The 111296-nt window shown below is 67.4% G+C and carries 90 protein-coding genes and 1 tRNA gene; 59 read left to right on the forward strand and 32 right to left on the reverse strand.

The annotated features are described in order from the left end of the window. Positions 1 to 104: 104 nt before the first annotated feature. Entirely contained in the window at positions 105 to 815 is a 711-nt protein-coding gene (locus ACTJI4_RS03995) for a glutathione S-transferase (protein ID WP_440868575.1), read from the reverse strand. Positions 816 to 999: 184 nt separating this feature from the next. Between ACTJI4_RS03995 and clpB the strand changes: the two genes are divergently transcribed. Beyond that, complete coding sequence (gene clpB / locus ACTJI4_RS04000; protein ID WP_440868576.1) at positions 1000 to 3585, forward strand: ATP-dependent chaperone ClpB; 2586 nt, start codon at positions 1000 to 1002, stop codon at positions 3583 to 3585. 200 nt (positions 3586 to 3785) lie between these two features. Here clpB and ACTJI4_RS04005 read toward each other — a convergent pair whose 3' ends face one another. Further along, a complete protein-coding gene (locus ACTJI4_RS04005) occupies positions 3786 to 6137 on the reverse strand; it encodes a M13 family metallopeptidase (RefSeq protein ID WP_440868577.1) in 2352 nt (783 codons plus the stop codon). Between the two features lie 12 nt (positions 6138 to 6149). Between ACTJI4_RS04005 and ACTJI4_RS04010 the strand changes: the two genes are divergently transcribed. Together ACTJI4_RS04010 and ACTJI4_RS04015 are read left to right on the forward strand one after the other, a co-directional pair. Further along, the gene (locus ACTJI4_RS04010; RefSeq protein WP_440868578.1) at positions 6150 to 6374 is read left to right on the forward strand and encodes a hypothetical protein; all 225 of its coding nucleotides are present in this window, start codon (positions 6150 to 6152) and stop codon (positions 6372 to 6374) included. Between the two features lie 125 nt (positions 6375 to 6499). Then, positions 6500 to 7801 carry an O-acetylhomoserine aminocarboxypropyltransferase/cysteine synthase family protein gene (locus tag ACTJI4_RS04015; protein ID WP_440868579.1) on the forward strand — a complete coding sequence of 434 codons (1302 nt, stop codon included), beginning with the start codon at positions 6500 to 6502 and terminating at the stop codon, positions 7799 to 7801. 46 nt (positions 7802 to 7847) lie between these two features. Here the strand turns inward: ACTJI4_RS04015 and ACTJI4_RS04020 are convergent, their stop codons facing one another. Then, complete coding sequence (locus ACTJI4_RS04020) at positions 7848 to 9788, reverse strand: M28 family metallopeptidase (protein WP_440868580.1); 1941 nt, start codon at positions 9786 to 9788, stop codon at positions 7848 to 7850. 216 nt (positions 9789 to 10004) lie between these two features. Here ACTJI4_RS04020 and ACTJI4_RS04025 point away from each other — a divergent pair, with 216 nt between their 5' ends. Continuing rightward, positions 10005 to 10892 carry an AraC family transcriptional regulator gene (locus ACTJI4_RS04025; RefSeq protein ID WP_440868581.1) on the forward strand — a complete coding sequence of 296 codons (888 nt, stop codon included), beginning with the start codon at positions 10005 to 10007 and terminating at the stop codon, positions 10890 to 10892. Here the strand turns inward: ACTJI4_RS04025 and ybaL are convergent. Both ybaL and ACTJI4_RS04035 read right to left on the reverse strand, forming a co-directional pair. Continuing rightward, positions 10889 to 12589 carry a YbaL family putative K(+) efflux transporter gene (gene ybaL / locus ACTJI4_RS04030; RefSeq protein ID WP_392920887.1) on the reverse strand — a complete coding sequence of 567 codons (1701 nt, stop codon included), beginning with the start codon at positions 12587 to 12589 and terminating at the stop codon, positions 10889 to 10891. The two genes, ACTJI4_RS04025 and ybaL, sit on opposite strands and share 4 nt — an antisense overlap. Before the next feature lie 169 nt (positions 12590 to 12758). Continuing rightward, positions 12759 to 15152, reverse strand: a complete 2394-nt coding sequence (locus tag ACTJI4_RS04035; RefSeq protein WP_440868582.1) for a TonB-dependent receptor plug domain-containing protein — start codon at positions 15150 to 15152, stop codon at positions 12759 to 12761. Positions 15153 to 15486: 334 nt separating this feature from the next. Here ACTJI4_RS04035 and ACTJI4_RS04040 point away from each other — a divergent pair, with 334 nt between their 5' ends. Beyond that, on the forward strand, positions 15487 to 17340 hold the full coding sequence (locus ACTJI4_RS04040; RefSeq protein WP_440868583.1) for an ABC-F family ATP-binding cassette domain-containing protein: 1854 nt from the start codon (positions 15487 to 15489) through the stop codon (positions 17338 to 17340). 135 nt (positions 17341 to 17475) lie between these two features. Here the strand turns inward: ACTJI4_RS04040 and ACTJI4_RS04045 are convergent, their stop codons facing one another. Next, complete coding sequence (locus tag ACTJI4_RS04045; protein WP_440868584.1) at positions 17476 to 18345, reverse strand: LysR family transcriptional regulator; 870 nt, start codon at positions 18343 to 18345, stop codon at positions 17476 to 17478. A 198-nt stretch (positions 18346 to 18543) separates the two neighbouring features. On the opposite strand from ACTJI4_RS04045, the gene blaL2 reads away from it, so the two are divergent. Further along, positions 18544 to 19452 (forward strand): L2 family extended-spectrum class A beta-lactamase, encoded by a 909-nt coding sequence (gene blaL2 / locus ACTJI4_RS04050; RefSeq protein WP_440868585.1) that lies wholly within the window; start codon positions 18544 to 18546, stop codon positions 19450 to 19452. An 11-nt stretch (positions 19453 to 19463) separates the two neighbouring features. On the opposite strand, the gene ggpS is transcribed toward blaL2, so the two are convergent. Then, on the reverse strand, positions 19464 to 21707 hold the full coding sequence (gene ggpS / locus ACTJI4_RS04055) for a glucosylglycerol-phosphate synthase (protein WP_440868631.1): 2244 nt from the start codon (positions 21705 to 21707) through the stop codon (positions 19464 to 19466). Positions 21708 to 21769: 62 nt separating this feature from the next. Then, positions 21770 to 23092: an MFS transporter gene (locus ACTJI4_RS04060; protein ID WP_392920871.1), complete on the reverse strand. Its 1323-nt coding sequence runs from the start codon at positions 23090 to 23092 to the stop codon at positions 21770 to 21772. 123 nt (positions 23093 to 23215) lie between these two features. On the opposite strand from ACTJI4_RS04060, the gene ACTJI4_RS04065 reads away from it, so the two are divergent. Next, positions 23216 to 23848: a hypothetical protein gene (locus ACTJI4_RS04065; RefSeq protein ID WP_440868586.1), complete on the forward strand. Its 633-nt coding sequence runs from the start codon at positions 23216 to 23218 to the stop codon at positions 23846 to 23848. A gap of 30 nt (positions 23849 to 23878) precedes the next feature. On the opposite strand, the gene ACTJI4_RS04070 is transcribed toward ACTJI4_RS04065, so the two are convergent. Then, the gene (locus ACTJI4_RS04070) at positions 23879 to 24802 is read right to left on the reverse strand and encodes a DUF3011 domain-containing protein (RefSeq protein WP_440868587.1); all 924 of its coding nucleotides are present in this window, start codon (positions 24800 to 24802) and stop codon (positions 23879 to 23881) included. A gap of 159 nt (positions 24803 to 24961) precedes the next feature. On the opposite strand from ACTJI4_RS04070, the gene aspS reads away from it, so the two are divergent. From aspS to ACTJI4_RS04175, 21 genes are all read left to right on the forward strand, one after another. Then, a complete protein-coding gene (gene aspS, locus ACTJI4_RS04075; RefSeq protein ID WP_392920862.1) occupies positions 24962 to 26713 on the forward strand; it encodes an aspartate--tRNA ligase in 1752 nt (583 codons plus the stop codon). 60 nt (positions 26714 to 26773) lie between these two features. Continuing rightward, positions 26774 to 27106, forward strand: a complete 333-nt coding sequence (locus ACTJI4_RS04080) for a DNA primase (RefSeq protein WP_440868588.1) — start codon at positions 26774 to 26776, stop codon at positions 27104 to 27106. 20 nt (positions 27107 to 27126) lie between these two features. Then, positions 27127 to 27648 (forward strand): N-acetyltransferase family protein, encoded by a 522-nt coding sequence (locus ACTJI4_RS04085; protein ID WP_440868589.1) that lies wholly within the window; start codon positions 27127 to 27129, stop codon positions 27646 to 27648. Positions 27649 to 27767: 119 nt separating this feature from the next. Beyond that, complete coding sequence (locus ACTJI4_RS04090; RefSeq protein ID WP_392920853.1) at positions 27768 to 28400, forward strand: esterase/lipase family protein; 633 nt, start codon at positions 27768 to 27770, stop codon at positions 28398 to 28400. Positions 28401 to 28475: 75 nt separating this feature from the next. Continuing rightward, complete coding sequence (locus ACTJI4_RS04095; RefSeq protein WP_440868590.1) at positions 28476 to 29207, forward strand: YebC/PmpR family DNA-binding transcriptional regulator; 732 nt, start codon at positions 28476 to 28478, stop codon at positions 29205 to 29207. 77 nt (positions 29208 to 29284) lie between these two features. Further along, the gene (gene ruvC, locus ACTJI4_RS04100) at positions 29285 to 29806 is read left to right on the forward strand and encodes a crossover junction endodeoxyribonuclease RuvC (RefSeq protein WP_392920990.1); all 522 of its coding nucleotides are present in this window, start codon (positions 29285 to 29287) and stop codon (positions 29804 to 29806) included. 10 nt (positions 29807 to 29816) lie between these two features. Then, complete coding sequence (gene ruvA / locus ACTJI4_RS04105; protein ID WP_392920847.1) at positions 29817 to 30407, forward strand: Holliday junction branch migration protein RuvA; 591 nt, start codon at positions 29817 to 29819, stop codon at positions 30405 to 30407. 46 nt (positions 30408 to 30453) lie between these two features. Then, positions 30454 to 32373, forward strand: coding sequence for a potassium transporter Kup (locus tag ACTJI4_RS04110; RefSeq protein WP_392920844.1), 1920 nt, complete (start codon positions 30454 to 30456; stop codon positions 32371 to 32373). Positions 32374 to 32470: 97 nt separating this feature from the next. After that, entirely contained in the window at positions 32471 to 33511 is a 1041-nt protein-coding gene (gene ruvB / locus ACTJI4_RS04115) for a Holliday junction branch migration DNA helicase RuvB (protein ID WP_184126745.1), read from the forward strand. Further along, a complete protein-coding gene (gene ybgC / locus ACTJI4_RS04120; RefSeq protein WP_392920841.1) occupies positions 33501 to 33932 on the forward strand; it encodes a tol-pal system-associated acyl-CoA thioesterase in 432 nt (143 codons plus the stop codon). The genes ruvB and ybgC overlap by 11 nt, the downstream gene beginning before the upstream one ends. A gap of 10 nt (positions 33933 to 33942) precedes the next feature. Further along, entirely contained in the window at positions 33943 to 34722 is a 780-nt protein-coding gene (gene tolQ, locus ACTJI4_RS04125) for a protein TolQ (RefSeq protein WP_068853753.1), read from the forward strand. Between the two features lie 23 nt (positions 34723 to 34745). After that, positions 34746 to 35174: a protein TolR gene (gene tolR, locus ACTJI4_RS04130; protein ID WP_392920837.1), complete on the forward strand. Its 429-nt coding sequence runs from the start codon at positions 34746 to 34748 to the stop codon at positions 35172 to 35174. Next, a complete protein-coding gene (tolA, locus tag ACTJI4_RS04135; RefSeq protein ID WP_440868591.1) occupies positions 35164 to 36225 on the forward strand; it encodes a cell envelope integrity protein TolA in 1062 nt (353 codons plus the stop codon). The genes tolR and tolA overlap by 11 nt, the downstream gene beginning before the upstream one ends. Positions 36226 to 36376: 151 nt before the next feature. Further along, on the forward strand, positions 36377 to 37699 hold the full coding sequence (gene tolB / locus ACTJI4_RS04140; protein ID WP_392920831.1) for a Tol-Pal system beta propeller repeat protein TolB: 1323 nt from the start codon (positions 36377 to 36379) through the stop codon (positions 37697 to 37699). Between the two features lie 65 nt (positions 37700 to 37764). Continuing rightward, complete coding sequence (pal, locus tag ACTJI4_RS04145) at positions 37765 to 38280, forward strand: peptidoglycan-associated lipoprotein Pal (protein ID WP_392920828.1); 516 nt, start codon at positions 37765 to 37767, stop codon at positions 38278 to 38280. A 3-nt stretch (positions 38281 to 38283) separates the two neighbouring features. After that, a complete protein-coding gene (gene ybgF / locus ACTJI4_RS04150; protein WP_440868592.1) occupies positions 38284 to 39102 on the forward strand; it encodes a tol-pal system protein YbgF in 819 nt (272 codons plus the stop codon). A 149-nt stretch (positions 39103 to 39251) separates the two neighbouring features. Beyond that, entirely contained in the window at positions 39252 to 39947 is a 696-nt protein-coding gene (queE, locus tag ACTJI4_RS04155; protein ID WP_440868593.1) for a 7-carboxy-7-deazaguanine synthase QueE, read from the forward strand. 75 nt (positions 39948 to 40022) lie between these two features. Beyond that, positions 40023 to 40688: a 7-cyano-7-deazaguanine synthase QueC gene (queC, locus tag ACTJI4_RS04160; protein WP_307106504.1), complete on the forward strand. Its 666-nt coding sequence runs from the start codon at positions 40023 to 40025 to the stop codon at positions 40686 to 40688. Between the two features lie 71 nt (positions 40689 to 40759). Beyond that, a tRNA-Lys gene (locus ACTJI4_RS04165) sits at positions 40760 to 40835 on the forward strand. Between the two features lie 175 nt (positions 40836 to 41010). After that, on the forward strand, positions 41011 to 41901 hold the full coding sequence (locus ACTJI4_RS04170; protein ID WP_440868594.1) for an NAD-dependent epimerase/dehydratase family protein: 891 nt from the start codon (positions 41011 to 41013) through the stop codon (positions 41899 to 41901). A 72-nt stretch (positions 41902 to 41973) separates the two neighbouring features. Beyond that, positions 41974 to 42654 (forward strand): MliC family protein, encoded by a 681-nt coding sequence (locus tag ACTJI4_RS04175; RefSeq protein WP_440868595.1) that lies wholly within the window; start codon positions 41974 to 41976, stop codon positions 42652 to 42654. A 41-nt stretch (positions 42655 to 42695) separates the two neighbouring features. Here the strand turns inward: ACTJI4_RS04175 and ACTJI4_RS04180 are convergent, their stop codons facing one another. After that, on the reverse strand, positions 42696 to 43358 hold the full coding sequence (locus ACTJI4_RS04180) for a DUF3011 domain-containing protein (protein ID WP_440868596.1): 663 nt from the start codon (positions 43356 to 43358) through the stop codon (positions 42696 to 42698). A gap of 105 nt (positions 43359 to 43463) precedes the next feature. Next, positions 43464 to 43865, reverse strand: coding sequence for a response regulator (locus tag ACTJI4_RS04185; protein ID WP_392920807.1), 402 nt, complete (start codon positions 43863 to 43865; stop codon positions 43464 to 43466). A 162-nt stretch (positions 43866 to 44027) separates the two neighbouring features. On the opposite strand from ACTJI4_RS04185, the gene ACTJI4_RS04190 reads away from it, so the two are divergent. After that, positions 44028 to 44330, forward strand: coding sequence for a zf-TFIIB domain-containing protein (locus tag ACTJI4_RS04190; protein ID WP_440868597.1), 303 nt, complete (start codon positions 44028 to 44030; stop codon positions 44328 to 44330). 30 nt (positions 44331 to 44360) lie between these two features. Here the strand turns inward: ACTJI4_RS04190 and ACTJI4_RS04195 are convergent, their stop codons facing one another. The 6 genes from ACTJI4_RS04195 to ACTJI4_RS04220 all read right to left on the reverse strand — a co-directional run bounded on the left by ACTJI4_RS04195 (position 44361) and on the right by ACTJI4_RS04220 (position 50616). Next, a complete protein-coding gene (locus ACTJI4_RS04195; protein ID WP_440868598.1) occupies positions 44361 to 44873 on the reverse strand; it encodes an N-acetyltransferase family protein in 513 nt (170 codons plus the stop codon). Beyond that, complete coding sequence (locus ACTJI4_RS04200; RefSeq protein WP_440868599.1) at positions 44873 to 45835, reverse strand: copper resistance protein B; 963 nt, start codon at positions 45833 to 45835, stop codon at positions 44873 to 44875. The genes ACTJI4_RS04195 and ACTJI4_RS04200 overlap by 1 nt, the downstream gene beginning before the upstream one ends. Continuing rightward, a complete protein-coding gene (locus ACTJI4_RS04205; RefSeq protein ID WP_440868600.1) occupies positions 45832 to 47607 on the reverse strand; it encodes a copper resistance system multicopper oxidase in 1776 nt (591 codons plus the stop codon). Before ACTJI4_RS04205 ends, ACTJI4_RS04200 begins: the two co-directional genes overlap by 4 nt. 102 nt (positions 47608 to 47709) lie before the next feature. Next, positions 47710 to 48093: a CopL family metal-binding regulatory protein gene (locus ACTJI4_RS04210; RefSeq protein WP_392920792.1), complete on the reverse strand. Its 384-nt coding sequence runs from the start codon at positions 48091 to 48093 to the stop codon at positions 47710 to 47712. A 92-nt stretch (positions 48094 to 48185) separates the two neighbouring features. After that, the gene (gene recQ, locus ACTJI4_RS04215) at positions 48186 to 49988 is read right to left on the reverse strand and encodes a DNA helicase RecQ (RefSeq protein WP_392920789.1); all 1803 of its coding nucleotides are present in this window, start codon (positions 49986 to 49988) and stop codon (positions 48186 to 48188) included. Positions 49989 to 50067: 79 nt separating this feature from the next. Next, positions 50068 to 50616, reverse strand: coding sequence for a Dps family protein (locus tag ACTJI4_RS04220; protein WP_440868601.1), 549 nt, complete (start codon positions 50614 to 50616; stop codon positions 50068 to 50070). An 89-nt stretch (positions 50617 to 50705) separates the two neighbouring features. Between ACTJI4_RS04220 and hrpA the strand changes: the two genes are divergently transcribed. Then, positions 50706 to 54806 (forward strand): ATP-dependent RNA helicase HrpA, encoded by a 4101-nt coding sequence (gene hrpA, locus ACTJI4_RS04225; protein WP_440868602.1) that lies wholly within the window; start codon positions 50706 to 50708, stop codon positions 54804 to 54806. A gap of 42 nt (positions 54807 to 54848) precedes the next feature. On the opposite strand, the gene ACTJI4_RS04230 is transcribed toward hrpA, so the two are convergent. Then, positions 54849 to 55385 (reverse strand): hypothetical protein, encoded by a 537-nt coding sequence (locus ACTJI4_RS04230; protein ID WP_392920781.1) that lies wholly within the window; start codon positions 55383 to 55385, stop codon positions 54849 to 54851. Positions 55386 to 55481: 96 nt separating this feature from the next. On the opposite strand from ACTJI4_RS04230, the gene ACTJI4_RS04235 reads away from it, so the two are divergent. The 3 genes from ACTJI4_RS04235 (at position 55482) to ACTJI4_RS04245 (ending at position 60138) form a co-directional block, all read left to right on the forward strand. Beyond that, the gene (locus ACTJI4_RS04235) at positions 55482 to 57635 is read left to right on the forward strand and encodes a RelA/SpoT family protein (RefSeq protein ID WP_392920779.1); all 2154 of its coding nucleotides are present in this window, start codon (positions 55482 to 55484) and stop codon (positions 57633 to 57635) included. A gap of 29 nt (positions 57636 to 57664) precedes the next feature. Further along, positions 57665 to 59224, forward strand: coding sequence for a hypothetical protein (locus ACTJI4_RS04240; protein WP_440868603.1), 1560 nt, complete (start codon positions 57665 to 57667; stop codon positions 59222 to 59224). Between the two features lie 71 nt (positions 59225 to 59295). Next, a complete protein-coding gene (locus tag ACTJI4_RS04245; protein ID WP_440868604.1) occupies positions 59296 to 60138 on the forward strand; it encodes an NAD(P)H-binding protein in 843 nt (280 codons plus the stop codon). A 10-nt stretch (positions 60139 to 60148) separates the two neighbouring features. Here the strand turns inward: ACTJI4_RS04245 and ACTJI4_RS04250 are convergent, their stop codons facing one another. Continuing rightward, positions 60149 to 62248 carry a glycosyltransferase gene (locus tag ACTJI4_RS04250; RefSeq protein ID WP_392920771.1) on the reverse strand — a complete coding sequence of 700 codons (2100 nt, stop codon included), beginning with the start codon at positions 62246 to 62248 and terminating at the stop codon, positions 60149 to 60151. A 95-nt stretch (positions 62249 to 62343) separates the two neighbouring features. Here ACTJI4_RS04250 and mrcB point away from each other — a divergent pair, with 95 nt between their 5' ends. From mrcB to tsaB, 4 genes are read left to right on the forward strand one after another with little or no spacing between them, the layout of a single operon-like run. Then, positions 62344 to 64782, forward strand: coding sequence for a penicillin-binding protein 1B (gene mrcB / locus ACTJI4_RS04255; protein ID WP_392920987.1), 2439 nt, complete (start codon positions 62344 to 62346; stop codon positions 64780 to 64782). 23 nt (positions 64783 to 64805) lie between these two features. Next, positions 64806 to 65336, forward strand: coding sequence for a tetratricopeptide repeat protein (locus ACTJI4_RS04260; RefSeq protein ID WP_440868605.1), 531 nt, complete (start codon positions 64806 to 64808; stop codon positions 65334 to 65336). A gap of 37 nt (positions 65337 to 65373) precedes the next feature. Further along, entirely contained in the window at positions 65374 to 67410 is a 2037-nt protein-coding gene (locus ACTJI4_RS04265) for an ATP-dependent DNA helicase (RefSeq protein ID WP_440868606.1), read from the forward strand. Between the two features lie 5 nt (positions 67411 to 67415). Further along, positions 67416 to 68123: a tRNA (adenosine(37)-N6)-threonylcarbamoyltransferase complex dimerization subunit type 1 TsaB gene (gene tsaB, locus ACTJI4_RS04270; RefSeq protein WP_392920763.1), complete on the forward strand. Its 708-nt coding sequence runs from the start codon at positions 67416 to 67418 to the stop codon at positions 68121 to 68123. A gap of 39 nt (positions 68124 to 68162) precedes the next feature. On the opposite strand, the gene ACTJI4_RS04275 is transcribed toward tsaB, so the two are convergent. Together ACTJI4_RS04275 and gshB are read right to left on the reverse strand one after the other, a co-directional pair. Continuing rightward, positions 68163 to 69050, reverse strand: a complete 888-nt coding sequence (locus ACTJI4_RS04275; RefSeq protein ID WP_440868607.1) for an energy transducer TonB family protein — start codon at positions 69048 to 69050, stop codon at positions 68163 to 68165. Next, a complete protein-coding gene (gene gshB / locus ACTJI4_RS04280) occupies positions 69047 to 69997 on the reverse strand; it encodes a glutathione synthase (RefSeq protein WP_440868608.1) in 951 nt (316 codons plus the stop codon). Before gshB ends, ACTJI4_RS04275 begins: the two co-directional genes overlap by 4 nt. Before the next feature lie 248 nt (positions 69998 to 70245). On the opposite strand from gshB, the gene pilG reads away from it, so the two are divergent. From pilG to ACTJI4_RS04315, 7 genes are all read left to right on the forward strand, one after another. Continuing rightward, positions 70246 to 70647: a twitching motility response regulator PilG gene (gene pilG, locus ACTJI4_RS04285; protein WP_068853721.1), complete on the forward strand. Its 402-nt coding sequence runs from the start codon at positions 70246 to 70248 to the stop codon at positions 70645 to 70647. Positions 70648 to 70665: 18 nt separating this feature from the next. Then, positions 70666 to 71031: a response regulator gene (locus tag ACTJI4_RS04290; protein WP_392920755.1), complete on the forward strand. Its 366-nt coding sequence runs from the start codon at positions 70666 to 70668 to the stop codon at positions 71029 to 71031. After that, positions 71031 to 71561, forward strand: a complete 531-nt coding sequence (locus ACTJI4_RS04295; RefSeq protein ID WP_392920752.1) for a chemotaxis protein CheW — start codon at positions 71031 to 71033, stop codon at positions 71559 to 71561. Before ACTJI4_RS04290 ends, ACTJI4_RS04295 begins: the two co-directional genes overlap by 1 nt. Before the next feature lie 43 nt (positions 71562 to 71604). Beyond that, entirely contained in the window at positions 71605 to 73641 is a 2037-nt protein-coding gene (locus ACTJI4_RS04300) for a methyl-accepting chemotaxis protein (protein ID WP_440868609.1), read from the forward strand. A gap of 94 nt (positions 73642 to 73735) precedes the next feature. Further along, positions 73736 to 80170 (forward strand): hybrid sensor histidine kinase/response regulator, encoded by a 6435-nt coding sequence (locus ACTJI4_RS04305; protein WP_392920746.1) that lies wholly within the window; start codon positions 73736 to 73738, stop codon positions 80168 to 80170. Further along, entirely contained in the window at positions 80157 to 81479 is a 1323-nt protein-coding gene (locus ACTJI4_RS04310; RefSeq protein WP_392920744.1) for a chemotaxis protein CheB, read from the forward strand. The genes ACTJI4_RS04305 and ACTJI4_RS04310 overlap by 14 nt, the downstream gene beginning before the upstream one ends. 34 nt (positions 81480 to 81513) lie before the next feature. Then, positions 81514 to 81984, forward strand: a complete 471-nt coding sequence (locus tag ACTJI4_RS04315; protein ID WP_392920741.1) for a chemotaxis protein CheW — start codon at positions 81514 to 81516, stop codon at positions 81982 to 81984. Positions 81985 to 82126: 142 nt separating this feature from the next. Here ACTJI4_RS04315 and ACTJI4_RS04320 read toward each other — a convergent pair whose 3' ends face one another. Beyond that, positions 82127 to 82861, reverse strand: coding sequence for a 16S rRNA (uracil(1498)-N(3))-methyltransferase (locus tag ACTJI4_RS04320; RefSeq protein ID WP_392920738.1), 735 nt, complete (start codon positions 82859 to 82861; stop codon positions 82127 to 82129). Further along, on the reverse strand, positions 82852 to 84243 hold the full coding sequence (gene bioA, locus ACTJI4_RS04325; protein WP_440868610.1) for an adenosylmethionine--8-amino-7-oxononanoate transaminase: 1392 nt from the start codon (positions 84241 to 84243) through the stop codon (positions 82852 to 82854). The genes ACTJI4_RS04320 and bioA overlap by 10 nt, the downstream gene beginning before the upstream one ends. 62 nt (positions 84244 to 84305) lie before the next feature. On the opposite strand from bioA, the gene nudE reads away from it, so the two are divergent. The 9 genes from nudE (at position 84306) to ACTJI4_RS04370 (ending at position 91117) form a co-directional block, all read left to right on the forward strand. Beyond that, complete coding sequence (gene nudE, locus ACTJI4_RS04330) at positions 84306 to 84854, forward strand: ADP compounds hydrolase NudE (RefSeq protein WP_392920733.1); 549 nt, start codon at positions 84306 to 84308, stop codon at positions 84852 to 84854. Next, positions 84851 to 85654 carry a 3'(2'),5'-bisphosphate nucleotidase CysQ gene (gene cysQ / locus ACTJI4_RS04335; protein WP_392920730.1) on the forward strand — a complete coding sequence of 268 codons (804 nt, stop codon included), beginning with the start codon at positions 84851 to 84853 and terminating at the stop codon, positions 85652 to 85654. Before nudE ends, cysQ begins: the two co-directional genes overlap by 4 nt. An 11-nt stretch (positions 85655 to 85665) precedes the next feature. After that, on the forward strand, positions 85666 to 86478 hold the full coding sequence (mazG, locus tag ACTJI4_RS04340; protein ID WP_392920727.1) for a nucleoside triphosphate pyrophosphohydrolase: 813 nt from the start codon (positions 85666 to 85668) through the stop codon (positions 86476 to 86478). Positions 86479 to 86625: 147 nt separating this feature from the next. Continuing rightward, the gene (locus tag ACTJI4_RS04345) at positions 86626 to 87588 is read left to right on the forward strand and encodes an SPFH domain-containing protein (protein ID WP_392920724.1); all 963 of its coding nucleotides are present in this window, start codon (positions 86626 to 86628) and stop codon (positions 87586 to 87588) included. Between the two features lies 1 nt (position 87589). Continuing rightward, positions 87590 to 88021, forward strand: a complete 432-nt coding sequence (locus ACTJI4_RS04350; protein ID WP_392920722.1) for an NfeD family protein — start codon at positions 87590 to 87592, stop codon at positions 88019 to 88021. A gap of 116 nt (positions 88022 to 88137) precedes the next feature. Next, complete coding sequence (gene gcvT / locus ACTJI4_RS04355; RefSeq protein ID WP_392920720.1) at positions 88138 to 89250, forward strand: glycine cleavage system aminomethyltransferase GcvT; 1113 nt, start codon at positions 88138 to 88140, stop codon at positions 89248 to 89250. Between the two features lie 62 nt (positions 89251 to 89312). Beyond that, positions 89313 to 89708, forward strand: a complete 396-nt coding sequence (gene gcvH, locus ACTJI4_RS04360) for a glycine cleavage system protein GcvH (protein ID WP_392920717.1) — start codon at positions 89313 to 89315, stop codon at positions 89706 to 89708. A 115-nt stretch (positions 89709 to 89823) separates the two neighbouring features. Continuing rightward, positions 89824 to 90045, forward strand: coding sequence for a hypothetical protein (locus tag ACTJI4_RS04365; protein ID WP_392920714.1), 222 nt, complete (start codon positions 89824 to 89826; stop codon positions 90043 to 90045). Positions 90046 to 90628: 583 nt separating this feature from the next. Continuing rightward, positions 90629 to 91117 carry a hypothetical protein gene (locus ACTJI4_RS04370; RefSeq protein ID WP_440868611.1) on the forward strand — a complete coding sequence of 163 codons (489 nt, stop codon included), beginning with the start codon at positions 90629 to 90631 and terminating at the stop codon, positions 91115 to 91117. A 179-nt stretch (positions 91118 to 91296) separates the two neighbouring features. Here ACTJI4_RS04370 and ACTJI4_RS04375 read toward each other — a convergent pair whose 3' ends face one another. Both ACTJI4_RS04375 and ACTJI4_RS04380 read right to left on the reverse strand, forming a co-directional pair. After that, positions 91297 to 92694, reverse strand: coding sequence for a serine hydrolase domain-containing protein (locus ACTJI4_RS04375; protein WP_392920709.1), 1398 nt, complete (start codon positions 92692 to 92694; stop codon positions 91297 to 91299). 142 nt (positions 92695 to 92836) lie between these two features. Further along, the gene (locus ACTJI4_RS04380) at positions 92837 to 94429 is read right to left on the reverse strand and encodes a GMC family oxidoreductase (RefSeq protein WP_392920706.1); all 1593 of its coding nucleotides are present in this window, start codon (positions 94427 to 94429) and stop codon (positions 92837 to 92839) included. Between the two features lie 141 nt (positions 94430 to 94570). On the opposite strand from ACTJI4_RS04380, the gene ACTJI4_RS04385 reads away from it, so the two are divergent. Then, a complete protein-coding gene (locus ACTJI4_RS04385) occupies positions 94571 to 95908 on the forward strand; it encodes an NTP/NDP exchange transporter (protein ID WP_392920703.1) in 1338 nt (445 codons plus the stop codon). Positions 95909 to 95936: 28 nt separating this feature from the next. Beyond that, positions 95937 to 96293 (forward strand): DUF1304 domain-containing protein, encoded by a 357-nt coding sequence (locus ACTJI4_RS04390; RefSeq protein ID WP_392920700.1) that lies wholly within the window; start codon positions 95937 to 95939, stop codon positions 96291 to 96293. Positions 96294 to 96809: 516 nt separating this feature from the next. Here the strand turns inward: ACTJI4_RS04390 and ACTJI4_RS04395 are convergent. From ACTJI4_RS04395 to ACTJI4_RS04405, 3 genes are all read right to left on the reverse strand, one after another. Beyond that, on the reverse strand, positions 96810 to 97283 hold the full coding sequence (locus tag ACTJI4_RS04395; protein WP_392920697.1) for a hotdog fold domain-containing protein: 474 nt from the start codon (positions 97281 to 97283) through the stop codon (positions 96810 to 96812). Positions 97284 to 97347: 64 nt separating this feature from the next. Next, complete coding sequence (locus ACTJI4_RS04400) at positions 97348 to 99825, reverse strand: acyl-CoA dehydrogenase (protein ID WP_392920695.1); 2478 nt, start codon at positions 99823 to 99825, stop codon at positions 97348 to 97350. Then, positions 99822 to 100742: an alpha/beta fold hydrolase gene (locus tag ACTJI4_RS04405; protein ID WP_392920692.1), complete on the reverse strand. Its 921-nt coding sequence runs from the start codon at positions 100740 to 100742 to the stop codon at positions 99822 to 99824. The genes ACTJI4_RS04400 and ACTJI4_RS04405 overlap by 4 nt, the downstream gene beginning before the upstream one ends. Positions 100743 to 100918: 176 nt before the next feature. Here ACTJI4_RS04405 and ACTJI4_RS04410 point away from each other — a divergent pair, with 176 nt between their 5' ends. Beyond that, positions 100919 to 101521, forward strand: coding sequence for a TetR/AcrR family transcriptional regulator (locus tag ACTJI4_RS04410; protein WP_068853700.1), 603 nt, complete (start codon positions 100919 to 100921; stop codon positions 101519 to 101521). A gap of 141 nt (positions 101522 to 101662) precedes the next feature. Here the strand turns inward: ACTJI4_RS04410 and ACTJI4_RS04415 are convergent, their stop codons facing one another. The 3 genes from ACTJI4_RS04415 to hslO form a co-directional block, all read right to left on the reverse strand. After that, positions 101663 to 104428 (reverse strand): TonB-dependent receptor, encoded by a 2766-nt coding sequence (locus tag ACTJI4_RS04415; protein WP_392920688.1) that lies wholly within the window; start codon positions 104426 to 104428, stop codon positions 101663 to 101665. 368 nt (positions 104429 to 104796) lie between these two features. Beyond that, the gene (locus ACTJI4_RS04420; RefSeq protein WP_179197306.1) at positions 104797 to 105621 is read right to left on the reverse strand and encodes an XOO1806 family protein; all 825 of its coding nucleotides are present in this window, start codon (positions 105619 to 105621) and stop codon (positions 104797 to 104799) included. Between the two features lie 152 nt (positions 105622 to 105773). Next, positions 105774 to 106667 carry an Hsp33 family molecular chaperone HslO gene (gene hslO / locus ACTJI4_RS04425; protein WP_440868612.1) on the reverse strand — a complete coding sequence of 298 codons (894 nt, stop codon included), beginning with the start codon at positions 106665 to 106667 and terminating at the stop codon, positions 105774 to 105776. Positions 106668 to 106750: 83 nt separating this feature from the next. Between hslO and mtgA the strand changes: the two genes are divergently transcribed. The 3 genes from mtgA to ACTJI4_RS04440 are packed head-to-tail and all read left to right on the forward strand — an operon-like array spanning position 106751 to position 108950. Continuing rightward, complete coding sequence (mtgA, locus tag ACTJI4_RS04430) at positions 106751 to 107500, forward strand: monofunctional biosynthetic peptidoglycan transglycosylase (RefSeq protein ID WP_440868613.1); 750 nt, start codon at positions 106751 to 106753, stop codon at positions 107498 to 107500. Between the two features lie 39 nt (positions 107501 to 107539). Continuing rightward, complete coding sequence (locus ACTJI4_RS04435) at positions 107540 to 108559, forward strand: glycosyltransferase family 2 protein (protein ID WP_440868632.1); 1020 nt, start codon at positions 107540 to 107542, stop codon at positions 108557 to 108559. Further along, positions 108519 to 108950, forward strand: coding sequence for a CBS domain-containing protein (locus ACTJI4_RS04440; RefSeq protein WP_392920680.1), 432 nt, complete (start codon positions 108519 to 108521; stop codon positions 108948 to 108950). The genes ACTJI4_RS04435 and ACTJI4_RS04440 overlap by 41 nt, the downstream gene beginning before the upstream one ends. A 181-nt stretch (positions 108951 to 109131) precedes the next feature. Here ACTJI4_RS04440 and ACTJI4_RS04445 read toward each other — a convergent pair whose 3' ends face one another. Continuing rightward, positions 109132 to 111114 (reverse strand): AsmA family protein, encoded by a 1983-nt coding sequence (locus ACTJI4_RS04445; RefSeq protein ID WP_440868614.1) that lies wholly within the window; start codon positions 111112 to 111114, stop codon positions 109132 to 109134. Positions 111115 to 111296: the final 182 nt, after the last annotated feature.

Genomic DNA, 111296 nt, shown 5'->3' on the forward strand with positions numbered 1-111296 from the left:
CGGGCAATCGCACCATGGCCAACGGCCACGGGCAATCGCACCATGGCCAACGGCCGCGGGCAATGACACCCCGGTAGGTCACGACCGTTGGTCGTGACCAGGCGTCAATCGTCGCCGTCCAGCTCCGTGTAATGGCGGAAAATGCCGTTGGTGTTGAAGGCCAACCGGCGTTCGGAGGCCAGGTAGGCGGCGATGTGGGGTCGCCGCTCCACCCGATCCTTCAAGGCGTGCAGCAACGGCAATGAGGGCCGCAGCGCCTGCATGCGCCGCGGGAACATGTACTGCAGCCCGCTGACCAGCTGGAACAGTGACAGGTCCACATAGGAATGCTCGCGCAGCGGGTGCAGGCCGCCATTGGCCTGCAGCACGCTTTCAAACCAGCCGAGGAACTTCGGCAGCCGCTCGCTACGCATCGACGCTGCGCGCGCCTTCGCTTCCTTCTTCTGGTCCTCGTAATATTGCGAGGCTGCAATCGGGTGGTGGGTATCGTGGATCTCGGCCACCAGGTCGGCAATGGTCAACTGCAGCTGCAGCGCCTGCGCGCGCCGCGAGGCGGCGTCGGGCACCAGGCCCAGCTCGGGCCCCAGATGGTCCAGGATCGCGCCCACCTGCGCGATCACCTGCCGCCCACTGACCAGGAACGGCGGCGCGAATGGACGCAGCCCGTCGGCCTTACCGTCCAGGAATGGCTGCATTACCTCATCCCCGTGCACCCGGGTCATGTCCGTATAGGCCGCGCCGGCATCCTCCAGCGCCAGCCGGATGAACTCGCCCCGGCCCTGGATGCCGGTCCAGTAATACAGCTCGTAATGCATGCGCACGCTCCACGACAGGAGGCCCCAGCCTCCCGCCTGCGCTGCCAAGCAGGCGTGATGGCGGTGTGGGGGTGACGTCGTCCAAGGCCTGAATACGTTCTCATCGCCCCTTGAAACACGCCTGCGTAACCGCATCTGTCTGATAGTGCTGGCTCGGCCAGCGGCAGAATATCGAGGATTCCCCATGCGGATGGACAAGCTCACCTCGCGTTTCCAGCAGGCGCTGGCAGACGCACAGTCGCTGGCCGTGGGCCGCGACCACAACATCATCGAACCGGTGCACGTGCTCACCGCGTTGCTGGACCAGCAGGGCGGCAGCACGCGGCCGCTGCTGGCCCAGGCCGGGGTCAACGTGCCGGTGCTGCGCGAGCGGCTGACCGAGGCGCTGGATGCGCTGCCGAAAGTGTCCGGGCAGGCAGGCAGCCTGTCGATGGGCAATGACCTGAACCGGCTGCTCAACAGCACCGACAAGCTGGCCCAGCAGCATGGCGATGCGTTCATCGCCAGCGAGTGGTTCGTGCGCGCCGCGCTGGACGATGGCGGCACGCTCGGCATGGCGCTGCGCGCTGCCGGCGCGGACAAGACCAGGATCGATGCGGCCATCGAGAAGATCCGCGGTGGCGACAGCGTGCAGAGCGAGAACGCCGAAGAACAGCGGCAGGCGCTGGAGAAGTACACCATCGACCTGACCGCGCGCGCCGAGAGCGGCAAGCTGGACCCGGTGATCGGGCGCGACGAGGAAATCCGCCGCACCATCCAGGTTCTGCAGCGCCGCACCAAGAACAATCCGGTGCTGATCGGCGAACCCGGCGTGGGCAAGACCGCCATCGTGGAAGGGCTGGCCCAGCGCATCATCAACGACGAAGTGCCCGAGGGCCTGCGCGGCAAGCGCGTGTTGTCGCTGGACATGGGCGCGTTGATCGCCGGCGCCAAGTTCCGCGGTGAATTCGAAGAGCGCCTGAAGGGCGTGCTCAGCGACCTGGCCAAGAGCGAAGGGCAGATCATCCTGTTCATCGATGAGCTGCACACCATGGTGGGCGCGGGCAAGGCCGATGGCGCGATGGACGCGGGCAACATGCTCAAGCCGGCGCTGGCGCGCGGTGAGCTGCACTGCGTGGGTGCCACCACCCTGGACGAGTACCGCAAGTACATCGAGAAGGATGCCGCACTGGAACGCCGCTTCCAGAAGGTGTTCGTGGGCGAGCCCAGCGTGGAAGACACCATCGCCATCCTGCGCGGGTTGAAGGAAAAGTACGCGGTGCACCATGGGGTGGAGATCACCGATCCGGCGATCGTGGCGGCAGCCACGCTGTCGCACCGCTACATTGCCGACCGCCAGCTGCCGGACAAGGCCATCGACCTGATGGACGAGGCTGCCTCGCGCATCCGCATGGAGATCGACTCCAAGCCGGAAGAGCTGGACCGCCTGGAACGCCGCCTGATCCAGCTCAAGATCCAGCGCGAGATGCTGAAGAAGGAAAAGGACGATGCCTCGCGCCAGCGCCTGGCCGACCTGGAAACCGAGATCGATGCGCTGGAGCGCGAGTTCTCCGACCTGGACGAGATCTGGAAGTCGGAGAAGGCCGCGCTGCAGGGCACTACCAAGATCAAGGAGCAGATCGAGCAGGTCAAGCTCGAACTGGAAGCGGCACAGCGGCGCCAGGATTTCGGCCGCATGAGCGAACTGCAGTATGGCCAGCTGCCGCAGCTGGAAAAGCAGCTGCATGTGGCGCAGGAAGCGGAGAACACCGAGTTCAAGCTGGTCCAGGACCGGGTGACGGCCGAGGAGATTGCCGAGGTGGTCTCGCGCTGGACCGGCATTCCGGTCAACCGCATGCTGGAGGGCGAGCGCGACAAGCTGCTGCGCATGGAAGACGTGCTGCATGAGCGCGTGGTGGGCCAGGAAGAGGCGATCAAGGTGGTTTCCGATGCGGTGCGTCGTTCGCGTGCCGGCCTGTCCGACCCGAACCGGCCCAGTGGTTCGTTCCTGTTCCTGGGCCCGACCGGGGTGGGCAAGACCGAGCTGTGCAAGTCGCTGGCCGAATTCCTGTTTGACAGCAGTGACGCCATGATCCGCATCGACATGAGCGAGTTCATGGAAAAGCACAGCGTGGCGCGGCTGATTGGTGCGCCCCCGGGCTATGTGGGCTACGAAGAGGGCGGTTACCTCACCGAGGCCGTGCGCCGTCGCCCGTACTCGCTGATCCTGCTGGACGAAGTGGAGAAGGCGCACACCGATGTGTTCAACATCCTGCTGCAGGTGCTGGACGATGGCCGCCTCACCGATGGCCAGGGCCGCACCGTGGACTTCCGCAACACCGTCATCGTGATGACCTCCAACCTGGGCTCGCACCAGATCCAGGACATGTCCAGCGATGACAGCCCGGAGGCCTACACGCAGATGAAGGCGGCGGTGATGGGCGTGGTGCAGGCGCACTTCCGCCCGGAGTTCATCAATCGACTGGACGACATCGTGGTGTTCCACCCGCTGGACAAGGTACAGATCAAGCAGATCGCACGCATCCAGATGCAGGGCCTGGAAAAGCGCCTGGCCGAACGTGGCCTGCGCATCGAGGTCAGCGACGCGGCGTTCGAGCTGCTGGGCAACGTGGGCTTCGATCCGATCTACGGTGCCCGGCCGCTCAAGCGCGCGATCCAGGCGCAGCTGGAAAACCCGCTGGCGCAGAAGATCCTGTCCGGCGACTTTGTTGGCGGCGATGTGATCCGGGTGGATGCGGCCGAAGGCCGCCTGGTTTTCGCCAAAGGCTGATCAACCTTGACCGATGGACGCAGAGCCCCGGATCAACCGGGGCTCTGTGCTTTCAGCGCGGTATGAATTTGATGGTGCTGCGGTAATCCGGCCAATGCGATCGAGTTGCCTTTGATGCCAGGCGCAGGGACCCCGCCCCTTCTGCGACGTCGCCGGAAGCTTCCCGGGCGACCGTCGCGGAGTATGCATGTTCAGTGGACCTAGAGGTAGACGACCCGTTCGGAGGCGTTGCGGGTCATAGGCGCTCCGGGCGGGCAGTGGAACGCTGCGGCATAGGCGGGCATGTTGGCCGGGCCGACATCTGCGCGTGGCGGCCCGAAGGCATGCACGTCGGTTTCCAGGTCGCGCTGCAGGCGTTCGCGGGTGCGCATGTCGCGGTACAGCATGCCCCAGCTGAGATAGAACAACTGCCTGCGGGTGAGCCCGTGCAGCATTGGATCGGTCTGGTTGCGGGTCGCGAATTCAAGCGCATCCAAGGCGATAGTCAGGCCGCTCAGGTCGGCCAGGTTCTCATTGGCGGTCAGCCGCCCATTGAGCGCAAGTCCGTCCACCTGCTGCTGGTCAAACTGTGCGGCAAGCCGCGCGGAAATCGCCGCGGCATTCTGCCGGTCGGCATCGCTCCACCAGCTCTGCAGGCTGCCATCGAGACCGAACTGACTGGATTCTGCCGAGAACGCGTGCGAAATCTCATGGCCGATGACCGCGCCTATCGCGCCGTAGTTGAGCGCATCGTCTGCCTCCATGTCGAAGAAGGGCGGCTGCAGCAGCGCCGCCGAGAAGGCGATGTCGTTGTTCATCACGTCGTGGTACGCGTCCACGGTCTGCGCGGTCATCCGCCAGAGTGCGGTGTCCACCGGCGCTCCCATCCGGGCCAGTTCGTTGCGCCGGGCGAACGCGGTGGCCGCGCGCAGGTTACGCAGGTAACCGCACGATTCGGTGTGCAGCCCGGACCAGTCCGGCCAGCGTTCGGGGTGGCCGATACGCGGTCGAAAGGCATCGGCCTTGCGCAGCGCGGTGGCGCGGGTTTCGGGATCCATCCACGGCACTACTGCCAGGCGTCGTTTCAGGGCCGCCATGACCTGCTCGATCAGCGCCACCACCCGTGCGCGGGCTTCCGGCGGGAGGGCGGCGGGAACGTAGAGTTCGCTGAGCGCTTCACCGGCCACGCGTTCGATGGCAGCCAGCACCTGCTTCCAGCGCGGCGGCATTGCTTCCTGGCCCTGCAGCGTCCTGCCGTGGAAGTCGTGATGGGCGCGGACGAAGTCATCGCCCAGGAACGGGCTGGCCGAGTCAAGCGTGTGGAAGCGCAGGTAGGCGCGCCAGGTGGCCGGTTCCTCGTTGGTCAACGCCCGACCCACCGCCTGGTGGAAGGCGGGCGTGGCCAGCGAAAAACGGTCCGGTGGGGCCACGCCCAACGCCTGGAACAACGCACTCCAGCGGAAGCCGGGGGTGAGCGCATCGGCCTCCGGCACCGTCAGCGGATGATAGAAGTTGGTGACGTTCTCGTTTAGCTCGTTCCACGGCGCCGACGCGTTGGCAAGGCGGCGTTCCAGCGAGAGGACCGCATCGGCCTGGCGCTCGGCATCGGCCGGCGCGTCGCCCGCCAGGCGCAGCACGTGCGCGACGTGCGCGCGGTAGGCCAGTGCGGCTTCGGCATGTTCCGGGTCCAGGTAGTAGCTGCGGTCCGGCAGCCCGAGGCCGCCCTGGAAGGCGTAGGCGATCTGGCTGTCGCGCGCGTCCATGTCCAGGTCGACGCCGAACCCGAACACCGGGTTGAGGCCGACCGCGGTGAGCGTGTGCAGGTGCGCCTCTACCGCTTCGGGTGTCCGCAGGGCGTCGATGGCGGCCAGCTCCGCGCGCAGCGGCGCGATGCCGTCCGCATTGATCTGGCGCTGGTTCATGCCGGTGCGCCACAGGTCGGCCACGATCTTCTCCACGTGGGTCGGCATGTCCAGGTTGGCGGCCTGTTCCACGACGCGGCGCTGCAATGCCAGCGAACGTTCCTGCAGCATCGTCGGCATGTTCCACAGCGGCTGGTCGGCGGGCCGCTGCTCGGTCGCATGCCATCGGCTATTGATGTGTGCGTACAGCGACTGACAGGGCGGGTGGTCCGGATCGATGTCGGCCGGGTTGAAGCGCAGCGGCGCTGGCAGACCATCGTCGCTCTCCGGGGTCTGGACCAGGGTGTCAGCAGCGGGGAGGCTCGTGGAGGCCCTGCCGCACGCGCCTTGCCCGGAGCGGTAGCCGAGCTCATAGCCAATCCAGGTGCCCGCGAACGCGCCCAGCGCAGTGACGGCGGCCCCTGCCAGTATCCGGGAGCACTCGCGTGGGCGAGCCAGGCAGCCTGCGGTGGCCGCGGTTCCAATCCGGTCCAGTGGTTCCTGGACCGGCACGGCCAGATACGCTTCACCCCGCGTCGCGGCCGCACCAGGCAGCAGAGCCGGCGGCGCCTGCGCTGGCGACTGCATCGTCGGCGGCCGGCCCGCGCGTGCTGCGCCAGCCGCGCCTTGCGGTATCAGCAGGTTGGCGGTGAGCGCTGCAAGCGTGAGCATGCCGGCTGCGTTGTGGACGCGCAAAAGCGGCGGACCCTCGGTGCCGAAGCGCTGGTGGCGGGCATGGTCTCGTGCGGGCTGTCGGCCGCACAGCTTGCGATTGAACTGGCCGACGCTGCGGCGGTGTTGTTGTACGGCATCGGCACGCATGGCGTGACCTCCACTATCAGTCGTGCGGGTGCCTGCCGGTTGCAGGCGGAGCGCGATCATGCCCACGGGCCCGCAGGACGCACATAGGATTGGTACGAAACGCACCACGCACATCACTGCAGTGACGGTACTCATGAGCAACCGGCATGACAGGGCGCGGCGGGGCTCGGCTATGGTGCGTTTTCGCACGTACCGTGCGCGGAGACCTTACGATGTCGGAACCGGACACCTCGCTGCCGCCGTGGAAAGCGGAAACCATCGCCGTGCATGGCGGCTACCGGCCGGACCCGACCACGCGTGCGGTGGCGGTGCCGATCTACCAGACGGTGGCCTACGCGTTCGACGATACCCAGCACGCGGCGGACCTGTTCGACCTGAAGGTGACGGGCAACATCTACACGCGCATCATGAATCCCACCACCGACGTGCTGGAGCAGCGCCTGGCCGCGCTGGAAGGTGGCATTGGCGCCTTGGCGCTGGCGTCGGGGCAGGCGGCCATCACCTACGCGATCCAGACCATCGCCGAGGCCGGTGACAACATCGTGGCCTCCAGCGCGTTGTACGGCGGTACCTACAACCTGTTCGCGCATACGTTGCCGCAGTTTGGCATCCAGACCCGGTTCGCCGATTACCGCGATCCGGATGCGTTCGCCGGGCTCATCGATGACCGCACCAAGGCGGTGTTCGTCGAGTCCATCGGCAACCCTCGCGGCAACATCACCGACATCCAGGCGGTGGCCGACATCGCACATGCGCATGGCGTGCCGCTGATCGTCGACAACACGGTGGCCACCCCGTACCTGCAGCGCTCGTTCGACTTCGGCGCCGACATCGTGGTGCATTCGCTGACCAAGTACCTGGGTGGGCACGGCACCAGCGTCGGCGGCGCGATCGTCGATTCCGGGCGCTTCCCCTGGGCTGAGCACAAGCAGCGCTTCCGCCGGCTCAACGAGCCAGACGTGAGCTATCACGGCGTTGTCTATACCGAGGCGCTGGGCGCGGCGGCCTACATCGGGCGCGCGCGGGTGGTGCCGCTGCGCAATACCGGCGCGGCGCTGTCGCCGTTCAATGCCTTCCTGATCCTGCAGGGCATCGAAACGTTGGCGCTGCGGCTGGACCGGATCAACGCGAATGCGCTGGCGATCGCCGGCTTCCTGCGCGACCACGCCAAGGTGGCGTGGGTGAACTACGCGGCGCTGCCCGACCACCCCGAGCACGCGCTGGTGCAGCGCTACCTGCGCGGGCACGGCTCGGGCGTGCTGACCTTCGGCTTGCCGGGCGGGCGCGCGGCGGGCGCGCGCTTCCTGGATGCCCTGCAGCTGTTTACCCGATTGGTGAACCTGGGTGATGCCAAGTCGCTGGCCACCCATCCGGCGTCGACCACGCACCGCCAGTTGGATGCGGCGGAACTGGAGCGGGCCGGGGTGAGCGAAGACACGGTGCGGCTGTCGATCGGCATCGAGCACGTCGACGACCTGCTGGCCGATCTGGAGCAGGCGCTGGCCAAGGCGTGAGGCGGGACCATCCCGGCCGGTGCGGGCCGGCCGGGGTGGGTTTTTATCAGGGCGCCGGTGCGTGCAGCCACGCGTCGATGGCCCCTTCCACCACCGCGAGCGCGGCCATCGCGCGGCGCGGGTCGACCTGGTCGAGCTGGTCCTGGCGGTTGTGGATGCGCGCCAACGCAGGTGACAGCGGCAACGCCTTGTAGGCGTTCATGGCGTGCTCCATGGCGTCCATCCGCGTTTCCATCGCCTGCGCCTCTTCCGGACCCAGCGTGCCATTGAGGTAGTGCTCGAACCGGCTCCAGTCCACGTCCGCATTGGCCACCCACAGCCGCGCCCGCGCCTGCTGCATGTCGCGTTCAAGCGGGATATCGGCCGCATCGGCCAGGTTCATCCCCAACGCCGGAATGCCTTCGCGCTGGAGGGCAATCTGATCCGACTGCATCACCCAGCCAGCGCTGTCATGCACGGTCAGCCCGACATCGGCGGCAGCGCTTTCGAGCAATCGACGCAACTGTGCTTCGTGGGCGGTCACCGGCGCGGGAGGCGGTTGCAGCGCGCGCGAATCGCCATCCATGTACAGGTGATGGCGGTCGGAGCCAGACAAGGTCATGCCATCGCCGCGCCCGGTCATGTCCAGGTTGAGCGCCTCGTCCGGACAGCTGGCCTGCGCCAGGCACTGCTCGGCGTAGGCCTTGGCGCCCAGCATGCCGTGCTCTTCCAGGTCGGTCACCATCAACTGCACGCGCATGCCGTCGGGAAGTTTTTCCGCGCTCAGTTTCCGGGCAAGCGCCAGCAGCGTGGCCAGCCCGGTGCCATTGTCACTGGCGCCGCTGGAGCCGTCGCGCGCGCCGGTCATGTCGCCATGGGCGAGCACCATCAACGTGCGTTGTGGGGTGCCGGCACCGGCAAACTCCAGCATCAGGTTGCAGCCGTTGTAAGTCTGGTCGAAGCCGAAGGAATCGCGGGTGCTGCCGGAGAACGGCAGCTGCTGCAGGGTGTGGCCGTCGCGCTTGAACAAGGCGCGGATCGTATCGAAGCGGGCGGCGTTGGCAGCCGACTCGCGCAGCGCGCCGGTCATGCCCGGCTGCTGCGCGCCGAGCGTGGCCTGCGCGATCTGTTCCAGGTCCAGCTCGAAGCGGGCCTGTGCCGGGCTCACCACGCTGCCCAGCAGTTCGGCCGCCCAATCCACCCACGACAGCATGGGCGCCAGCGCGGCGGCCTCAGCGCCGCTCGGCCAGCCGCCGTGCCCGTGCGTTTCCGCCTGGCGGGCAACGCCCAGCGTCACCATGATCTGGCGGCGCGTGGCCTCAGGCAGGTCCTGCAACAACGATCGGATCGCCGGGCCGGTGCAGGCCGCCGCATCGGTGCCGCAGTCGCGGACGATCTCCAGCAGGCGGTGGCGGTGTTCGTCGGGCAGCAGGTCGTACAGGGTCAACGGAAGCGAGGCCGGCGCGGGCGTGCGGTCGGCGTTGTTGGCGTCCAATGCGCTTTCGCGGCCAAGCACGAACCCCAGCACACCTCCAGCGGCCGCACTGGTAATCACCGTGGCAGCGGCGATCGTCGCTGCGGCGAGCGTGCGCGGACACTCACTCGGGCGCGCAACGCAGCTGAGCGTAGCGGTATTGGCGATGCGCCCCAGTGCGGCGGCAGGTGCGGTCGGTCCATTGGCCGCTACCGGCACCGCCTGGTAGCCGGCGCCGCCTTGGGCTTGTGCGCCGGGCAGGAGTGCGGGCGCCACGGTGCCCTGCCGGGCAACGCGGTCCGGCGCGGCAGGGCCAGGCGCCAGTGCGGGCCCGCGTTGCGGAACACGGGCCAGGGCCATCGCCGAGGACAACGCCAGCGCGCTGAGCACCCAGTCGCGGCCATTGCGCACGGTCAGTGGTGTGAACGCGTTCGGCAGCGGCTGCCGGGGCACGCCGCGCGAGCGCAGGTTGCGCGCGACGGTGTTGTCGAAGTGGCCCTGGACGTGGCGGGCGAACGGGATGTCGAGCGGCATGGCAATTTCTCCAATGGCGGGCGCAGGCCCACTGCACCGTGCCGCATTGCGGCGCCGCTGCCCATCGGAGCAGTTGCGGCTGGTACCTGGATGGGACCGCCGTCACACGCAGCAGTGGCAACCCGCTACGATCCCGGAGCCGCAACTGCGCAAGTTCGGGCACGCGCGGCGTAGGCGCGCGCTGCACGCTGGATGCACCCCCGGATGGAGCCCGACATGAACCGCCTTGCCCAGATCCGCCAGCGCCACGGTATCGACCGCGTCATCGCCCAGCTGCAACGCTGCCTGCGGGAGGGCGAGCCACTGCCCGACCTGGAGGCACTGGCCGCCACCGCGCATCAGTCGCCGTACCACTTCCACCGGCTGTACCGCGCGCTGACCGGCGAAACCCCCGGACGCACCGTGGCGCGGTTGCGGCTGGCGCAGGCGCTGCACCTGCTGGGAAAACCCGGCGCGCGGGTGACCGACGTAGCTCTGCAGGTGGGCTTTGAAAGCCCGCAGGCCCTGGCCCGCGCCTGCCGGCGGGAACTGGATGCCACCCCCGCATCGTTGCGCGACGACCCCACGCTGCGCGCGCGCTGGCAGCGGCATCTTGAAGTTCCCGCGGGCGACCAGGCCGAGCCGATCTCCGCGCTGCAGGTTCGGGTGGCCGAGCTGGAACCGTTCGAAGTGGTGGTGCTGCGCAAGCAGGGCGCATTCGACGAACTGGACCGTGCATTCGGCACGTTGTTCGCCTGGGCCGCAGGCGAGGGCTTGGCCGAACAGCTGCAGCACCTGGTGGGTATCGCACTCAACGACCATCGCGACGTCGCGCCCAGGGAGTGCCTGTTCGACTGCGGAATGGGGTTTGGCGACCTTGCGCAGCCAGTACCTCCACCGCTGCGCCGGTTGACCCTGGGCGGCGGCGACCACGCGGTGCTGCGCCACGTGGGCAGCTACGCCGGTCTTGAAGCCGCTACCGACGCGCTGCTGCGGCAGTGGCTGCCCGACAGCGGGCGCGTGCTGCGCGACGCGCCGTTGTACTACCACTATCTGGACGACCCCGAGGATGTTCCCGAGGCGATCCTGCGCGCCGATATCTGCGTGCCGCTGGCGGCCCGTTAAACCACTGGAATGGTGTGCTTGCCGATGTTGCGGTACGGCGGGGTGGCCATGACCATCTCGGCCAGCGAGTAGGCCAGCTCGCGTTCGGCCATCACCGTGCCGTCGGCACCGTGTTCGAGCAGGTGCTTCACTTCGGCGTCGCTGTGCGCGCGCGCCAGCAGGGTCAGCCCCGGGTTGAGCGCGCGCAGCTTGGCCAGGGTTTCGCCGGCTTCCAGCGGCTGCGGAATGGCCAGCACCGCGATCTTGGCGCGTTCGGGGTGGGCTTCGGCAAGCACGCGGTCGGAGGCGGCGCTGCCACGAATCGCCGGCAGGCCGGCGGCATGCGCTTCGGCCACGTGTTCCTTGTTGTCGTCGATCACCAGCACCGGCACGCCGCGATCGCGCAGCACCTGCGCCAGCGCGCTGCCAACCCGGCCGTAGCCGATCACGATGGCGTGGTCATGCAGGTCCAGCGACGGGCCGGGCGGCAATTCGGTTTCCACTGCAGCGGCGGGCGTTTCCTGGTTTTTGACCAGCCAGCGGTCAAGCAGGCCGAACACCAGCGGATTGAGCATGATCGAGATCAGCGCGCCGGCCAGCACCAGTGCCTGGCCGGTGGGCGGCAGGATCTTTAGGCTCACGCCGAGGCCGGCGATGATGAAAGCGAATTCGCCGATCTGCGCCAGGCTGGCCGAAATGGTCAGCGCGGTGCCGTTGGGGTGGCCGAAGGCGCGCACGATGAGGAACGCGGCGGCGGACTTGCCGAACATGATGATGGCGGCGGTGGCCAGCACCTGCCACGGGTGTTCGACCAGGATGGCCGGGTTGAACAGCATGCCCACCGAGACGAAGAACAGCACAGCGAACGCATCGCGCAGCGGCAGCGAATCGTTGGCGGCCTTGTGGCTGAGCTCGGATTCGTTGAGCAGCATGCCGGCGAAGAACGCGCCGAGTGCGAACGACACACCGAACAGCATGGCCGAGCCGAACGCCACGCCGAGCGCGATGGCCAGCACCGCCAGGGTGAACAGTTCGCGCGAGCCGGTACCGGCAATGCGCTCCAGGATCCACGGGATGACCCGGCGGCCCACCACCAGCATCACTGCCACGAACAGGCCCAGCTGCACGAAGGTCCAGCCGATGCTGGCCAGCACGCTGCCGATTGTGTGGGTTTCAGCAGCCGCGTCGGGGCCGAACACGCCGGCCAGCACCGGCATCATCACCAGCGCCAGCACGCAGGCCAGGTCTTCGACGATCAGCCAGCCCACTGCGATCTTGCCGCGCTGGGTTTCCAGCAGGCGGCGTTCTTCCATGGCCCGCAGCAGTACCACGGTACTGGCGGTGGCCAGCGCGAAGCCGAACACCACGCCATGGATCACCGGCCAGCCCATCAACCAGGCCAGGCCCCAGCCCAGCAGCGTGGCGACCAGGATCTGCCCGACCGCGCCGGGAATGGCGATCGCCTTGACCGCCATCAGGTCTTTCAACGAGAAGTGCAGGCCCACGCCGAACATCAGCAGCATCACGCCGATTTCGGCCAGCTGGTTGGCCAGCGCCTGGTCGGCCACGAAGCCGGGAGTGAAGGGTCCTACGCAGATGCCCGCAACCAGGTAACCAACCAGCGGAGACAAACGCAGCTTGTTGGCCAGCGCACCCAGGATGAAGGCGAGCCCAAGGCCAACGGCAACGATGTTGATCAGGTCGGTGTCATGGTGCATCGGGGCTCGCAACGTGGGGGATGCCCCGATTTTCACCGATGCGGCCAGTTCCGGCAAACCGTACTGTGGTAATCGACGCTGCAGCTGTCGGTAGCGCCGGCCGTTGGCCGGCCCTCATGAACGCCGGAACGTCCGCGAGGGCCGGCTGACAGCCGGCGCTACCGCGAACTCACCACTTGTACGTGACGCGGCCGTACACGTAGGCGCCGTTGAAGCCGTACGGCGAGTAGTTGCTGTACGGCAGCATGCCCCAGGTGGAGTTCTGCAGGTCCACGGTGCGGTCGGGGTATTCATCCAGCAGATTGTCCGCACCCAACGTCAGGGTCCAGTTCTCGCTCGGCTTGTAGGCCACCGAGGCATCGAGCACCCACGAGGCATCGTAGGTCTGGTCGCGGGTCGGGGTGGCCGAATTGCGCACGGTGAACGAGCCGTAGCGGGTGGCCGCCAGATTCAGGTCCCAGTGGTCCGACCGCCAGGTGCCGCTGAGAATGGTCTTGTCGCGTGGGTAGCTGTCTTCGATGCGGCCCACTTCATCGCGGCCGATCAGCGACTGGGTCAGGCCCAGAGAGCCGAACACGGCCGGCGATGCGATGAACTTCTTCACCTCGGTGTCGTTGTAGCTGTAGGCCGCGGTCAGTTCCAGCGAGCTGGCACTGAACGGGATGGTGTAGCTGGACACCGCGTCCACGCCTCGGGTGCGGGTATCCACGCCGTTGGTGAAGTAGGAGAACGCGGTGACCTGCGGCAGGCCCAGGTTGGCCAGCAGCGCATTGGTGGCCGCATTGGTGGTGATGTTGGTGGACAGGATGATGCGGTCGTCGATGTCGATCTGGTACGCATCCACGGTCAGGTAGAGGCGGTCGATCGGCTGCAGTACCAGGCCCACGCTGTAGGAGGTGGAGCTTTCAGCCTTCAGCGGGCTGGCGCCCAGTGCCTGCGCGGCGGTGCTGGTGGTGGGGAAGGTGCCGCGTTCGACGAACACGCCGTTGACGATGGTGCTGGTTACCGCCTGGTAGCTCTGCTGGGCCAGCGACGGGGCGCGGAAGCCGGACGAAGCGGTGGCACGCAGCGCAACCTTGTCGGTGAACGCGTAGCGGGCCGACAGCTTGCCGGAGAATTTGTCGCCGAAGTCCGAGTAATCCTCATAACGGCCGGTGACGCCGGCCGAGAACTTGTCGGTCAGGTCCGCTTCCAGGCCGGCGTAGACGGCGTAGTTGTCGCGGTCGGCATCGACGGCGTTGAGCGGGGTGAAGCCGCCGAAGCCCTGGGCGCCGGTGCCGAAGTACGAATTGGGCTCGCCCGCGCTCTGCTCCCACTTCTCGCGGCGATACTCACCGCCGAAGGAGAGGGTGACCGGGTAGGCCAGGCCCCAGTCCAGCTGCTTGGTGATGTCCACGTTGCCGATGTCCTGGGTGTATTCCAGCGCGCCGGCGTAGAACGAACGCGGGCTGGTCACGCCCAGCGCGTAGTTGATGCTGTTGCGGGTGTGGAAGTCGATCTTGTTGGTGCCGTGATTGTAGCTCACGTCCCAGGTCCAGCCGCTTTCGGTGTCGCCCTTCACGCCGGCCACCAGCGAGCGGTCCTTGGAGTACTGGTTGATTTCCGGGACGAAGCCGTCCGGGTAGGTCTGGGCCAGCAGCGCGCCCTGGCCGCTGTTGGTGCGCGAGCGGTAGAACGCGAACGAGGTGATGTCGCGGTTGCTGGCCAGGGCGGTGGCATAGGCTGAGACGCGGTCGCTGAACTGGAAGCTGGCATTGGCCGAGGCGGCCGTGGCATCCACCTGCGGGTCGCCGACCACGAAGGTGGTCTGGCCCACGCTGGGGAAGTTGCCGGTGTTCGGCGCGGTGCCCTGGTAGGGCCCGGCGCGGTTGCTTTCATCCTGCTGGGTGATCTGCCCAGCCACGTGCACGCTGCCGCGGCCGTCGGCAAAGCCGATGCCGGTATCGCCGGAAAGCTGGTACTTGTTGCCGTCGCCGGCCGAGTACTGGCCGGCATCCAGGGCCAGGCTGCCGCCGGCGCTGGATCCCTTGAGCACGATGTTGATCACGCCGGCGATGGCGTCCGAGCCGTACTGCGCCGAGGCACCGTCGCGCAGCACTTCAACGCGCTCGATCGAAGCGATGGGAATGGCGTTGATGTCCACCGCCGACGAGCCGCGGCCGATGCTGCCGTTGACGTTGATCTGGGCCGAGGTGTGGCGGCGCTTGCCGTTGACCAGCACCAGCACCTGGTCCGGGGACAGGCCGCGCAGCTGCGCCGGACGGATGCCACTGGTACCGTCGGTGAGCGCCGGGCGCGGGAAGTTCAGCGAGGGCAGGGCACGGGCCAGCGCAGTGGCCAGTTCGGTGGTGCCGGTGGACTGCAGGGCCTCGGGGGTGATGATGTCGATGGGCGACTGCGACTCGGCCACGGTGCGGTCGGCCACGCGGGTGCCGGTCACGATGACCGTGTCCAGGGTGTTGGCGCTGGCGCGGGCAGGGGCGTCCTGGGCAGTGGCACTGAAGGCAGAGGCCCCGAGGGCGACGGCGACAGCGGCGGCAAGCGTGCGGGTCTTGCGGTTCATCAGGATGTGGCTCCGGTTGGGACAAGGCGGCACCGGGCGACATCACGACTGCGGCAAAGCGGGTCAGCGAGGGCGGGTGTTGCGGTGCACAATCCATGGATTAACGGTATTTTTACTGACTGTCAAATCTAAAAAACGTTGCAAAAGCAACGATTTAGGACGATCTGACGGCTCGCGCGGGACAGAGGTCCCGGGGAAAGCGCAGGCAGGGTCGTGGGAGAGAGACGAGACCTGCCGCGCATCCCGGGGCCCGTCAAGTATTCGTTAACGCTAGAATTGCGTCGCAGGAAAGGTGCTCACCAGCACATTCCATTCCGTTATATGGACCCCCAGAATGATTTCCCTTCGTAACTTCGCCTTGCGCCGCGGCGAGCGGCTGCTGTTGTCCAACGTCGACCTGACCCTGCATGCGGGCTACCGCGTGGGCGTCGTCGGCCGCAACGGGGCCGGCAAGTCCAGCCTGTTCGCGGCCGTGCAGGGCGAGCTGGAGGCCGACAAGGGCGATGTCGACCTGCCCGGCAAGATCCGCATCGCCAGCGTGGCCCAGGAAACCCCGGCACTGCAGGACCCGGCGCTGCAGTTCGTGCTGGAAGGTGACACCGAGGTGGCGGCCGTGCTGCGCGAGGAAGCCGAGGCAACCGCGCGCGAGGATTGGGAAGCGGTGGCCAATGCCCACCAGAAAATGGCCGAGATCGGCGCATACGACGCCGAGTCGCGTGCAGGCAAGCTGCTGCATGGCTTGGGCTTCCCGTCCGACACCCACTCACGGCCGGTGGCGACGTTCTCCGGTGGCTGGCGCGCGCGACTGAACCTGGCGCGCGCGCTGATGATGCCGAGCGACCTGCTGTTGCTCGACGAACCGACCAACCACCTTGATCTGGACGCGGTGTTCTGGCTGGAACAGTGGCTGCTCAAGTACCCGGGCACGCTGCTGCTGATCTCGCATGACCGCGAGTTCCTCGACAACGTGGCTACCCACACCCTGCACCTGCATGGTGGCGGGGTCAAGCTGTACCCGGGCGGCTACACCGACTTCGAACGCCAGCGCGCCGAACAGCTGCGCCAGCAGCAGATCGCGCACGAGAAGGAACAGGCCGAGCGCGCCCACCTGCAGAGCTTCATCGACCGCTTCAAGGCGTTGGCCAGCAAGGCCACCCAGGCCCAGAGCCGCATGAAGCGCCTGGCCAAGCTGACCGGCACCGAAGCGGTACGTGCCGAGCGCGAGTTCCGTATCGAATTCGCGCCCCCGGCCAAGCTGCCGTTCTCGCTGATCCGCCTGAACGATGTGGAAGCCGGTTACAGCCCCGACGCGGTGATCCTGCACCACGTCGGCTTCGGCCTGGAAGCGGGCCAGCGTATCGGCCTGCTGGGCCCGAACGGCGCCGGTAAGACCACGCTGGTCAGGACCCTGGTGGGTGAGCTTGATCCGGTGGCCGGCGAGCGTTCGGCGCACCCGGACCTGCGCATCGGCTACTTCGCCCAGCACACGGTAGAGTCCCTGCACGCAGGCCAGTCGCCGATGGACCATTTCCGGGACATTTCCCCGGATGGCAGCAACCAGGCCTTCCGCGATTTCCTCGGCAAGTGGAACTTCGCCGGCGACCGCGCCTTCGAGCCGGTGGACGGTTTCTCCGGCGGTGAGCGCGCGCGGCTGGCGCTGGCGATGATTGCCTGGCAGCAGCCGAACGTGCTGCTGCTGGACGAACCGACCAACCACCTTGACCTGGAAATGCGCGAAGCACTTGCCGAAGCGTTGGCGACCTTCGAGGGCGCGATCGTGATGGTTTCGCACGACCGCCACCTGATCGGCCTGGTCTGCGACACCTTCTGGCGCGTAGCCGATGGCGTGGTGGAGCCGTTCGACGGCGACCTGGACGAATACGCGGCGTGGCTGCGTTCGCGCCCGGCGGCGCAGGGCACCAAGCAGAAGATGGCCGCCGCCGCGCCGGAACCGGTACCGCCGACCCCGCCGCTGCCGCCGAAGAAGAACGTCAACCCGGTCAAGCTGGCCGCCGCCGAGGCGAAGGTCAACCAGCTGGAAAGCCAGCTGGCCGAGCTGGACCGGCAGCTGGCCGACCCGGCCAACTACGCCGATTCCACCCGCATGGCGGTGCTCGGCCGCGACCGCGAAGCCACCGCGCAACAGCTGGAAAAGGCCGAGGCGAGCTGGATGGAGCTGATGGCCTGACGCAATGCGTGCGCCACGGCAACAGCCGTGGTGCACGAACGCCGGAAACGGCGAACGGGAACGGCGAACGGAAATTGCGCACCCGGGACGTAGGGCCGGCGCGACCGGGGCCCTGCGCGTGCAATGCATCGTGTGTCACGCCGCGCCCTGCGCTTCCAGCCATGTGCGGAACCGCCGCGCCGCATCGCTCTCTGCCCGGGAGCGTAGCCGCGTCAGCCAATAGCTGCCCAGCTCCAATGTCTGTGCGAACGGCTGCACCAGCCGTCCCTGCGCCAGGTCCTGTTCGAACATCCGCAGCGGAAGCAACGCCACGCCGGCGCCGGCTGCTGCCGCACTGGCCAGGGTCAACGATGAATCAAACACCGGCCCGCGCGCCTCCAGCTCGCCCACGCCAGCAGCCTGCAGCCACTGCGGCCACTCGTCGCTGCGGTAGGAGCGCAGCAGCGCCACACTGGCCAGGTCACGCGGGTGCCGCAGCGTTCGCGCCAGTGCCGGCGCGCACACCGGTGCGAACGGGGCGGCCAGCACCGGCGTACAGAGCTGCCCCTGCCAGTCGCCGTCGCCGAAACGGATCGCCAGGTCCAACCCTTCGCCGGCCAGGTCGATCCGGTTGTTGTGGGTCTGCAGGCGCAGCTCGATATCCGGATGCCGCGCATTGAAATCGGCCAGCCGTGGCAGCAGCCAACCGGTGGCGAAGGTGCCCACCACGCCGACCCCCAGGACCTCGCGGAAATGCCCGCCCACGAACCGGTCCAGGCTTACCGCGATCCGATCGAAGGCCTCGTTCAGTACCGGATAGAGGCGCGCCCCTTCGTCGGTCAGCGCCACGCCGCGGGGCAGCCGGTGGAACAGCACCGCGCCCAGGCGCTCTTCCAGCCCACGGATCTGGTGGCTCAGCGCGGCCTGGCTCACACACAGCTCCAGCGCGGCGCGGGTGAAGTTCTGGTGGCGCGCGGCGGCTTCAAAAGCGCGTAGCGCGTTGAGCGGGAGCTGGGGCCGAAGCATGGGAGAGGTGAGCAATCCTGATGGCTGCGATGGCGGTAGCGCCGGCCGTTGGCCGGCGGTCCCCATCCTACCCTTGGTACGGGTCGTTCGTCAGGCGGACAGGCATTAGTGTGGCTCATGCCTATCCCTGAAAATACGCGCTGGTGCCGGCACCGCCCGCATGTCGATACTGCAGCCCTGCCCAACAAGGAACCGCCCATGATTGCCCGCCGCCACTTCCTGCAATGGTCCGGCGCCGCCGCCGCCTCGGCCCTCGCTGCTACCGTGCTGGGCAAGGCTCCGCCGACCACGCTGGCCGCCAGCCAGGCCCAGGCGAGCGACTTCGCCGCACTGGAAAAAGCCAGTGGCGGCCGCCTCGGCGTGACCTTGCTCGACACGGCCAGTGGCCGTCGCATCGGTCACCGGCAGGACGAGCGCTTTCCGATGTGCAGCACCTTCAAGTTCGTGCTCTCCGCCTGCGTGCTGCACCTGGCCGACCAGGGCACGCTGTCGCTGGATCGGCGGCTGCCGGTACGCCAGCAGGACATGTTGTCGCACGCCCCGGTGACCAGGCGCCACATAGGCAAGGACCTGACCGTGCGCGACCTGTGCCGCGCCACCATGGTGACCAGCGACAACCCGGCGGCGAACCTGCTGCTCGGCGTAGTGGGTGGGCCGGCCGGGGTGACGTCGTTCCTGCGCGCCAATGGCGATGCGGTGACCCGCAACGATCGCCTGGAGCCGGAGATGAACCGATTCGCGCCCGATGACCCGCGCGATACCACCAGCCCCGCCGCGATGGCGGCCAGCCTGCAGCGGTTCGTGCTGGGGGATGTGCTCAAGCCAGCGTCGCGCCTGCAGCTGGCCGACTGGCTGATCGACAACGAAACCGGCGACACGCGCCTGCGTGCGGGGTTGTCGCCAGCGTGGCGGGTGGGCGACAAGACCGGCAGCAATGGCGAAGACACCACCAATGACATCGCGATCCTGTGGCCGCTGGCCGGCGGCGCCCCGTGGGTGCTGACCAGCTACCTGCAGGGCGCCACGGTGGATGATGCCGGGCGCAACGACGTGCTGCGCCAGGTGGCGGTCATCGGCGAAAAGATGATCAGCGCGCACGCGCGCTGATCAATACGGCATCAACCGTTGCCGGCTTGCTTGACCGCATCAAGGAACTCGCGGCCCCAACGATCCACATCGTGGTACTCCACGGTGCCGAACAGCTGGCGCATGCGGCCGCCGGCTTCTTCGTCGGGCATCGACAGTGCCTGCAGCAGCCCGGCGGTGAGGTCGGCCGGGTCGTGCGGGTTGGTCAATACCGCGCCCTTCAACTCCGCCGCCGCGCCGGCGAATTCGCTCAGCACCAGCACGCCATTGCTGCCTTCGATCCCGTGGGTGGCGACGAATTCCTTGGCCACCAGGTTCAGCCCATCGCGCAGCGGGGTGATCCACATCACCTGTGCCGCCGCGTAATGCGCCACCACCTCTTCGAACGGCAACGCCTGTGCGAAGAAACGCACCGGAGTCCAGTCCAGCCGCGAGAAGCGCCCGTTGATGCGGCCCACCGCCTGTTCGATCTGGTTCTGCAGCGTGCGGTACACGGTCATTTCGCGCGCGGCCGGCACGCACACCATCAGCAGGGTCACTTTGCCCTGCCGGTCTGGATGCTGTTCCAGCAGTCGCTCGAATGCCTCCAGCTTGGCCAGCGTGCCCTTGGTGTAATCCAGCCGTTCCACCGACAGCACCAGCTTGCGCGCGCCGATCTCACGGCGCAGCTTGAAGATGTCGTTGCGTACGCCGGGCCGGGCCAGCACGTCGTGGATGCGGCGCAGGTCAGTGCCGACCGGGTGCGCGCCCAGTGCCACCTCCCGGTCACCGACACGGATGCGCGTGGTCATCGTATCCAGCCCCACCGCGCAGCCATAGGTCAGGAAGCGCGGCGCACAGCTTTCCCACGACAATCGCTCGGCCGGCATCGCCCCGCGCACCACGTCCACGAAGTTCTCCACCTGGCGCGGGATGTGGAAACCAATATAGTCGCAGCAGAGCAGGCTGCCGATGATCTCGCGGCGCCACGGCACCACGTTGAACACATCCGCAGACGGGAAGTAGGTGTGGTGGAAGAAGGCGATCTTCAGGTCGGGGCGCAGCTCGCGCAGCGTGGCCGGCACCATCCACAGGTTGTAATCGTGGATCCACACGGTGGCCCCGTGCGCGGCTTCGGCGGCCGTTGCTTCGGCGAAGCGGCGGTTGACCTTGAGGAACACCTGCCAGTCGTCCTCGCGGAAGCGCGCGCGCTCCCAGAACACATGCAGCATCGGCCAGAACGCTTCCTTGGAGAAGCGCTTGTAGAAGATGTCCACTTCCTGCCGGGTCAGCGGCACGCGCGCGGCGGTCAGGGTGGGGTAATGCTCGGCGTCCACTGCCAGGCGGGTCTGGAACGGGCCGCGCTTGGGATCGTCGATGCCCCAGGCCACCCACGACCCGGTCTGGCCGCCCTGGAAGAAGCTCAGCAGCGAGGGAATGATGCCGTTGGGCGAGCGCGGCGGGCGCTGCACCAGCACGCCGTCTTCCATGACTTCATCGAAGGGCATGCGGTGGTAGAGCATCACCAGATCGGCACCTTCGGCGCGCTTGGCTGCCGGCGGCTTGAGCCATGCATCATCGGCCGGCAACAGGGCGAAATGCTCGATCGCTTCCAGGATGCCGCCGCAGCCCGGTGCCTGCGCGTGGTAGGTATGCGCCAGCCCGCGGGTGGCGGCAGTGAGCGCCGGTTCGGAATCGCCCACGCACACGCCGCGGAAGCCGGCGGTGTACATCGACAGGTCGTTGAGGGTGTCGCCGGCCACCAGGATGCGGTCACGCGGCAGGTCCAGCAGGCGCGCCAGCGCAGCCAGGGTACGGCCCTTGTCGGTGTCCGGCGGCAGGATGTCCAGATAGCGGTCGGCCGAATACAGCACGTCGCAGCCCAGCGCCTGGGCGGCGGCCTGGATCTGCGAACGCAGCGGGGCCAGCGTGGCCGGGTCGCAGAAGTAGGAGCAGCGCCGCTCCTGCGGCACGTCCTGGCGCTGCAGCGCGGTGAACGGCCGCATCGCGGCGGCCACCACCTGCTCGCCGGGCCAGTGCGCGTCGATCATCGATTGCAGGGGCTGCAGCGGCTGCAGGGTGTGGCCATCGACCACGGTTGCGCCGACATCGCAGACCACGTAATCGGGGCGCGGAATGGCCGGATCGGAGAGCAGCGGCATCACCGCTTCAAGGCCACGGCCGGTAATGAAGATCAGGCGGATACCGGGGTGCTGGTCGACCAACCGGTACAGGCGGTGACGCGCGGCGGCATCGCCGGCGAGAAAGGTGCCATCCAGGTCGGTGGCGAGAATCAGTTGCTGGGCCGGGGGAGCCGCCGGCGTGCGGGATGAGGTGGACGGGGCAGGTGTCGAAACAGTCAATGCACTTCCTTATCGGAGTTGTTGGGTGAGGGGTGGGGGGTATCCAGCGGCGCGTCATTCGCGGGTAGCGCCCGACCGTTGGTCGGGTGGCCGTCCGACGGCGCGACAGCATCGGTTTCAGGGATCAGCTCCAACGCCGCAGGCGTAGTGCGCAGCATCAATCGGAACACCACCGGGTGCGTGCGCAGCCGGTCGAAGCTGAGCAGGCGCGCGGTGGTGAACAGCGCCAGCACGCCCAGAACCGCAGCAAAGTAAAGCGGCAGGGCGGCCGGACCGAACTGCTGCATGGCCGCACCGGCCAGCGCCGGGCCGATCGCCGCGCCCACGCCGTGCACCAGCAGCAGGCTGGAGCAGCCCGACAGCAGGTCTTCGCGCGGCAGGTAATCGAGCATGTGCGCCACCGCGAAGGGATACAGCGCGAACGCCAGGCCGCCATAGAAGAAGAACAGACCGAACAGCAGCCAGGTCTGCTGCTGGATCATCGGCATCGCGGCCACCGCCGCGATGCCTGCAGCGGCCAGGCACAGCGCCACCAGCCCGACGCGGCGGTCATGGCCATCGCTGATGTGGCCCAGCGGCCACTGCAGCAGGGCGCCGCCGGCAATGGCGGTGAGCATGAAGCGGGCCACGCCGTCATTGGTGAGGCCGACCTCGCCGGCATATACCGGGAGCAGGCCCCAGAACGCGCCCATGGCCAGGCCCGACAGCCCGGCGGCAACCGTGGCCACCGGCGCCATCGCGTACAGCCGCGACAACGTCAGGCGCGGCACCGACGGCACGTCCGGCGGGGTGAGCCGGGTGGCGGTGATCGGCAGCACGGCGGCGCAGACCAGCATGGCGATCAGCATGAACATCGACATGGCCGGCGCATTGCTGACCATCAGCAGGATCTGGCCCAGGGCCAGCGCGGAAAGGTTGACCACCATGTACAGCGAAAAGGCACGGCTGCGCTGGCGCGGGTCGGGCTCGGCGTTGAGCCAGCTTTCGATCACCGTGTACAGCCCCACCAGCGCGATGCCGGTAATGATGCGCAGCAGCCCCCACAGCCAGGCATTGAGCCACAGCGGATGCAGCAGCACCGCAATGGCGGCGAGGGCGGCAAAGAAGGCGAACGCACGGATATGCCCGATGCGGCCAATCAACGACGGGGCGAAAAAAGTGCCCATGAAGAAGCCCGCGAAATAACCGGACATCACCAGGCCCAACGTACCGGCACCAAAGCCAGCCTCACCGCCGCTTACCGCCAGCAAGGTGCCCAGAAGCCCGCTGCCCGTCAAAAGCAGCGCTACTCCTGTCAGCAGGGCGGTCAGCCGCAACACGCGTGCGACCTTCGTGGGGAAGGCGAACCGGTCACGACAATGACCCTAACACAGACGTGATTAATCCTTTGTCGCCGATGGCGCGGATTTGCGCATTGCGCCCACGCGGGCTACGGTGTCCGCATGACTGTGTACAAGTTCATGCCGCTCGCGGCTGCTTTGTTGCTCGCCGCGTGTGGTGGCCAGCGTGACCGCGTGGCCCACGATGTTGCGATGGCCCCGGCCGACGCGTTTCTCGCTGCTGTCGCCGCGCATTGCGGCAAGGCGTTTGAAGGCCATGTCGCCGCCAATGAGCCGAAGAGCGCTGCGCCCGATCCGTTCGACGGCAAGCGCCTGGTGATGCACGTGCGTGGTTGCGATGACGCCTCGCACACGCTGCGCATCCCGTTCCATGTGGGCGACGATCATTCGCGTACCTGGGTGTTGAGTCGCACCGATACCGGCCTGCGCCTGAAGCACGATCACCGCCATGCCGATGGCAGCCCCGATGCGGTCACGATGTACGGCGGCGACAGTGCGCCGCCGGGCACTGCGCAGCGCCAGTCGTTCCCGGTGGATGCCGATTCGGTGGCGATGTTCCGCAAGGCCGGCATGGCGGCGTCGGTGACCAATACGTGGGCCATGGAAATCGAGCCGGACAAGACATTCGTATACGAGCTCACCCGCCCGGGCGGACGCAAATTCCAGGTGGTGTTCGACCTCGCCCACCCGGTGGCGTTGCCACCGGCCCCGTGGGGCGCCGAGGCGCCCCGATAGGGCCCGACCGTGGGTCGGGCTGCCTTCCCGTCAACGCGCGCCGAACCTCGCCCGGCACCCATTGCTGACCCACACCATGCTCGGTCGATAGCCCCAGCTGCGGTTCTCGACACAGCTGCTGCCTGACAGCTGCTCCAGCAGCACAGGACGGCCCTGGCGCGAATCCCAGGCACAGGTCTGCTGGCGGTTGCCATTGCTGCTGCAGGTCACGCTGTAGTTGCTGCCGCCCCCGCCACCACCCCAGTTGCCGCGCGATTCGGCGAATTCACCGCGGCAGCCGCGGGTGACCCAGATCGTGTTCCCGCGCATGCCCCAGGTCTGGTTCTGTACGCAGGGCGACCCGGAGATCTGCCGCACCAGGGCCGCATTGCGCCACGGGGTAGGGCAGCTGCGCTCGCGGTTGTCATTGCTTTCGCACCGTATCGTGTTGCCGGGGCCGCCGGTGCCGGGGCCCCAACCGCCGCCACGGCCGTCGACGAATTCGGCCCGGCAGCCGCCGCTGACCCAGACCTGGCCGTTGCGCGAGCCCCAGTTGCTGCCTTCCACGCAGCGGGTGCCCGAGATCTGGCGGGACAGCCGCGCGCTGCGCCAGCCGGTGGGACAGACCCGCTGGCGGTTGTCGTTGCTCTCGCAGCGGACCACCCCGTCGTTGCCACCGCCGGGGTTCCAGCCGCCGCCGGAGCCGCCCAGCGAGGTGGCGATGTCCTGCTTGATCCGGGAAAAGCCCCAGGACGAGCGGTTGACCTGATCCAGGTAGAAGCGCATCTGGTCGTCGGGAATGCGCCGCCCCCCGGACTGTTCGGCGTATTCCTGGGAAATGACCCGCTGCTGGTCCTGGATCGACAGGGTGCGCAGGTTTTCCGGGGCATAGGCCCGGGCATTGACCTGGGCCTGCAGGGCCGGGGCGCCGCAGGCAAGGAGGGCGGTAAGACAGGCAACAGCGAGGCGGTTCATGGCAAATCCCCTTGCACATGGTGGTGCGCGGACTATAGGGACGGGTCGGATTAAGCCCGTGTGACTGTCCCGGATTTGCCCGATCGGGTTGCCGGCCGCAGAATAACGGGCTGACCGGTGCCGCCTGGCGCCGGCAACCTCCTGCGGAGCTTTACCCCCATGCGTACCCACTTCTGCGGCCTGGTCGACGAGACCCTGATTGGCCAGACTGTCACCCTCGCCGGTTGGACCGACGTTGCCCGCAACCTGGGCGGCGTGTGCTTCATCGATCTTCGCGATCATGAGGGCATCGTGCAGGTGACGGTGGAGCCTGAGAACGCCGACGTGTTCAAGGTCGCCGCCAGCCTCGGCTACGAGGACGTACTGCAGGTGGAAGGCGTGGTGCGCAGGCGCCATGCGGTGAACGACAAGATCCGTACCGGCCAGGTCGAGATCGTCGCCACCCGCATCACCGTGCTCAACAAGGCCGAGCCGCTGCCGTTCCACGCCCACGAGAACCCGGGCGAAGAAACCCGCCTGAAGTACCGTTACCTGGACCTGCGCCGCCCGGACATGCAGCGCATGCAGCGCACCCGCATCAAGCTGGTGCAGGCGCTGCGCCGCCACCTTGATCGCGACGGCTTCCAGGACATCGAAACCCCGATCCTGACCAAGGCCACCCCGGAAGGCGCACGCGACTTCCTGGTGCCGGCGCGCATGCACCCGGGCGAGTTCTACGCCCTGCCGCAGTCGCCGCAGCTGTTCAAGCAGATCCTGATGGTGGCCGGCTTCGACCGCTACTACCAGATCGCGCGCTGCTTCCGCGACGAAGCCCTGCGTGCCGACCGCCAGCTGGAATTCACCCAGCTGGACATGGAATTCGCGTTCGTGCGCGAGCGCGACGTGCAGGATTACGTGGAAGGCATGATCCGCGCGATCTTCAAGGAAGTGGTCGACGTGGAGCTGGCTGCCAGCTTCCCGCGCATGACCTGGGCCGAGGCGATGCGCCGCTATGGCTCGGACAAGCCGGATCTGCGCATCAGTCTGGAACTGGTGGATGTGGCCGAGCTGGTCAAGGACAGCCAGTTCCCGGTGTTCGCCAGCGCCGCTGCCGACCCCGATGGCCGCGTGGCTGGCCTGCGCATCCCGGGCGGTGCCAGCCTGTCGCGCAAGCAGATCGATGAGTATGCCGCGCATGCCGCCAAGTACGGCGCCAAGGGCCTGGCCTACATCAAGATCGCCGAAAACGGCGAAATCAGCTCGCCGATCGCCAAGTTCTTCAGCGAAGAGGCGTTCGCCGCGCTGGTCGCCCACGTTGGCGCCGGCAACGGCGACATCGTGTTCTTCGGTGCCGGTGGCTACAACAAGGTGTCCGACTTCATGGGCGCGCTGCGCCTGAAGGCCGGCAAGGACTTCGACCTGGTTGCCGCCGGCTGGGCGCCGCTGTGGGTCACCGACTTCCCGATGTTCGAGTACGACGACGAAGCCCAGCGCTACGTGGCCCTGCACCACCCCTTCACCGCCCCGGCGGTGGATGACATCGCCGACCTGCGCGCGAACGCGAAGACGGCTGTGTCGCGCGGTTACGACATGGTGCTCAACGGCAACGAGATCGGCGGTGGCTCCATCCGTATCCACCGCTCGGACATGCAGAGCGCCGTATTCGACCTGCTGGGCATCGGCGCCGAAGAGGCCGAAGCCAAGTTCGGCTTCCTGCTCGACGCACTGCGCTTCGGCGCGCCGCCGCACGGCGGCATCGCCTTCGGCATCGACCGCATTGCTGCGCTGATGGCGGGCACCGAATCGATCCGCGACGTGATCCCGTTCCCGAAGACCACCGGCGCGCAGTGCCTGATGACCGGCGCCCCGTCGCCGATCCCGGATGAGCAGCTGGCCGAAGTGCACATCCAGGTCCGTCCGCGCAAGAATTGATCCCGCGATCAACCGATCGCACCATCCCCCTCATCGCCACATCGTCCAGGAGATCCAGCAGTGACCGAATTTGCATTCGCAGTGGAATGGGAAAAGCTGGGCAACGTAGGTGCCGATGCCAACCTGGTGACCGAGCGCGCCCGCGTGTTCGGTGGCTGGCTGGTGCGCGTGGGTACCAACCCGGCCGCGATGGCGCTGACCTTCGTCGCCGATGGCGAAGGCCGCTGGGATGGTGAGGACTTCGGCGTCGAGGACTACGAGGACGACGAAGAGGAAGAGGGCGAAGACGAAGAGTACGAAGAGGGCGAGGAAGACGAGGACGAGGAGGAGTACGAGGAAGAGGACGAAGAAGACGGCGACGAGGAAGACGCCGCCAAGGGGCCGCAGGCCTGAGGCCTGCTCCGCACCCGTCCATGTACACCATCCGCCGCGCCGGCCCCGAGGACGCACCGACCCTGTCGGTGCTGGCCACCCGTACCTTCGTGGAAACCTTCGGCCACCTGTACCCGGCCCAGGACCTGCAGGACTTCCTGGACGAGGCTTATGCGGAAGATCGCCAGCGCGTGATCCTGTCCCACCCCGATTACGCGGTGTGGCTGCTGGAGCGGGATGGCGTGGCGGTCGGTCATGCCGCTGCCGGCCCCTGCGGCCTGCCGCACCCGGATGTGCAACCGGGGGATGGCGAGCTCAAGCGGCTGTACCTGATCAAGGAGCAGCAGAGCTGCGGTTGGGGCAGCCGCCTGCTCGAAACCGCGCTGACCTGGCTGGAACGCAACGGGCCGCGCACCCTGTGGCTGGGGGTGTGGTCGGAGAACTTCGGCGCTCAGCGTTTCTACGCCCGCTACGGGTTCAGCAAGGTGGGCACCTACGAATTCCCGGTCGGCCAGGTGCGCGACCTTGAATTCATCCTGCGCCGCCCGCCGCGGGCGGCCTGAACGGTCCATCTCCAGGAAACGACGTGAGCGGCGGGTTTCACTCGCCGTTCCTTCGTCCATTTGTCTAATGACACCGTTTCCTGCCTCTGGAACGGTTTTGCACCGGCTACGCTGAGCACATGACTCCCCCCGTTTTACTGCTGCATGGCATCTGGAATGCCCGCGCCTGGGTTGGCCCGTTGGCCTGGCGCCTGCGCGCGCGTGGCTTCAGCGTGGATACCTTCGGCTACTCCAGCGTGTTCGGCGGCCCCGACGTGGCCGTGCCGCAGCTGCTGAAGCGGCTCCAAGACAGCGGCCCGGTAGCGCTGGTCGGGCACAGCCTGGGTGGGCTGGTGGCCCTGGAGGCCCTGCGCCGCCAGCCGGACTTGCCGGTATCGAGGGTGGTCTGCCTGGGCTCGCCGCTGCGCGGCAGCGGCACCGCCCGTTCGCTGGCCGAGCATGGCTGGTCGCTGGCGCTGGGTCGCAGCAGCGAGCTGCTGCTCGATGGCCTGCCGGCCTGGGAGGGCAGGGCACAGGTCGGGCTGATCGCCGGGTCCGTGCCGCACGGGCTGGGCAGCCTGCTCGGCGCCTGCGGCGACGCCTCCGACGGCACCGTGGCGCTGGACGAGACCCGCCTGCCGGGCCTGACCGACCATTGCGTGGTGGCCGCCAGCCACAGCGGGCTGGTGTTTTCCCCCGACGCGGCGCGCCAGACCGCCGCCTTCCTGCGCGATGGCTGCTTCCGCCCGGACCGGGCCGCGCACGCGGCCTGACCCCGGCTAACACGGTGAAGGCGGTCGATCAGGTAGAATCCGCGCCCTGTTCCTGACGCACGCACGGAAACACCCATGGGTAGAGGCCCTTCCATCGAAAACCGCAAAAACGCGTCTGACGCGAAGCGCGGCAAGATTTTCACCAAGATCATCCGTGAGATCGGCGTAGCCGCGCGCGGCGGTGGAGGCGACCCCAACAACAACCCGCGCCTGCGGGTGGCCATGGACAAGGGCCTGGCCTCGAACATGTCCAAGGACGTGATCGAACGGGCCATCAAGAAGGCCACCGGCGAGCTGGAAGGCGTTGAATACGAAGAGATCCGCTACGAGGGCTACGCCCCCGGTGGCGTGGCCGTGATCGTCGACTGCCTGACCGACAACCGCGTACGTACCGTGGCCGATGTCCGCCACGCGTTCAGCAAGTGCGGCGGCAACATGGGTACCGAAGGCTCGGTCTCCTTCATGTTCAAGCGCATGGGCGTGCTGCACTACGCCGGCGGCGCCAACGAAGACGCAGTGACCGAGGCGGCCATCGAGGCCGGCGCCGATGACATCGTGGTGTACCCGGAAGACGGCGCCATCGACGTGCTGACCGCAGCCGACATGTACCACGCGGTCAAGGATGCGCTGGAAGCGGGCGGGCTGACGCCGGATCACGCCGAGCTGACCTTCCGGGCCGATAACGACATCAAGGTCGAGGGCGACACCGCCCTGCAGGTCAAGAAGCTGCTGGACATGCTGGAAGACCTGGACGATGTGCAGGACGTGTTCTCCAACGCCGACCTTGGCGCGGACGCCTACGCCTGATGTCCATGCCCCCGTCTCGCCAAGTGCGACGTCGGGGGCGGACAATGCGGACCATGATGACTCCCGACGCGCCACGCATGATCCGCATCCTAGGCATCGACCCCGGTTCGCAGCGCACCGGGGTGGGCATCATCGATGTGGACTGCACCGGCAAGGTGCTGCACGTGCACCACCTGCCGCTGGTGCTGCTGGGCGCCGACGACTTCCCCAACCGCATGAAGCTGCTGGTGCTGGGCCTCAACGCGCTGGTGGAGGAATACCGCCCGCATGAAGTGGCCATCGAGAAGGTGTTCATGGCGCGCAACCCCGATTCGGCCCTGAAGCTGGGTCAGGCGCGCGGCGCGGCCATCTCGGCCGTGGTCATGCGCGACCTGCCGGTGCACGAATATGCGGCCAGTGAGATCAAGCTGGCGGTGGTCGGCCGTGGCGGAGCGGAAAAGCAACAGGTCCAACACATGGTTGGGCTTATGCTCAACCTGAAAACCAGGCTGCAGGCCGACGCGGCCGACGCGCTGGCCGTGGCCATCACCCACGCCCATGTGAGGGCAACCGCGCAGCGCCTGGGCGTCAATGCCCGCCAGGCCTGGAGCCGGAAATGAGGACATCTGCATGATTGGTCGTCTGCGTGGGATCGTCGCGTACAAGGCGCCGCCGTGGCTGCTGATCGACGTCAACGGCGTCGGCTACGAACTGGAGGCGCCGATGAGCACCTTCTACGATCTCCCGGAACTGGGCCGCGAGGTCACCCTGTTCACCCACTATGCGCAGAAGGAAGACAGCGTGTCGCTGTATGGCTTCCTGCGCGAGGGTGAGCGACGCTTGTTCCGCGACGTGCAGAAGGTCAGCGGCATCGGTGCCAAGATCGCGCTGGCGGTGCTGTCCGGGGTGAGCGTGGACGAGTTCGCGAAGATGGTGCAGGCCGGTGACATTACCGCGCTGACCCGGATTCCCGGCATCGGCAAGAAAACCGCCGAGCGCATGGTGCTGGAGCTGCGCGATCGCGCGGCGAACTTTGGCGGCGGCGGTGCGCCGATTGCCGGCGCGGCGCCGGCCACCGACCCGGTCTCCGAAGCCACCGTGGCGCTGCAGCAGCTGGGCTACAAGCCGACCGAGGCCGCGCGCATGGCCCGCGACGCCAACGCCGACGGCGACGATGTCGCCACCGTGATCCGCAAGGCCCTGCAGGCCGCGCTGCGCTGAGCGCGCGGGCCTATTCCCCTTCCGACCGACGCCTTCCCGGAGTCTCATGTCCACCTCTTCCACCCAGCACGACAGCGGCCAGCACGGGCATGGCCATGCGCCGGCCGCCAGCGGCCTGGCCCTGATCGTCGGCGCCATCGGCGTGGTGTTCGGCGACATCGGTACCAGCCCGTTGTACACCCTGAAGGAAGCGTTCTCGCCGCATTACGGCCTCAACAGCGACCACGACACCGTGCTGGGCGTGCTGTCGCTGGCGTTCTGGGCGCTGAACATCGTGGTGACGCTGAAGTACGTCACCATCATCATGCGTGCCGACAACGACGGCGAGGGCGGCATCATGGCGCTGATGGCGTTGACCCAGCGTACCCTGCGCCATGGCTCGCGCTCGGCGTATGTGGTGGGCATCCTGGGCATCTTCGGCGCCTCGCTGTTCTTCGGTGACGGGGTGATCACCCCCGCCATTTCGGTGCTGGGTGCGGTCGAGGGCCTGGAAGTGGCCGCGCCGGGCCTGCATTCCTTCATCGTACCGATCACCGTGGTGGTGCTCCTGGCGGTGTTTGCCGTGCAACGGTTTGGCACCGAGAAGATCGGCAAGCTGTTCGGGCCGATCACCTCGATCTGGTTCATTTCGCTGGCCGCGATCGGCATCTGGAACATCGTCGATTCGCCGGAAGTGCTCAAGGCCTTCAACCCGATGTGGGCGCTGCGCTTCTTCATGGAGCACGGCTGGCACGGCATCTTCATCCTCGGTGCGGTGGTGCTGGCGGTGACCGGTGGCGAGGCGCTGTACGCGGACATGGGCCACTTCGGGGCCAAGCCGATCCGCCACGCGTGGTACTTCTTCGTGCTGCCGTGCCTGGTGCTGAACTATCTGGGTCAGGGCGCGCTGGTGCTCAACAACCCCGAAGCGGTGAAGAACCCGTTCTTCGAAGCGGTGCCGCAGTGGGCGCTGTACCCGATGATCATCCTGGCCACCATGGCCGCGGTGATCGCCTCGCAGTCGGTGATCACCGGTGCGTTCTCGGTCTCGCGCCAGGCCATGCAGCTGGGCTACATCCCTCGCATGCGCATCACCCATACCTCGCACGACACCATCGGCCAGATCTACATCCCCGGCATCAACTGGGGTATCGCGGTGATGGTGATCGGCCTGGTGCTTGCGTTCCGCAGCTCCTCCAACCTGGCGGTGGCCTACGGTATCTCGGTTTCGGCGACCATGCTCATCGATACGCTGCTGCTGGCGCTGGTCGCCCGCGCGCTGTGGCCGACCTCGCGTTACTGGATCATCCCACTCTGCGTGGTGTTCTTCATCATCGACCTGGGCTTTGTGATCGCCAACGGCGCCAAGCTGCTGCAGGGCGCCTGGTTCCCGGTGGTGCTGGGCATCGTGCTGTTCACCATGATGCGTACCTGGCGCCGCGGCCGCGAGCTGCTGCGCGATGAGATCCGCAAGGATGGCATCCGGCTGGATACCTTCCTGCCCGGCCTGATGCTGGCCCCGCCGGTGCGGGTGCCGGGCACGGCGGTATTCCTGACCGCCGACCCCTCGGTGGCCCCGCACGCGCTGATGCACAACCTCAAGCACAACAAGGTGCTGCATGAGCGGAACGTGTTCCTGCACGTGGAAACCCTGCCCATTCCCTATGCGATGGAAGGCAAGCGGCTGAAGATCGAATCGGTGGGCGATGAGTTCTACCGCGTGTTCGTGCGTTTCGGTTTCATGGAAACACCGGACGTGCCGCTGGCGCTGATGCGCTCGTGCGACCACGGCGGGATCTACTTCGACCCGATGGACACCACCTTCTTCGCCAGCCGCGAAACCATCGTGGCCACCGCCAACCGGGGCATGCCGATCTGGCGCGACAAGCTGTTCGCACTGATGCACCGGAATGCGGCTCCGGCGACCGGGTTCTTCAGGATTCCGGGCAACCGCCTGGTCGAGCTCGGTGCCCAGGTCGAGATTTGAGGCGATGGCCGACCAACGATCGGCCGCTACCGGTTGATTTCCATCCCTGGCGGGTGACGACCGTTGGTCGTCACCCGTTTTGCCGCATAATCACGCGATGACCGACGACCGCATCATCGGCGCCGGTGCCACCCGCGAGGATGACACCACCGACGCCAGCATCCGCCCCAAGCGCATGGCCGATTACCTTGGCCAGGCGCCCGTGCGCGAGCAGCTGTCGATCTACATCGAAGCAGCCAAGGCCCGTGGCGATGCGCTGGACCATGTGCTGATCTTCGGCCCGCCCGGCCTGGGCAAGACCACCTTGAGCCATGTGATCGCCAACGAACTCGGCGTGGCGCTGCGGGTGACCTCCGGGCCGGTGATCGAAAAGGCCGGCGATCTGGCCGCGCTGCTCACCAACCTGCAGCCGCACGATGTGCTGTTCATCGATGAGATCCACCGCCTGTCGCCGGTGGTGGAAGAAGTGCTGTACCCGGCGATGGAAGATTTCCAGATCGACATCATGATCGGCGAGGGCCCCGCGGCCCGCTCGATCAAGATCGACCTGCCGCCGTTCACCCTGATTGGCGCCACCACCCGGGCCGGCCTGCTGACCGCGCCGCTGCGCGACCGCTTCGGCATCGTGCACCGGCTGGAGTTCTATACCCCCGAGGAACTGACCCGGATCGTGCGGCGCTCGGCGGCCATCCTCGGCATCGACTGCACCGCCGACGGTGCGGCCGAAATCGCGCGGCGTTCGCGCGGCACCCCGCGTATCGCCAACCGGCTGCTGAGACGCGTGCGCGATTACGCCCAGGTCAAGGCTGCCGGCCACATCGACCAGGACGTGGCGCAGGCCGCCATGCAGATGCTGAAAGTGGACCCGGAAGGCTTTGATGACCTCGACCGGCGCATGCTGCGCACGCTGATCGATTACTTCGACGGCGGCCCGGTGGGCGTGGAATCGATGGCCGCGGCCCTGTCTGAAGAGCGCGGCACGCTGGAAGACGTGGTCGAACCCTACCTGATCCAGCAGGGTTTCCTGGTGCGCACCGCGCGTGGCCGCATGGCCACCCAGAAGGCCTACCGCCACCTGGGCCTGAAGCCGAAGAATCCGCCGGCCGACCTGTTCGCGGAGGTCCCGGATGTCGGTTGATCCGCGGTTCAGTTGGCCGACACGCATATATTGGGAAGATACCGACGCTGGCGGGGTGGTCTACCACGCCCGCTACGTGGCCTTCATGGAACGGGCCCGCACCGAATGGATGCGGGCTTTGGGCTACGGCCAGGAACGCACCCGCACCGAGCATGGCCTGGTGTTCGCGGTCCGGTCGATGACCATGGAGTTCCTGAAGCCGGCGCGGCTGGACGACGCGCTGGACGTGACCGCCACGCTGGTGCAGTGCAAGCGCGCCAGCATGGTGTTCGACCAGGCGGTGTGTCGCGGCGATGAAACGCTGCTGACCGCGCAGGTGAAAATCGCGGCACTGGACGCTGCCACATTCAAGCCGCGCGGCATGGACGATGCTCTCCACGCCGCGCTGAAACCCCACGTAATTCAAACAGCCGCATATTGAGGAACAACGGATGATCGGAATGCTCCTGGCCCTGCAGGCCACGGTGGTCGAAGCGCTGCCGCAGGAAGTCACCAGCGCCGCGTCGCAGACCGTCGCCCAGGCCGCGCACGGCGGTGGCATCAATTACCTGGACCTGATGATCAAGGCCAGCCTGCCGGTGAAGATCATCGTGCTGCTGCTGTTGGCCGGTTCGTTCATCAGCTGGGTGATCATCTTCCGCAAGGCGCGCGTGTTCAACGCCGCCAACCGCGAAGCCGATGAGTTCGAAAGCCGCTTCTGGTCGGGGGCCGACCTCGGCAAGCTGTACAGCGCCGCCACCGACCGCAACCGCAAGGTGGGCGGCCTGGAGGCGATCTTCGAAGCCGGTTTCCGCGAATTCACCCGCCTGCGCGACAAGCGCCGCCTGGATGGCCGCGCCCAGCTGGAAGGTGCCCAGCGCGCCATGCGCACCACCTTCACCCGTGAGGTGGACCAGATGGAGCGCAGCCTGGAACTGTTGGCCAACATCGGTTCCACCGCCCCGTACGTGGGCCTGGTCGGCACCGTGTTCGGCATCATGGTGACCATGCATGACATGATCAACAGCGGCGAGCAGGCCGGTATCGCCTCGGTCGCGCCGGGTATTTCCGAAGCCCTGTTCGCCACCGCCATCGGCCTGTTCGTGGCCATCCCGGCGGTGTGGGCCTATAACCGCTTCACCACCCGCGTCGAGCGCCTGTCGGTCCGCTTCGAGACCTTCGCCGAAGAGTTCAGCTCGATCCTGCAGCGCCAGTCCGCGGGCGACGAGTAAGTGCCCAGCACAAGGACCCTGCCATGACCGCTGCCATCGGCCGCCGCAAGCGCCGCAAGCTCAAATCCGAAATCAACGTCGTGCCTTACATCGACGTCATGCTGGTGTTGTTGATCATCTTCATGGTCACCGCGCCGCTGCTCACCCTGAGCTTTGAAGTGGACCTGCCCAGTTCGCAGGCCAAGGCGCTGGAGAGCAAGCAGGACCCGGTGATCGTCTCGGTGCGCCTGGACGGCCAGCTGAGCCTGAAGCTGCCTGAAGCGAAGGAGCCCGCCCCGATGGAGGCCGGCCAGCTGCAGGCCCAGCTCGGCGCGCTCGCCGCGCAGGACAAGAACCTGCGCGTGATCGTGGCCGCCGACAAAGCCGTGGCCTACGAAAAGGTGGTCGCGGCGATGGACGTGATCAAGCGCGCCAACGTGGAAAAGGTGGGTCTGGCGACCGATGCACGCTGAAGCCCTGCCACCGCAGCGCCAGCCGGAAGGCGAGTGGGGCCTGCCGATCGCTCTGGCGATCCTGGTCCACGTGCTGCTCGCGCTGGTGTTCATCGCCGCCTGGCTGTGGTCGCCCCAGCGCAGCACTGAAGCGGCCGCCGGCGATCCGGCCATTGAAGCCAGCCTGCAGCTGTCGGCGTCGGAAGCCGCCGCGGCACGCCAGGCGCTGCGCGCGTCGGAAAAGCTGCCTGACCTGCCCGAGCCGGTCGCCGAGCCGATCCCGGTGGAAGAAGACACCGTGCCGCCGCCGCAGCCGCTGCCCGAGCCGCGCCCCCAGGACGCGCCCACCCCGCAGCAGCAGAACGCGCAGGAACGCATCGCGCAGCCCGACACGGTCGACCAGGCCGCGGTCAACGCGATGTCGATCTCGGCCGAGAAGGCCAAGCAGGAGCAGGAAGCCAAGCGCCGCCAGGAGCAGATCGACCTGACCGAACGCAAGCGCGTGGAAGAGGCCGAGCAGAAACTGCGGCTGGCCAAGCAGCAGGAAGAGGCCGCGCAGAAAAAGAAGCTCGCCGAGCAGGAGCAGAAGGCCAACGACGTAAAGGCCGAAGCCGAGCGCCAGAAGAAGATCGCCGAGATCCGCAGCCGCCGCGAGGCGGCAGAGAAGGAAGCCAAGCTGGCCGAGCAGAAGCTGCGCCAGCTGGCCGCCGCGCGGGCCGCTGCAGGCCAGTCCACCGCCGGTTCCAGCGGCGCCGCGCAGCCGGCCGCCGGCGGCGGCGGTACCAGCGACGACCTGCGCGCCAAGTACGCCGCAGCGATCCAGCAGAAGGTGCTTGCCTCGTGGACCCGCCCGGACAACGTACCGTTCGGCCAGCGCTGCAAGATCGTGATCGTGCAGCTGCCCGGCGGCAACGTGAGTTCGGCCAAGGTCAGCCCGGACTGCCCGTTTGACGAGGCCGGCCGCCGCTCCATCGAAGCCGCTGTGCTGAACGCCCAGCCGCTGCCGTACCGCGGCTTTGAAGAAGTGTTCTCGCGCCAGCTCAACTTCACCTTTACCGCCCAGGACAACTGATCCCGGGCGGCCCGGTGCCGCGTTTCGTTAATGCGCTGTGATTTCCGCGGCCACGACCACTCGGATTTCACACCCGGTTGGTTCATGATTGCGAAACCGTTCACCGCACTGCTGTTATCCCTCGTTCTGGTTTTCCCCCTATAGAGCGCCCATGAAGAAGATGCCTCGCTGGTTTGCCGTGTTCGCGGCTTTGTTGTTCCTGCCTTTCGCCGCCGCCGCGCAGCAGAGGGGCCTGGACATCGACATCATCGGCGGTAACGCCTCCGCGTTGCCCATCACCGTGGTGCCCATGCCCTACCAGGGCTCAACCGCTGCCCCGCAGACCGACGTGGCGCAGGTGGTCCGCGCCGACCTGGAGCGTTCGGGCCAGTTCCGCACCCTCCCCGAAGCGCAGATCGTCGAAAAGCCGACCCGTGGCGGTGAGATCCAGTTCGCCACCTGGCGCGCGCTGAAGCAGAACTACATCGTGGTCGGCCGGGTCATGGACGCCGGTGCCGGCGCCTACCGCGTCGAGTACGAGCTGTATGACGTGCCCAAGGGCGAGCGCCTGCTGGGCCTGGCGATGACCGCCCGTGGCAATGCCATGCGCGACGTTGCCCACCAGATGGCCGACGCCATCTACGAAAAGATCACCGGTGTGCGCGGCGCCTTCTGGACCCGCATCGCCTACGTCACCGCCAGCGGCAAGGGCGATGCCATGCGCTACGCGCTGATGGTGGCTGATTCGGACGGTTTCAATCCGCAGACCATCGTGCGTTCGGCCGAGCCGCTGCTGTCGCCTTCGTGGAGCCCGGACGGCAACCGCTTGGCCTATGTGAGCTTCGAACGTGGCAATTCGGCGATCTACATCCAGAACATCGCCACCGGCGCCCGTGAGCTGGTGACCAGCTTCCGCGGCATCAACAGCGCCCCGTCGTTCTCGCCTGATGGCCGCCGACTGGCCCTGTCGCTGTCGCGCAGCGGCAACCCGGAAATCTACGTGATGGACCTGGGCAGCAAGCAGCTGACCCAGCTCACGAACCACTTCGCCATCGACACCGAGCCGACCTGGAGCGCAGACGGTTCCAGCGTCTACTTCACCTCCGACCGTGGCGGCCGCCCGCAGATCTACCAGGTGTCCTCGAGCGGTGGCAGCGCCTCGCGCGTGACTTTCCAGGGCAACTACAACGCCACCCCGAGCATGTCCTACGACGGCAAGAAGCTGGTCGTGGCGCAGGGCAGCGGCAATACCTACAAGATCGCGATGATGGACAGCAGCCTGGGGTCCCCGCGCTGGAGCACGCTGTCGCCGGGCTCGCTGGATGAGTCCCCCACGTTTGCGCCCAACGCAAGCATGGTGCTGTACGCCGCCCGCGAGGGTGGTCGTGGCGTGTTGTATGCCGTGTCGGCTGATGCGCGCGTGCGCCAGCGGCTGGTCCTGGCCGACGGTGATGTTCGCGAGCCTTCTTGGTCGCCATACCGTACAAAGCGCTAACAGAGTGTTAAGATCCGCACGTATTCATCCCTACATCCGGCTTTAGGAGCCTCAAAGGTAACTACATGAACAAGACCACCCGCGTTTTGCTTGTCTCCCTGCTGTCCGTGGCCGCTCTGGCCGGTTGCTCGAAGAAGGTCAAGGAACAGCCGGCTGCTCCGGTTGACACCGGCAGCACCTCGCAGCCGACCGGCCCGTCGACCTCCGGCCTGTACGGCCCGGGCGACCTGGACACCGATGCCTGCCTGCGCCAGCGCGTTGTGTACTTCGACCTGGACCAGGACGCAATCAAGCCGGAATTCCAGGCCCAGATGGCGTGCCACGCCAAGTACCTGCGTGACCGTCCGTCGTCGCGCATGACCCTGCAGGGTCACACCGACGAGCGCGGTTCGCGCGCCTACAACCAGGCCCTGGGTGAGCGTCGTGCCAACGCCGTGTCCTCGGCGCTGCAGGCCAACGGTGGTTCGGCCAGCCAGATCACCGTCGTGTCCTACGGTGAAGAGCGTCCGGTCTGCACCGAATCGGCCGAGTCCTGCTGGTCGCAGAACCGTCGCGTCGAAATCGTCTACACCGCGCAGTAATCCATGCGCATCGGCATCAAAAACCTGATGCTGGTCGTTGCGGCAGCCTTCTTGGCTGCCGCACCGGCGCAGGCCCAGCGGCAGAGCCTGGCCGACCGCGTTGGCGCGCTTGAGCAGCAGGCCTACAACAACAGTTCCAACCAGGACCTGTTGAACCAGGTCAACCAGCTTCGGCAGCAGATCCAGCAGCTGCAGAGCACGGTTGAGCAGCTCCAGAACGAAAACGCCCAGCTCAAGCAGACCTCGCAGGACCAGTACCTGGACCTGGACGGGCGTCTGAACCGTATCGAAGGTGGCTCGGCCCCGATCCTTCCGGCCGCTCCGGCCACGAATGCACCGGCCGTCGCCCCGAAGCCCGCCGTACCGGCAGCGGCCGCCACCGAGCGGCCGCCCTCCGTGCATGGTGACCCGGGCAGCCTTGCTGCCAGCGGCGACGAGCGCACCGCGTACAACGTGGCTTTTGATTCGCTCAAGGCCGGCAAGTACGACGACTCGGCCCAGCTGTTCCTGAGCTTTCTCGAGCTCTACCCCAATGGCGTCTACACCCCCAACGCGCTGTACTGGCTGGGTGAAAGCTACTACGCCACCCGCAATTTCCCGCTCGCCGAGGCGCAGTTCCGCGACCTCATCGCGCGTTACCCAACCCACGACAAGGCCTCTGGTGGCCTGTTGAAGATCGGCCTTTCCCAGTACGGCGAAGGCAGGATCGAGGAAGCCCAGGCCACCCTGGAGCAGGTCGTCAACACCTATCCCGGCTCCGACGCCGCGCGCACCGCGCAGGACCGTCTGCAGGCCATCCGCCTCGGCCAGCAGATCCGCTGAGGCCCCGACCGGCCAAGGCCGGTATAATCATCTGTTGCGCGCCGGCCAACCCGGTGCACCCGTGCGGCTGAACGTCCGCGCGGCCTTCGTAGAGCCAGGCCCTGCCTGGCTGCTCTCGTTTCCGTAACCGCATTCCCCAGACGCCCACAATGACCACCCCCCAGTCCGCCGCCGCGCTCCCCAGCGAGATCGTGCAGTCGCCCCTGCCACGGCTGAAGATCACCGAGATCTTCACCTCCCTGCAGGGCGAAGCCGATGCAGCCGGCTGGCCGACCGTGTTCGTGCGCCTGACCGGCTGCCCGCTGCGCTGCACCTACTGCGACACCGCCTACGCCTTTCACGGCGGCACCTGGTGGGACATCGACGAGATCGTGCGCGAAGTGCTGGCCCAGGGCGTCCACCACGTGTGCGTGACCGGTGGCGAGCCGCTGGCGCAGAAGCGCTGCCTGGTGCTGCTGGAGAAGCTCTGCGACGCCGGCGTGGACGTCTCGCTGGAAACCTCCGGCGCACTGGATGTCAGCGGCGTGGACCCGCGCGTGTCGCGCGTGGTCGACCTCAAGACCCCCGGTTCCGGCGAAATGGCCCGCAACCGCCTGGAAAACCTGCCGCTGCTGACCCGCCGTGACCAGATCAAGTTCGTGCTGTGCAGCCGCGAAGACTACGACTGGGCGCGCGCGATGGTGCGCGAGCACCGCTTGAACGAACGCTCCATGGTGCTGTTCTCGCCCAGCAAGGGCCAGGTCAGCCCGCGCGAGCTGGCCGACTGGATCGTCGAAGACCGCCTCCCGGTGCGCTTCCAGATGCAGCTGCACAAAATTCTCTGGGACGACGAACCGGGCCGCTGAGCCCGTTCGTTGCCCCTTGATGTACCGGCGCGGGACAGCGTGCTGGCTTTCCCGCAACCCACCGGAAACACCCTCATGAAGAACGCAGTTGTCCTCCTGTCCGGCGGCATGGATTCCGCCGCCGTCGTCGCCATGGCCCGCGAGCAGGGCTTCGCCGTGCATGCCCTGAGCGTGCGTTACGGCCAGCGCCACACCTCCGAACTGGCCGCCGCCGCCGCCGTGGCCAAGGCGCTGGGCGTGGTCGCGCACAAGACCGTCAACGTGGACCTGCGCAGCATCGGCGGCTCGGCGCTGACCGACGACATCGACGTGCCCGAAGCGGGCGGCGAGGGCATCCCGGTCACCTACGTGCCGGCACGCAACACCATCATGCTGTCAGTCGCGCTGGGCTGGGCCGAAGTGCTGGGCGCCAACGACATCTTCTGTGGTGTCAACGCGGTGGACTATTCCGGCTACCCGGACTGCCGCCCCGAGTTCATCAGCGCCTTCCAGACCCTGGCCAACCTGGCCACCAAGGCCGGCGTGGAAGGGGCGGGCATCCAGGTACATGCACCGCTGCAGTTCCTGAGCAAGGCCGACATCGTGCGTGAAGGCGTGCGCTTGGGCGTGGATTTCGGCCTGACCGTGTCCTGCTACAACGCCGACGACAGCGGCGCGGCATGCGGCCACTGCGATGCCTGCCGCCTGCGCGCGCAGGGCTTCGCCGACGCCGGCGTGGCCGACCCGACCCGCTACGCCTGATCGCCGGGGTACGCCTGCGGCGCAAGATGGGTTAGAATGCGCACCCCCGGCGCGAAGTCGGGGCATGCAATGGGCCGTTAGCTCAGTCGGTAGAGCAGAAGACTTTTAATCTTTTGGTCGATGGTTCGAATCCATCACGGCCCACCACTGCATCAGATAACTAAAGGCGCCCGATGGGCGCCTCTTTTGTTTCTGGCGAAGACGTCGGTCACAACGCGCAGCACTCGCCACCGGTGTCATACTCGTTGTATGCCAGAGCGTGTTTCCGGTGGATACAATCCATCGATCCCGGTAGCTCCCGGGCGCTGACATGTGCTCTCCAGTGAAGATTCTCCTGACAGGAAGTTCAGGCCGGGTTGGTCGCGCCATCTTTGGCGCCCTGGCCGCCCGCCACGATGTGGTGGGCATTGACCGCAGTCCGTTTGCGACCACGCGTCACGTGGCCGATTTCACCGATACCCGGGTGCTCGCCAGGGCGCTGCAGGGCGTGGACGCGGTCATCCATGCCGCTGCGTTGCACGCGCCGCACGTGGGCCTTTTCAGCGACAGCGAATTCCAGCGCATCAACGTGGAAGGCACCCGCACGCTGGCAATGCTGGCGCGCGAAGCAGGAGTGCGGCGGCTGGTGTTCACCAGTACCACTGCGCTGTACGGACACGCCATCGTACCGGGGCGCTGTACCTGGGTGGACGAACAGACCACGCCCCAGGCCCGCACCGTGTACCACCGGTCCAAGCTGGCCGCCGAACAGTGGCTGGAAGAGGCCGCAGGACCCGACCTGGATGTGCGCGTGATCCGGATGTCGCGCTGCTTTCCGGAGCCGCCGGAACGCATGCTGTTGTACCGGCTGCATCGGGGGATCGATGTCCGTGATGTGGCAGATGCGCATGTGGCCGCGCTGACCAACGGCGGCCCGGCGTTCCAGCGCTATCTGGTGAGCGGCTGGACACCGTTCCAGCGGGAGGATTGCGAGGCGCTGGTGAAGCGTCCGCGTGACGTCCTGGCCCAGCGCTGCCCGCAATGGCTGGCCGAGTACGACCGTCGCGGCTGGACACTGCCGGTGGTGGATCGAATCCATGACGCGCGCGCTGCCAGTGTCGGGTTGCAGTGGCGCAGCTGGCGTGGGCCGGAAACGATCCTGGAGCAGCTGGCGGTGGGTAGCATCGAGGTGTTGCCCGATACCGTCCGCGTCGAAGACTGCACCATTGAATAGGCCATGTACACGCCGCCTGAGCGTGGCGTGGCGCAGACTATGTCGGTTGAGTAACGGCGCTGTGGAGGTGCCATGAACCGTTTTGTCCTGATCGGCCTGGGCGCACTCGCGCTTGTGGCCTGCAAACCCACGCCGACTGATCCGACGGCTGCACCCACCGCGCCTGCCACGAGCGAAGCCGCGTCCAGATCGCCGAAGCCGGCGCCCGTACCAGCGGCGCTGCCTGCGGCGGGTTCCGAGGGCCCGTCGTTCGACTGCGCCAAGGCCGGCTCGGATGCAGAGAAGACCGTCTGCGGCGACGCGCGGCTGTCGGCATTGGATCGCGAGCTGGCCGGGTTGTACAAGGCGGCGCAGACCGGGCCGGGCGAGCTGGACGTGGCTGCTGAACAGCGCGGTTGGATCAAGGGCCGCGATGCCTGCTGGCAGGCGGTGGACGCCAACCGTTGCCTGCTTGAGTCGTACCAGACCCGCATCGTCGAGCTGCGCCTGGCCGCGGCCAATGGGCCGGGACCGGCGGCAACCCAATACCAGTGCGACGACGCCAGCAAGCCGCTCTCGGTGGTGTTCCACAATGAGTTTGACCCGCAGGCGGCGGTGATCCGGCTGGGCCGCGACCAGGCCATCGCGTTTGCCGCGCCCTCAGCCAGCGGCAGCCGCTACACCCGCGAGGGCGTGGAGTTCTGGGAGCACCAGGGCGAGGCCACGCTGGAGTTCTACGGCACGCGCCTGAGCTGCAAGGTGGCGGGCAGGTAAACTGAAGCGGGTGCCGGCACAGGCCGGCACCGCCTCGCCGCTCAGCGCACGCGGCGGTAGCGCACTTCGTTCTGGCGGTCGCCCACTTCGGTGGTGACGAATCCGTCGCGGCTCTGGTTGATGTCGAACACGCTGTTGCCCACGTTGAGCTGTCCACCATTGACCCAGCCGGACAGATTCTGTCCGCTGGCTTGGGCGGACATCCGGCCATCGGCTTCGATGCGCATGCGGATGTCGGTGTTGTACATCGGGTTGTAGCCCTCGAACTCACCGACCATCCAGTTCGGCACGTACGAGCTATGGCGCGCGCCCTGGTAGTTGCCATCGTCGTAGCGCTCGTCCTGCTTGTTGGCGTTGTGGACCAGCGCGCCCAAAATTGCCGCACCAACCAATACGCCGGCAGCCACCTTCGCATCGTGGTTGTCGTCATCGCGGTCATGGTGCCGGTCATCGCCGCGCACCCGGAACGAGGCGCGGCAGCCATCGTCCACCCACACATTGCGGCGGTCGTAATCCCAGCTGCGCCCTTGGCGGCAATCAGCGCCGGACAGCTTTCGGTCCAGCGTGACATAGGCGGCGTAGGGCAACGCACAGGACTGGTAGCGGTTGTCGCGGCTTTCGCAGGTAACGAAGTCGTCAGCGCGCACGTCGGTGAGCGAGGCCAGCAGCAACAGGGGAGTGCCAAGCAGCAATCGGGTCTGCATGATCAGGAGTCCGGCAAGGGAGGTTCACGTGCCGAACGATGCGCAGGGGTTGATGAAATCCTGATGAAAGCGGGGCGTGGCCAGCGCGCCCCTTACGCGGGGGCCTCAGGCCGCGCGATCCACATCCTCGTCGCCGAAACAGGCGCGGATGGCATCCAGCAGCTCGCTCATCGAATACGGCTTGGGCAGGAAGTGGATGCCGGGGGCCAGCTGGGGGGTCACCCGTTCCGGCTGCAGGCCGGAAGTGACCAGTACCGGCAGGCTCGGTTGGTGCTGGCGGATGCGGTGGGCGGCTTCAATGCCGCTCAGCCCGCCCAGGCAGACGTCGGTGAATACGAGGTCGAAGCGCTCGCCGGCCTGCAACAGGCCCAGGGCGGCTTCTGCCGAGCTGACGGCGGCCACGTCGCAGGCCTGGCTTTCCAGCGCCATGCGGCTCAGTTCACGGGTGTCTTCGGTGTCTTCAATCAACAGCACGCGCGGTGTCACATGGCGCTTGGACAACAGCATGACGCGGGTTCCCCTGCAGGGTTTGGGTGGAAAGGCGCGGCAGTATGGGCAGCGGCGGGTGAGGGGATCGTGCAAAAAACGTCAGCCAGGCGTTGGGCTGTTGTGCGCCGCTCAGGTCGGTCACGGTACAGTCAGAGCCTGACCCCGAATGGAGCCAAATCGATGCAATGCCCCGTATGTACGACCCAGGCGCTGGTGATGTCCGAGCGCCAGGGCATCGAAATCGATTACTGCCCGCAGTGCCGGGGCGTGTGGCTGGACCGCGGTGAGCTGGACAAGATCATCGAGCGTTCGGCCGGTGCCGCTGCGCCCGCCCCGGTGCCGCAGCCTCCGCCGACGCAGCAGGTCCATCAGCAGGTGCAGCACCGTGACACCCGCCACCTGGGCCAGCAGCATTACGGCGATGGGCAGGGCTACCGCAAGAAGAAGAAGGAAAGTTTCCTGTCGGACCTGTTCGATTTCTGATCGCCCGCACGGTCCGTGCGCCGGCCCTGCTCAGGGCCGGCGCAGGATGAATTCCAGGTCGCGGCTTTCGCCCACCGGGAATTCATAGCTGCCCACCTGCACACAGCCGTAGCGCGCGTAGAAGCGCTGCGCGCCAAAGTTCTCCGACCAGACGCCCACCCACAGGGTGCGGCGCCGGGGCTGGTCCAGCCAGTCCAGGAACGCGTCCATCAACCGTGCACCGTGCCCGCCGCCCTGATGGCTGGTCTGCACATACAGCCGCTTCAGTTCGATATCGCCTTCCGTCGCCAGTGCATGGGGCAGGCTGTTCGGCCCTGCGGCGAGATAGCCGATCGCCTGCCGTCCATCGAAGAGCAGCCATGCGGCACTGAGCGGGTCTTCAAGCTCGCGAAGCTGGGGTGCGGGAGCGTAGTGCGCCTCGAGGAATTCATGCAGGTCCTGCGGCGGATACGAGTCGCCAAAGGTCTCTGTGTACGTGGCAATGGCCACGGCGGAGAGCAGCTCGGCATCGGCAGGCGTTGCACGTCGGATCTGCAGTGCCATCAGAACCAGACCCGCACGCCGGCCACCCAGCGGGTGTCGCGGGTGTGCTCGCCCGCCGCCTGGTGGTAGTCGGCCGTGTCGCCGAACAGGCGCTCATGGCTGATGCCGATGTACGGCGCGAAGCGGCGGCTGAACTCGTAGCGCAGGCGCAAGCCAGCCTCGACCTTGTTCAGGCCCGTCCCCATGCCGTGCTCGGGTTCGTCCTTGGCGGCGAGCGTGGCCTCCACCAGTGGCTGCAGGATCAGGCGGTTGGTGAGCAGCAGCTCGTACTCGACCTCCATCGTGGCCGCCACCTGTCCGCCTTCGCCGACATACGCCGTCGCCGAGGTTTCGAACTTGTACGGGGCCAGGCCCTGGATGCCGAACGCGGCCCAGGTGCGCGATTCCGCCGGGCGGAAGTCCTGCTTCACGCCCACGAGCACGTCCCACCATGGCGACACGCTGCGCCCGTACAGCACTTCGAGATCGGACGATTCGGTGCGCCCGCCGCTGCGTTCGCCTTCGCTGCGCAGCCACAGGCGGTTGATGTTGCCGCCGACCCAGCCGCTGGCTTCCCAGGCCTGGCCGGTCCCGTGCTTGCCATCCCAGTGTTCCAGCCGGTTGATCAGCAGCAGGCTGTGGACGTCGGGCGCGTGTTCCATCGCATCATGGTTGATGGGCGGGAAGGCGGCCGTACGGTCAGCGTCGGTGACCGGCGGGATAGGCTCACGCGGTTCGCTGGGCGCGGTGCCATGGCCCATGGCGGCGTGATCCATCGTCGAGTGATCCATCTGCGCGTGGTCGCTGCCGCCGTGGTCCATGGTCGAATGGTCCATCGTTGAATGGTCCATTTTCGAGTGGTCCATTTTCGAATGGTCGACCGCTGCCGGTGCAGCCGCCGGGGCTGCATCGGTGTGCCCATGCGACTGGGCCCAGGCCGGTGTGGCCATGGCGGTCAGAAGCGCAACAGTGAGTGCCTTCATTCTTCGATCCTCACTTCGCGCATCATCCCTGCTTCCATGTGGTAAAGCAGGTGGCAGTGGTAGGCCCAGCGGCCCAGTGCATCGGCGCGCACGCGGTAGCTGCGGCGGGTGCCGGGTGGCATGTCGATGGTGTGCTTGCGCAGGTGGAATTCGCCGTCGGCGTTTTCCAGGTCACTCCACACCCCGTGCAGGTGGATGGGGTGCTGCATCATCGTGTCGTTGACCAGCACGATGCGCATGCGCTCACCGTAGTTCAGGCGCAGCGGTTCGGCGCTGGCAAACGGAATGCCATCAAAGGACCAGCTGAATTTCTCCATGTGCCCGGTGAGGTGAAGCTCGACCTCGCGCGACGGCTCGCGCCCGTCGGGATCCTCGAACAGGCTGCGCATTGCGCCATAGGTGAGCACCTGGCGGCCGTTGTCGCGCAGGCCGATGCCGGGGTCGTCGAGCTTGGGCTCCGTGGCCGAGCTCTGCATGTCGACCAGCGGGTTGCCGTTCTCGCTCGGTGCGTGGCGCGGGGCCTTTTCGCCACCGCCATGGCCAGCGTGGCCCATGTGGGCGCCGCAGCCGCCTTCCATGCCTTTCATGTCGTGGCCCATGGCACCCATGTCATGCCCCATGTCGCTCATGGTCAGCAGCGGGCGCGGGTCACGGGTGGGAATCGGCGCCTGCAGCCCGTGGCGCACGGCCAGGGTGCCGGCGGCGTAGCCGGTACGGCCCATGTCCTGGCAGAAGATGGTGAAGGCATCCTGGCCGCTCGGTTCGACGATCACGTCGAAGGTTTCGGCCGGCGCGATGCGGAATTCGTCGATGCTCACCGGGTGGATGTACTGACCGTCGGCGGCGACCACGGTCATCTTCAGGCCGGGAATGCGCACGTCGAAGTAGGTCATTGAACCGCCGTTGATGAAACGCAGCAGCACCTTTTCGCCGCTGCGGAACAAACCGGTCCAGTTGCCGGCCGGTGCGGTGCCGTTGAGCAGGTAGGTGTAAGTGTGGGCGTTGATGTCGGAAATGTCGGTGGGGGTCATCCGCATCCGGCCCCACATGCCGCGGTCGGCGGTGGCCGCGCTCCAGCCATCGCGGCGCACGTCGCGCAGGAAATCGGGCAGCGTGCGCTTGTAGTAGTTATCGTGCTCGGCCAGCTTCTTCATGCGCCGGAACAGTGCACCGGGGTCCATGTCGGTCCAGTCCGAGAGCAGGATCACGTGTTCGCGGTCGAACCGGTAGGGGGCCGGCCGCAGCGGATCGATGATCAGCGCGCCGTACAGCCCGGCCTGTTCCTGGAACATGGAGTGGCTGTGATACCAGTAGGTGCCGGACTGCTTGAGGGTGAACCGGTACTGGTAGGCCTCGCCCGGGGCGATGCCGTTGAAGCTCAGGCCGGGCACGCCGTCCATGTTGGCCGGCAGCAGGATGCCGTGCCAGTGGATGGAGGTGGGGTGGCCCTGCAGGGCGTTGGCCACGCGCACGTTGACGGTGTCGCCCTCGCGCCAGCGCAGGATCGGTGCGGGCAGGCTGCCGTTGACGGTGATCGCCGGACGGGTGCGGCCGGTGAAGTTGGCCTGCGATTCGCCGATGCTCAGCTGGAACTGCTGGCCGCTGAGCACCTGGGGGGCGGTGGCCACGCGCGGACCGGCGCTGGCCAGGGCACGCGCGGGTACGGCACCGGCCAGGCCGGCAACCACGCCGCCAGCGGCCAGGCCCTGCACAAACCGGCGTCGCGACGGTACGGGCGGGGCGCCCGCGCCGGGGAAAGAGGGGTGTGACATTGCAACTCCGAATCGGATCCGAGGGCACGCGCAGGTGCCGGCAGGACGCGCGTGCATCAGCACGGCATCGCGGTTACGCAGGCGTTCGTGGTGAACGCGCGCTCAGGCGATGGGAGGGCGGGTGATGCGGTCCAGCGGCGGGCTGGGCAGGGACGGCTGCGCCGCGTGCAGCAGCACCGGCGACGGCGGTGGGGGTATCGGAAGCCAGGCGATCTGGGCGGTCAGGCTGGGCTGCTGGGCGCAGCTGCGCAGGCAGTCCTTGATCCTGCAGTGCTCGCCGTCGTCCGGCGCCGGGGCCGGTGTCTGGGCCGGGGTGCTGTGCAGGGCGGCATGGTCCTGGCCATGGCAGGGCGGTGCGGACGCGTCCTCTGCGGCGGTGGGCGTGGCCATGGCCAGCACCATGGGGCCGGCCATGGCCGCGTTCAGCCCGTTGAGCAACAGGCTGAGCATCAATACCACTCGCAGGAGCAGGCCACCGGCGGACATGGGCGCCACCTTAGCGCCAAATTGCACAGCGCGCACCCGTGCCTGAACGGGGGATTCAACTCTGGACGTGGGTCCGGCTGGGGCCGCGCGCATCAGCCTTCTTCGCGGACGATTTCGACCAGCCGCTCGCCATAGCGGGACAGCTTGGTGCCACCGATCCCGCCCACTCGGCCCAGCGCGTCGATGCTGGTAGGGCGCTGTTCGGCGATATTGCGCAGGGTGCTGTCGTGGAAGATCACGAAGGCCGGTACGTTCTGCTCGCGCGCCAGCTCGGCGCGCAGGCCGCGCAGGGCGTTGAACAGGGCCAGGTCCTGCGGCAGCACCGACAGGCCGGTGCGCTGGCCGCCGCGCTCGCGTTCGCGGGTCCTGGCGCTTTCGCGGCGCATCATGACCTTGCGCTCGCCCTTGAGGACCTGGCGGCTGCCATCGGTCAGGCGCAGACCGCCGTAGGCGTCGCTGTCCACCTCCAGCAGGCCGGCGGCGACCAGTTGGCGGAACACGCTGCGCCAGGTGCGTGCGTCGAGATCCTTGCCGATGCCGTAGGTGCTCAGTTCGGTATGTCCGAACTGGCGGATCTTGTCGTTCTCGCCGCCACGCAGGATGTCGATCAGGTGGCCCACGCCGAACCGCTGCCCGCTGCGGTACACACAGCTCAGCGCCTTCTGGGCGGCCACGCTGGCATCCCAGGCATCGGGCGGCTGCAGGCAGTTGTCGCAGTTGCCGCACGGCTGCGGATAGGTTTCACCGAAGCCGGCCAACAGCACCTGTCGGCGGCACTGCATGGATTCGCAGTAGCCCAGCAGGTGGTCCAGCTTGGAACGTTCCAGCGCCTTGCGCTCTTCGCCCGCTTCGGATTGCTCGATCATCTGCTTCAGCAGTACCACATCGCCCAGGCCGTAGCAGAGCCAGGCCTCGGCCGGCTCGCTGTCGCGGCCGGCACGGCCGGTTTCCTGGTAGTAGCCTTCCATCGACTTGGGCAGGTCGGTGTGGGCGACGAAACGCACGTCGGGCTTGTCGATGCCCATGCCGAAGGCGATGGTGGCGCACATTACGATGCCGTCTTCGCGCAGGAAGCGGCGCTGGTTGGCCGCGCGCACCTCGGCCGGCAGGCCGGCGTGATAGGGCAGGGCGTTCATGCCCTCCCTGCACAGGAATTCGGCGGTCTCCTCGACCTTGCGCCGCGACATGCAGTACACGATGCCCGCTTCATCGCGGTGGCCGCGCAGGAAATCCAGCAGCTGGCGCTTGGCGTTGTCCTTCTGGACCACGGTGTAGCGGATGTTGGGGCGGTCGAAAGAGCTGACGAAGTGCTGGGCATTGGTCAGGTCCAGCCGCTCGGCGATCTCGCGCTGGGTCGGCGGGTCGGCGGTGGCGGTCAGCGCGATGCGCGGCACATCCGGCCAGCGCTCGTGCAGGACGGTGAGCTGGCGGTATTCAGGTCGGAAATCGTGGCCCCACTGCGACACGCAATGGGCTTCGTCAATGGCGAACAATGCAATGCGGCTGCGCGCCAGCAGGGACAGGAAACGGCCGGTCAGCAGCCGCTCGGGCGCCACGTACAGCAGTTCCAGCTCGCCGGCAGCCAGTTCGCGCTCTACCCGGGCTGCGGTTTCGCCGTCCAGGGTCGAATTCAGGTATTCGGCGCGCACGCCGAGCTGGCGCAGGGCTTCCACCTGGTCCTGCATGAGCGCGATCAGCGGCGAGATGACGATGCCGGTGCCCTCACGCAGCAGGGAAGGCACCTGGTAGCACAGCGACTTGCCGCCGCCGGTGGGCATCAGCACAAGCGCGTCATTGCCGGCCGCGACATGCTCGACGATCGCCTGCTGCGGACCGCGGAAATCGTCGTAACCAAAGATGCGGTGCAGCAGTTCGTGCGCGGGGCGGGAAGACATCGCGCTAGTTTACCGGTTCCGGCGGGCGTTCCCCGTCCGGAATTCCCCCGACGGAGCATCGGGGGAACGGGGCCGGGCGTTACTGCAGGAGCGAGCGGAGCATCCAGGCGTACTTTTCGTGGGTCTGCAGGCGCTGGGTCATCAGGTCCTCGGTCGGAGCGTCGTCGGCACCGGCGGCCACGTCCAGCACCTTGCGGGCGGTACGACACACGGCCTCGTTGGCAGCCACCAACTGGCGTACCATTTCACGCCAGTCGGCGCTGTCGGTCAGGCCCGGTTCCTCGGCGATCGAGGTCAGGGCGGCGAATTCGCGGTAGGAGCCCGGGGCATTGAAGCCCAGCGCGCGGATACGTTCGGCCACGTCGTCCAGCGCGGCCCACTGCTCGGTGTACTGGGTTTCGAACATCAGGTGCAGCGAGTTGAACATCGAACCCGTCACGTTCCAGTGGAAATTGTGGGTCTTCAGGTAGAGCGTGAACGCGTCCGCCTGGAACGCCGACAGGCCATCGGCGATCTTCTTGCGATCCGTTTCCTTGATCCCGATATCAATATTCGGGGCAGACGGTGCTGACGCTGCCAGCTTCTGGTTGGCGGCCTTGGGTTTGGCCGGGGTCTTGGTCTTCGCCATGGGGGAAATCCTCGTGTTGGATGGGATGGCCTTCACAATAAGTCAGACTAACCTTCAGTTGCACTCATAAGTTCAAAACGATTCGATTGATGACCGCTATCAAAAAACCCGAAGCTTCGTCCCTGTCGTCGCAGCAGGCCGCCATCGACGGGGCCATGAGCCGTGATCGCGGTCGTCTGCTCGGCATGCTCTCGCGCTGGCGGGCCAGACCGGCCGATGCGGGCGTGGCGGCGGCATTCCAGCAGGCCTTGGAGGCATCGGTGCAGAGGCGCCAGGCGCGGGCGCGCAACCAGCCGTCGGTCAGTCTGGACGACAGCCTGCCGATCGCGCGTGAAGCCGAACGCATCACCGCGCTGATCCGCGAACACCAGGTGGTGGTCATCGCCGGCGAAACCGGATCGGGCAAGACCACCCAGCTGCCTAAACTGTGCCTGGCGGCCGGGAGTGGCGTGGCCGGGATGATCGGCTGTACCCAGCCGCGGCGGATCGCCGCACGTGCGGTAGCCACCCGCGTGGCGCAGGAACTGCACTCCGAGCTGGGTACCCTGGTCGGCTATCAGGTGCGCTTCACCGACCGGGTCGGGGACGATACCCGCATCAAGTTCATGACCGACGGCATCCTGCTGGCCGAGATCAGCAGCGACCGCTGGCTGTCGCAGTACGACACGATCATCGTTGACGAGGCCCACGAACGCAGCCTCAACATCGATTTCCTGCTCGGGTATCTCAAGCAGCTGCTGCGCAAGCGGCCGGACCTGAAGCTGATCGTCACCTCGGCGACCATCGATACCTCCCGCTTCGCCCAGCACTTCGGCGATGCGCCGGTGATCAGCGTGGAAGGCCGCACCTTCCCGGTGGAAGTGCGCTACCGCCCGCTGGAAGGCGAGGGCGGTGCCGACGAGGACGGCGGCCGCGATGGCGAACGCACCGTCAACGATGCCGTGGTGGCTGCCGTGGATGAGATCACCCGGCTCGACCCGCGTGGCGACATCCTGCTGTTCTTCCCGGGCGAACGCGAGATCCGCGACGCGCACCAGGCGCTGGAACGGCGCAGGTACCGCGAAACCGAAGTGCTGCCGCTGTACGCGCGGCTGTCGGTGAAGGACCAGGACGCGGTGTTCAACCCGGGAAGCAAGCGCCGCATCGTGCTGGCCACCAATGTGGCCGAAACCTCGCTCACGGTGCCACGCATCCGTTATGTGATCGATCCGGGCCTGGCCCGGGTCAAGCGCTACAGCCCGCGCCAGAAGCTGGACCGGCTGCATATCGAGCCGATTTCGCAGGCCAGTGCCAACCAGCGCAAGGGCCGTTGCGGGCGCGTCTCTGCAGGCATCTGCTACCGGCTGTATGCGGAGGCGGATTTCCAGTCGCGCGCCGAATTCACCGACCCGGAAATCCGCCGTTCCAGCCTGTCCGGGGTGATCCTGCGCATGCTGCAGCTGGGGCTGGGCCGGATCGAGGATTTCCCGTTCCTGGAAGCTCCCGACGAGCGCGCCATTGCCGATGGCTGGCAGCAGCTGGGCGAGCTGGGCGCGGTCGACAACGACCGCCGGCTCACCCCGATCGGCCGCCAGATGGCGCGCCTGCCGGTGGATGTGAAGCTGGCCCGCATGCTGGTCGCCGCGCAGGCGCAGGGCTGCCTGCGCCCGATGCTGGTGATCGCCTCGTTCCTGGGCATCCAGGATCCGCGCGAACGCCCGCCCGAAGCGCGCGCCGCCGCGGACAACGCACACGCGCTGTTTGCCGACGGACGTTCTGAATTCGTCGGCGTGCTGCGGCTGTGGGAAGGCTACCGCCAGGCCCACGAAGACCTGACCCAATCCAAGCTGCGCGGCTGGTGCGACCGCCACTTCCTGGGCTTCCTGCGCATGCGCGAATGGCGCGAGCTGCACCGCCAGCTGCGGGTGCTGTGCGAAGAGCTGGGCTGGAGCGAAGAGCCCGCGGACAGTGCAATGGCCCCGTTGCTGGCCGGTTCGTCGGCGCCCGCGCCCGTTCGCGATGATGCCGAGAAGGCCAAGGCCACCCGTGGCCAGCAGCACCGCGCCGCCCGCCTGGCCCGCGAGGGCAAGACCGAAACGCCGGCCGCCACTGCGCCTGCGGCCGTCCCGGCAGCGACCGACGAGGCCCGCAGTGCCTTCAGCGAGCGCGCGCGTGCCGCGGCCTACCAGACCCTGCATCGCGCGCTGATCGCCGGCCTGCCGACCCAGATCGGCCACCGCAGCGACAAGGGCGATTTCCTGGCCCCGCGGCAACGCCGTTTCCTGCCGTTCCCCGGTTCGGTCATGGCCAAGCGGCCGCCGCCGTGGCTGCTGGCGGCCACCCTGCTGGATACCCAGAAGGTGTGGGGCCTGACCAATGCGGCGATCGAGCCGGACTGGGTGATCGCCGAACTGCCGCACCTGCTGCTGCGCAAGCACTTTGATCCGCACTGGTCGCGTGCGCAGGGCCAGGTGCTGGCCTTGGAGCAGATCAGCCTGTTCGGGCTGGTGCTGGCACCGAAGAAGCCGGTGCACTACGGCCGCATCGCCCCGGGCGAGGCGCACGACATCTTCGTGCGCCAGGCGCTGGTCACCGGCGAGATCAACACCCGCGCCAGCGTCATCGCCGACAACCTCAAGGTGCTGGAGCAGGCCCGCGAAGAAGAAGCCAAGCTGCGCCGCGCCGGCATCGTGGCCGACGAGGGCTGGCAGGCACGCTGGTACCTGGACCGGATACCGGCCGACATCCATTCGGCCACCGGGCTGGATGCCTGGTGGAAGGCGCTGGCTCCAGACAAGCGGCGCGCGCTGGCATGGACGCTGGCCGACCTGCTGCCGGGCGAGGGCAGCGATGCCGAGCGCTATCCCAAGTACCTGCCGCTGGGCGATGCGCGGCTGGCGCTGCACTACCGCTTCGAACCAGGCAGCGAGGACGATGGCGTCAGTCTGGATGTGCCGTTGCATCTGCTCAATGCGCTGGACCCGGCACGTCTTTCATGGCTCGCGCCGGGCTTCGTGGCGGACAAGGCCTCCGCGCTGATCCGCAGCCTGCCCAAGGCCATGCGCCGCAACTACGTGCCTGCGCCGGACTTCGGGCGTGCCTTCGCCGAGGCCTTCCCGGTTCCCAGCGCCGACGACCTGCGTGGAGAGCTGGCCCGGTTCCTGTCGCGCGCCACCGGCGCGCAGGTGGCGGCCATCGATTTTGATGAAAGCGCGCTGGACGCGCACCTGCGCATGAACCTGCGCCTGCACGATGCGCAGGGCAAGCTGCTGGCCGCCTCGCGCGACCTGGAGGCGCTGCGCGCGCGCTTCGGCGAGCAGGCCGGCGATGCGTTCGCCGCACGCGCTGGTCGCGCGCTGGCGGCTGAAGGGCTGCGCGATTTCCCGGCTGCTCCGATTCCGACGCAGGTGCCCGGTGAAGCCGGCGTGCCGGCGTATCCGGCGCTGGTCGATGCCGGCGAATCCGCCTCACTGCGTATCTTCGCCGACCGCAACGAAGCGCTGGAACAGCACCCGCGGGGCGTCCGCCGCCTCATGGACATCGCGCTGGCCGACAAGGCAAAGCAGGCGCGCAAGCAGCTGCCGGTGCCGCCCAAGACCGGCCTGCTGTATGCCTCGATCGAATCGCAGGAGCGCCTGCGCGGCGACCTGGTCGACGCGGCCATGAACGCGGTGCTGGCCGAAGGCCTGGGCGAGATCCGCGACCCGGCTGCCTTCGCCAGGCGGCGCGATGCCGCCGGCCGGGAGTTGTTTGGCGAGGCGATGGCGCGGCTGAAGCTGGCAGAGAACATCCTGGCGCATGTAGCCGAGCTCAAGCCGTTGCTGGAAGCCCCACTCATGGGTTGGGCGCGCGGCAACCTGGATGACCTGGAGCAGCAGCTGGCGGCGCTGGTCCACCCCGGGTTCCTGCGCGAAACACCGGCCGATGCACTGGCGCAGTATCCGCGCTACCTGCGCGCGATGATCCTGCGCAGCGAGCGCGCCAAGCGTGATCCTTCCCGCGACCAGGCCCGGATGCTGGAGCTGCGTCCGTTCCTGGACGCGCTGGAAGAGGCGCAGGCACGTGGCCTGCGCGACCGCCCACAGTGGCAGGCCTTGCGCTGGGACCTGGAAGAACTTCGGGTGTCGCTGTTTGCGCAGGAACTGGGTGCCAGGAGCGGCATTTCGGCCAAGAAACTGGCCCAGCGGGTGGCCGCGCTGCGTCAGGCGTGACGCGGCAGCGCCCCGCGCGGCAGCCGCGCGGGGCGTGCCCTGTCATTTGACCCGGCGGACCTTGGCGCGGGTGTTGACGCCCTTGATCTGCAGGTACCACGCACCGATCATGCCCGGCGCGATGGACACTTCCGGATCGGTGCGACGCACGCCGGCCAGCGTGGTCTCGTCGGTCTGTTCCCATTCCTGCTTGTTGGCCAGCACGTAACGGCGGCCCTTGCCGAAGCCGCGGAATTCGCCCTGCAGCGTGCTTACGATCGGCTCGTTGCTGCCGAAGTCGAAGAAGCCGCGGTTTTTCACGATCACTTCCTGACGGCCTTCCTCGCGTGCTTCTTCGCGCACCTGTTCGCGCACCTGCTCACGCACGTCGGCGCTGACCGCAGCCACCTTGCCCTGCAGCCAGCCGTTGAGGGCGGCCAGTTCGGTGGGGCTCAGCTTGTCCAGGCCGGCGGCCTTGAATTCGGCCGGTGACATCTGCTGCTGCAGATCGCCTTCGACCACACGCTGGGCGAGGGCAGGCCCGGACACGGCCAGCAGGACGGCCGCAGCGGCCAACAACCTAAGACGGGAAAAACGCATGGCAGCTCTCCAGGAATGCATGATGGAACCGGTTCTGATTGTCCGGCAACGATACCAGCGCTAGTGTAGGGCTCTCTATCTTGTCTGCATGATGCTGTGAACCGCGCTTCTGTCCCCGGCCTGGATGGCTTGTTGAACCGACCGTCGGCGGCCTCGCTGCCCCCCGCGCTGCGCGATGCCCTGCTGCAGCGCTGGCAGGCCGACGATGCCGACCACGTCCAGTCAGCCTCCTGGCCGGTGCTGGCCGATACCGTGGATGCGCTGGCCCTGCTGTCGGCCGACGACAGCGCCCTGCTGGCGGCCCTGCTGTTCGACCTGCCGTGGTTGCGTGCCGGGCTGGATGCGCTTCCGCTTGGCAGCCACAAGGCTGCCGTGACAGGCCTGCTCGAGGGCCTGGACGCGGCCGACCAGGTCTGGGCGCTGCACGCTGGGCGCGATGCCGGGCGCAACAGCGAAGGCCTGCGCCGGTTGCTGCTGTCGATCATCCAGGACCTTCGGGTGGTTCCGATCCTGCTGGCCCGGCAGCTGGCGCGCATGCGCGCGGCCGACCGGCTGCCTGAAGAGCAACGCCGCGCGCTGGCCCAGCTGACCCGTGACATCCATGCGCCGCTGGCCAACCGGCTCGGCATCTGGCAGCTGAAGTGGGAACTGGAGGATCTGGCGTTCCGGCACCTGGAGCCGGATACCTACCGCCGCATCGCACGTGAAGTGGACGAAACGCGGTTGGCGCGCGAACGCTACGTCGAATCGGTCAAGAAGGTGCTGTCGCGCGAGCTGCTGGCGCAGGGCATCGAGGCCGAGGTCAGCGGGCGTCCCAAGCACATCTACAGCATCTGGCGGAAGATGCAGAAGAAGCGGCTGGCGTATGAGCAGCTGTACGACATCCGCGCGGTGCGGGTGATGGTCAAGGACGTAGCGGCCTGCTACGCCGCGCTGGGCGTGGTGCATTCGTTATGGGCGCCGGTGCCGAGCGAGTTCGATGACTACATCGCCCGGCCCAAGGCCAATGACTACCGTTCCCTGCACACCGCCGTGGTGGGCCCGGAAGGACGCACGATCGAAGTGCAGATCCGCAGCCACGACATGCACGCCCAGGCCGAGCTTGGCGTGGCCGCGCACTGGCGCTACAAGGAAGGCAGCAAAGGCGCGGAAAAAGCGTTCGATCGCAAGATCACCTGGATGCGCCAGCTGCTGGAGCAGTCCCAGGAAGGCCACGGCGGTGAGCTGGCCGGCGCGCTGGATGCGGAACTGACCGAGGACCGGGTCTACGCGCTCAGCCCCAAGGACGAGGTGATGGACCTGCCGCAGGGCGCCACCCCGCTGGATTTCGCGTACCACGTGCACACGATGGTCGGGCACCGCTGCCGCGGTGCGAAGGTCAACGGCCGCATCGTGCCGCTTACCTACCGCCTGCGCAGTGGCGACCGGGTCGAGATCCTCACCGGCAAGGAGGCCGACCCGCGCCGCGACTGGCTGCTGGCCTCCAATGGCTACCTGGCCAGCAACCGCTCGCGCGAGAAAGTGCGCGGTTGGTTCCACAAACTGGACCGGGCGCGCAACGTCCAGGCCGGGCGGGACCTGCTCGACCGAGAACTGAAGCGGCTCGGACTGGCGCAGGCCGACCTGGCCGTGGCGGCAAAGAAGTTCCATGCCGACAGCGTCGATGACCTGTACATCCAGGTAGCGCTGGGCGACACCGGCCCGCACCAGGTCAGCCGCGCCCTGCTCGAAGCCGAACGCGCGGCCACGCAGCCGGCGGTGCCCGCGCTGCCACGGCCCACGGCGCGCCGCGACAGCCTGGGCAAGTCCAAGTTCACCGTGCAGGGCGTGGGCAACCTGCTGGTGCAGCTCGCGCGCTGCTGCCAGCCGGTGGCCGGCGAGCCCATCGTCGGGTACCTGACCCGCACCCGTGGAGTCACCGTGCACCGCACCGACTGTGCCGCACTGGCGCGACTGTCGGCGGCCAGCCCACAGCGCATCCTGCCGGTCGAGTGGGGCCAGGCAGGCGGTGGCTACGAGGTGGATGTGGCGGTCGATGCGGTGGATCGCCGCTGGCTGCTCAAGGACATCACGAACCTGATCGCGCAGGAAGATGCGTACGTGCTGGACATCCACAGTGACAACGTACGCAACAGTGGCCGAGCGCACCTGCGCCTGCGCCTGAAGGTGAGCGATTACGGCCAGCTTTCGACGCTGCTGGGGAAACTGGATGCCTTGCCTGGCGTCAGCCATGCGCGGCGTCTGGGCTGACATCACGTGACCAACGCTACGCTCACGGAATGAGCCGCCATCCCGACCATGAGGACGCCGCGCATGCCGCCCTCCGCCGCGTTCGCCGCGAAGGGCGCTGGTGGTGGGTGCAGGCCTGGCAGTCGCGCCGCATCTGGCGCTGGGCGCTGTTGGTGGCGGTGACGGTGTTCGTGCTGCTGGCCCTGTTCCGGCGCCCATTGGCCAACTGGTTCTGGAACGAGCCGCAGGTGGAACAGCTGCTGGACCGGGGCGACCGTGCACTGGCGGCGGGACGGTTGACGGCTGCCGACGGCAGCGGCGCGCGCGAGTGGTACCAGGCGGCGCTGGCGCTGGACAGCGATCGACCGCAGGCCCGTGAAGGCCTGGCGCGCACCGGCCAGGCCGCGCTGGTGCAGGCCGGTGCCGCCCTGGATGCCGGCGATGCGGAGGCCGCGCAGCGTGCCCTGGCGCTGGCCCGCGAACTGCAGGTGCCGCAGCGCGATGCCGATGCCGTGGCGCGCCGGCTGCGCGACCACCGGCAGGGGGGCGCCGGGATTGGCGCGCTGCTGGGCCGGGCCGAATCAGCGCTGCAGGCGCAACGGCTGGACGGCAGCGAGGACAGCGCCTTGCCACTGTTCCAGCAGGTACTGGCGCGGGCGCCGAACCACCTGCGCGCGCTGGAAGGGCGCGAGGATGCGCTTTCGGACCTGCTGCAGCAGGCACGCGATGCAGCAGCACGGGGTGATGTCGCCGGTGCCGCGGACCGCGTGCAGCGCGCGCGGGGCTTTGATGCAGGCCATGTCGACCTGCCAGCAAGCGAGGCCGCCCTGAACGCGGCGCTGGAGGCGCGCGTGCGCGATGGGCAGCGGTTGCTGCGCCGGCAGCGCTGGCAGTTGGCGGGCGACGCATTCCAGGCAGTGCTGGCGGTGCGCCCCGATGACGCCGTCGCGCAGCGCGGGCTGCAGCAGGTGGTCGAGGCGCTGCTGGCGGCGGCGGTGCGCCAGGCCGCGGATTTCCGCTTCGATCTGGCGGGGCAGGCGCTGGCCACTGCAGAGGCGTTTGGTGCGTCCGAACGCCAGTTGGCGGCGTCGCGCCAGGCCGTTGCGCAGGCGCGCCAGGCCGAGCGGGCGCTGACCGCACCCGCCACGCCGCACCGACGCCGCGAGCAGGCCGTGCGCGACCTGCTTGCGCGTTTCGAGCAGGCCCAGGCACGCGGCGACATCCTGTCGCCGCCCGGCAGCAGCGCCTACGACGCACTCCGCGAAGCGCAAGCGCTGGCGCCCCGGGACGCGCGCGTGCATGCGGCGGCACAGCGGCTGGTGCCCGCCACCCGGCAATGCGTCGAAGATCGCCTGCGCGAAAACCGCGTACAGGCTGCAGGTGCGTGCCTGGAGGCCTGGCAGGCGTTGTCGCGCAGCGGTGGCCAGGCCGACGCCGGCCAGCGCCTGGGCCAGCGCTGGCTGGCCATTGGCAGTGAGCGCCTGGGCCGGGGCGACGTGGCGTTTGCGCAGGAGGCGCTGCAGCAGGCGGCCCGCTGGGGCGTTTCCCCCACGGCGGCCGAATACCAGGCGCTGCAGCAGCGGCTGCGCGATGCCGATCCACTTCGCTGAGCCGCACCGCGCCGGCAGGCTCCACGCAGCCGGTCGGCTATAGTGCGCGCTCGTTCCATCGTGGAAAAGCAATGACAGTTCTTGTTTCCGGCGCGACCAGCCAGATTGGCAGGTACCTGTTGCCGCGGCTGGTGGCCGCACAGGTGCCCGTACTGGCGTTGAGCCGGGATGCGCACCCGGCGCAGCCGGGGGTGGCGTGGCAGGTGGGCGACATGCGTGCACTGCCGGCGCCGTCGCAACCGCTGCAGGCAATCGTCAGCTTCGCGCCGCTGGACGCATGGGGCGACTGGCTGGCCCGGCAGCACACTGCGCCGGCGGGAAAGATCATCGTTACCAGTTCGATGAGCGTGTTGACCAAGCAGGGATCGGCGCAAGCTGACGAACAGGCGCTGGTGGCGTTGTTGCAGCGGGGCGAGCGCAACCTGGCCGAGCAGGCCGAGCGCCTTGGCATGCAGTGGACCGTGCTCCGTCCAACGCTGGTGTACGGCGCCGGGGTCGACCGCAGTCTGACCCCGATCGTCGCGCGGGCGCGGCGCACGCGCCTGTTTCCGATTCCCATGGCGCACGGGCTGCGCCAGCCGGTCCACGCCGATGACATCGCACTGGCGGTGGTGGCGGCGTTGGGCAGCGAGGCGGGATCCGGCCAGACCCTGCAGATCGGCGGCGGCGAGCGCCTGGATTACCAGCAGATGTTCCAGCGCGTGCGCGCGAGCATGGGCAGCTTCACGCTGCCGGTATACCTTCCGGAGACAGTACTGGCGCTGCTCGCGGCGGCCGTGCCGCGTGCGCGCGGACCGGTGTCGCGACTGCAGCAGGACCTGGTGGCGGACAACACCGAACTGACCCGACGCCTGGGCGTGGAGCCACGTGCGTTCCAGCCGACCCCTGCGACCTGGCGGCCGCATACCCCCTGACGGCCTGCCCTTACTGGACGAACACGCGCCGCACCGTGTCGCGCGCGGCGTCCAGCGAGAAGTGGTCCGCCACGTTGCGCAGCCCCGCAGTCGACAGTTTCCGCCACAGCGCTTCGTCGCGGTACAGGCGGACCACGGCGGCCGCAAACGCGTCGGCATCGTCGGCCACCAGTACATCCTCGCCATCGCGCAGGTGCATGCCTTCGACCCCCACGGTGGTAGCCACGACCGGCTGGCCGTGGGCCATGCTCAGGTTGACCTTGCCTTTGACGCCGGCGCCGAAACGCAGCGGCGCCACCGCGATGCGCACCTCGTCCATGTAGGGGGTCACCACCGGTACGAAACCGTGGATCTGCACGCCCGGCTGGGTGGCGGCCAGCGCCTGCAGGGCAGGGGGAACATCGGCGCCGATGCAGTGGAAGCGCACCTCCGGCAACTGCGCCCGGATGCGCGCGAACACCTCGCCGATGAACCACTGCATGGCATCCACGTTCGGCGGATGGCGGAAGCCACCAACGAACACCAGGTCGCGGCGCTGTGCCCAGCTGGCGCCGCCACCGGCCACTTCATGCAGGTTGGAAATCAGCTCCACGTGTACGGCCGGGGCGTCGACCTGCAGCTGGGTGCGCTCGGCTTCGCTCACCAGCACGGTCACGTCGCTGGCGGCCATCACCGCCAGTTCGCGGGTGCGGGTGCGTTCGGCGTTGCGCAGCAGTCCGGCATCGCCAGCCAGCTCCGCGCCGCGGCGTTCGCGCAGGTAATGCAGGTCCACGGTGTCGAACACGCGGCGCGCATCCGGTGCATAACGTCGCAGCAGCGGCAGGCACTCGCTGGCCACGTGGTGGCGCACCATCATTACCACCGCAAAGCGCGGCCCGTGCTCGCGCAGCCACGCGCCGACGCCGTCCAGGAACGGGGCGTACCAGACCTCCACGCCCAGCTTCTGCAGCGCTTCGGTGGGGGCGCCGGCATGTTCGCGCAGGGTCGGCACGAACACCACGTGCAGGCCTTCAGCGAGCAGCATGCGGATCAGGTTGTACTGGCGCAGCGACCCGGAATCGCGATCCGGCTGCGGCACCCGTTCGTCGAGGATCAGTACCTGGCGCTGCTGGCGGTGCAGCAGTGCCGGCGTGGGTACGCTGCCTGCGGCGGGGTGGGCAGCCAGTACCGGCGCCCACTTGGCGGCGAACACGCCCCGGTTGCGGACCTGGTAGGCCTTGATCCCCGTGCCGGTATCGGTGCCGTTGCTGGTGCCTTCGTCATGCACCACGCGACTGGCCGGTTGCACCAGCACCCGGTGGCCGGCGGCGCGCACTGCGAAGGCCAGGTCGGTATCTTCGTAATAGGCCGGACGGTAGCGCGTATCCAGCCCGCCCAGCTGCTCCCAGAGCGGGCGCGGCAGCATCAATGCCGCGCCGGAACAGTAGTCCGCATCGCGCAGCGCGCTGTAGCGCGGGTCGTCCGGCGATTCGAAGCGGCCGTAGCTCCACGCGCTGCCCTCGTTGAACACCACGCCGCCCGATTCCTGCAGGCGGCCGTCCGGATACAGCAGTTGCGAACCGACCAGGCCGGCGTCCGGTACCGCGTCGAAGGTGTCCAGCAGCGCGTCCAGCCAGCCCGGCTGCGGTACGGTGTCGTTGTTGAGCAGCACGATGAACGCGCCGCGCGAACGTGACACACCGTCGTTGCAGGCTTCGATGAACCCGCCATTGGCTGCGCGGACTTCATAGCGCAGCCCCTGCACCTGCGGCATCCACTCCGCCGTGTCATCGCTGCTGCCGTCGTCGACCACCAGGATCTCGCAGGCCACCTTCGGCGGGTAGGCCGCCAGGGCGCGCAGACACGCCAGGGTGTGGGCGGCATGGTTGTACACCGGGATCACAATGCTGACCCGGGGCTCAACGCTGTACGGCACCGAAAACGGCGCGAACGGGGTGGCAGGGGGCAGGTACAGCGGCGCGCGCTGAAGACTCGCCACGGGGCGCGCATGCACCCGGATACGCTGCCAGGTGGCCTGCCAGCCCCGTGTCCGCAGGCTGGCCACGCTGCGCCGGAACAGGCCGATCATGCGGTTCAGGAAGTAGCGTGCATCGGCCAAGGACGTGGGCATCCCGTTACAACTCCAGCTAAGCGGGGAAAACCGGGGGACACGCGCGCCACCAAGGCTGCGCTAGACTCGCCGGACTTTTACATTCTTGCATGCCCGTGCCCCCACGCTACGATTCCGACGACAACGACGCGTTCGAGGACGACACCGACAGCCGCTGGCCGCAGTGGCGTCCTCGCCTGATCACCTGGGGCATGGCCGCCGTTGCGCTGGCGCTGGGCTTCCTCATTCCGTATACCGCGTACCTGAACACCCAGGTCACCCAGCGCTTCGGCGAGCTGCGCTGGCAGATTCCGACCCGCGTCTATGCACGTCCGCTGACACTGGCGCCGGGCGTGGCCATGGATGCGCAGACGCTCAAGACCGAGTTGGCGGCATCGGCGTATCGCGATGACGGCATCGGCAAGTCCCCGGCCACCTTCAGCCAGGACGGCGGCCGCTTCGTTGTCTCCAGCCGTGGCTACAACGATGTGGATGGCAAGGTCGCGCCGCGCCGGATCGAGCTGCGTCTTTCCGGCGGCCAGATCGCCTCGCTGCGCGATGCCGACAGCCGCAAGGCGCTGAAGGCCGCGCGGCTGGACCCGGCGCGCATTGCCACCCTGTACGGACAGAAGCAGGAGGAACGCCGCCTGGTCCGGCTGGAAGATACCCCCGAGCTGCTGGTCACCGGTTTGCAGGCTGTGGAAGACAAGGACTTCAACCGGCACCACGGCATCGACCTGAGCGGCATCGCGCGCGCGGTGTGGGTGACCGTGCGGTCCGGTGGCCAGAGCCGCCAGGGCGCGTCCACGCTGACCCAGCAGCTGGCCCGCAGCGGCCTGCTCGGGATCGGCAAGGAACAGACGGTCACCCGCAAGTTCAACGAGGTGCTGTACGCGCTGATCATGGAAGCGCGCTACGACAAGCGCACCATCCTGGAGGCCTACCTCAACCAGGTGTACCTGGGCCAGCGCGGCAGCCAGGCAATCCACGGCATGTCCTCCGGCGCCGAATTCTGGTTCGGCCGCGACCTTTCCTCGCTCAACACCGAGCACATCGCGCTGCTGATCGGCCTGGTCAAGGGGCCGTCGTACTACGACCCGCGCCGCAATCCCGAGCGTGCGCTGGATCGGCGCAACTTCGTGCTCGGCAAGCTGCACGAGAACGGCCTGATCGACGCGACCGAACTGCAGCGCGCGCTCAAGGCGCCGCTGGGCGTACCGAAGAACCCGGGCCTGATCGCCGCCAACCGGTTCCCGGCCTATGTGGATCTGGTGCGCCGGCAGCTGGGGCATGACTACCCGGAATCCGTGTTGCAGGGCGCCGGCCTGAGCGTCATGACCGGCATGGCGCCGTCTGCCCAGGCCTATGCCGAAGGCGCGGTGACCAGGACGCTGAAGTCGCTGGAGAACAAGCGTCGCCCCGAACTGCAGGCCGGCCTGGTGCTGACCGATGTGCACAATGGCGACGTGCTGGCCGTGGTCGGCAGCCGCGATGTGTCCGAACCGGGCTTCAACCGGGCCATCGAAGCGCAGCGGCAGGTAGGCTCGCTGCTCAAGCCGTTCGTGTACCTGCTGGCACTGGCGCAGCCGGACAAGTATTCGCTGGCGACCTTCGTCGACGATTCGCCGGTGACCGTGCAGCTCAGCCGCGGCAAGCGCTGGACCCCGGGCAATGCGGACAACCGCAGCCACGGCACCGTGCGCCTGGTCGATGCGCTGGCCAATTCCTACAACCAGGCCACCGTGCGCGTGGGCATGCAGGTAGGCCCGGAACGCGTCACCCAGCTGATCCACGTGCTGGCCGGGTTGAAGGCCGAGAGCAATCCCTCGGTGATCCTGGGCGCGACCGATCAGAGCCCGTATGCGATGGCGCAGCTGTACCAGTTCCTCGCCTCCGGCGGCGAAATCCAGCCGCTGCACGCGGTGCGCGGCGTGCTCGATCCGCAGGGAAAGCTGCTCAAGCGCTATGACAAGACCCCGGCACCGGCCCAGGAAGGCGACTCCATCGCCGCCAACCTGATCAGCATCGGCCTGCAGCAGGTGGTCTCCAGTGGCACCGCCGCGCGCCTCAATGCCGACGGCCTGTCGCGCCTGCAGGCGGCCGGCAAGACCGGTACCTCCAATGACGGCCGTGACAGCTGGTACGCCGGCTACACCGGCGACCACCTGGCAGTGGTCTGGATGGGCAACGACCAGAACCAGCAGACCGGCCTGTTCGGCGCCACCGGCGCCATGCGGGTGTGGTCGGGCATCTTCAGCCGCCTGCCGAGCGCGCCGCTGAAGGTCAGCAACAAGGGCCTGGACTGGCAGCCGGTCGAAGCCGGTGGGACCGCCGCCACCGACGAGTCCTGCCCGGGCGCGCGCCGTTTCCCGTTCGTGGTCGGCTACGCACCGGCCTACACTGCGTGCGTGGCCCCCACCGCATTGCCGGAAGGCGAAGGCGGCGAGGGCAGCGAAGGCGGCGGCTGGCGCAGCTGGTTCGGCCTGGACAAGAAGCCCGAACCGGCCGCCGAGCCGGCGCAGGCCGCACCCGCGGCCACTTCCCCCGCTCGATGAAGCGCAACGCAAGGCAGCCCCGCATGACGACTTCCCGCACCGTGATTCGTACCGCTACCGTGCTCACCCTTGGGCTGGCGCTGGCCGCCTGCGTGTCCACCGCGCCGCCGGTGAAGGCGCCGGTGGATACCACAACGCCGGCCCAGCGCATGGCGGCGGTGGATGCCAGCGCTGGCAAGGATGACAAGGAACTGGACGTGCAGCCGCTGCGCGATGCCGGCATCGAGGACCTGCGCGTAGTGGCCAAGGCCAAGCGCCAGGCCAACGATCTGGCCGGTGCGGCCGAGGCGCTGGACCAGGCACTGCTGATCAACGAAGGCGATCCCTCCATCGTGCAGGAACGCGCGGAAATCGCGCTGCTGCAGGGTGACTGGGCACGCGCCGAAACGCTGGCCCGCGAGGCGGTGGAGCTGGGATCGAAAACCGGCCCGCTGTGCCGCCGCCACTGGGCCACCATCGAACAGGCGCGGTTGGCGCGTGGCGAAAAGGAAAACGCGGTGTCGGCGCACGCCCAGCTGGAAGGCTGCACGGTGCCGGGCATAAAACGCTATTGACGGTTCGCCGGCCTGCGGCCGGCACTACAATGGCGGTATGTCCCGCCTTGCCCACGCCAGCAGTGAAGCCCTCAGCGAGGGCGGCACCCTGGCCAGCCAACTTGATGCCTTCGTCGCGCGCCCGGCCCAGCTGCGCCTGACCACGGCCATTGCCGAGGCCTTCGACCAGCGCGAAGTGCTGCTGGCCGAGGCCGGCACCGGCACTGGCAAGACCTTCGCCTACCTGGTACCGGCGCTGCTGTCGGGCCTGAAAACCATCATTTCCACCGGTACCCGCGCGCTGCAGGACCAGCTCTACCACCGCGACCTGCCGCGCGTGCGCGCCGCGCTCGGGGTGGGGCACAGCAGCGCGCTGCTCAAGGGCCGGTCCAACTACCTGTGCCGGTACCGGCTGCAGCAGGCGCGAGGCGAACCGCGCTTCACCTCGCCGCAGGAAGTGGCGCAGTTCCAGCGCATCCTGGCCTGGTCGGGGCGCACGAAGTTCGGCGACATGGCCGAGTTGGAAGCGCTGCCCGACGATTCACCGCTGTACCCCATGGTCACCTCCACGGTGGACAACTGCCTGGGTACCGAGTGCCCGTTCTGGGACGACTGCTTCGTGGTGCAGGCGCGCCAGCGTGCGCAGGCGGCCGACGTGGTGGTGGTCAACCATCACCTGCTGTTGGCTGACCTGGCACTCAAGCAGGAGGGCTTCGGCGAAATCCTGCCGGGTGCGCAGGCGTTCGTGATCGACGAAGCCCACCAGTTGCCGGAGCTGGCGGCCAACTTCTTCGGCGAAGGCTTTGGCATGCGGCCGTGGCAGGAACTGGCCCGCGACTGCCTGGCCGAGAGTCGCAGCGTGGCCGGCGCCCAGGCGGCGCTGCAGGCGCATGCCGGGACATTGGAGCAGACCCTGCGTGACCTGCGCATGGCGATGGATGGCCTGCCCGCGCGTGGCACCCAGTGGCGCGCCCTGGCGGTACCGCAGGTGCGCGATGGCTTCGACGCCGCGATGAGTTCACTGGTCGCGCTGCGCGATGCACTCGATGGCGTGCGGGCCGCATCGCCAGGCCTGGATGCCTGCCATGCGCGTGCGATGGAGGCGGTGTCGCGGCTGTCGCGCTGGTTGGGCGACGATGCGCCGCTGCTGGATTTCGATGCCGATCCGGAACAGGCGCCGGCGCCGGCCGACGTGCTGTGGTACGAGCTCACCCCGCGTGGCTTCCGCTGCCAGCGTACGCCGATGGATGTATCCGGGCCCCTTCGCGAGCACCGCCAGCGTTCGATGGCAGCGTGGATCTTTACCTCGGCCACGCTCACCGTTGACGGCAGGTTCGAACACATCGCGCAGCGGCTGGGCCTGGACGACCCCATCACCCTGCTGCAGCCGAGTCCGTTCGACTGGGCCCGGCAGGCGCTGTGCTACCTGCCGACCGATCTGCCCGATCCGGCTGCGCGCGGCTTCGGTACTGCGCTGATTCGCGCGCTGACCCCGGTGTTGGAAGCGTCCGCCGGCCGGGCATTCCTGCTGTTCGCCTCGCATCGCGCCCTGCGCGAGGCGGCCGAAGCGCTGCGCGACGCGCCCTGGCCACTGTTCGTGCAGGGCGAGGCGCCGCGCGCCACGCTGCTGCAGCGCTTCCGCGAATCGGGCAATGGCGTGCTGTTGGGCTCGGCCAGTTTTCGCGAAGGCGTGGATGTGGTGGGCGATGCATTGAGCGTGGTGGTGATCGACAAGTTGCCCTTTGCCGCCCCCGACGACCCGGTATTCGAGGCGCGGCTGGACGCGATCCGCCGCGACGGCGGCAACCCCTTCCGCGACGAGCAGCTGCCGCAGGCGGTAATCGCGCTCAAGCAGGGAGTGGGGCGGTTGATCCGCAGCGAGACCGACCGGGGCGTGCTGGTGCTGTGCGATCCACGCCTGGTCAGCCGCAGCTACGGCCGTACCTTCCTGGATTCGCTGCCGCCGTTCCGGCGCACCCGCTCGCTGGGCGATGTGCAGAGCTTCTTTGCGCCACAATGGCCTGCCACGGCTGCCGACCCCGGGACTGCAGGTCCCGCCGCGGTTGCAGACGCCTTTCCTACTTCCCTGTTCTGATCCCCATGAAACTGCTCGCTTTTGAAACCGCCACCGAAGCCTGCTCCGTTGCCCTTTACGTGGATGGGCAGGTGCGTGAGCGCTTCGAGATCGCCCCGCGCCGCCATGCCGAACTGAGCCTGCCCTGGGCCGAGGAGCTGCTGGGCGAGGCCGGGCTGGCGCGGTCGCAGCTTGACGCGATCGCTCTGGGGCGCGGGCCGGGTGCCTTCACCGGCGTACGGCTGGCCATTGCCATTGCCCAGGGCATCGCACTGGCGCTGGATCGTCCGCTGATTCCGGTGTCCACTCTGCAGGTGCTGGCGCTGCGTGCGCCGGCCGGAGCGACCCATGTGCTGAGCAGCATCGATGCGCGCATGGGCGAGGTGTACGCGGCTCGCCAGGTGCGCGTGGATGGGCAATGGCAGCTGCAGGGCGAGGAAGTGGTGTGTGCGCCGGAGGCGGTGGAAGTGCCCGATGGCAGCCGTTGGTTCGGTGTCGGCACCGGCTTCGGCGCGGCCGATGGCGTGCTCGCTGCCCGATTGGCCGACCAGCTGGAAGGTGTCGATGCACAGGCGTTGCCGCGCGCATCCGACCTGCTGACGCTGGCGGTGCCGATGTTCGAGCGCGGCGAGGCGATGGCGCCGGAGCTGGTCGAACCGGCCTACCTGCGCAACAACGTGGCGCTTACGCTGGTTGAACAGCAGGCTGCGCGGGCGGCAAAACAGCAGGTCTAGGGATTGGCCGCAGTCACCGTTTCGGGTGTCCGACCTCATTCACCGGTCGTCGCGCAGCTCGCCGCCGGGCAGGAACACCCAGGTCCGGGTGACCTGCAGGATATCCACGCCGTCATCGGTCTTGGGCAGCGGCGGGAACGGCTGGGCCAGGCGGATTACCCGCAGTGCGGTTTCATCCAGCAGCGGCGTGCCGCTGCTGCGCAGGATCCGGCTGCTTTCCACGCTGCCGTCGCGACGCACGCCCACGGTGATCACTACCTGGCCGCCGAGGCGGCGCTGGCGCGCCTCATCGGGGTAGTTCAGGTTACCCACGCGCTCGGCGCGGTCCACCCACGCGCGCAGGTAGTTGGCGTAGGCGTACTCACGGGTGCTGGCCGACACGAACTTGCGGTTCGGGCGTTTGGCGTACTGCGCCGAGCGCAGGTGCACTTCGGCGGCCAGCCGCGCCATTTCGGCATCGCGTTGTTCGCGTGCGGTCAGCGCCGGATCCTGCTGCGGATGTTCCGGCAGTGGCTGTGGCTGGGCTTCGGCGACCCGGTCGGAGCTGTTGCGGCTGGCCACGACCCGCGCCTGCGGCGGCGGTGGGCGCGCGGCATCCTGGCGCTGCTGCGGCACCGGCGACAGCCCGGCCTGCGGCTGCGGCACGATCCCGGTCTGGTTGTCGCGCGGACGCTGCGCCTTGTCGTGGTCGCCGCCGCCCTGCTGGTTCGCCTGGGCCAGGAAGTCAGCCTGCTTGGGCGTCAGCGGCGTCTGGGTCTGGCTGAAGATCACGTCCAGGGTAGGTACCAGCGCGGCGTTGTCGCTGACCGCGAAGCCCACCCCCAGGATCAGCAGCGCATGCACCAGCGCCGACAGCGCCAGGGTCGCGCCCAGGCGCTGCGATTCGCGGGCCTGCAGGGGCACCATCGGGGCGACCGCCGTATTCATTGCGCCAGGCTGGCCTCGATCGCGTCGAACAGGGTGCCGGCGATGTTCAGCCCGAACTGCGCATCCAGTTCGCGCACGCAGGTGGGGCTGGTGACGTTGACTTCGGTCAGGTAATCACCGATCACATCCAACCCTACGAAGCGCATGCCACGGCGCTTCATTTCCGGCCCGACCTGCGCGGCGATCCAGCGGTCGCGCTCGCTCAGCGGGCGGCCTTCGCCGCGGCCGCCAGCGGCCAGGTTGCCGCGGAACTCGTCGCCCTGCGGAATCCGCGCCAGGCAGTAGTCCACCGGCTCGCCGTCGACCAGCAGGATGCGCTTGTCGCCGGCGGTGATGTCGGGGATGAACTTCTGTGCCAGGGTCAGCCTGCGCTCGCCGTCGGTCAGCGTTTCCAGGATCACGTTGAGATTCGGATCCCCGGTGCCGCTGCGGAAGATCGAGCGCCCCCCCATGCCGTCCAGCGGCTTGAGCACGGCCTGGCCGTGTTCAAGCACGAACGCCTTCAGGTCGGCATGGCGACGGCTCACCAGGGTCGGCGGACAGCACTGCGGGAAGAGCAGGGCGGCCAGCTTCTCGTTGTAGTCGCGCAGGCCCTGCGGGTCGTTCACCACCAGCGCACCGGCCTGCTGGGCCACGTCCAGCACCTGGGTGTCGTAGATGAATTCGGCATCCACGGGCGGATCCTTGCGCATCAGCACCACTTGGCCCGGGCCGAACGTGGTCTGGCTGAATTCACCGAGCGTGAACCAGTCATGCTTGTCGTCGCGCACCTGCAGCGGCGCGGTGCGGGCCACCGCGACTCCGTCACGCAGCGCCAGCCCGCCGGGGCTGACGTAGTGCAGAGCGTGGCCACGGCGCTGGGCTTCCAGCAGCATGGCGAAGGTGGTGTCCTTGGCGATCTTGATGTGGGCGATGGCATCCATCACCACGATGACGTTCAACGGCATGGTCGCAACCTGGCGGGCAGGCGCTGATGGTAGCGGCAATGCGGCCGTATTGCCCGCCCGGAGCGGCGGAACGCAGCGTCCGGCGGTCTTCACGCTTTGCGCAGTTCCGGGCCGGGCCGGTTCGCGGGGGGCGCTCCCGGCTTGGCTTCGGAAGCACACCCTTGATGACGGCCGCGTGGTGGGATATAGATACGCTTTCGCAGCGGCGCCGGACCAAAGCAGAAGCGTCGCGCGCTCGGGGAAAGGTAATGACTGAAAACATGGCTGCGGGTGGGGAACTCGCAGGGCTCAGGGTGATGGTCATCGATGATTCGAAGACCATCCGCAGAACGGCTGAAACGCTGCTCAAGCGTGAAGGCTGCGAAGTAGTGACCGCGACCGATGGTTTCGAGGCGTTGGCGAAGATCGCCGACACACAGCCCCAGATCATCTTCGTGGACATCATGATGCCCCGTCTCGACGGGTATCAGACCTGCGCGCTGATCAAGAACAACCAGCTGTTCAAGGCTACGCCGGTGATCATGCTGTCGTCCAAGGATGGCCTGTTCGACAAGGCGCGCGGTCGCATCGTGGGCTCGGAGCAGTACCTGACCAAGCCTTTCACGCGTGAAGAACTGCTGGGTGCCATCCGCACATACGTAAACGCCTGACCAGGGGGGAAAGGCACAATGGCTCGAATCGTTCTGATCGAGGACTCACCGACCGACCGGGCGGTGTTCATCCAGTGGTTGACCAAGGCCGGGCACGAAGTGCTCGAAGCCGGCAACGCCGAGGACGGCATCAAGCTCGTGCAGGAACACCAGCCACAGCTCGTGCTGATGGACGTGGTGCTGCCGGGCATGAGCGGCTTCCAGGCGACCCGTGCGCTGAACCGCGATGAGAAGACCAGGGCAATCCCGGTGATCATCGTGAGTACCAAGGCGATGGAAACCGACAAGGCCTGGGGGCTGCGCCAGGGCGCGGCCGCCTACGTGGTGAAGCCACCGCGCGAAGAAGACCTGATCGCGCAGATCAACGACCTGCTGGTGTCCTGATGCGTTCTCCCTTCGACATCCTTGAAGCCTACGAACGGCGCAGCCTGGCCCATGCGGTGCAGCTGCCCGAGCGGCAGTTCGCCCAGGACCTGTGGCGCGGCGTCGGCTACCGGGTCGGCAAGCGCCACCTGGTCTCGGACTTCCGCGAGGTGGTCGAAATCGTGCCGATGCCGCCGATTACCCCGGTGCCCGGCGCGCAGCCGTGGCTGCTGGGCGTGGGCAACCTGCGCGGCAACCTGTTCCCGGTGGTCGACCTGAAGTACTTCATGGAAGGCGAGCGCACGGTGCAGCAGGAAGGCCAGCGCGTGCTGATCATGCGCCAGGCCGGCGGCGACGTCGCCCTGACCATCGATGAACTGTTCGGCCAGCGCAGTTTCGAGCTGGACCAGGATATCGAAAGTGGTGACCTGGCCAGTGGCCGCTACGCCCACTTCATCGACCGCGCGTTCCGCGGCGACGGCCACGACTGGGGCGTGTTCTCGCTGTCACTGTTGTCGCGTACCCCCGAATTCAGGCAGGCCGCGGCGTGAACGCTGCTGCCTGCCTCACTGCATTGAAGATCGAGGTTGAACGATGAGTACTTCTTCGGAAACCGCCAAGGCCGGCAAGCTGGGCACGGTAGGAACCAATTTCTGGCTCGGCCTGCTGGCCCTGTCGATGATCGTGTTCGGCGTCAACACCGGCGTGGCCACCTGGCAGGGCAGTCGCCTGGCCGGCGCCAGCACCGGCGCGGCCGACCTCCAGGTGCTGTCGCAGCAGCTGGCCAACCAGGGCCGTGAAGCGGTGTCGGGCAACGCCCAGGCCTTCACTGCCTTCAAGGACACCAAGGCCCGCATCGAAAGCACCGTGAGCAGCCTGCAGGGCCGCTACGGCAGCGAAGCCAACGTGTCCGGTCCGCTCAACCAGCTGACCCAGACCTGGGAGCCGCTCGGCAAGAGCGCCGCCCAGCTGGTGGCCAGTGAACCGGCGGTGCTGGCGCTGGCCGGCAACGCCAACAACTTCGTCAACGGCGTTCCCGCGCTGCAGGCCCAGTTGAACGAAGTGGTGCGCGCCATGTCGGCAGGCGGCGCGCCCGCGTCGCAGGTCTACAACGCCCTGCAGCAGGTCGTTGTGGTGGGCTCGATGGCGCGCCGCGTGACCGAAATGCGCGCCGGCGGCGCCAACGCTGCCGCCGCGGGCGATGCGCTGGCCCGCGACTCGGTGGTGTTCACCCAGGTGCTGGACGCGCTGCGCAACGGCAACGAGGAACTGGGCATCGCGCCGGTCCGCAACGCCGCCGCGCTGGCCGCGCTCGAGCAGTCGCAGAAGCAGTGGGACACCATGAAGCAGGACGCCGACGCGATCCTGGCCAGCTCGCGCCAGCTGTTCTCGGCGCAGTCGTCGGCCGCGGCGTTGACCGGCGGTGCGACCAAGATGCTCGACGACAGCAAGAAGCTGTTCGAGGCGTTCTCTTCGTTCGGTTCGGTACGCGATACCCGCCTGTTCCCGAACTTCTGGCTGGGCGTGATTTCCGGCGCGCTGTCGCTGATCGCCATCATCGGCTTCGTCAGCAGCACCGTGCGCAGCCGTTCGCGCGAGCAGGAACTGCGCTACCAGACCCAGGTGGAGTTCAACAGCCGCAACCAGCAGGCCATCATGCGGCTGCTGGACGAAATCAGCTCGCTGGGTGAAGGCGACCTGACGGTGAAGGCCTCGGTGACCGAGGACATGACCGGCGCCATTGCCGACGCAATCAACTACGCCGTGGACGAACTGCGCCACCTGGTGACCACCATCAACGACACCTCGGCCAAGGTCGCCGTGTCCACCCAGGAAACTCAGGCCACAGCGATGCAGCTGGCCGAAGCGGCCGGCCACCAGGCCAACCAGATCACCTCGGCGTCGGACCGCATCGGCGAAATCGCGTCGAGCATTGAACAGGTGTCGCGCAACTCGGCCGAGTCGGCCGACGTGGCGCAGCGCTCGGTGGTCATCGCCGCCGAGGGTGCCGGCGTGGTGCGCGAAACCATCCAGGGCATGGACCAGATCCGCGACCAGATCCAGGAAACCTCCAAGCGCATCAAGCGCCTGGGCGAGTCCTCGCAGGAAATCGGCTCGATCGTGGAACTGATCAACGACATTTCCGAGCAGACCAACATCCTGGCATTGAACGCCGCAGTCCAGGCGGCCTCGGCCGGTGAAGCCGGTCGCGGTTTCGCGGTCGTGGCCGACGAAGTGCAGCGCCTGGCAGAACGCACCTCCGGTGCGACCCGCCGAATCGAAAACCTGGTCCAGGCCATTCAGGCCGATACCAACGAAGCGGTCAGCTCGATGGAGCAGACCACGGCCGAAGTGGTGTCCGGTGCACGCCTGGCCGAGGACGCCGGTACGGCGCTGACCGAAATCGAACGCGTGTCCAACGCGCTCAACAACCTCATCAAGAACATCTCGATCGCCGCCCAGCAGCAGTCGTCGGCCGCGTCGGACATCACCCGCACCATGGGCGTGATCCGTCAGATTACCGGCCAGACCTCGCAGGGCGCGGGACAGACCGCCGAGTCGATCGGTCATTTGGCACAGCTGGCGGCCGACCTGCGCCGCTCGGTTGCCGACTTCAAGCTGCCGGCGTGAGCCGCGGGCAGGGCGGAGAGGGAAGGAATCAGCAGATGATGCATCGCGATAAAGCACAGCACGACATGCGCGCCCACCTGCCGGGAGACCTGGCATGAGCACGCTGCGCGATGCCATGAGCCACGCCGCCCTGGGCTGGGTGAAGCCGGAGCTGGACGAGACCCTGCGCCAGGTGCGCAACGAGCTCGAGTACTACGCCGAAGATCCTGCCGATGGCAGTCGCATGCGCTTCTGCGCCGGCTACCTGCATCAGGTGCAGGGCACGCTGCGCATGGTCGAGCTGTATGCGCCGGCGATGGTGGCCGAGGAGATGGAACAGCTGGCCAATGCGATCGGCTCCGGGGAAGTGCCCGACCGCGACGAAGCCTGCGCCACCCTGATGCGCGGCAGCGTGCTGCTGCCCGATTACCTGGAGCGCCTGCAGAACGGTCACCGTGACATTCCGATCGTGCTGCTGCCGCTGCTCAATGACATCCGCCTGGCGCGCGCCGCGCCGGTGATCAATGAAAGCGTGCTGTTCGCCTTCGCACCGGACAGCGCCAGCGCCACCGAGGCCGAACTGGACCACGCACGTGGCAGCCTCAGCGGACGCAACCGTGAACTGCTCGACACCGTGGGCAATGCGGTCAAGGAAGAACTGCTGCGCATCAAGGACGCGCTGGACCTGCACCTGCGTACCGGTGGCGAGCCGGCCCAGCTGCAGACCCAGGTCGACGAACTGGGCGCGGTGGCCGACACCCTGGGCATGATGGGCCTGGGCGTGGCCCGCGGCGTGGTCGTGCAGCAGCGCGATGCGTTGCGTGGCGTGGTCGAGGGCGAGCAGCAGATCGATGAAACGCTGCTGCTGGATATCGCCGGTGCACTGCTGTACGTAGATGCGTCACTGGACGACCAGGTCGCCCATCTTGGCGCCGGCGGCAGTGGCGAGGACGATCCAAGCGCTGCCGAAGGTCGGCGTACCGTTGAGGTGCTTGCCCATGAGGCGATCGCCAACTTCTCGGCCGCCCGCGAGCACTTCGTCGCCTTCATTGAAACCAACTGGAACCACGAGCAGCTGCATGAGGTGCCGCGCCTGCTGGGTGAGGTCGCCGGCGCGCTGCGCATGCTCGATCTGTCCACGCCGGCCGATTACCTGCAGGGCGTGCGCCAGTACATCGCGGTCGAGCTGATTGGCCGCCAGCGCGTGCCCAGTGGCCGCCAGTTGGATACCCTCGCCGATGCGATGGCGAGCCTGGAGTATTACCTTGAAGCCCTGCGCGAGCGCCGCCAGGGTCGCGACGACATTCTCGACATCACCCGCACCAGCCTGGAAACGCTGCGCTACTGGCCGCTTCCGGACGAGAATGCCGCCCCGGCCGATGCCAGCGCCGAAGCGCTGCCGGTCGCCCCGGAGCACGTGGAGCTGACCGGTTGGGATGCGCCCGTGGTGACCCCGGTGCAGACGGCAGTGACGCCGGCCGCTCCGGCACCGGGCCAGGTGCCGTCGCCGCCGCTGCCGGACTTCACCTTCGAGCCGCTGCCGGAGGTGGCTGCTGTCGCGCCGGTTGCGCCGGCCGGCAAGCCTGCGCCGACGCTGGTGTTCGAAGCCTCGACCGCTCCGGTCGCCCCGGACGCGCCACAGTGGACGCTGCACGCTGAGCCCGTGCGTACCGATGACGCGCCCACGTTCGCCCACTTTGATCCGGTACTGGCCGAAGATGCCAGCACCGGCACGTCGTGGGAGGCCGCAGCAGCGACCGATATCGCACCGATCGCCCTGGACGGCGTGGATGCGCCGTCGTCCGCCACCGAAGCACCGGTCGCCAGCGGGTTCGACCCGGTCGCTGCCGAACACGATGCGCTGGAACTGAGCGACGAGCCGATCGAATTCACCTTCGACGAGCCGTTGCACAATGCCGGCGATGTGCTCTCGCTGCAGATCGAAGACGCGCCGGCCACCGCCAGCAGCGAGCTGGATGTGCAGGCACTTCCTGCGTTCCTGCAGGAGCAGCCCGAACCGGTTGAAGCCGCCGTGCCCGCCGACGACCGGATTGATGCCGGCGAAGCAGCGGCCCGCGAAGACGAGGTCCCGCTCGACGCAACGGCAGCGGGCAGTGTCGCTGGCGTGCAGGAAGCGGTCATCGGCAAGATCGAGCTGGATGACGAATCCGCGCGCTTCCTTGCCGAACTGGATGCCGCCGCCGCGCAGTTCTCTACCGCCCCCGCCGTCCAGGCGCCCGCCGTGGTCGATGCGCCGCTGGGTGTTGAAGCGCCGGGCACCATTGAAGCCGGCTTCGAGGACGACGGCGAGAACATCGACCAGGACATCCGCGAGGTCTTCATCGAAGAGTTCGACGAGGAGCTGGTCAACCTCGGCAACCTGCTTCCGGTCTGGCGCATGGCCCCGGACAACATGGATCGCCTGCGCCCGATCCGCCGCGTGTTCCATACCCTGAAGGGCAGTGGCCGCCTGGTGGGCGCGCGCACCCTGGGCGAGTTCAGCTGGAAGATCGAAGGCATGCTCAACCGCGTGCTCGACGGCAGCCGTCCGGCATCGCCGGCCGTGGTGGCGATGGTCACCCAGGCCTATGAAGTACTGCCGCAGCTCAATGCGGCGCTGCGCGACGGCAGCCGCGTGAGCGCGGACCTGCAGGCCATGCAGGGCATCGCCGACCGTGTGGCTGCGGGCGAGGAAACCTTCCACGTGCCCTTGCAGCGTCCGACGCCAGCCACTGCGCCGGTAGAGCCGGCGGAGGCGGTCGTGTCGGACCTCGCGCAGGACACCGCGGACGCCGAACAGGGGGCGGGCACCCCGGCCAACATCGACGAAGTGCTGCGCGAGATCCTGGAGGCCGAAGTCGAGGCCCACCACGCGACGCTGCAGGCCTGGTTGGAGCAGGCGCAGTCGGCGCCGCAACCGGTCACCGACACCCTGCTGCGCGCGGTGCACACCATGAACGGTGCGTTCGCGATGACCGACGTGCCCGAAATCACCGCAGTGACCGGCGGCGCCGAGAGCTTCATCAAGCGCTCGCTGGCGGCCGATGCAGTGCCGGGCACCGAAGGCGTGGATGCGCTGGCGGCGGCCGCCGCCGCGATCCGGACCACGATGGTGGCGCTGCAGGCCGACGCTCCGCGTATTCCGTCGCAGGCCGCGCTGGCCGAACGTCTCCATGCGCTGGCTGAAACGCTGCCTGAGGCGCGCTGGCCGGCTCTGGTCGCCGACGAAGGCCTCGACTTCGAGGTCGAGGATGTCGACCCGGTGGATGTGGTTGCCGACGCCGACAACGTGGCGGACCACGATGCCCAGGCCGATGCATCGCAGGCCGCGCATGATGTCACTGCCCACGAGCTGGCGGCCTTCTCCGCACAGTTCGATGAGCGCAATGACCATGCCGTTGCAGACGACAGCGCCGACGCCGCCGATGCCGCCGCCGACCCGCTGGTCGCCGATGAGCTGACCGGCAGCGACGATCTCTCCGCCTACTTCAATGCCGAGCTGGTGACCCCGTTCGATGCGCCGTCCAGCGCGCCGACCGGGGACCTGCCGGAAACCGTCGGGCCGGCGGCTGTCGAGCACGGCCTTGACGCGGTCGAACTGACGGCTGCGGACGACCTGTCGCGCTTCTACGAGCACACGCTGCCCGATCCGGTGGATGCCACGGACGCGGAAGCTGCCGAGCCGTCGGCGCCGGTCGGGGTCGTTGACGAAGACGTGGTGGCCGAGGAAATCGCGGTTGAAGAGCTCCAGGCCATCGAACTGGAGGCCGCGGAGCTCGAGGTTCTTCACGAGGTGATTGCGGCGGAGACCGACGCACCGGCCACCGTCGGAGACGACGACGCGTACAGCCTGGACGCCATCGAAGAAGACGAAGCCGCCGCCGCGCTGGAAGACATCATCCCGTCTCCCCCGGCGTTCGGTGAAACGGTTGAACTGCAGCAGGCGCTGGATGACGGTCTGACCATTGTCGACGGTTCCGAGACGCAGGCGTCGGCCGAGGATGCACCGGTGCTGGGTCTGGATGCCCGTCACGAGGCGCTGGATGAGCGCGATGCGTTCGCCGAGGCCGATGCCGAAGCACGCGTGTCCGATGCTGCAGACGCGTCGCCGCCGGCACCGCTGTTCGAACTCGAAGACGCCCCGATGGCGGCCACGGCCGTGGCAGAGGAGGCCGCCGCCGACGAGGAGATCGACGACGCCGGTTCGCTCGACTTCAGCGTACTGGACCGCGAGCTGGTCGATATCTTCGTCGAAGAAGGCAAAGACCTGCTCGACCATTGCGATGGCCTGATCAGCGAACTGCGCGCCGCTCCGCAGGACCGCGAAGCGATCGCCGGCCTGCAGCGCGACCTGCACACCCTCAAGGGTGGCGCACGCATGGCCGGCATCAATGCCATCGGCGACCTGGGCCACGGCATCGAATCCCTGCTGGAAGCGGTCGCCGCCAACCGTACCGATATCGACCGCAGCGACGTCCACCTGCTGGAACGCGGCTTCGACCGTCTGCACCAGATGCTGACCCGCACCGGTCGCCACCGCGACGTGGCCATGCCGGACGACCTGATTGCCGCGTTCGAAGCGCGCACGCTGGGCCGCGCCGAGCCCGAGGACGCGCCCGTCGCGGCCGCGAGCGCGGTCGATGCCGCGCCGGTGGTCGATACGGCCGTCGCCTCGGCACCGTTGTCCGCACCGGTGCCGTTGGAAGCGTCCAGCGAGGACGACAGCCTGGCCCGTCCGCAGCAGGAACAGGTGCGCGTCCGCGCCGACCTGCTGGACCGCCTGGTCAACCATGCCGGTGAAGTGGCGATCTACCGCTCGCGACTGGAACAGCAGCTGGGTGCCTTCCGCGGCGCGATGGCCGAACTGGACCGTACCAATGCGCGTCTGCGCGACCAGTTGCGCCGCCTGGACCTGGAAACCGAGGCCCAGATCGTGGCCCGTTACCAGCGCGAGCAGGAACAGGTCGACCACAAATTCGATCCGCTCGAACTGGACCGCTTCTCCACGCTGCAGCAGCTCAGCCGTGCACTGAATGAATCGGCAGCCGACCTTGGCGGCCTGCAGGGCGTACTGGACGACCTGTCGCGCCAGTACGACGTGCTGCTGCAGCAGCAGTCGCGGGTCAGCTCGGAACTGCAGGACGGCCTGATGCGTGCGCGCATGGTGCCGTTCGACGGCCTGGTGCCGCGACTGCGTCGCGTGGTCCGCCAGGCCGGCCAGGACACCGGCAAGCAGGTCCATGTGACCCTGGACGGTACCCACGGGGAACTGGACCGCAATGTGCTCGACCGCATGGTCGCGCCGCTGGAACACATGCTGCGCAACTCCGTGGCCCATGGCCTGGAGACCCCGGAGCAGCGCCGCGCCGCCGGCAAGCCGGAGGAAGGCGAGATCGCCATCCGCCTGCGCCGCGAAGGCTCGGAAATCGTGCTGGAAGTGGCCGATGACGGCGCTGGCCTGAACCGTGAGGCGATCCGTCGCCGCGCCGAACAGCGCGGGCTGGTGGAACCCGACGCGGTCCTGGGCGATGCCGAACTGGACGCGATGATCTTCTCGCCCGGGTTCAGCACCGCCGACCAGGTCAGCCAGCTGGCGGGCCGTGGCGTGGGCATGGACGTGGTGCACAACGAAGTGCGCCAGCTGGGCGGTTCGGTGGACATCCACTCGGTGCCGGGCAAGGGCGTCACCTTCACCCTGCGCCTGCCGCAGACGCTGGCGGTCACCCAGGCGGTGTTCGTGCAGATCGGCGACACCACCTTCGCGGTGCCGGTGGCGTCGGTCAGCGGTATCGGCCGGATCTCCCGCGAGCGCTTCGAGTCGGCCAACGGCGGTTACCACTACGGCGGCGAAGAATTCGCGCTGCACGATCTGGGCACGCTGGTCGGTCAGGGCCAGGCCCGTGCCGAAGGGCAGGAGCAGGTGCCGCTGCTGCTGGTACGCGCCGGTGAACTGCGCGCGGCCGTGGCGATCGACCAGGTGCTGGGCAACCGCGAAATCGTGGTCAAGCCGGTGGGCCTGCAGATCGCCTCGGTACCGGGCATCTACGGCGCCACCATCACCGGCGATGGCCGCGTGGTGGTGATCCTGGACGTCGCGCCGCTGGTGCGCCGTCACCAGGCCAACCCGCTCAAGCCGATCGCACCGGCCGCGCAGGCAGCCGACCGCCAGGCACCGTTGGTGATGGTGGTCGACGACTCGCTGACCATGCGCAAGGTCACCGGCCGCATCCTGGAACGCCACAACTTTGAAGTGGCCGTCGCCCGCGACGGTATCGAAGCGCTGGAACGCCTGGAAGAGCGGGTGCCGGACCTGATGCTGCTGGATATTGAAATGCCGCGCATGGATGGCTATGAACTGGCCACCGCCATGCGCGCCGATCCGCGCTACAAGGGCGTGCCGATCGTGATGATCACCTCGCGCAGCGGCGACAAGCACCGTCAACGCGCCTTTGAAATCGGTGTCCAGCGTTACCTGGGCAAGCCGTACCAGGAGCTGGACCTGATGCGAAACGTGTATGACCTGCTGGGGATCGCCCGTGCCCGTGAATGACCTGAACCCGCTGCCGTCGGTGGCATTGCTGGCACGGGTCGGCCCGGCGCGCGAGCGCCTGCGCGAAGCGCTTGCCCAGGCCGGCGCGATCGTGGTGCTGGAAGAGGATCCCAACAGCGTGGATCTGGAAACCCTGGGCGGTGCGGATGCCGGCGCGGTGCTGATCGCGCTGGAGCCGGCCATCGAGGAGGCGCTGGAACGCCTCGACCCCGTATTGGCCTCGCCCTCACTGACCGTCATCTTCGACGAAGCAGAGCTGGCTGCGCGTCGCGAAGGCTGGGAAGCCCAGCGCTGGGCGCGCCACCTGGTGGCCAAGCTGCACGGCCACCAGGACGTGCTGCCGCCGGGCGCCGAGCAGGAAGGCCTGCTGCAGCCCGAACCGGGCCTGCCGCAGACCCCGGCCGAACTGCATGCCGACGCGCCGTTGGAATTCCATGTGCGCGAGGCGTTCGACGCGGCCGGCGACGTGCCACCGGACAGCCTGTACCAGGCGCCGGAAGGCTACAGCGAGCCGATCTCGCTGGAAGAAGCGCTGGCCGCCATGCAGGCGCCTGTGGCCGCGCCGCCGGCCAGCGTACCGCCGCCGGTTCCGACCTCGGTGCCTGCCGTACCGCAGGCGCCACTGGGCGACCACAGCAGCTGGGCGCTGGTGGATGACGACAGCGCCGCACCCGTTGCAGCGCCAGCTGCGCCGGTCAGTGCGCCGGTCGCGCCCGACGCGTTCGACATCGATCGCCTGTCGCTGGTCGAGCTTGAACCCGACGTCGACCCGAACGGCGCCGCACCGGGCGCGGTGCTGGTGCTGGCCGGCATCGGTGGCCCCGACGCGCTGCGCCGCCTGCTGGCCGCGCTGCCGGCCGGGCTGGCGGTGCCGATCCTGGTCTACATGCGCCTGGACGGCGGCCGCTACGGCAACCTGGTCAAGCAGATGGCCCGCGTGTCAGCGCTGCCGGTCGTGCTGGCTGAATCCGACCAGCCGGTGCTGGCGGGCAATGCCTACATCCTGCCCGACGACGTGGGTGTGGCGGTGCACAACCGCGGACTGCATTTTACCGCCGACGCCAGGGGCATCCAGGTGGCCGCATTGCCGCCGGCGCACAGCGCCGTCGTGATGCTCAGCGGCAGCGACGTAGCCCTGCTGGACGATGTCCTGGCGCTGGCCGTGGCCGGCGGCTGGGTCGCTGGCCAGACCGGCGAAGGCTGCTACGACCCGGTTGCCGCCAATGCGGTGGTTGCCGCCGGCATGGCCGCCGGGGATCCGCCGCAGCTGGCCGCCGCCATCGCCGAACGCTGGGGCGTAAGCGAGTAATCGCCGCGCCGCATCACTTTCAGGAAGCAGACTCATGAGCTACGCCAGCAACGACGAAATCCGCGGGGTATTGATCCAGGCCGGCAGCGAGCGCGTGCTGCTGCCCAATGCGACGGTGGCCGAAATGATGTCCAAGGTACCGGTCACCCCCGTGGACAACGCGCCCGCATGGCTGGTCGGTGAGATCCGCTGGCAGGGCTGGGACGTGCCGCTGATGTCGTTCGCACGGCTGTCCGGGCTGGGCGAGGAAGCGGTGGTAAGCAACAACAAGGTGGTGGTGCTCAAGGCGCTGGGCGGCAACGCCAACCGCCCGTACTTCGCGCTGCTGACCCAGACCTTCCCGCAGCTGATCGCCGTGCCGCGCGACGGCCTGCTGGCTGACGCGTCCGAAGAAACCCTGCCACCGGGCGTGCACATGCGCGTGCTGCTGGGTGAGCAGAGCGCGCTGCTGCCCGATCTGGACGCGCTGGAAGCCGCGCTGGATGAAGTGCTCCCGGTGAATTGACCAGGTATCGACCAACGGTCGATACCTACCGGACATTCGAACATCACCGGACATTCGAACATCACCGGACATTCGAACATCACCGGAAATGCGAACATCACCGGAAATGCGGTAGGTCACGACCGTTGGTCGTGACGCCGCCTTACCCGAGATCCCCCAGCCGCGCCTGCATCGCTGCAATAGCGGCCAGACCAGCGGTTTCCGTACGCAGGATCCGCGGCCCCAGCTGCAACCCCTGGAACCCGGCGGCGGCCAGCGCCTGCCGATCCCGCGGCGACCAGCCCCCCTCCGGCCCGATCGCGACCACCACGCCACCGGGCGCGGCCTCCAGCGTGGACAAGCTGTGCTCGCCCAGCGGGTCCAGCGTCAGCTTGAGCGCTTCCGCCGGCATTCCCTTGGCCGCCTCCTGCACGCCCAGCGGCGCAGCGACCTCCGGCACCCGTGCACGTCCGGACTGCCCACACGCGGACACCACCACGCTGCGCCAGTGTGCCAACCGCTTCGCGGCCCGCGCCGCGTCCAGCTTTACTTCGGTGCGCTCGGCATTTACCGGCACGATCGCGGTGACCCCCAGTTCGGTGGCCTTCTGCAGGATGAGATCCATCTTTTCACCGCGCGCGATGCCCTGCAGCAGCGTGATCGACAGCGGCGATTCGTTGTCCAGCGCCTGCGCGGCGTCGATCCGCACGCGCGCATCGCGCTTGCCCGCTTCCACCAGCGTGGCGGCGTAGTCGTGCCCGTCGCCATTGAACAGCACGCAGCCTTCGCCCTCGCGCAGGCGCATCACCCGCACCAGGTGGTTGGCGACCTCGTCAGGCAGCGAGAGGGTCTGGCCGACGGCCAGCGGGGCATCTACATAAGAGCGGGTCACGCGCATGCAACAGCTTCCTCGATGGCGGCCAGGGTGGTCTGGGCCAGCAGGTCCAGGTGTTCGTCCTCCACGCAGTAGGGAGGCATCCAGTACAGCACGTTGCCCAGCGGGCGCAGCACCACGCCGCGCCGCAACGCGGCGTTGTAGGCGTGCAGCCCCACCCGCGCTTCGGCGGGGAAAGGTGTGCGCTTGTCGCCATTGCGGGTCAGCTCGAAGGCCACCACCATGCCGGCCTGGCGCACATCGGCCACATGCGCATGGTCGGTGAACGGCGCAGCCAGGCTGCGCATGACCTCGGCCGTGCTGCGGTTGCGCGCGATCACATCCTCGCCGGCGAAGATCTCCAGCGTCGCCAGCGCGGCCGCACAGGCCAGCGGGTTGCCGGTATAGCTGTGCGAATGCAGGAAGGCACGCTCGCGGCTGTCGTCCAGGAACGCGTCGTACACGGCCTGGGTGGCCAGCACGGCCGCCAGCGGCAGGAAGCCTCCGGTCAGGCCCTTGGACAGGCACAGCAGCTCGGGCATCACGCCGGCCTGCTCGCAGGCGAACAGGGTGCCGGTGCGGCCAAAGCCGGTGGCGATCTCGTCGGCGATCAGCAGGGCCCCATTGGCGTCGCACAGTTCGCGCGCGCGCTTGAGATAGACCGGGTCGTGCATGCGCATGCCGCCGGCGCACTGCAGGCGCGGTTCCAGGATCACCGCGCAGATCTCGCCCGGGTGCTGGTCGAACAGGTCGGCCAGACGATCGGCCGCTTCATGGGCGCGCGCGGCGGCATTCTGGCCGGGTTCGGCCAGGTAGGCGTCCGGCGAGGGCGCGAACAACGCCTCGGTCAGCAGCGGCGCGTACACGCGGCGGTACAGCGGAATGTCCCCGACCGACAGCGCGCCCAGGGTTTCACCGTGGTAACCGTTCTCCAACGCCACGAAGCGGGTGCGATGTTCCTCGCCGCGGTTGCGGAAGTAATGGAAGGCCATCTTCAGCGCAACTTCGACCCCGGCCGAGCCGTTGTCGGCGTAGAACACTTTGGCCAACGGCGCCCGCCCGGCCTGGCGGGGGGCGATCGCCAGCAGGCGTTCGGCCAGCTCCACTGCCGGTTCGTGGCTGAAGCCGGCCAGCATCACCTGTTCCAGCCGGGTGGCCTGGCGGGCAATGGCCGCGCCGATGCGGGGTTCGGCATGCCCGAACAGATTGGTCCACCAGCTGCTCACCGCGTCCAGGTAACGGCCTCCCGCGTGGTCGATCAGCCACGGGCCTTCACCGCGCGCAATCGGCACCAGCGGCAAGGTGTCCGGGTGCTCGCGCATCTGTGTGCACGGGTGCCACAGCACGGCCAGGTCGCGCTGCCGCCACCGGTCGGCCAACGTAAGGGGGGCTGGGTCTGCTAGCATTTCGAGCTCATGGCCACGTTTTCACCTGCCTGCATTCTATCGATCTCCAAGAGCCCGTTCGCATGACCCGTCCGCTGCCCACCATCCACCAGATCACGGACGAGGAAAGCGGCCCGTTCCAGCGCCAGCATCTGGACCTGGAGTTCTCCAACGGCGAACGCCGCCGCTTCGAGCGCCTGGTCAGCCGTGGCCACGGCGCGGTGGTGGTGGTGCCGATGCTGGATGACGACACGGTGCTGCTGGTGCGTGAATACGCGGCCGGCGTGCACCGTTACGAACTGGGGCTGGTGAAAGGCCGCATCGACCCGGGCGAAACCCCCGCGCAGGCCGCCGACCGCGAGCTGAAGGAAGAGGCCGGGTACGGCGCGCGGCGCCTGGACGTCCTGCGCGCCATGACGCTCGCCCCGACCTATATGAGCCACCTGTCGCACCTGGTGGTGGCACGCGACCTGTACCCCGAGCGACTGGTCGGCGATGAACCGGAAGAGCTGGAAGTGGTGCCCTGGAAGATCGCCGAGCTCGACCAGCTGATGCTGCGCGAGGACTTTTCGGAAGGGCGTTCACTGGCGGCGTTGTTCATTGCCCGCCAGTGGCTGGAACGCGGGGAATGATCAAACTCACCACCGATCTGCGCGAAACGGTGATTGCCATTGCCCAGGACGCCGCCGCCGCCATCATGGCGGTGTATGCCACCCCGTTCGATGTCGAAATCAAATCCGACCGCAGCCCGGTCACTGCCGCGGACCTGGCCGCCAACCAGGTGATCCTGCGCGGGCTGGGCCAGCTGACCCCGGACCTGCCGATCCTGTCGGAAGAATCGGCACACGTGCCGTGGGAGGTGCGCCGGCACTGGGGCGCCTACTGGCTGGTGGACCCGCTCGATGGAACCCGTGAGTTCGTCAAGCGCAATGACGAGTTCAGCGTCAACATCGCGCTGATCTACCAGGGCGCCCCTGCGTTCGGAGTGGTGCTGGCGCCGGTCAGCGGCGTGGCCTGGCACGCCATGCGCGGCGAGCTGGCCTACCGCCGCGACGGCATGCACGACTCGGTGCTGCGCACCCGCACCCCGGCGCTGCCGCCGCTGCAGGTGGCTGCCAGCCGCTCGCACCGCAGCCCGGAAACCCAGGCGCTGCTGGACCGCATGGGCGAGATCGAGGTCGTCGCGCAGGGTTCATCACTGAAATTCTGCCGACTGGCCGAAGGCACGCTCGATGTCTACCCGCGGCTGGGGCCGACCGCCGAGTGGGATACCGCGGCCGGCCAGTGCGTGCTGCATGCCGCAGGTGGCGCGGTGCTCTCGGCCGCCACCGGCAAGCCATTCCGCTACAACCGCCGCGAAACGCTGTTGAACGGCGACTTCATCGCGCTGGGCGACACCCGCCTGCCGTGGCGCACCTGGATTCCCGCCTGACCGGAGCACCGATGTCCGCACCCGCCGAACTGGAACGCCTGCTGGGCATCATGGCGCGCCTGCGCGACCCGCTGCAGGGCTGCCCGTGGGACCTGCAGCAGGACTTCGCCAGCATTGCCCCGTACACCATCGAAGAAGCCTACGAGGTTGCCGATGCCATCGACCGTGGCGACCTGGATGACCTCTGCGACGAACTGGGCGATCTGCTGTTGCAGGTGGTCTTCCATGCGCAGATGGCCAGCGAGCAGGGCGCGTTCGGCTTTGCCGATGTCGCCCGCGCGATCAGCGACAAGATGCAGCGCCGCCACCCGCACGTATTTGCGCAGGTGTCGGTCGATGGGGCTGAAGACGTCAATACCAACTGGGAAGCGATCAAGCGTGCCGAGCGCACTGCCAAGGGCAATCGCGACAGCTCGGCCCTGGCGGGCATCTCGCGTGGGCTGCCCGAGTGGCAGCGGGCGGTGAAACTGCAGGCACGCGCGGCCCGGGTGGGCTTCGACTGGCCCGGCCCGGCGCCGGTGCTGGACAAGGTACGTGAGGAACTGGACGAGGTGGCCGCCGAATTCGCGCGCGGCCCGGTACAGGACAACCAGGCGCGGCTGGAAGAAGAGCTGGGTGATCTGTTGTTCGTCTGCGCCAACCTGGCGCGGCATGCCAAGGTTGACGTCGGAGCCGCGCTTCGCCACGCCAACCACAAGTTCGAACGACGCTTCCGCGCGATGGAAGCCCAGGCCGCCGCTGCGGGCGCATCGCTGGCCGGGTTGGACCTGGAGGCGCAGGAGCGGCTGTGGGAGCAGGCCAAGGCCGCCGAAGCCAAGCCTTGAAGACGTGCTGCCGTTCATGGGGACCGCCAGGGCCGGGATCGTCGGCTGCTGCCCGCCGTTGTCCGCCGCCCCGGAGGCCGGGACCTGAGCGCGGTGAGAGGCGGGAACAGCGCTATATTCGGCATTACCCATGGAGAGGAGTAAGTAATGTTTCCCACCGTGCTGTTTTCGCTGATTCTGGCCTTCGTCGCCGTGGTGATCCTGTTCAAGGCCGTGCGGATGGTGCCGCAGGGGTATGAATGGACGGTGGAGCGCTTCGGGCGCTATACCCACACCATGTCGCCGGGCCTGCATTTCCTGATTCCGATCGTCTACGGGGTCGGCCGCAAGGTGAACATGATGGAGCAGGTACTGGACGTGCCAAGCCAGGAAGTGATCACCAAGGACAACGCTGCGGTGCGCGTGGACGGGGTGGTGTTCTTCCAGGTGCTCGATGCCTCGAAGGCCGCCTACGAGGTCGCCAACCTGGAGGTGGCGATGATCGCCCTGGTGCAGACCAACATCCGCACCGTCATCGGTTCGATGGACCTGGACGAATCGCTGAGCCAGCGCGAGGTGATCAACGCCCAGTTGCTCAGCGTGGTCGACCATGCCACCAATCCGTGGGGAGTGAAGGTCAACCGGATCGAGATCCGCGACATCCAGCCGCCGCGCGATCTGCTCGATGCGATGGCGCGGCAGATGAAGGCCGAGCGCGAGAAGCGCGCGCAGATCCTGGAAGCCGAAGGCTCGCGCCAGTCCGAGATCCTGCGTGCCGATGGCGAAAAGCAGGCCGCCGTGCTTGAGGCGGAAGGCCGCAAGGAGGCCGCGTTCCGTGATGCCGAAGCGCGCGAGCGCCTGGCCGAGGCCGAGGCAAAGGCGACCACGGTGGTGTCAGAGGCGATCGCACAGGGTGACGTGCAGGCCATCAATTACTTCATTGCCCAGAAGTACGTGGAAGCGTTCAAGGAACTGGCGACCTCGCCCAACCAGAAGCTGGTGCTGATGCCGATGGAAGCCAGCGGCGTCATCGGTTCGATCGCCGGCGTGGCCGAGCTGGCCAAGGAAGCATTCGCCAGGCAGGAAGAAAAGAAGACCACCCGCGCGGTGCCGCCGCGCATCGGAGGCTGAGATGCGTTGGGAAGTAGTGGGGTGGGGCGCACTGGCATTGGTGCTGTTCGCCGCTGAAGCGTTGGCCCCGGGCGCCTTCATGCTGTGGATCGGGATCGGCGCGGCCGCCGTGTTCGTGCTGGTGGCCGTGTTCGCCGACATTCCACTGCTCTGGCAGGTGGTGGCGTTCGTGCTGCTCAGCGTGGTCTCGATCCAGTGTTACCGGCAGTGGGGCCGTACGCGTGCGCGGAAGACCGATGCCCCGCTGTTGAACCGGCGGGCCGAGCAGCTCATCGGGCGGGTGGTGGCGCTGGACCAGCCGATCAGGGCCGGTGTCGGCCGCGCCAAGGTTGACGATGCGTTCTGGGTGGTGGCCGGCCCCGACCTGCCGGCGGGCACGCCGGTGCGCGTGGTCGCCGTGGAGGGCATGACGCTGAAAGTGCAGCAGGTGTGAGAGCAGACCCCATGAGATGGCGCACCGCCGCAGGCGCTGCCGGGACGGTTCTGGGATAATCAGCGTCAGTTGCCGGGCAGAACCCGGCACTGCCAATTTTTCTCCGGACCGTGGTCATGACCCAGAAGACGCTACTCAACGATACCCACCGCGCGCTTGGCGCCAAGATGGTCGATTTCGGCGGTTGGGACATGCCCATCCACTATGGATCGCAACTGGACGAGCACCACCTGGTCCGCGCCGATGCCGGCATGTTCGATGTGAGCCACATGACCGTGGTCGACCTGCGCGGCGCGCAGGTGCGGCCGTTCCTCCGCCGGCTGCTGGCCAACTCGGTGGACAAGCTGAAGGTGCCGGGCAAGGCGCTGTACTCGTGCATGCTCAATGCGCAGGGCGGGGTGATCGACGACCTGATCGTCTACTACCTGGCCGACGATTTCTTCCGGATGGTGGTCAATGCCTCCACCCGTGAAAAGGACCTGGCGTGGATCCGCACGCAGGCCGTCGCGTTCGACGTGCAGGTGACCGAGCGCGAAGACCTGGCGATCATCGCCGTGCAGGGCCCGACCGCACGCGAGCGCGTCATCGGCCTGGTGGCCGAGTCCGACCGCGCGGCGCTGCAGAAGCTGGGTCGCTTTGCCGCCATGGAAGCTACTGCCGCCAGCGGCGCGCCGCTGTTCGTTGCCCGGACCGGTTACACCGGCGAGGACGGCTTTGAAATCCTGGTCGCCCAGGACCAGGTGATCGCCTTCTGGAATGCGCTGGCTGCCGCCGGCGTGCGTCCGGCCGGGCTCGGTGCGCGCGACACCCTGCGCCTTGAAGCCGGCATGAACCTGTACGGCCAGGACATGGACGAAGCGATCAGCCCGTTCGAAGCCGCGCTCGCCTGGACGGTCGCGCTGGATGAAGGCCGCGACTTCATTGGCCGCGACGTGCTGGAAGCGCAGAAGGCTTCCGGCGACGCGCGCCAGATGATCGGCCTGGTGATGGACGAAAAGGGCGTGTTGCGCCATGGCCAGGCAGTAACCACCGCCGGCGGCACCGGTGAGATCCTGTCGGGTACGTTCTCGCCGACGCTGGGCAAGGGCATCGCGTTCGCCCGCGTGCCGGGTGGTGAGCTTGGCCAGGTGTACGTGGACATCCGCGGCCGGCAGGTGCCGGTGCGCGTGGTGAAGTTCCCGTTCGTGCGCGAAGGCCAGGCCCAACCCGGCGTGCTGGTCGAAGGCTGATCAGCGGTTGTTTTACACTACCCCCGTTTTCTGACCCCCCTGAAATTCTTCGGAGCAGTCCCATGAGCGAGATCCCCGGCGACCTCAAATTCCTCAAGTCCCACGAGTGGGCACGCGTTGAAGGCGACGGCCGCGTCACCATCGGCATTTCCGACCACGCCCAGGGCCTGCTCGGCGACCTGGTGTATGTCGAGCTGCCCGCCGTCGGCGACGAAGCCAAGGCCGGTGCGCAGATCGCGGTGGTCGAGTCGGTCAAGGCCGCCTCCGACGTGTACAGCCCGATCTCCGGTACGGTGGTCGCGGTCAACGGCGATCTTTCGGACAAGCCGGAAACGATCAACGAAGATGCCTACGGCGAAGGCTGGATCTGCGTGATCGAGCTGTCCAGCAAGGAAGAAGTCAACGACCTGCTGGATCCGGACGACTACGCCGAACTGCTGGAGGAAGAGGACAACTGAGCCTCGCCCGCCTGGAAGGAACGGCCGCCCCGCGCGGCCGTTTTTTTTTTGCCTGCGCCCGCCACCGTCCGCTTGCCGACGTCCATTACGTTATCCGTGCGTGAGGGATGGCGAGATGATCGACGCGCTCGAACCGTCGCTGCCGCGCTCATGCCGGACGGTATCCGGATGCCGACACGCAGGTCATGAGTTCGCGTCGCGGATCCCATCGATGCGCGTCGTCGCACCGGCGAACGGGTCATCGGCGCACGTCACCGGCACGAATCTGGCGACGACTACTGCCCAAAAGTTTGCGCAGTTCTGCAAATCCGGACGCAAAAAGCGTTCGCGGATGTGAAAAGTTTTCGCCCCTGTTTTGTTCCCGTGCGGGAAGCCGTTGCGATGCCGTCGCTGCGGGTGCCGGTTGTGGGCGGCAACGTCGACGAAGCCGCAGTGTCGGATACGAAAGTGCTTCTTTTAAGTGGTTTTCTTTCAGAGCGTCGTCGCTGGAGCGGATGCTCGCGCGCGCGCAACGAGTGTCGAAGGGGTGGCGCCGAGCGCTTGGGGTGGGGTTTGGCAAGGTGCGCTGAAGGGCGTCCATGTGAATTTTTTTCGCGGGGGTTGTTGACAGTGAAAAAAAGCGTGATTAGGTTTCGCCCAGCAGACCTTGCCTGCCAAAACGAGTGAGCCGAATCGACATCCAGTTGCGAAGCACAACCAGAACATCCGCCGCGCGTCCCAAGACGGTGGAGTCGGCTTCGCTACCTCCGGTGAAATGCAAGAGCACCCCGCATTCGATACCTGCCTGGCATCCTGTGGCAGGTATTCCCGTATCCGTCACGACGCGCTCGACGCGACGGCGGTCCCCGCACAGCAGTAACGGCGGGTTTGCTTTACCTGGGCGTTTCAACTCCATAGATCACTGACGAGGAGCCAATCCCATGGCAACCAAGAAAGCTGCGAAGAAAAAGCCGGCCGCCAAGAAGGCCGTGAAGAAGGTCGCCAAGAAGGCGGCTGCCAAGAAGGCCGTGAAGAAGGTAGCCAAGAAGGCGGCTGCCAAGAAGACGGTGAAGAAGGCAGCCAAGAAGGCGACTGCCCGCAAGGCAGTAAAGAAGACGGCAAAGAAGGCGGTCCGCAAGGTCGCCAAGAAGGCCGCCGCCAAGAAGACCGCAAAGAAGGCAGCCAAGAAGACTGCCAAGAAGGCCGTCCGCAAGGTAGCCAAGAAGGGCGCTGCCAAGAAGACCGCCAAGAAGGCCGTCCGCAAGGTAGCCAAGAAGGCCACCGCCAAGAAGGCCACCGCGCGCAAGCCGGCAGCCAAGAAGGCCTCGGCCAAGAAGGCAGTGAAGAAGGTCGCCAAGCGCAAGCCGGCGGTCCGCAAGAAGAAGGCTGCACCGGTCGCCCTGCCGGCAACCCCGGCACCGCTGATCTGATTCATTCCCGATAGCCGTACTGAAACCCCCTTCCCGGCAGCCCAGCGGGAGGGGGTTTTTTTTGCCCGCACGAAAAGCCCCTCCCGCGAGGGATCAGCCCCATGTTGATCCCGGCCGGTCATGAAAAAAAGGGCGACCCGTAGGCCGCCCTGTACTGCATGCGGTACACCTCGCTGGCGTTACCTGGGCGACGCCACCGCCCGATCCGACGACACGCCCTTGCGCTTGCCCGGGGCCGGCGTGCGGTCTTCGGTCATCAGGTTGTCGCTGCCGAAATCGGTATCCACGTCCAGCCAGCGCTGGGTGGGCAGGCCCATGGCCGCGTCGAGCACCGTAGGCAGCAGGCCGCTGGGCAGGCTGCTCTCGCCGTTCCACATGATGGCAATGCCCAGGTCGCGTTCGGGCACCAGCGCCACGAGGCCGCGATAGCCCTGCACGGCACCGGCATGGAAGATGACTTCATGCCCGGCGTAATCGAAATTGCGCCAGCCCAGCGCGTAGCCGGCCGAATTCAGGCGCTCGCGACGCCACCCCGAGCGCATCTCACCCGGAGTGTTGATCAGGGTCGAGTGCAGCGTGGCCAGCAACGGCGCAGGCAGCACGTCGGGGCGGTGGCCGGTGTGCGCCAGCAGCCACTGCGCCATGTCGCTGGCACTGGCATTGACGCCCGCAGCGGGGGCCAGCCGGTAGTAAGTCGGTTTCGGGCTCAGCGACACCCAGCCGTTGCGGCTGCGCACGTGCGGGCGCGCCCAGCGCGAGCTGGCCTGGATACCGGCCAGACCCAGGCTTGCATCGTCCATCCCCAGCGGTTTGAACAGGCGGCGTTCCACCGACTGTTCGTAGAAGCTGCCCGACGCGGCGTAGACCACGTCGCCGATCAGGCTGAAAGCGACGTTCTGGTACGCGTAGCAGTCGCCGGGCAGGCATTTGAGCGAGGTCGAGGCCAGCTTGTGGGTGAGCGTGTAGTACTCGGCGTTGGCCTCCACGTCACGATCGTAGGCGTTGTAGGGCAGGCCAACCCGGTGGCTGAGCAGATCGGCCACGGTCAGCCGCTCGGTGGCCTCGGGGCTGCTGAGTTGGAAACCGGGCACGTAGTCGGTGACCTTGCTGTCCCAGCGCAGCGTGCCGTCATTGACCAGCAGGCCGGCCATGGTGCCGGCAAACGCCTTGGACAGCGATGCCAGGCGGAACACGGTGTGCGCATCGACCATCTGGGGGTTGTTGACGTCGGTCACGCCATAGCCGCGCGCGCTGAGCACGCGGCCGCCCTGCACGATGGCCACTGCCATGCCCGGTACGCGCTCGCCATAGGTGAGCTGCTGGGCCATCGACTCGATATTGGCCACGTTGAACCCGGGCGCAGGCGGCAGCACCTTCGGGTTGGCCGTGGTGGCCCGGTACGCGGCCGGCTGCGTGTGCGGAATGGCGGACACGGCGCTGTTCTCGATGTTGACGGGGAACGCGGCCGGTGTCGCAGTGGGCGTCTGTGCGGTGGACGACATCGCGATGGGCATGAGCATGCCCAGCAATCCGGTTGCCGCCGAACGGATCGGTCGGCGCCTGCTGTTCTCTTTCATCGTTTGGGGCCCGTGCGCAACTGCTGGGGCCGATTCTAGCGCTGCTTTTCCTGATTGCACAAACGAAGCGAAGATGAATGCGTATCGCATTGAAAAGGCGCGGTTTTTGCATCGACCGGGCCGCTTGTGTCCGATGCCCTGTTCAGCCGGCGGGTACGGGCGCCCCCAGCCAGCGCGCGGCGCGTTCGGCGATCATCATCGTGGGGGCATTGGTGTTGCCGCTCACCAGGGTGGGCATCACCGAGGCGTCCACCACGCGCAGACCCTGCACGCCCCGAACGCGAAGCTGCGGGTCGACTACCGCATCGTCCCGCTGGCCCATCGCACAGGTCCCCACCGGGTGGTAAATGGTTTCGGCCTTGGCGCGGATGAAGGCGTCCAGTGCGGCGTCATCCAGGTCTTCACGGGCCGGGAAGATCGGCGCACCACGCCAGCGGTCAAAGGCGGGCTGGGCCAGGATCTGGCTGGACATGCGTACGCAGGCCTTCATCATGGCCAGGTCGTGCCCCTCCGCATCGCCCAGGTAATTGGCCTCGATCCGCGGTGCCGAGGAAGGGTCGGCATCGCGCAGCAGGATCCGTCCCCGGCTGCGCGGACGCAGGGCGCACGCATGCAGTGTGTAACCGTCGCCTGGCAGACGGTGGCGGCCATGGTCGTCCAGCATGGCGGGGACGAAGTGGAACTGCACATCGGCACCATCACCCTGCGCCAGCGGCGAGCGGGCGAAGCCGCCGGCCTCGGCGATGTTGCTGGTGCCGGCACCGCGACGCCCGCGAAGGAAATAGTCGAAGGCGATGCGCGCCTGGTTGCTGCGGTCGTAGCTGACACCCGGCCGGGTGTGTACCAGCGTGCAGATGTCCAGATGGTCCTGCAGGTTGCCGCCCACGCCGGGCAGGTCCACGCGGGTGCTGATGCCGTGCGCGCGCAGCTGCCGGTGCGGGCCGATGCCCGAGAGCATCAGCAGGTGCGGGGAGTGGATCGCGCCGGCGCTGAGGATCACCTCGGCGGCCGCCTGTGCATGCCGGTGTGCGCCACGGTGGCGGAAGTACACGCCGCTGGCGGTGTCGCCCTGGAAGCTCAGCGCACGCGCGCGGGCACCGGTGAGCACGGTGAGGTTGCGCCGGCCGCGCGCGGGGCGCAGGTAGGCGGTGGCGCTTGAGCAGCGCACGCCGTCACGCTGGGTGACCTGGTACAGGCCGACGCCTAGCTGGTGGTCACCGTTGAAGTCGTCGTTGCGCGCATGACCGGCCTGCACGGCGGCCTCCAGGAAGACATCGGAGAGGGGATTGTGGTGGCGCAGGTCGGACACCGACAGCGGCCCGGCATCGCCATGCCAGGCGCTGGCGCCGCGGCTGTTGGCTTCGCCGTGCAGGAACCAGGGCAGCACGTGCGACCAGTCCCAGCCGGTGGCGCCGGCGGCAGCCCAGCCGTCGTAGTCGGCCGCCACGCCGCGCACGTAGCACATGGCGTTGATGGCGCTGGAACCCCCGAGCACCTTGCCGCGCGGCCACCACAGCCGGCGGCCGTCCAGTGCCGGCTCGGGTTCGGTATACAGGTTCCAGTTGATGCGACGGTTGTTGACCAGGCGCGCCAACCCGGCCGGCATGTGGATGAAGGGGTTGCGGTCGCGCGGGCCGGCTTCGAGCAGCAGCACGCGGCAGTGCGGGTCGGCGCTGAGCCGGTTGGCGAGCACGCAGCCGGCCGAACCGGCGCCGACGATAATGTAGTCGTACATGTCCGTTCCCCAACGGTGATGGCATGAGCATAAGGCAGTGCACCCCTAGCGATGTTGCGGTGCATCGTTTACCGTGCGCGCTTTGCTGCCCGGAATCCCCACGATGCTGCCGCTTCCACGCCTGTGCGGGACCTGCGCGCGATGAACACCCCGGACCCGACCCCGCCGGCGCAGCCCGGCCTGCGCGCGGCGCTGCGCCAGTCGCCGCCGCTGTTCTGGGCCTGCGTGTATTTCTTCTGCCTGCTCAGTGGCTACTACGTGCTGCGCCCGGTGCGCGAGGCGATGGCGGCCTCGGCCGACCTGCAGACGGTGTTCCCGCCGGCGCTGATCGCGTGGTTCGATGGCCATGGCATCGCGCTGCAGGACTTCGTGCTGCAGGTGCTGTTCACCTGCGTGTTCGTGATCATGGTGGTGCTGCAGCCGCTGTACGGGGCGCTGGTGAGCCGCTACCCGCGGCGGGTGTTCCTGCCGGCGGTGTACGGCTTCTTCATCGTGACGCTGCTGGGCTTCTACGTGCTGTTCGACAGCGGGGTGCCGGGGCGGGGCATGCTGTTCTTCTTCTGGACCACGGTGTTCAACCTGTTCGCGGTGGCGGTGTTCTGGAGCTTCATGGCCGACGTGTTCTCCAACGTGCAGGCGCGGGCGTTCTATGGCTACATCGGGGCGGCCGGCACGATCGGCGCGTTCCTGGGCCCGACGTTGACCTCGACGCTGGTGCAGCGGGTGGGCATCGCCAACCTGATGCTGGTCTCGGCCGGCTTCCTCACGGTCTGCCTGTTCTGCATCTGGCGGCTGCGCCTGTGGGCGGTGGCGCGCGAGCAGGAGCTGCAGCTGGCCTCGGGCGAGGCACCGATGGGCGGCGGGGTGCTGGACGGGCTGAAGCTGATCGCGCGCGAGCCGCTGCTGCGCTGGTTGGCGCTGATGGTCGTGTTCGGGGTGGGCATCGGCACGCTGCTGTACAACGAGCAGGCCTCGATCGTACGCCGGCTGTACACCGACCCGGCAGCGAGCACGGCGTTCTATTCGCGGGTGGACCTGGCGATCAACGCGCTGACGCTGATCCTGCAGCTGGGTCTGACGCGCTGGCTGCTGTCGCGCTTCGGCATTGCGCCGGCATTGTTGATCCCGGGCTTTGCGATCATCGTCGGCTTCTCGGTGCTGGCCGCCTCGCCGCTGCCGATGCTGGTGGCGGTGGTGCAGGTGATGACGCGCGCCAGCGAGTTTTCGCTGGCCAAGCCGGCCCGCGAGACGATCTTCACCCGGGTGGACCGGCAGTGGCGCTACAAGGCGGGCGCGGCGATCGACACGGTGGTGTACCGCGGCGGCGACCTGACCTTCGCGTGGGTGCACAAGGGGCTGTCGCTGTTCGGCTCGCACGCGGTGTTCGCCGGCGGGCTGGTGGTGGCGTGCATCATGACGGCGGCGGCTTTCGGGCTGCTGCGCGAAGAAAAGAAGCTGCCGGTCGAGCGGCCGGAGTAAGCTTCCTCCCTCTTGCTGAGGATTGCCCATGTACTGGACCGCACTGATCCTGACCCTGGTGGTCGCGCTGCTGCACGTGTACTTCCTGGTGCTGGAGATGTTCCTGTGGACGCGCCCGCTGGGCCTGAAGACGTTCCGCAACACGCCGGAGAAGGCGGAGATCACGCGCGTGCTGGCGGCCAACCAGGGCCTCTACAACGGCTTCCTGGCGGCGGGCCTGCTGTGGGGGCTGTTTGATCACCTGCCGATGCTGGTGAACTTCATGCTGGGCTGTGTGATTGTTGCCGGCTGCTATGGCGCCTACAGCGTCAACAAGCGGATCTTCTTCATCCAGGCCGTGCCTGCGATCCTGGCGGTGATTGCCTGGCAGTTCGTGCCGGCCTGACCCGCCCTGCGGTAGGTACCGACCGTTGGTCGGTGCTCTGTCCGCCAAGAGCCACAGCCCCAGGTCTGCGAACTCGCTCGCGCTGGGCCGGCGGGTGTGGGTTTGCGGGACACGCCGTGAATCCGTCCGTGGAGGCTTGTAGAAAACACCCCTGTTTTCTACAGTCCCGCAAACCCACCCCCGCCGACCCTCGACAGTGGGTTGGGGGCCACGGGAGATCAAGGGCGGCTCCGATCATTTTGATGCGTTACCGGGCGTTGGTGCGTTCCGTGCGTTCGTTCGGGAACCGAACCTACCACCGGCACAGCGTAGGGACACGCCATGCGTGTCTGCTTTTGCCCACCGCACGCGACCACCTGTCGGGGGCGGCCGGCGGGTAGCCCCCGGAGGGACTGTCAAAAACATGGATGTTTTTGACAAGCCTACATGGATGTATTCACGGCGTGTCCCGGAGCGGGGCTACCCGACGGCCGCCCCAGCTCGTATGAAGTGAGACGCTGCCGTTGGCGCAGAAACTCAACCGCGCTTGACCGGCGACACCCACATATCAATCCGCGCTTCGAACACCACCGTTCCGGCGGTATCACGCACCTGCACATTCACCGGCAACGCATAACCCGCGTCGGCACTGACAATCGCCTGCGCAGGCGTGGCCACCGCATGCTGGGTGCCGGTCGCCTTGGCCAGGTATTTGACCTCCATGCCCTTGGGGATCCAGCGCATGCCCTTGGGCAGCGAGGCATCGACCATCAGGCCGGCGGTGAGTTCGGCCAGGTTGCACAGCGCGATCGCGTGCACGGTGCCGATGTGGTTGGTGACCTTGCGCCGGTGCGCGATGCGGCCTTCGCAGCGGCCCGGTTCGAGCAGGGTGATGCGCGGGGCGATGCTGGCGAAATAGGGCGCCTTGAAGCACACCGCACGCGAAAACAGCCACTGGCCGGCCGGCCAGCGCTGCATGCGGTGGTACAGGTTCAACAGGGGAGCTGCCACGGTGTGTCTCCTCAAAAAAACGGCGGACCGAAGTCCGCCGTTGTCGTTCATGCATGCGCAGCCGTTACGCTGCCTGCGACTGGGCGTCCTTGCGTTCGCGGTCGTAGTAGCTGGCCGAACGCAGTTCGTGCGGCTCGAAGTCGTCTACCGTGATGGTGTCCATCGTCAGCGTACGCAGTTCTTCCAGCAGCGTGCGCTCGTCCTGGGTGATCACGCCTTCGGCCACGGCTTCGTCCAGCTGGGCATTGAAGTCCAGCGCTTCGATACCCTTGGTCTTGAGCGCCTTGATGAACTTGCGCTCCACCGGCTCGGCCATGATCGCCTTGGACAGGTAGCTGTTGATGCGGCCGCCCGGGTTGTTCTCGCACGGGGTCAGGAACACGCCATTGGCCAGGCGGTCGCGGGCTTCGTTGGGCGCCATCAGCAGCGCGGCCACGCGGTGGCCCAGGCGGTCGCCCGGGGCCTCGGCGCGGCGGCCGAACGGGAAGATCAGCAGCCACATCAGCCAGCCGATCGGGCGGATCGGGAAGTTGCGCAGGGCCGCCGACAACGATTCTTCGATCTTGTGCACGCTGTCGTGGAACGCCCAGGCCAGCAGCGGCTGGTCGGCCACCGGTGCGCCTTCATCGTGGTAGCGCTTGAGCATCGCGCTGGTCATGTACACGTGGCTCAGCACGTCGCCGAGGCGACCCGACAGCGATTCCTTGAACTTCAGCTTGCCGCCGAGGGTCATCATCGAGATGTCGGCCATCAGCGCCAGGTTGGCCGAATAGCGGTCCAGCTTGCGGAAGTAGCGGCGGGTGTAGGCATCGCCCGGGGCCGCACCGAAGCGCGCGCCGGTCAGGCCAAGCCAGAACGAACGCACCGCGTTCGAGATGCCGAAGCGGATATGCCCGAACAGGCTGCGGTCGAACGCCTGCAGGCCAGCCTTGGTATCGGGGTCCTGCGCCGCCTTCATTTCCTGCAGTACCCACGGGTGGCAGAGGATCGCACCCTGGCCGAAGATCAGCAGGCTGCGGGTCATGATGTTGGCGCCTTCCACCGTGATTGCGATCGGTGCGGCCTGCCAGCTGCGGCCGGCAAAGTTGCGCGGTCCCAGGATGATGCCCTTGCCGCCGATCACGTCCATGACATCGGAGATCACTTCGCGGCTCATGGTGGTGCAGTGGTATTTGGCGATCGCCGACGGCACCGACGGCACGTCGCCGCGGTCGACCGCCGCAGCGGTGGCCTGGCACAGCGCGCTGATCGCGTAGGCCTTGCCGCCGATCCGGGCCAGCGCTTCCTCCACGCCTTCAAAGCGACCGACCGACAGACCGAACTGCTTGCGGATGCGCGCGTAGGCGCCGGTGACCACCGCGCCGGCCTTGGCACCGCCACTGGCAGTGGAGGGCAGGGTGATCGAGCGGCCCACGGCCAGGCACTCGTTGAGCATGTTCCAGCCCTTGCCGGCCTTCTCGGCACCGCCGATCAGCTGGGTGAGCGGAATGAACACGTCCTTGCCGCGGATCGGACCGTTCTGGAAGGTCGAGTTCAGCGGGAAGTGGCGACGGCCGATTTCAACGCCGGCGGTGTCGCGCGGCAACAGGCCCAGGGTGATGCCGATGTCGCGGGTGGGGCCGATCAGGCCGTCCGGGTCGTACATGCGGAACGCCATGCCGATCAGCGTCGCCACCGGGGCCAGGGTGATGTAGCGCTTGTCGAAGGTCAGCTTGACGCCGAGCACCTGCTCGCCGTTCCACTCGCCCCTGCAGACGATGCCGTAATCGGGAATCGAGGTCGCATCCGAGCCGGCGAACGGGCCGGTCAGGCCGAAGCAGGGCACTTCGCGGCCGTCGGCCAGGCGCGGCAGGTACTGGTCCTTCTGTTCCTGGGTGCCGTAATGCACCAGCAGTTCGCCCGGGCCGAGCGAGTTGGGTACGCCGACGGTGGAGCTGACCACGCTCGACACCGAGGCCAGCTTCTGGATCACCTTGTGGTGGGCCAGCGCGCTGAAGCCCAGGCCGCCGTACTCCTTCGGAATGATCATGCCGAAGAATTTGTTCTTCTTGATGAAGGCCCACAGCTCCGGGGGCAGGTCGGCGTACACGTGGGTGATTTCCCAGTCATTGACCATCGCGCACAGCTCTTCCACCGGGCCATCCAGGAAGGCCTGCTCTTCAGCCGTCAGCTGCGGCTTCGGATAGTTCAGCAGCTTGTTCCAGTCGGGGTCGCCGGTGAACAGCTCACCTTCGAAGCCGACCGAGCCGGTTTCCAGCGCGATGCGCTCGGTCTGCGACAGCGGCGGCAGCACCTTGCGGAACACCTTCATCATCGGCGCGGTCAGCAGCGGCTTGCGGATGAACGGCAGCAGCAGCGGCACGGCGATGACGGCGACGATCGCCGCCGCCACGATCGTGGCAGTCTGGTTGATGTAGGGAACGAACCAGCAGGCAGCCAGCAGCACCAGGCTGACGAGCGTCCAGGTGATCAGCCGCATCCGATGGTAGGCAACGATGGCGCCTGCCAGCAGGATGGCGAGGAAGGGAACGACAATGCTCATGAGCGTGCTCCGGTGACGTGCTCGGTTGTGGCGGACTGTGCCACGGCGGAGGCCGAGGGCAACACGTCCAGGTAGTCCAACACAGTAGCGGTAAAGGCGTTGTTGTCGTCGCCGGCGACCATGTGCGTGGCCTCCGGCAACTGCACGTGGCGTGCGTGCGGCACCAACGCCAGGAATTCGGCCACCGTTTGCGGGGTGACCAGGGTGCTGCGCCCGCCGCTGACCAGCAGCACCGGGCATTTCACCTGGCGCGCTGCGTCTGCAAGCGCGTCCTGGTGCTGTTCGCTGTCGCGCGCCAGTTCGGCAACCAGGCGCGGGTCCCAGTGCCACCGCCAGCGACCATGGCCGTCGTCGCGCAGCAGCGCGCGCAGCGCGTCTTCCGACTTGCGCGGGCGGTGCGGCAGATAGGCCGAGATCACGTCGGCCGCCTGTTCCAGTGAGGCGAATCCTTCCGGATGCGCGGTCATGAACATCAGGATCTTTTCGACCCCGGCGGTGTCCCAACGCGGGGTAATGTCCACCAGCACCATCGCTGAGAACAGACCCGGCCAGCGCGCTTCGGCGAGCAGACCGAACAGCCCGCCCATCGACGCGGCCACCAGGATCGGCGGCTGCGGCTGTTCGCCGGCCAGCACGATCAAGTCATCGGCGAACTGTTCGCCGTGATAGGGCAACGTGGCCGGGTTCCAATCGGAGTCGCCATGGCCGCGCGCATCGTAGGCCAGGGTCTGGTAGCCGGCGGCGGCCAGCGACTGCGCGGTAGCGGTCCAGGCGTGCCGGGTCTGGCCGAAGCCATGCGCGAACAGGACCGTGCCGCGGCGCCCGGGAGCCGAACGGGTTGCCGCCAGGACTGCGTCGTGCGCCGCAACGAGGCGCTCGTCGGTGGGGGCGGGCTGGAAGGGGGCGGGGGTTACCATACTTGCTAGTATGGACCTGGCTTTGGGCATGTCAATACTCTCTAGTATGGTCGGGGTCGCGCGCCAGCCACGCGGGACGTGGCGGCATGGGTACGGCCCGACGGCGCAGGGCTTTTCAGGCCGCGGTTTCGGCCAATTCCACACAAACCGACCCCGGCGTATGGTTAAATCAGGGCATGAATGAACCTGAAGCTTCCGCCGGCGAGCCACGTGCCGGCCGCAACAGCCGCCTGAGCGCGGAAGACTGGGCGCAGGCCGCCTTGGATCTCATCGCTGAACAGGGGGTCGGCGCGGTGGCGGTGGAGCCGCTGGCGCGGCGACTGGGGGTCACCAAGGGCAGTTTCTATTGGCATTTCCCTTCGCGCGACGCGCTGCTGCAGGCCGCGCTGGAGCGTTGGGAGCTGTTCGAGCAGGAGCAGGTGTTCGGCAGCCTGGAAGACGTGCCCGATCCCCGCGCTCGCCTGCGCCAGCTGTTCCAGGTGGTGGCGCACGAAGTGCAGCCGCACATCATCTACAGCGAACTGCTGAAGGCACTGGACCACCCGATGGTGCGCCCGGTGATCGACCGTGTGTCGCATCGTCGCCTGGAATACCTGGTGGCCTCGTTCCGCCAGGCCGGGTTGAGCCGCACCGATGCGCAGCATCGCGCGCGCTTGGCCTATGCGGCCTACGTAGGCTTCCTGCAGTTGTCGCTGCAGCTGCAGCAGCCGAAGCCGGCGCGTGAGGACTTCGAAGCGTACGTGGAGCATGTGATCGAGACGTTGATCCCGATCGGCTGAGCCAACGCTGCCGGCAATGCAGAAGGCCGCGGAGACGCGGCCTTTTTTCATGTCCGCAGGCCGCTGCGCACGTGGCCATGCACAAAAGACAACGGCCCCTTCCGGGGCCGTTGCTGCATCAGGTACCGATCAGTGGATCGATCAGAACTTCTGCTTGTACTGCACGTAGTAGTAACGGCCCGGCAGGTCGTACTGCGGGTCGAACATGTTGTACGACACCGAGTAGGAGACCGGCGGCTGCTTGTCCCACACGTTGTTCAGACCCAGCATGACGGTGCCGTTCCACGGGGTGTTGTAGCGGAACTGGACGTCGTGGTAGGTGGTGGCACCGATGTGGTTCTTCTGGTTGTCCGGATCCGAGCAGTAACCGCGGGTAGCCGGTCCCAGGAAGCAATCTTCGGTCATGCCGGACTTGTAGCGCAGGCCGTAGTTGACGCCGAAGTCACCGAAGGACCAGTCGACGTACAGGTTGGAACGGATGCGCCAGTACGGATCCTGGTTCAGGTAGTCGCCCTGGCGGCCGTCGACTTCAGAGTCTTCGGTAGCCTTGGTTTCCCACTTGCTCAGGTAGGTGCTGTCCCAGCTGATGCTGAACTGGCCGAACGAGGTTTCGGGCAGACGGTAGGCAATGCCCAGGTCCCAGCCTTCCACGTTGTAGGAGGACAGGTTCAGCAGCGGCATGTTGACGTTGGTGATCGCGTAATGCTCTTCCGTCGTGCCGTAGTTCGGGTCGCGGAAGATAAGGCCGCAGTACTCAGCCTGTTCCTGCGCAGTGCCGCTGTAGCAACGGGTCATGATGTCGTCGATCGACGGACGGGTGATCGAGTCTTCAATTTCGATCTTCCACCAGTCCAGCGTGACGTTCAGGCCGGTCACGAAGCTCGGGCTCCACACCAGGCCCAGCGTCTTGCTGGTCGAGGTTTCCGGCTTCAGGTTCGGGTTGGACTGCCAGGTGAACGGCTCAACGGTCTGCAACGGACCCGGTTCGCCATCGGTGTTCGGCTGGACCAGACCAGCCGGAACGCCCTGGCTCTGGCAGATCGCCAGGACCTGGCCGGTCGGGTTGTTGGCCTGGGCGCAGGGATCAGCGTAGGTTTCGAACGAGTCGGTGTCGCCGCGGTACAGGTCGTTGATGCTCGGCGCGCGGAAGCCTTCCGAGTAGTTGCCGCGGATCATCAGGTCGTCGATCGGCTTCCAGCGGAACCCGAACTTGTTGTTGGTGGTGTTGCCGAAGTTGCTGTACTTCGAGTAGCGGGTTGCCACGCTGAAGTCCAGCAGCTGGGCGCCCGGCAGGTCAGCCAGCACCGGGATCGACAGTTCGAGGTAGACCTCGTCCAGGTCGTAGCCACCCTTGGTCGGGCTGGCGCCGTTGCCGGTGCTCAGGCCCGACGCGATGAAGGCGTCCGGATCGAACTGACCGCTTTCCTTGCGGTACTCGTAACCGGCTGCGAAGGCCAGGTCACCGGCCGGCAGCGGAACGATGGTGCCGGAGATGTTGGCGTAGTAGCCCTTCGATACCTGCGACGCGGAGTCATGCGCGGTGAAGGAGGTGTAGTCCAGCGCTTCCTGCGAGATCGAGCCCAGGCCACCCAGCGGGTTGATCGGGGCGCAGCCCGGGATCACCGTGCCGGTTGCAGCCAGCGAGGTGACGCAGACCGGATTGCCGGTGATCGGATCGATACGCGACGGGCCATAGGCTTCCGCCAGGCGCGCCGTGTTGAACAGGCCGTAGGTCAGGTCGTTCTGGTCGGTCTTGTCGTAACGGTAGCCGACGTCCCAGTCGAAGGTGCGGTCAGCGAATTCGAAGAAGCCTTCGAAACCACCATAGAAGTGCCAGTTCTTGACGTTCTGGTTGAACGAACGGCCGCCGGTTTCATTGAAACGACGGTTCACGCCGGTCAGGTCGACGCCGTACGGGTTGTACATGCTGCTTGCGCTGAGACGCTGGCCGGTGACCGGCATTGCGGCCAGCAGCTGCTCGGACTTGCGCTCGTTGTACATCGCTTCCGTACGGAAGGTGATGTTGTCGGTGACGTTGTACGAACCGGAGGCGAACAGCGAGGTGCGCTCGTTCGGGGTCAGCAGGTAGTTGTCCGGCGCGGTGTTGTAGCCGTGCACGTTGCTGACGAACGGGGTTTCGACGCCGTTGACGATGATGTAGCGCGAACCATTGCGGACGTACGAGCCCGGGATGCCGGTGCCGCTCTGGCCGCTGAAGAACGGCGGGCCACCGGCGGAGATCTTGCGATCACCGGCCATGACTTCGCGTTCGTTGACGTAGGAGGCGCCGATCATCACCGACGCGCGGTCGGTGGTGGTGCCCAGCACGAAGTCGGCGGCTTCACGCTCGCCGTCGCCCGCGCTGTACTGGCCCTTGTAGAAGTTCGCTTCCGCGCCGTCGAAGTCCTTCTTGGTCACGATGTTCACAACGCCGGCGATGGCGTCGGAACCGTAGATCGTCGAAGCGCCATCCTTCAGCACGTCGATGCGCTCGACCATGGCCACCGGAATGGTGTTCAGGTCGACGCTGCCGTCCAGGCCGGTGGTCCAGCGGCGGCCGTTGACCAGCACCAGAGTGCGCTGGCTGCCGAGGTTGCGCAGGCTGATGCCGGCCGAACCATCACCACCGTTGTTGAAGGTGCGGTTCAGGGCGGCGCCGTTGGCGGCGACGCGCTGCAGCACATCGGCGATCGAGGTGACGCCCTGCTTGTCGATGTCCGCGCGGCTCAGGCTCAGCACCGGCTGCGAGGTCTCGATGTCGGTGCTCTTGATGCGCGAACCGGTGACCGAGATGCGGTCCAGGTTGGTCGTATTGGCGGCTTCCTGCGCCTGCGCGGTGGCGCTGCCGGCCGCGACGACCAGTGCAACGACCACTGCATCACGCAGCTTGTTGGACTTAAAGTTCATTGCTCTCTCTCTCCAAGGGAATCTTGGGTATTCACTGGGGTGTTTGCCTCAGGCGGTGCCAATAGAGAGCACCAAAGACCACGAGGCTGACTCGATAGTAACTGCCACTTGAAAAGAATTAAAGTAGCGTTAATGAAGTCTGTGATCTGTGTGAAATTCGGCAAAGTCCTTGTGGATCAAGGCCCTTGGAAGAGTTATAAGCGTCAGATGGCTCAAGTGTTAATAAAATGTTAACAAAATAGTTGCAGTTGTTTTGTCACGCTCTGTATCAGGCTGGCGTGTTCAGCGACCCAGGCGGGCAGTCTGGAACGACAAAGGCGCGCCAGTGGCGCGCCTTTTGCGGTCTTGCAGGTCATCGAAAAGCGGACTCAGAGGTCCTGCTCGTACCGCACGTAGGGCACGGTGCCCTCGTCGGTGCTCTCATTGCGCGGTGCGAAGGGGTTCTTGCCGCGGGTGATCACGTTTTCCGCGCCGACCGTGAGCTGGCCGCTCCACGGGGTACGCCAGGTCAGGCCCACGCCCAGCCCTTCCCATTTGCCGGGCTGGCCGGGCACATCGACCACGCGGCCGATGATGTTGCCGCTGAAATTGCCGTAGCCGGCCCCCAGGGTGAGGCTCTTGCTGTCCCAGCGGTCCACCAGGGCCGGGGACACGTCGGACAACGGCACCAGGCGCGCCTTGGCATACGTGCCGCCGATGGAGACGAAGCCTTCGCGGCCAATGTTCTTCTGGCCGAACACGGTCAGGTCGTTCTGCTCCGCGCGCAGCGCCGGGGACTTGTTCGGACCGGCCAGCCACGCGGGCAAGGTGTCCTTGCCGGTGCCGGCGGTAATGCCGACGCGACCGCCGGGGCGGTTGAACGCAGCGGTACCGGTGACCCGGCGGCTCAATGCGTTGTCGTCCTCGTCACCCAGGCTGGCCAGCATGCAGTGGCTGGCCAGTCCGCTGATGCTGGTGCCGCGGCTGCTGTTGCAGAGCAGGCCGAGGGAATCGCCGGAGGACAGCCCGAAGGCGGCATCCAGCGAACTGCGCCCGAAGTGCCAGCGGGCGCCGGCGGCCTGTTCCCCGGTGGGTTCCAGATACAGCAGGGCTTCCACCTTGCCGCTGCCCTTGTTCCAGACCGGAATCACGGTGCTGTCCTGACGGGCCTTGGACTGCGCATAGGCGCCCGGGATCGCGGCGAGGGCGATCATCAGGGCCAGCGGTAGACGCAAAAGGGCGCGCATGGGAACTCTCAGACAGCGGTGATGAGCACAAGTTCCCGCCGGAGCGGGACACTGATCCTAGGGTGTTTATGAATTCTTAACAAGTCTTGGTTCTCCCCAGAACAAAACTCGCCCGGTCGTTACTGAAGCCGTTCAGGTGCCGGCGAGGAAACAGCGGCATCGCGGAACAGTATGTCGAATTCCGTCAACGGAAAGTGATACTCCCGTCCGCAGAATTCGCAACGGATTTCGACCGCCCCGGTGGGCTCGGCGGCAGCGCGGGCCTCGGCTTCGCCCAGTGACTGCAGCATGCCCTCCACCCGCTCGCGCGAGCAGGAGCAGGCAAAGCGGAGCGGGCGCTCGCCCAGCAGCTCGGGCGCCTCTTCATGGAACAACCGGTGCAGCAGTTCATTGCCGGCAACGTCCAGCAGCTCCTGCTTGCCCAAGGTCTCGAACAGCGCACTGGCCCGGGACCAGCCGTCGGTATCTCCCTCATCGCCGGGCAGCTTCTGGAGCAGCAGGCCAGCGGCGCGGTCGCCATCGGCTGCCAGCAGCAGGCGGGTGGGAAGCTGTTCGGACTGGCGGAAATAGTCTTCGAAGGCCTCGTCCAGGCCGGATGCGCCCAGCCCGACCAGGCTCTGGTAGCGCTGCGGTTCGCGCGGGTCCAGCCCCGGGTTCTCAATCGTGATGGCCAGCAGGGCATCCTCTCCCAACGCGGTCAGGTCGCGCGGGGCGTCGCCTTCGCCGGACAGCTGCACGATGCCGCGCAGGGTGCCGATGGCGGTGCACTCGGCAAACAGCGTGCGCATGGCGGTGGCGCTGCGCAGCTGGATCGACAGCCGGCCGTCCACCTTGGTGTGGCCGGTGAACAGGGCCGAGGCCACGGTGGCCTCGCCCAGCAGCTCGGAGGCGGCCGGCGGGTAGGTGCCGTGCGAGAGGATCTGCTGCCAGCTGGCGTCAAGGTGCACGTGTACCCCGCGCACGCCGGCATCGGGAAGCAGGAAACGGACAAGGGAATCGGTCTGGGCGGTCATCGGGTCGGTGGCTGCGCTTAAGTAATGAGGGCGTGTTGCCGGATAATGCGCCGACAACCGTGCAAGCAGAGGATGCACCAGTAATGGGGGCAGAGCGCAGCAACCACAAGGCCGAACCGGGCCTGGAACCGACCCGCCGGCGCCGCTGGCGCTGGAAACATCTGCTATGGCTGCCGGTGCTGTTCGTGGCCGGCAGCGTGCTGCAGGTAGCCGTGCTGCGCTTCATCGACCCGCCGCTGTCGACCGTCATGCTGTGGCGCTATGGCGAAGCACTGGGCCAGGGCGACTGGGGCTACCGGCTTCACTACCAGTGGCGCGATCTCGACCAGATGGCGCCGAGTCTGCCCATCTCGCTGGTAGCCGCCGAAGACCAGCGTTTTCCCGTGCACAACGGCTTCGACCTGCAGGCCATTGAAAAGGCGCGCGACCACAACGCGCGCGGTGGGCGCCTGCGCGGCGCCAGCACGATCAGCCAGCAGGTCGCCAAGAACCTGTTTCTGTGGCAGGGCCGCAGCTGGATCCGCAAGGGGCTGGAAGTCTGGTACACGCTGCTGATCGAAACGCTGTGGCCGAAGTCGCGGATCCTGGAGATGTACGCCAACATCGCCGAGTTCGGTGATGGCATCTACGGTGCCCAGGCTGCATCAAAGCAGTTCTGGAACAAGGAGGCCGCGCGGTTGTCGCCGGCTGAAAGCGCAAGGCTGGCGGCGGTTCTGCCGGCCCCGCGCCGCTACAACGCCGCACGGCCCGGCCCTTACGTGCAGCGCCGCGCCGCCTGGATCCAGCGCCAGGCGCGTCAGCTCGGTGGCGACGCCTACCTGCAGCATGAGTAGGCATGCATGTCGGTGACCGCGCACCGCTACAATCCGGGCATGTCAGACGAACGCCTTACCCTGGTCATTGCCGCCCACAACGAAGCCCTGGCGCTGCCGATGCTGCAGCCGCGCCTGCGCGCGGTGCTGGATGGTCTGGAGGGTATCGAGGGCCGGATCGTATATATCGACGATGGCAGCACCGATGCCACCTGGCAGGTCATGCTGGAACTGGCGGCGGCCGACGATCGCGTGGGCGTGCTGCGCCTGTCGCGCAACTTCGGCAAGGAGGCGGCACTCACGGCCGGGCTGGACTTCGTGGACGGCGGTGCGGTGATGATCCTCGATGCCGATGGCCAGGACCCGCCGGAGTTGATTCCGGAGTTCGTGGCGCTGTGGCGGCAGGGGTATGACAACGTATATGGCACCCGCCAGGTGCGCGATGGCGAGAGCTGGCTCAAGCGCGCTACCGCGGCGGCGTTCTATCGGGTGATAGGCCGGATGTCCAGGATTCCGATTCCGGCCGACACCGGAGATTTCCGCCTGCTGTCACCGCGCGCGCTGCAGGCGCTGGGTCAGCTGCGTGAACGCCACCGGTTCATGAAAGGGCTGTTCGGCTGGGTGGGTTTCCGCCGCGTCGCGCTGCCGTACCACCGGCACGCGCGAATGGTCGGCAACAGCAAGTTCGGGCTGTGGAAACTGTGGAACTTCGCACTGGAAGGGATCACCAGTTTCTCCACGGTACCGCTGCGCGCGGCGACCTACCTGGGGCTGGCCACGGCCAGCGTCGCGTTCGTTTTCGGGCTGTGGGTAGTGGTGAAGGCGGCACTGTACGGCGACCGGGTGGCCGGCTACCCCACGATGATGGCGGTGATCCTGTTCCTGGGCGGGGTGCAGCTGATCGCGCTGGGGCTGATCGGCGAGTACCTGGGCCGGCTGTACGAGGAGTCCAAGCAGCGGCCGCTGTATCTGGTTGACACCTGGCATGCACCGTTCGTGGCAGACTCGGCCGTGCATCCCATCGGTGGAGGGCAGCGAGATGGCCACGGTACGGCAGCTGTTGGAAGGCAAGTCCCCTGAGGTTTTCGCGGTAGGCCCGGAGTCGGCCGTGATCGACGCGATCCGGTTGATGGCCGACAAAGGCATCGGCGCCGTTCTGGTGATGGACGGCCGCAGCCTGGTCGGCATCCTGTCCGAGCGCGATTATGCGCGCAAGATCGTGCTGCATGACCGCTCGTCGCGGTCGACGAAGGTCAGCGACATCATGACCGCCAAGGTGGTGACGGTCGCGCCGTCAGAGCAGGTGGAACACTGCCTGCAACTGGTCACCGACTACCGCATCCGCCACCTGCCGGTGGTGGACAGCGGCGGCGTGATCGGCGTGATCTCCATCGGCGACCTGGTGAAATCGGTGATCGACGAACAGGCCCGGAAGCTGGACCAGCTGCAGCAGTACATCGTCGCCGGCTGAGCTGCCAGTGGCGCGGATGTCGCCGGTAGGCATCGACCGTTGGTCGATGCACTCGAAGAGCAGCGTTGCAGTTGTTCCGTGCTGGGGCGGCCGACAGGCAGCCCTCTACGGGACACGCCGTGAATCCATCCATGGAGGCTTGTCAAAAACATCCATGTTCTTGACAGTCCCTACGCGGGGTTTACTTCGCGTAACGACCACCACAATTCGAATCCTCACCCGGCCCGGTTTCAATCGTGGCCAGCAGCGCCGCCGGCGGGGCAATGCTGCCCAGCGTGAGCGCGATCGCACCACGCAGCCCCAGTGCCTTGAAGTCAGGCCGGAACGATGGATCCTTGAACGTGCCGCCGATGCGCAGCGGCGAACGCAGCGCCAGGATGCTGATGTCCTTCGGACGGGGGCGCAGCAGAAGGTCGAGCTTTTCCTGCTTCAGGTCCACCGTGCCTTCTCCAAGGATCAGCGTATCGGTGGTATCAAACGCCAGCTGCTGCGAGGTCATCAGGCCCTGCTTCACGCCGAAATCTCCCCATGCGCAGCGCAGCGGAATCTGCTTGTCACCGGTGAACAGGAACTTCAGCGATTCGGCTACGTCCAGGCCGGCCAGTTCCATGATCAGGTTGCCGACGTGACCGCGACCGATGCCCACCGCAACACCGCCATCGGAGCTGCCCAGCATGGACGCGATGGAGTTGCCGCTGCCGCTGAGGTTGATCTCACCACTGATGCCACCGGAGGCCTGCTCGGCAAGCTTCGCGTCGGGGAACAGCCCGCCCAGCTGCACTTTGCGGATGCTGGCCTTGAGTTGGGTGGCGATGGTCGGCTTGCGCGCATCCATGCGGATGGTGCTGCGGATGTCGCCGCCGGCCACGCCGAAGTTGAGCGGTTCCAGACGCAGCAGGCCATCGTCCAGCTTCAGGTGCGCGTCCATGTCGTCCAGCGGCAGCGCCGGGGAGTTGATGCGCTGCGCTTTCCAGTGCACATCGGCATCCATTGCGCGCAGCTTGCTGAGATCATACGGGGTGTCCGGAAGCACGCGCGCCTTCACCGCGAGCGCGGCGGCCTTGGCCTTCTGTTCGGCATTGGCTGATTCGCCGGCGCCGGTCTTGGGCGGTGCGCCGACGAAGCCGGCAAGATCATCGAAGTCCAGGCGCTTGGATACCAGGTCGGCCTTGAGGAAGGGCCGCTCTCCACTGACATCGATCTGCGCGGTACCACCCAGGTCGCTGTCGCCGGCGACCCCGGTGAAGTTCTCGTACCGCCAGACATCGTTGTTGCGCTTGAGGCGGCCTTTCAGGCGATACGGCGGTGTGGAGGGGATGGCCAGGCCGATCAGGGGGTACAGGTCTTCCATGTCCTGCCCGCTCAGCGCGAAATCAAGATCGAAAGTGCGCAGCGCGAACGGGTTGGTCAGGGTGCCGCTGGCAATGGCGCGGGTACTGCCGGCACGGCCATCCAGATGGATGCGGAACGGATGATCGCTGTTGGTCAGTTCCAACGGCGATTCGGTGTTGCCCGCCAGCGTGAACGGGTTGCCCTGCCAGCGGCCTTTGCCGCTGACGAGCAACGGCGGTGCACTGTCGGCAGTGCGCGGCTTGCCACTGGAAATGGCGACCAGGATGTCGGTCTTTCCAGCGGCATCAAGGAATTTCAGGCGGCCATCGTCGACCAGCAGGCGTTGCAGGACGGGCGGCTCGCCATCGCTGGGCCCAAGAAAATCCCAGTTGCCGGGCTGGTCCTTGCCAGGCGCGGTTTCCAGCAGCAGGTCGGGGCGGGTAAGGCGGATTTCGGGAATGCGGATATTGCCGCGCAGCAGGGGCCAGGCGCGCAGGTCGATCTCGGCGCGGTCGGCGCTGGCCATTCGCGGGGTCTTGGACCATTCGGCATTGGCAAAGGTGAGCCCATCGGCGCGCACGGTAAGGGTGCGCCCGAGATCGACATCCAGATTGCCCCCGATATGGAATTCCCGGCCGGTCTTGGCCTGCACGGCGCGTTCGACGGGGCCCTTGAACCAGTTCCAGTCCCACAGCGCGATCACCAGCAGGATCAGCGCGCACAGGAACACCAGGACCGCCAGCCAGCGCTGTCCGCGCTTGCCGGGGCGGCGCAGACGCCAGCGTGAGCGGGAGGAGGGCGTATCAGGCGTAGGCGCGGGGACGGTATTCACCCACCCATCCTTGCCCGTTCATCGTGCAGGTAACGCGAAGCATTGGTAAGGATCGCGTCAGTGTGGCGCCAAAAGCCAAAGCGCGTGCTGTTCACGTTTACGAGCTGGGGCGGGCGGGGGTATGCCATTGCGGGACACGCCGTGAACCCATCCATGGGGGCTCGTTCGCGCCATCCATGGCG

Source organism: Stenotrophomonas sp. 22385 (genome assembly GCF_052045085.1).
Lineage (GTDB): Bacteria > Pseudomonadota > Gammaproteobacteria > Xanthomonadales > Xanthomonadaceae > Stenotrophomonas.

Coding starts and splice junctions, on each gene's coding strand:
- ACTJI4_RS03995 (WP_440868575.1), bottom strand. CDS start 815: ATGCATTACGAGCTGTATTACTGGACCGGCATCCAGGGCCGGGGCGAG.
- clpB (WP_440868576.1), top strand. CDS start 1,000: ATGCGGATGGACAAGCTCACCTCGCGTTTCCAGCAGGCGCTGGCAGAC.
- ACTJI4_RS04005 (WP_440868577.1), bottom strand. CDS start 6,137: ATGCTCACGCTTGCAGCGCTCACCGCCAACCTGCTGATACCGCAAGGC.
- ACTJI4_RS04015 (WP_440868579.1), top strand. CDS start 6,500: ATGTCGGAACCGGACACCTCGCTGCCGCCGTGGAAAGCGGAAACCATC.
- ACTJI4_RS04020 (WP_440868580.1), bottom strand. CDS start 9,788: ATGCCGCTCGACATCCCGTTCGCCCGCCACGTCCAGGGCCACTTCGAC.
- ACTJI4_RS04025 (WP_440868581.1), top strand. CDS start 10,005: ATGAACCGCCTTGCCCAGATCCGCCAGCGCCACGGTATCGACCGCGTC.
- ybaL (WP_392920887.1), bottom strand. CDS start 12,589: ATGCACCATGACACCGACCTGATCAACATCGTTGCCGTTGGCCTTGGG.
- ACTJI4_RS04035 (WP_440868582.1), bottom strand. CDS start 15,152: ATGAACCGCAAGACCCGCACGCTTGCCGCCGCTGTCGCCGTCGCCCTC.
- ACTJI4_RS04040 (WP_440868583.1), top strand. CDS start 15,487: ATGATTTCCCTTCGTAACTTCGCCTTGCGCCGCGGCGAGCGGCTGCTG.
- ACTJI4_RS04045 (WP_440868584.1), bottom strand. CDS start 18,345: ATGCTTCGGCCCCAGCTCCCGCTCAACGCGCTACGCGCTTTTGAAGCC.
- blaL2 (WP_440868585.1), top strand. CDS start 18,544: ATGATTGCCCGCCGCCACTTCCTGCAATGGTCCGGCGCCGCCGCCGCC.
- ACTJI4_RS04065 (WP_440868586.1), top strand. CDS start 23,216: ATGACTGTGTACAAGTTCATGCCGCTCGCGGCTGCTTTGTTGCTCGCC.
- ACTJI4_RS04070 (WP_440868587.1), bottom strand. CDS start 24,802: ATGAACCGCCTCGCTGTTGCCTGTCTTACCGCCCTCCTTGCCTGCGGC.
- aspS (WP_392920862.1), top strand. CDS start 24,962: ATGCGTACCCACTTCTGCGGCCTGGTCGACGAGACCCTGATTGGCCAG.
- ACTJI4_RS04085 (WP_440868589.1), top strand. CDS start 27,127: ATGTACACCATCCGCCGCGCCGGCCCCGAGGACGCACCGACCCTGTCG.
- ACTJI4_RS04090 (WP_392920853.1), top strand. CDS start 27,768: ATGACTCCCCCCGTTTTACTGCTGCATGGCATCTGGAATGCCCGCGCC.
- ACTJI4_RS04095 (WP_440868590.1), top strand. CDS start 28,476: ATGGGTAGAGGCCCTTCCATCGAAAACCGCAAAAACGCGTCTGACGCG.
- ruvC (WP_392920990.1), top strand. CDS start 29,285: ATGATCCGCATCCTAGGCATCGACCCCGGTTCGCAGCGCACCGGGGTG.
- ruvA (WP_392920847.1), top strand. CDS start 29,817: ATGATTGGTCGTCTGCGTGGGATCGTCGCGTACAAGGCGCCGCCGTGG.
- ACTJI4_RS04110 (WP_392920844.1), top strand. CDS start 30,454: ATGTCCACCTCTTCCACCCAGCACGACAGCGGCCAGCACGGGCATGGC.
- ruvB (WP_184126745.1), top strand. CDS start 32,471: ATGACCGACGACCGCATCATCGGCGCCGGTGCCACCCGCGAGGATGAC.
- ybgC (WP_392920841.1), top strand. CDS start 33,501: ATGTCGGTTGATCCGCGGTTCAGTTGGCCGACACGCATATATTGGGAA.
- tolQ (WP_068853753.1), top strand. CDS start 33,943: ATGATCGGAATGCTCCTGGCCCTGCAGGCCACGGTGGTCGAAGCGCTG.
- tolR (WP_392920837.1), top strand. CDS start 34,746: ATGACCGCTGCCATCGGCCGCCGCAAGCGCCGCAAGCTCAAATCCGAA.
- tolA (WP_440868591.1), top strand. CDS start 35,164: ATGCACGCTGAAGCCCTGCCACCGCAGCGCCAGCCGGAAGGCGAGTGG.
- tolB (WP_392920831.1), top strand. CDS start 36,377: ATGAAGAAGATGCCTCGCTGGTTTGCCGTGTTCGCGGCTTTGTTGTTC.
- pal (WP_392920828.1), top strand. CDS start 37,765: ATGAACAAGACCACCCGCGTTTTGCTTGTCTCCCTGCTGTCCGTGGCC.
- ybgF (WP_440868592.1), top strand. CDS start 38,284: ATGCGCATCGGCATCAAAAACCTGATGCTGGTCGTTGCGGCAGCCTTC.
- queE (WP_440868593.1), top strand. CDS start 39,252: ATGACCACCCCCCAGTCCGCCGCCGCGCTCCCCAGCGAGATCGTGCAG.
- queC (WP_307106504.1), top strand. CDS start 40,023: ATGAAGAACGCAGTTGTCCTCCTGTCCGGCGGCATGGATTCCGCCGCC.
- ACTJI4_RS04175 (WP_440868595.1), top strand. CDS start 41,974: ATGAACCGTTTTGTCCTGATCGGCCTGGGCGCACTCGCGCTTGTGGCC.
- ACTJI4_RS04180 (WP_440868596.1), bottom strand. CDS start 43,358: ATGCAGACCCGATTGCTGCTTGGCACTCCCCTGTTGCTGCTGGCCTCG.
- ACTJI4_RS04185 (WP_392920807.1), bottom strand. CDS start 43,865: ATGCTGTTGTCCAAGCGCCATGTGACACCGCGCGTGCTGTTGATTGAA.
- ACTJI4_RS04190 (WP_440868597.1), top strand. CDS start 44,028: ATGCAATGCCCCGTATGTACGACCCAGGCGCTGGTGATGTCCGAGCGC.
- ACTJI4_RS04195 (WP_440868598.1), bottom strand. CDS start 44,873: ATGGCACTGCAGATCCGACGTGCAACGCCTGCCGATGCCGAGCTGCTC.
- ACTJI4_RS04200 (WP_440868599.1), bottom strand. CDS start 45,835: ATGAAGGCACTCACTGTTGCGCTTCTGACCGCCATGGCCACACCGGCC.
- ACTJI4_RS04205 (WP_440868600.1), bottom strand. CDS start 47,607: ATGTCACACCCCTCTTTCCCCGGCGCGGGCGCCCCGCCCGTACCGTCG.
- ACTJI4_RS04210 (WP_392920792.1), bottom strand. CDS start 48,093: ATGTCCGCCGGTGGCCTGCTCCTGCGAGTGGTATTGATGCTCAGCCTG.
- recQ (WP_392920789.1), bottom strand. CDS start 49,988: ATGTCTTCCCGCCCCGCGCACGAACTGCTGCACCGCATCTTTGGTTAC.
- ACTJI4_RS04220 (WP_440868601.1), bottom strand. CDS start 50,616: ATGGCGAAGACCAAGACCCCGGCCAAACCCAAGGCCGCCAACCAGAAG.
- hrpA (WP_440868602.1), top strand. CDS start 50,706: ATGACCGCTATCAAAAAACCCGAAGCTTCGTCCCTGTCGTCGCAGCAG.
- ACTJI4_RS04230 (WP_392920781.1), bottom strand. CDS start 55,385: ATGCGTTTTTCCCGTCTTAGGTTGTTGGCCGCTGCGGCCGTCCTGCTG.
- ACTJI4_RS04240 (WP_440868603.1), top strand. CDS start 57,665: ATGAGCCGCCATCCCGACCATGAGGACGCCGCGCATGCCGCCCTCCGC.
- ACTJI4_RS04245 (WP_440868604.1), top strand. CDS start 59,296: ATGACAGTTCTTGTTTCCGGCGCGACCAGCCAGATTGGCAGGTACCTG.
- ACTJI4_RS04250 (WP_392920771.1), bottom strand. CDS start 62,248: ATGCCCACGTCCTTGGCCGATGCACGCTACTTCCTGAACCGCATGATC.
- ACTJI4_RS04260 (WP_440868605.1), top strand. CDS start 64,806: ATGACGACTTCCCGCACCGTGATTCGTACCGCTACCGTGCTCACCCTT.
- ACTJI4_RS04265 (WP_440868606.1), top strand. CDS start 65,374: ATGTCCCGCCTTGCCCACGCCAGCAGTGAAGCCCTCAGCGAGGGCGGC.
- tsaB (WP_392920763.1), top strand. CDS start 67,416: ATGAAACTGCTCGCTTTTGAAACCGCCACCGAAGCCTGCTCCGTTGCC.
- ACTJI4_RS04275 (WP_440868607.1), bottom strand. CDS start 69,050: ATGAATACGGCGGTCGCCCCGATGGTGCCCCTGCAGGCCCGCGAATCG.
- gshB (WP_440868608.1), bottom strand. CDS start 69,997: ATGCCGTTGAACGTCATCGTGGTGATGGATGCCATCGCCCACATCAAG.
- pilG (WP_068853721.1), top strand. CDS start 70,246: ATGACTGAAAACATGGCTGCGGGTGGGGAACTCGCAGGGCTCAGGGTG.
- ACTJI4_RS04290 (WP_392920755.1), top strand. CDS start 70,666: ATGGCTCGAATCGTTCTGATCGAGGACTCACCGACCGACCGGGCGGTG.
- ACTJI4_RS04295 (WP_392920752.1), top strand. CDS start 71,031: ATGCGTTCTCCCTTCGACATCCTTGAAGCCTACGAACGGCGCAGCCTG.
- ACTJI4_RS04300 (WP_440868609.1), top strand. CDS start 71,605: ATGAGTACTTCTTCGGAAACCGCCAAGGCCGGCAAGCTGGGCACGGTA.
- ACTJI4_RS04305 (WP_392920746.1), top strand. CDS start 73,736: ATGAGCACGCTGCGCGATGCCATGAGCCACGCCGCCCTGGGCTGGGTG.
- ACTJI4_RS04315 (WP_392920741.1), top strand. CDS start 81,514: ATGAGCTACGCCAGCAACGACGAAATCCGCGGGGTATTGATCCAGGCC.
- ACTJI4_RS04320 (WP_392920738.1), bottom strand. CDS start 82,861: ATGCGCGTGACCCGCTCTTATGTAGATGCCCCGCTGGCCGTCGGCCAG.
- bioA (WP_440868610.1), bottom strand. CDS start 84,243: ATGCTAGCAGACCCAGCCCCCCTTACGTTGGCCGACCGGTGGCGGCAG.
- nudE (WP_392920733.1), top strand. CDS start 84,306: ATGACCCGTCCGCTGCCCACCATCCACCAGATCACGGACGAGGAAAGC.
- cysQ (WP_392920730.1), top strand. CDS start 84,851: ATGATCAAACTCACCACCGATCTGCGCGAAACGGTGATTGCCATTGCC.
- mazG (WP_392920727.1), top strand. CDS start 85,666: ATGTCCGCACCCGCCGAACTGGAACGCCTGCTGGGCATCATGGCGCGC.
- ACTJI4_RS04345 (WP_392920724.1), top strand. CDS start 86,626: ATGTTTCCCACCGTGCTGTTTTCGCTGATTCTGGCCTTCGTCGCCGTG.
- ACTJI4_RS04350 (WP_392920722.1), top strand. CDS start 87,590: ATGCGTTGGGAAGTAGTGGGGTGGGGCGCACTGGCATTGGTGCTGTTC.
- gcvT (WP_392920720.1), top strand. CDS start 88,138: ATGACCCAGAAGACGCTACTCAACGATACCCACCGCGCGCTTGGCGCC.
- gcvH (WP_392920717.1), top strand. CDS start 89,313: ATGAGCGAGATCCCCGGCGACCTCAAATTCCTCAAGTCCCACGAGTGG.
- ACTJI4_RS04365 (WP_392920714.1), top strand. CDS start 89,824: ATGATCGACGCGCTCGAACCGTCGCTGCCGCGCTCATGCCGGACGGTA.
- ACTJI4_RS04370 (WP_440868611.1), top strand. CDS start 90,629: ATGGCAACCAAGAAAGCTGCGAAGAAAAAGCCGGCCGCCAAGAAGGCC.
- ACTJI4_RS04375 (WP_392920709.1), bottom strand. CDS start 92,694: ATGAAAGAGAACAGCAGGCGCCGACCGATCCGTTCGGCGGCAACCGGA.
- ACTJI4_RS04380 (WP_392920706.1), bottom strand. CDS start 94,429: ATGTACGACTACATTATCGTCGGCGCCGGTTCGGCCGGCTGCGTGCTC.
- ACTJI4_RS04385 (WP_392920703.1), top strand. CDS start 94,571: ATGAACACCCCGGACCCGACCCCGCCGGCGCAGCCCGGCCTGCGCGCG.
- ACTJI4_RS04390 (WP_392920700.1), top strand. CDS start 95,937: ATGTACTGGACCGCACTGATCCTGACCCTGGTGGTCGCGCTGCTGCAC.
- ACTJI4_RS04400 (WP_392920695.1), bottom strand. CDS start 99,825: ATGAGCATTGTCGTTCCCTTCCTCGCCATCCTGCTGGCAGGCGCCATC.
- ACTJI4_RS04405 (WP_392920692.1), bottom strand. CDS start 100,742: ATGGTAACCCCCGCCCCCTTCCAGCCCGCCCCCACCGACGAGCGCCTC.
- ACTJI4_RS04410 (WP_068853700.1), top strand. CDS start 100,919: ATGAATGAACCTGAAGCTTCCGCCGGCGAGCCACGTGCCGGCCGCAAC.
- ACTJI4_RS04415 (WP_392920688.1), bottom strand. CDS start 104,428: ATGAACTTTAAGTCCAACAAGCTGCGTGATGCAGTGGTCGTTGCACTG.
- ACTJI4_RS04420 (WP_179197306.1), bottom strand. CDS start 105,621: ATGATCGCCCTCGCCGCGATCCCGGGCGCCTATGCGCAGTCCAAGGCC.
- hslO (WP_440868612.1), bottom strand. CDS start 106,667: ATGACCGCCCAGACCGATTCCCTTGTCCGTTTCCTGCTTCCCGATGCC.
- mtgA (WP_440868613.1), top strand. CDS start 106,751: ATGGGGGCAGAGCGCAGCAACCACAAGGCCGAACCGGGCCTGGAACCG.
- ACTJI4_RS04435 (WP_440868632.1), top strand. CDS start 107,540: ATGTCAGACGAACGCCTTACCCTGGTCATTGCCGCCCACAACGAAGCC.
- ACTJI4_RS04440 (WP_392920680.1), top strand. CDS start 108,519: ATGGCCACGGTACGGCAGCTGTTGGAAGGCAAGTCCCCTGAGGTTTTC.